The sequence below is a fragment of the Pseudomonas sp. FSL W5-0299 genome, from assembly GCF_005930655.1.
GTDB lineage: Bacteria > Pseudomonadota > Gammaproteobacteria > Pseudomonadales > Pseudomonadaceae > Aquipseudomonas > Aquipseudomonas mandelii.
On sequence record NZ_RXHX01000008.1, the window covers coordinates 115,344 to 229,850 of the forward strand.

Annotated in this window: 105 protein-coding genes, 1 tRNA gene and 5 pseudogenes (2 of these 111 running past the window's edge); 57 read left to right on the top strand and 54 right to left on the bottom strand. The window is 59.3% G+C overall.

Features of this window, described 5'->3' with window-relative positions; all coding sequences use genetic code 11:
* The 10 genes from cobA to nirS all read right to left on the bottom strand — a co-directional run.
* Positions 1-805: the 5' portion of a uroporphyrinogen-III C-methyltransferase gene (gene cobA, locus FHL16_RS12975; RefSeq protein WP_077748420.1), read on the bottom strand. The gene continues 35 nt to the left of window position 1, outside the view; only the first 805 of its 840 coding nucleotides appear in the window; the start codon lies at positions 803-805; its stop codon lies beyond the left edge, outside the window.
* A gap of 70 nt (positions 806-875) precedes the next feature.
* Positions 876-2,054, bottom strand: a complete 1,179-nt coding sequence (gene nirJ, locus FHL16_RS12980; RefSeq protein ID WP_077748421.1) for a heme d1 biosynthesis radical SAM protein NirJ — start codon at positions 2,052-2,054, stop codon at positions 876-878.
* Between the two features lie 26 nt (positions 2,055-2,080).
* Positions 2,081-2,584, bottom strand: coding sequence for a siroheme decarboxylase subunit beta (gene ahbB, locus FHL16_RS12985; RefSeq protein WP_077748422.1), 504 nt, complete (start codon positions 2,582-2,584; stop codon positions 2,081-2,083).
* Complete coding sequence (locus tag FHL16_RS12990; protein ID WP_010460162.1) at positions 2,559-3,002, bottom strand: Lrp/AsnC family transcriptional regulator; 444 nt, start codon at positions 3,000-3,002, stop codon at positions 2,559-2,561. Before FHL16_RS12990 ends, ahbB (FHL16_RS12985) begins: the two co-directional genes overlap by 26 nt.
* Entirely contained in the window at positions 2,995-3,510 is a 516-nt protein-coding gene (ahbB, locus tag FHL16_RS12995; RefSeq protein ID WP_077748423.1) for a siroheme decarboxylase subunit beta, read from the bottom strand. The genes FHL16_RS12990 and ahbB (FHL16_RS12995) overlap by 8 nt, the downstream gene beginning before the upstream one ends.
* A complete protein-coding gene (locus tag FHL16_RS13000; RefSeq protein WP_077748424.1) occupies positions 3,507-3,965 on the bottom strand; it encodes an Lrp/AsnC family transcriptional regulator in 459 nt (152 codons plus the stop codon). Before FHL16_RS13000 ends, ahbB (FHL16_RS12995) begins: the two co-directional genes overlap by 4 nt.
* Before the next feature lies 1 nt (position 3,966).
* The gene (locus tag FHL16_RS13005) at positions 3,967-5,145 is read right to left on the bottom strand and encodes a cytochrome D1 domain-containing protein (RefSeq protein ID WP_077748425.1); all 1,179 of its coding nucleotides are present in this window, start codon (positions 5,143-5,145) and stop codon (positions 3,967-3,969) included.
* Positions 5,142-5,465 (bottom strand): c-type cytochrome, encoded by a 324-nt coding sequence (locus FHL16_RS13010; protein ID WP_017338897.1) that lies wholly within the window; start codon positions 5,463-5,465, stop codon positions 5,142-5,144. Before FHL16_RS13010 ends, FHL16_RS13005 begins: the two co-directional genes overlap by 4 nt.
* Positions 5,466-5,484: 19 nt before the next feature.
* Positions 5,485-5,799: a c-type cytochrome gene (locus tag FHL16_RS13015; RefSeq protein WP_042932083.1), complete on the bottom strand. Its 315-nt coding sequence runs from the start codon at positions 5,797-5,799 to the stop codon at positions 5,485-5,487.
* 24 nt (positions 5,800-5,823) lie between these two features.
* Positions 5,824-7,515, bottom strand: coding sequence for a nitrite reductase (gene nirS, locus FHL16_RS13020; protein WP_077748426.1), 1,692 nt, complete (start codon positions 7,513-7,515; stop codon positions 5,824-5,826).
* 199 nt (positions 7,516-7,714) lie between these two features.
* Between nirS and FHL16_RS13025 the strand changes: the two genes are divergently transcribed.
* The 6 genes from FHL16_RS13025 to FHL16_RS13050 all read left to right on the top strand — a co-directional run bounded on the left by FHL16_RS13025 (position 7,715) and on the right by FHL16_RS13050 (position 13,379).
* Positions 7,715-8,506, top strand: a complete 792-nt coding sequence (locus FHL16_RS13025) for a CbbQ/NirQ/NorQ/GpvN family protein (protein ID WP_010460176.1) — start codon at positions 7,715-7,717, stop codon at positions 8,504-8,506.
* Positions 8,490-9,077: a cytochrome c oxidase subunit 3 gene (locus FHL16_RS13030; protein ID WP_077748427.1), complete on the top strand. Its 588-nt coding sequence runs from the start codon at positions 8,490-8,492 to the stop codon at positions 9,075-9,077. Before FHL16_RS13025 ends, FHL16_RS13030 begins: the two co-directional genes overlap by 17 nt.
* 10 nt (positions 9,078-9,087) lie before the next feature.
* Positions 9,088-9,345: a cytochrome C oxidase subunit IV family protein gene (locus FHL16_RS13035; protein ID WP_077748428.1), complete on the top strand. Its 258-nt coding sequence runs from the start codon at positions 9,088-9,090 to the stop codon at positions 9,343-9,345.
* A 242-nt stretch (positions 9,346-9,587) separates the two neighbouring features.
* Positions 9,588-10,028, top strand: a complete 441-nt coding sequence (locus FHL16_RS13040; protein ID WP_010460184.1) for a c-type cytochrome — start codon at positions 9,588-9,590, stop codon at positions 10,026-10,028.
* Between the two features lie 3 nt (positions 10,029-10,031).
* On the top strand, positions 10,032-11,459 hold the full coding sequence (locus FHL16_RS13045) for a cbb3-type cytochrome c oxidase subunit I (RefSeq protein WP_077748429.1): 1,428 nt from the start codon (positions 10,032-10,034) through the stop codon (positions 11,457-11,459).
* Between the two features lie 78 nt (positions 11,460-11,537).
* Positions 11,538-13,379, top strand: a complete 1,842-nt coding sequence (locus tag FHL16_RS13050; RefSeq protein WP_077748498.1) for a nitric oxide reductase activation protein NorD — start codon at positions 11,538-11,540, stop codon at positions 13,377-13,379.
* A gap of 15 nt (positions 13,380-13,394) precedes the next feature.
* Here the strand turns inward: FHL16_RS13050 and FHL16_RS13055 are convergent, their stop codons facing one another.
* Positions 13,395-13,595 carry a protein DnrP gene (locus FHL16_RS13055; RefSeq protein WP_077748430.1) on the bottom strand — a complete coding sequence of 67 codons (201 nt, stop codon included), beginning with the start codon at positions 13,593-13,595 and terminating at the stop codon, positions 13,395-13,397.
* Positions 13,592-14,275 carry a Crp/Fnr family transcriptional regulator gene (locus FHL16_RS13060; RefSeq protein ID WP_010460193.1) on the bottom strand — a complete coding sequence of 228 codons (684 nt, stop codon included), beginning with the start codon at positions 14,273-14,275 and terminating at the stop codon, positions 13,592-13,594. The genes FHL16_RS13055 and FHL16_RS13060 overlap by 4 nt, the downstream gene beginning before the upstream one ends.
* Before the next feature lie 484 nt (positions 14,276-14,759).
* Here FHL16_RS13060 and FHL16_RS13065 point away from each other — a divergent pair, with 484 nt between their 5' ends.
* Together FHL16_RS13065 and FHL16_RS13070 are read left to right on the top strand one after the other, a co-directional pair.
* The gene (locus FHL16_RS13065; protein WP_010460195.1) at positions 14,760-15,950 is read left to right on the top strand and encodes an NnrS family protein; all 1,191 of its coding nucleotides are present in this window, start codon (positions 14,760-14,762) and stop codon (positions 15,948-15,950) included.
* 28 nt (positions 15,951-15,978) lie between these two features.
* Complete coding sequence (locus FHL16_RS13070) at positions 15,979-16,416, top strand: CopD family copper resistance protein (RefSeq protein WP_010460197.1); 438 nt, start codon at positions 15,979-15,981, stop codon at positions 16,414-16,416.
* Between the two features lie 136 nt (positions 16,417-16,552).
* On the opposite strand, the gene ytfE is transcribed toward FHL16_RS13070, so the two are convergent.
* Positions 16,553-17,227, bottom strand: a complete 675-nt coding sequence (gene ytfE, locus FHL16_RS13075; RefSeq protein WP_017338886.1) for an iron-sulfur cluster repair protein YtfE — start codon at positions 17,225-17,227, stop codon at positions 16,553-16,555.
* Positions 17,228-17,382: 155 nt separating this feature from the next.
* Here ytfE and norR point away from each other — a divergent pair, with 155 nt between their 5' ends.
* The 7 genes from norR to ubiT all read left to right on the top strand — a co-directional run bounded on the left by norR (position 17,383) and on the right by ubiT (position 24,161).
* A complete protein-coding gene (norR, locus tag FHL16_RS13080) occupies positions 17,383-18,912 on the top strand; it encodes a nitric oxide reductase transcriptional regulator NorR (RefSeq protein ID WP_010460201.1) in 1,530 nt (509 codons plus the stop codon).
* Positions 18,913-19,000: 88 nt separating this feature from the next.
* Positions 19,001-19,648 carry a pyridoxamine 5'-phosphate oxidase gene (pdxH, locus tag FHL16_RS13085; protein ID WP_077748431.1) on the top strand — a complete coding sequence of 216 codons (648 nt, stop codon included), beginning with the start codon at positions 19,001-19,003 and terminating at the stop codon, positions 19,646-19,648.
* 243 nt (positions 19,649-19,891) lie between these two features.
* On the top strand, positions 19,892-20,446 hold the full coding sequence (gene moaB, locus FHL16_RS13090; protein WP_010460206.1) for a molybdenum cofactor biosynthesis protein B: 555 nt from the start codon (positions 19,892-19,894) through the stop codon (positions 20,444-20,446).
* Positions 20,443-21,678: a molybdopterin molybdotransferase MoeA gene (locus FHL16_RS13095; RefSeq protein WP_010460208.1), complete on the top strand. Its 1,236-nt coding sequence runs from the start codon at positions 20,443-20,445 to the stop codon at positions 21,676-21,678. The genes moaB and FHL16_RS13095 overlap by 4 nt, the downstream gene beginning before the upstream one ends.
* 122 nt (positions 21,679-21,800) lie before the next feature.
* Positions 21,801-22,796 (top strand): ubiquinone anaerobic biosynthesis protein UbiU, encoded by a 996-nt coding sequence (ubiU, locus tag FHL16_RS13100; RefSeq protein ID WP_010460211.1) that lies wholly within the window; start codon positions 21,801-21,803, stop codon positions 22,794-22,796.
* 10 nt (positions 22,797-22,806) lie between these two features.
* On the top strand, positions 22,807-23,697 hold the full coding sequence (locus FHL16_RS13105) for a U32 family peptidase (RefSeq protein WP_010460213.1): 891 nt from the start codon (positions 22,807-22,809) through the stop codon (positions 23,695-23,697).
* Positions 23,691-24,161 carry a ubiquinone anaerobic biosynthesis accessory factor UbiT gene (ubiT, locus tag FHL16_RS13110; RefSeq protein ID WP_010460215.1) on the top strand — a complete coding sequence of 157 codons (471 nt, stop codon included), beginning with the start codon at positions 23,691-23,693 and terminating at the stop codon, positions 24,159-24,161. Before FHL16_RS13105 ends, ubiT begins: the two co-directional genes overlap by 7 nt.
* A 135-nt stretch (positions 24,162-24,296) precedes the next feature.
* Here ubiT and FHL16_RS13115 read toward each other — a convergent pair whose 3' ends face one another.
* The 4 genes from FHL16_RS13115 to FHL16_RS13130 form a co-directional block, all read right to left on the bottom strand.
* On the bottom strand, positions 24,297-24,683 hold the full coding sequence (locus FHL16_RS13115) for a putative zinc-binding protein (protein ID WP_077748432.1): 387 nt from the start codon (positions 24,681-24,683) through the stop codon (positions 24,297-24,299).
* Positions 24,684-24,757: 74 nt separating this feature from the next.
* Positions 24,758-25,432: a Crp/Fnr family transcriptional regulator gene (locus FHL16_RS13120; protein WP_010460219.1), complete on the bottom strand. Its 675-nt coding sequence runs from the start codon at positions 25,430-25,432 to the stop codon at positions 24,758-24,760.
* An 86-nt stretch (positions 25,433-25,518) separates the two neighbouring features.
* Complete coding sequence (narL, locus tag FHL16_RS13125) at positions 25,519-26,166, bottom strand: two-component system response regulator NarL (RefSeq protein ID WP_010460222.1); 648 nt, start codon at positions 26,164-26,166, stop codon at positions 25,519-25,521.
* A complete protein-coding gene (locus FHL16_RS13130; protein WP_077748433.1) occupies positions 26,163-27,965 on the bottom strand; it encodes a HAMP domain-containing protein in 1,803 nt (600 codons plus the stop codon). The genes narL and FHL16_RS13130 overlap by 4 nt, the downstream gene beginning before the upstream one ends.
* A gap of 304 nt (positions 27,966-28,269) precedes the next feature.
* Between FHL16_RS13130 and FHL16_RS13135 the strand changes: the two genes are divergently transcribed.
* From FHL16_RS13135 to FHL16_RS34975, 13 genes and pseudogenes are all read left to right on the top strand, one after another.
* Positions 28,270-29,574, top strand: a complete 1,305-nt coding sequence (locus tag FHL16_RS13135; protein ID WP_077748434.1) for an MFS transporter — start codon at positions 28,270-28,272, stop codon at positions 29,572-29,574.
* A complete protein-coding gene (locus FHL16_RS13140; protein WP_077748435.1) occupies positions 29,552-30,949 on the top strand; it encodes a NarK family nitrate/nitrite MFS transporter in 1,398 nt (465 codons plus the stop codon). The genes FHL16_RS13135 and FHL16_RS13140 overlap by 23 nt, the downstream gene beginning before the upstream one ends.
* Before the next feature lie 69 nt (positions 30,950-31,018).
* Positions 31,019-34,792 carry a nitrate reductase subunit alpha gene (locus FHL16_RS13145; RefSeq protein ID WP_077748436.1) on the top strand — a complete coding sequence of 1,258 codons (3,774 nt, stop codon included), beginning with the start codon at positions 31,019-31,021 and terminating at the stop codon, positions 34,790-34,792.
* A gap of 1 nt (position 34,793) precedes the next feature.
* Positions 34,794-36,332 carry a nitrate reductase subunit beta gene (narH, locus tag FHL16_RS13150; RefSeq protein ID WP_010460230.1) on the top strand — a complete coding sequence of 513 codons (1,539 nt, stop codon included), beginning with the start codon at positions 34,794-34,796 and terminating at the stop codon, positions 36,330-36,332.
* A 2-nt stretch (positions 36,333-36,334) separates the two neighbouring features.
* The gene (narJ, locus tag FHL16_RS13155) at positions 36,335-37,090 is read left to right on the top strand and encodes a nitrate reductase molybdenum cofactor assembly chaperone (protein WP_077748437.1); all 756 of its coding nucleotides are present in this window, start codon (positions 36,335-36,337) and stop codon (positions 37,088-37,090) included.
* Positions 37,083-37,763 carry a respiratory nitrate reductase subunit gamma gene (narI, locus tag FHL16_RS13160; RefSeq protein ID WP_077748438.1) on the top strand — a complete coding sequence of 227 codons (681 nt, stop codon included), beginning with the start codon at positions 37,083-37,085 and terminating at the stop codon, positions 37,761-37,763. Before narJ ends, narI begins: the two co-directional genes overlap by 8 nt.
* Positions 37,764-37,773: 10 nt before the next feature.
* Positions 37,774-38,733 (top strand): peptidylprolyl isomerase, encoded by a 960-nt coding sequence (locus FHL16_RS13165; protein ID WP_077748439.1) that lies wholly within the window; start codon positions 37,774-37,776, stop codon positions 38,731-38,733.
* 25 nt (positions 38,734-38,758) lie between these two features.
* Positions 38,759-39,751 carry a GTP 3',8-cyclase MoaA gene (gene moaA / locus FHL16_RS13170; RefSeq protein ID WP_077748440.1) on the top strand — a complete coding sequence of 331 codons (993 nt, stop codon included), beginning with the start codon at positions 38,759-38,761 and terminating at the stop codon, positions 39,749-39,751.
* A 263-nt stretch (positions 39,752-40,014) separates the two neighbouring features.
* Positions 40,015-42,030, top strand: a complete 2,016-nt coding sequence (locus FHL16_RS13175; RefSeq protein ID WP_077748441.1) for a ribonucleoside triphosphate reductase — start codon at positions 40,015-40,017, stop codon at positions 42,028-42,030.
* A gap of 32 nt (positions 42,031-42,062) precedes the next feature.
* Positions 42,063-42,230 carry an anaerobic ribonucleoside-triphosphate reductase gene (gene nrdD / locus FHL16_RS34705; protein ID WP_010460242.1) on the top strand — a complete coding sequence of 56 codons (168 nt, stop codon included), beginning with the start codon at positions 42,063-42,065 and terminating at the stop codon, positions 42,228-42,230.
* Positions 42,227-42,922, top strand: a complete 696-nt coding sequence (locus FHL16_RS13185; RefSeq protein ID WP_077748442.1) for an anaerobic ribonucleoside-triphosphate reductase activating protein — start codon at positions 42,227-42,229, stop codon at positions 42,920-42,922. Before nrdD ends, FHL16_RS13185 begins: the two co-directional genes overlap by 4 nt.
* 93 nt (positions 42,923-43,015) lie before the next feature.
* A pseudogene (locus tag FHL16_RS34970) lies at positions 43,016-43,543 on the top strand (MCP four helix bundle domain-containing protein); the annotation flags it as partial.
* Between the two features lie 387 nt (positions 43,544-43,930).
* Positions 43,931-44,635: a methyl-accepting chemotaxis protein gene (locus tag FHL16_RS34975; RefSeq protein ID WP_370655155.1), complete on the top strand. Its 705-nt coding sequence runs from the start codon at positions 43,931-43,933 to the stop codon at positions 44,633-44,635.
* 33 nt (positions 44,636-44,668) lie between these two features.
* Here FHL16_RS34975 and FHL16_RS13195 read toward each other — a convergent pair whose 3' ends face one another.
* The 5 genes from FHL16_RS13195 to FHL16_RS13215 form a co-directional block, all read right to left on the bottom strand.
* Complete coding sequence (locus FHL16_RS13195; RefSeq protein ID WP_077748443.1) at positions 44,669-46,048, bottom strand: 4Fe-4S binding protein; 1,380 nt, start codon at positions 46,046-46,048, stop codon at positions 44,669-44,671.
* Positions 46,036-46,890 carry an FTR1 family iron permease gene (locus FHL16_RS13200; protein WP_010460249.1) on the bottom strand — a complete coding sequence of 285 codons (855 nt, stop codon included), beginning with the start codon at positions 46,888-46,890 and terminating at the stop codon, positions 46,036-46,038. Before FHL16_RS13200 ends, FHL16_RS13195 begins: the two co-directional genes overlap by 13 nt.
* 22 nt (positions 46,891-46,912) lie before the next feature.
* A complete protein-coding gene (locus FHL16_RS13205) occupies positions 46,913-47,245 on the bottom strand; it encodes a cupredoxin domain-containing protein (RefSeq protein WP_077748444.1) in 333 nt (110 codons plus the stop codon).
* Positions 47,246-47,776: an iron transporter gene (locus FHL16_RS13210; RefSeq protein WP_077748445.1), complete on the bottom strand. Its 531-nt coding sequence runs from the start codon at positions 47,774-47,776 to the stop codon at positions 47,246-47,248. It lies immediately after the preceding gene.
* Positions 47,777-47,863: 87 nt separating this feature from the next.
* A complete protein-coding gene (locus FHL16_RS13215) occupies positions 47,864-48,202 on the bottom strand; it encodes a hypothetical protein (protein ID WP_077748446.1) in 339 nt (112 codons plus the stop codon).
* 157 nt (positions 48,203-48,359) lie between these two features.
* Between FHL16_RS13215 and FHL16_RS13220 the strand changes: the two genes are divergently transcribed.
* On the top strand, positions 48,360-48,599 hold the full coding sequence (locus FHL16_RS13220) for a DUF3079 domain-containing protein (protein ID WP_077748447.1): 240 nt from the start codon (positions 48,360-48,362) through the stop codon (positions 48,597-48,599).
* Between the two features lie 235 nt (positions 48,600-48,834).
* On the opposite strand, the gene FHL16_RS13225 is transcribed toward FHL16_RS13220, so the two are convergent.
* Positions 48,835-49,656, bottom strand: coding sequence for an inositol monophosphatase family protein (locus FHL16_RS13225; RefSeq protein ID WP_077748448.1), 822 nt, complete (start codon positions 49,654-49,656; stop codon positions 48,835-48,837).
* 842 nt (positions 49,657-50,498) lie between these two features.
* Here FHL16_RS13225 and FHL16_RS13230 point away from each other — a divergent pair.
* The 4 genes and pseudogenes from FHL16_RS13230 to FHL16_RS13245 all read left to right on the top strand — a co-directional run.
* Positions 50,499-50,684, top strand: a pseudogene (locus FHL16_RS13230) (IS5/IS1182 family transposase); the annotation flags it as partial.
* A gap of 305 nt (positions 50,685-50,989) precedes the next feature.
* Positions 50,990-52,360: an NAD(P)-binding domain-containing protein gene (locus FHL16_RS13235; protein ID WP_077748449.1), complete on the top strand. Its 1,371-nt coding sequence runs from the start codon at positions 50,990-50,992 to the stop codon at positions 52,358-52,360.
* A gap of 263 nt (positions 52,361-52,623) precedes the next feature.
* Positions 52,624-52,905 (top strand): hypothetical protein, encoded by a 282-nt coding sequence (locus FHL16_RS13240; RefSeq protein ID WP_010460264.1) that lies wholly within the window; start codon positions 52,624-52,626, stop codon positions 52,903-52,905.
* Between the two features lie 64 nt (positions 52,906-52,969).
* Positions 52,970-53,212 carry an AbrB/MazE/SpoVT family DNA-binding domain-containing protein gene (locus tag FHL16_RS13245; protein WP_010460266.1) on the top strand — a complete coding sequence of 81 codons (243 nt, stop codon included), beginning with the start codon at positions 52,970-52,972 and terminating at the stop codon, positions 53,210-53,212.
* A gap of 249 nt (positions 53,213-53,461) precedes the next feature.
* On the opposite strand, the gene FHL16_RS13250 is transcribed toward FHL16_RS13245, so the two are convergent.
* Together FHL16_RS13250 and FHL16_RS13255 are read right to left on the bottom strand one after the other, a co-directional pair.
* Entirely contained in the window at positions 53,462-54,781 is a 1,320-nt protein-coding gene (locus FHL16_RS13250; RefSeq protein WP_077748450.1) for an ABC1 kinase family protein, read from the bottom strand.
* The gene (locus FHL16_RS13255) at positions 54,778-55,242 is read right to left on the bottom strand and encodes a DUF3429 domain-containing protein (protein ID WP_077748499.1); all 465 of its coding nucleotides are present in this window, start codon (positions 55,240-55,242) and stop codon (positions 54,778-54,780) included. The genes FHL16_RS13250 and FHL16_RS13255 overlap by 4 nt, the downstream gene beginning before the upstream one ends.
* A 565-nt stretch (positions 55,243-55,807) precedes the next feature.
* Here FHL16_RS13255 and FHL16_RS13260 point away from each other — a divergent pair.
* The gene (locus FHL16_RS13260) at positions 55,808-56,272 is read left to right on the top strand and encodes a hemerythrin domain-containing protein (RefSeq protein ID WP_077748451.1); all 465 of its coding nucleotides are present in this window, start codon (positions 55,808-55,810) and stop codon (positions 56,270-56,272) included.
* A 105-nt stretch (positions 56,273-56,377) separates the two neighbouring features.
* Here FHL16_RS13260 and FHL16_RS13265 read toward each other — a convergent pair whose 3' ends face one another.
* Positions 56,378-56,614, bottom strand: coding sequence for a hypothetical protein (locus tag FHL16_RS13265; protein ID WP_077748452.1), 237 nt, complete (start codon positions 56,612-56,614; stop codon positions 56,378-56,380).
* A 444-nt stretch (positions 56,615-57,058) separates the two neighbouring features.
* Here FHL16_RS13265 and FHL16_RS13270 point away from each other — a divergent pair, with 444 nt between their 5' ends.
* On the top strand, positions 57,059-57,631 hold the full coding sequence (locus tag FHL16_RS13270; protein WP_077748453.1) for a TetR/AcrR family transcriptional regulator: 573 nt from the start codon (positions 57,059-57,061) through the stop codon (positions 57,629-57,631).
* Positions 57,628-58,605 carry a DMT family transporter gene (locus FHL16_RS13275; RefSeq protein WP_077748454.1) on the top strand — a complete coding sequence of 326 codons (978 nt, stop codon included), beginning with the start codon at positions 57,628-57,630 and terminating at the stop codon, positions 58,603-58,605. Before FHL16_RS13270 ends, FHL16_RS13275 begins: the two co-directional genes overlap by 4 nt.
* Positions 58,606-59,170: 565 nt before the next feature.
* On the opposite strand, the pseudogene FHL16_RS34980 reads toward FHL16_RS13275, so the two are convergent.
* The 3 genes and pseudogenes from FHL16_RS34980 to FHL16_RS13290 all read right to left on the bottom strand — a co-directional run bounded on the left by FHL16_RS34980 (position 59,171) and on the right by FHL16_RS13290 (position 63,077).
* Positions 59,171-60,729, bottom strand: a pseudogene (locus FHL16_RS34980) (diguanylate cyclase domain-containing protein).
* 309 nt (positions 60,730-61,038) lie between these two features.
* Positions 61,039-62,409, bottom strand: a complete 1,371-nt coding sequence (locus FHL16_RS13285) for a heavy metal sensor histidine kinase (RefSeq protein WP_077748455.1) — start codon at positions 62,407-62,409, stop codon at positions 61,039-61,041.
* The gene (locus tag FHL16_RS13290) at positions 62,406-63,077 is read right to left on the bottom strand and encodes a heavy metal response regulator transcription factor (protein ID WP_077748456.1); all 672 of its coding nucleotides are present in this window, start codon (positions 63,075-63,077) and stop codon (positions 62,406-62,408) included. Before FHL16_RS13290 ends, FHL16_RS13285 begins: the two co-directional genes overlap by 4 nt.
* A gap of 154 nt (positions 63,078-63,231) precedes the next feature.
* Between FHL16_RS13290 and FHL16_RS13295 the strand changes: the two genes are divergently transcribed.
* From FHL16_RS13295 to FHL16_RS13310, 4 genes and pseudogenes are all read left to right on the top strand, one after another.
* Positions 63,232-63,735 (top strand): GlcG/HbpS family heme-binding protein, encoded by a 504-nt coding sequence (locus tag FHL16_RS13295; RefSeq protein ID WP_077748457.1) that lies wholly within the window; start codon positions 63,232-63,234, stop codon positions 63,733-63,735.
* A gap of 10 nt (positions 63,736-63,745) precedes the next feature.
* The gene (gene uraH, locus FHL16_RS13300; RefSeq protein ID WP_077748458.1) at positions 63,746-64,156 is read left to right on the top strand and encodes a hydroxyisourate hydrolase; all 411 of its coding nucleotides are present in this window, start codon (positions 63,746-63,748) and stop codon (positions 64,154-64,156) included.
* A gap of 218 nt (positions 64,157-64,374) precedes the next feature.
* A pseudogene (locus FHL16_RS13305) lies at positions 64,375-64,683 on the top strand (oxidoreductase); the annotation flags it as partial.
* Positions 64,684-64,721: 38 nt separating this feature from the next.
* Positions 64,722-65,174, top strand: coding sequence for a PAS domain-containing protein (locus FHL16_RS13310; protein ID WP_010460270.1), 453 nt, complete (start codon positions 64,722-64,724; stop codon positions 65,172-65,174).
* 447 nt (positions 65,175-65,621) lie between these two features.
* Here the strand turns inward: FHL16_RS13310 and FHL16_RS13315 are convergent, their stop codons facing one another.
* Positions 65,622-66,401: an SDR family NAD(P)-dependent oxidoreductase gene (locus FHL16_RS13315; protein ID WP_042932070.1), complete on the bottom strand. Its 780-nt coding sequence runs from the start codon at positions 66,399-66,401 to the stop codon at positions 65,622-65,624.
* A 62-nt stretch (positions 66,402-66,463) separates the two neighbouring features.
* Between FHL16_RS13315 and FHL16_RS13320 the strand changes: the two are divergent.
* Positions 66,464-66,829: pseudogene (locus tag FHL16_RS13320) on the top strand (response regulator); the annotation flags it as partial.
* A 23-nt stretch (positions 66,830-66,852) separates the two neighbouring features.
* Here FHL16_RS13320 and FHL16_RS13325 read toward each other — a convergent pair.
* From FHL16_RS13325 to FHL16_RS13335, 3 genes are all read right to left on the bottom strand, one after another.
* The gene (locus FHL16_RS13325) at positions 66,853-67,446 is read right to left on the bottom strand and encodes an iron transporter (RefSeq protein ID WP_010460275.1); all 594 of its coding nucleotides are present in this window, start codon (positions 67,444-67,446) and stop codon (positions 66,853-66,855) included.
* A gap of 357 nt (positions 67,447-67,803) precedes the next feature.
* Positions 67,804-68,424, bottom strand: a complete 621-nt coding sequence (locus tag FHL16_RS13330; protein WP_010460277.1) for a dTMP kinase — start codon at positions 68,422-68,424, stop codon at positions 67,804-67,806.
* Between the two features lie 154 nt (positions 68,425-68,578).
* Positions 68,579-69,346, bottom strand: a complete 768-nt coding sequence (locus FHL16_RS13335; RefSeq protein WP_077748460.1) for an AraC family transcriptional regulator — start codon at positions 69,344-69,346, stop codon at positions 68,579-68,581.
* A gap of 278 nt (positions 69,347-69,624) precedes the next feature.
* Here FHL16_RS13335 and FHL16_RS13340 point away from each other — a divergent pair, with 278 nt between their 5' ends.
* The 4 genes from FHL16_RS13340 to FHL16_RS13355 all read left to right on the top strand — a co-directional run bounded on the left by FHL16_RS13340 (position 69,625) and on the right by FHL16_RS13355 (position 73,696).
* A complete protein-coding gene (locus FHL16_RS13340; protein ID WP_077748461.1) occupies positions 69,625-70,551 on the top strand; it encodes a 4-hydroxyproline epimerase in 927 nt (308 codons plus the stop codon).
* A 61-nt stretch (positions 70,552-70,612) separates the two neighbouring features.
* Positions 70,613-71,560 carry a dihydrodipicolinate synthase family protein gene (locus tag FHL16_RS13345; RefSeq protein ID WP_077748462.1) on the top strand — a complete coding sequence of 316 codons (948 nt, stop codon included), beginning with the start codon at positions 70,613-70,615 and terminating at the stop codon, positions 71,558-71,560.
* Between the two features lie 72 nt (positions 71,561-71,632).
* Complete coding sequence (locus tag FHL16_RS13350) at positions 71,633-72,910, top strand: NAD(P)/FAD-dependent oxidoreductase (protein WP_077748463.1); 1,278 nt, start codon at positions 71,633-71,635, stop codon at positions 72,908-72,910.
* Between the two features lie 141 nt (positions 72,911-73,051).
* Positions 73,052-73,696, top strand: a complete 645-nt coding sequence (locus FHL16_RS13355) for an MliC family protein (protein WP_077748464.1) — start codon at positions 73,052-73,054, stop codon at positions 73,694-73,696.
* Between the two features lie 28 nt (positions 73,697-73,724).
* On the opposite strand, the gene FHL16_RS13360 is transcribed toward FHL16_RS13355, so the two are convergent.
* The 12 genes from FHL16_RS13360 to FHL16_RS13415 all read right to left on the bottom strand — a co-directional run bounded on the left by FHL16_RS13360 (position 73,725) and on the right by FHL16_RS13415 (position 87,376).
* Positions 73,725-74,165: a CBS domain-containing protein gene (locus tag FHL16_RS13360; protein ID WP_010460288.1), complete on the bottom strand. Its 441-nt coding sequence runs from the start codon at positions 74,163-74,165 to the stop codon at positions 73,725-73,727.
* Between the two features lie 40 nt (positions 74,166-74,205).
* Entirely contained in the window at positions 74,206-74,583 is a 378-nt protein-coding gene (nirD, locus tag FHL16_RS13365) for a nitrite reductase small subunit NirD (RefSeq protein ID WP_077748465.1), read from the bottom strand.
* Positions 74,583-77,144, bottom strand: a complete 2,562-nt coding sequence (nirB, locus tag FHL16_RS13370) for a nitrite reductase large subunit NirB (protein ID WP_077748466.1) — start codon at positions 77,142-77,144, stop codon at positions 74,583-74,585. Before nirB ends, nirD begins: the two co-directional genes overlap by 1 nt.
* Positions 77,145-77,492: 348 nt before the next feature.
* Entirely contained in the window at positions 77,493-78,833 is a 1,341-nt protein-coding gene (locus FHL16_RS13375; protein ID WP_371917150.1) for a glutamine synthetase family protein, read from the bottom strand.
* A 20-nt stretch (positions 78,834-78,853) separates the two neighbouring features.
* The gene (locus FHL16_RS13380) at positions 78,854-79,408 is read right to left on the bottom strand and encodes a helix-turn-helix domain-containing protein (RefSeq protein WP_010460296.1); all 555 of its coding nucleotides are present in this window, start codon (positions 79,406-79,408) and stop codon (positions 78,854-78,856) included.
* 25 nt (positions 79,409-79,433) lie between these two features.
* The gene (locus FHL16_RS13385; protein WP_077748468.1) at positions 79,434-80,723 is read right to left on the bottom strand and encodes an NAD(P)/FAD-dependent oxidoreductase; all 1,290 of its coding nucleotides are present in this window, start codon (positions 80,721-80,723) and stop codon (positions 79,434-79,436) included.
* Between the two features lie 68 nt (positions 80,724-80,791).
* Entirely contained in the window at positions 80,792-81,934 is a 1,143-nt protein-coding gene (locus FHL16_RS13390; protein WP_010460300.1) for a patatin-like phospholipase family protein, read from the bottom strand.
* 144 nt (positions 81,935-82,078) lie between these two features.
* Positions 82,079-82,543: a MaoC family dehydratase gene (locus tag FHL16_RS13395; protein WP_010460302.1), complete on the bottom strand. Its 465-nt coding sequence runs from the start codon at positions 82,541-82,543 to the stop codon at positions 82,079-82,081.
* 21 nt (positions 82,544-82,564) lie between these two features.
* The gene (locus FHL16_RS13400) at positions 82,565-83,296 is read right to left on the bottom strand and encodes a hypothetical protein (protein ID WP_077748469.1); all 732 of its coding nucleotides are present in this window, start codon (positions 83,294-83,296) and stop codon (positions 82,565-82,567) included.
* On the bottom strand, positions 83,293-84,381 hold the full coding sequence (locus FHL16_RS13405; protein WP_077748470.1) for an AI-2E family transporter: 1,089 nt from the start codon (positions 84,379-84,381) through the stop codon (positions 83,293-83,295). Before FHL16_RS13405 ends, FHL16_RS13400 begins: the two co-directional genes overlap by 4 nt.
* A gap of 78 nt (positions 84,382-84,459) precedes the next feature.
* Positions 84,460-85,095 carry a response regulator transcription factor gene (locus FHL16_RS13410; RefSeq protein ID WP_010460308.1) on the bottom strand — a complete coding sequence of 212 codons (636 nt, stop codon included), beginning with the start codon at positions 85,093-85,095 and terminating at the stop codon, positions 84,460-84,462.
* A 4-nt stretch (positions 85,096-85,099) separates the two neighbouring features.
* Positions 85,100-87,376, bottom strand: a complete 2,277-nt coding sequence (locus FHL16_RS13415; protein WP_077748471.1) for a PAS domain-containing sensor histidine kinase — start codon at positions 87,374-87,376, stop codon at positions 85,100-85,102.
* Positions 87,377-87,607: 231 nt separating this feature from the next.
* Here FHL16_RS13415 and FHL16_RS13420 point away from each other — a divergent pair, with 231 nt between their 5' ends.
* From FHL16_RS13420 to phaR, 6 genes are all read left to right on the top strand, one after another.
* Positions 87,608-89,230, top strand: a complete 1,623-nt coding sequence (locus FHL16_RS13420; RefSeq protein ID WP_077748472.1) for an acyl-CoA synthetase — start codon at positions 87,608-87,610, stop codon at positions 89,228-89,230.
* Between the two features lie 121 nt (positions 89,231-89,351).
* A complete protein-coding gene (locus FHL16_RS13425; RefSeq protein WP_010460314.1) occupies positions 89,352-89,678 on the top strand; it encodes a DUF485 domain-containing protein in 327 nt (108 codons plus the stop codon).
* The gene (locus FHL16_RS13430) at positions 89,678-91,348 is read left to right on the top strand and encodes a cation acetate symporter (RefSeq protein ID WP_010460315.1); all 1,671 of its coding nucleotides are present in this window, start codon (positions 89,678-89,680) and stop codon (positions 91,346-91,348) included. The genes FHL16_RS13425 and FHL16_RS13430 overlap by 1 nt, the downstream gene beginning before the upstream one ends.
* 63 nt (positions 91,349-91,411) lie before the next feature.
* Positions 91,412-93,184, top strand: coding sequence for an acyl-CoA dehydrogenase C-terminal domain-containing protein (locus tag FHL16_RS13435; RefSeq protein WP_077748473.1), 1,773 nt, complete (start codon positions 91,412-91,414; stop codon positions 93,182-93,184).
* 128 nt (positions 93,185-93,312) lie between these two features.
* Complete coding sequence (locus FHL16_RS13440) at positions 93,313-94,581, top strand: OprD family porin (RefSeq protein ID WP_010460319.1); 1,269 nt, start codon at positions 93,313-93,315, stop codon at positions 94,579-94,581.
* A gap of 185 nt (positions 94,582-94,766) precedes the next feature.
* Positions 94,767-95,315 (top strand): polyhydroxyalkanoate synthesis repressor PhaR, encoded by a 549-nt coding sequence (gene phaR / locus FHL16_RS13445; protein WP_010460321.1) that lies wholly within the window; start codon positions 94,767-94,769, stop codon positions 95,313-95,315.
* 38 nt (positions 95,316-95,353) lie between these two features.
* On the opposite strand, the gene phaP is transcribed toward phaR, so the two are convergent.
* Complete coding sequence (phaP, locus tag FHL16_RS13450) at positions 95,354-95,923, bottom strand: TIGR01841 family phasin (protein WP_077748474.1); 570 nt, start codon at positions 95,921-95,923, stop codon at positions 95,354-95,356.
* A gap of 242 nt (positions 95,924-96,165) precedes the next feature.
* Between phaP and FHL16_RS13455 the strand changes: the two genes are divergently transcribed.
* The gene (locus tag FHL16_RS13455; protein WP_077748475.1) at positions 96,166-98,634 is read left to right on the top strand and encodes a DUF3141 domain-containing protein; all 2,469 of its coding nucleotides are present in this window, start codon (positions 96,166-96,168) and stop codon (positions 98,632-98,634) included.
* 180 nt (positions 98,635-98,814) lie between these two features.
* On the opposite strand, the gene FHL16_RS13460 is transcribed toward FHL16_RS13455, so the two are convergent.
* Positions 98,815-99,852 (bottom strand): AraC family transcriptional regulator, encoded by a 1,038-nt coding sequence (locus FHL16_RS13460; protein ID WP_077748476.1) that lies wholly within the window; start codon positions 99,850-99,852, stop codon positions 98,815-98,817.
* Positions 99,853-100,133: 281 nt separating this feature from the next.
* Here FHL16_RS13460 and phbB point away from each other — a divergent pair, with 281 nt between their 5' ends.
* The 5 genes from phbB (at position 100,134) to FHL16_RS13485 (ending at position 106,106) form a co-directional block, all read left to right on the top strand.
* The gene (phbB, locus tag FHL16_RS13465) at positions 100,134-100,880 is read left to right on the top strand and encodes an acetoacetyl-CoA reductase (RefSeq protein ID WP_010460332.1); all 747 of its coding nucleotides are present in this window, start codon (positions 100,134-100,136) and stop codon (positions 100,878-100,880) included.
* Positions 100,881-100,937: 57 nt separating this feature from the next.
* Positions 100,938-102,116, top strand: a complete 1,179-nt coding sequence (locus tag FHL16_RS13470) for an acetyl-CoA C-acetyltransferase (RefSeq protein ID WP_077748477.1) — start codon at positions 100,938-100,940, stop codon at positions 102,114-102,116.
* Positions 102,117-102,215: 99 nt separating this feature from the next.
* A complete protein-coding gene (gene phaC / locus FHL16_RS13475; RefSeq protein WP_077748478.1) occupies positions 102,216-103,919 on the top strand; it encodes a class I poly(R)-hydroxyalkanoic acid synthase in 1,704 nt (567 codons plus the stop codon).
* Positions 103,920-104,063: 144 nt separating this feature from the next.
* Positions 104,064-104,717, top strand: coding sequence for a hydrolase (locus tag FHL16_RS13480; RefSeq protein WP_010460339.1), 654 nt, complete (start codon positions 104,064-104,066; stop codon positions 104,715-104,717).
* Between the two features lie 66 nt (positions 104,718-104,783).
* A complete protein-coding gene (locus FHL16_RS13485) occupies positions 104,784-106,106 on the top strand; it encodes an OprD family porin (protein ID WP_077748479.1) in 1,323 nt (440 codons plus the stop codon).
* 7 nt (positions 106,107-106,113) lie between these two features.
* Here the strand turns inward: FHL16_RS13485 and FHL16_RS13490 are convergent.
* The 7 genes from FHL16_RS13490 to fdnG all read right to left on the bottom strand — a co-directional run.
* Positions 106,114-106,209: transfer RNA gene (locus tag FHL16_RS13490), tRNA-Sec, on the bottom strand.
* A 6-nt stretch (positions 106,210-106,215) separates the two neighbouring features.
* Positions 106,216-108,123, bottom strand: coding sequence for a selenocysteine-specific translation elongation factor (gene selB, locus FHL16_RS13495; RefSeq protein ID WP_077748480.1), 1,908 nt, complete (start codon positions 108,121-108,123; stop codon positions 106,216-106,218).
* Positions 108,120-109,541 carry an L-seryl-tRNA(Sec) selenium transferase gene (gene selA / locus FHL16_RS13500; RefSeq protein ID WP_077748481.1) on the bottom strand — a complete coding sequence of 474 codons (1,422 nt, stop codon included), beginning with the start codon at positions 109,539-109,541 and terminating at the stop codon, positions 108,120-108,122. The genes selB and selA overlap by 4 nt, the downstream gene beginning before the upstream one ends.
* Positions 109,542-109,591: 50 nt before the next feature.
* On the bottom strand, positions 109,592-110,518 hold the full coding sequence (gene fdhE / locus FHL16_RS13505; RefSeq protein WP_077748482.1) for a formate dehydrogenase accessory protein FdhE: 927 nt from the start codon (positions 110,516-110,518) through the stop codon (positions 109,592-109,594).
* A gap of 5 nt (positions 110,519-110,523) precedes the next feature.
* Positions 110,524-111,177 (bottom strand): formate dehydrogenase subunit gamma, encoded by a 654-nt coding sequence (locus FHL16_RS13510; RefSeq protein ID WP_077748483.1) that lies wholly within the window; start codon positions 111,175-111,177, stop codon positions 110,524-110,526.
* The gene (gene fdxH, locus FHL16_RS13515) at positions 111,174-112,109 is read right to left on the bottom strand and encodes a formate dehydrogenase subunit beta (protein WP_077748484.1); all 936 of its coding nucleotides are present in this window, start codon (positions 112,107-112,109) and stop codon (positions 111,174-111,176) included. The genes FHL16_RS13510 and fdxH overlap by 4 nt, the downstream gene beginning before the upstream one ends.
* Positions 112,110-114,507, bottom strand: the 3' portion of a protein-coding gene (fdnG, locus tag FHL16_RS13520; RefSeq protein ID WP_138739038.1) for a formate dehydrogenase-N subunit alpha. It continues 668 nt past the right edge of the window; 2,398 of the gene's 3,066 nt are visible here — the last part of the coding sequence; its start codon lies beyond the right edge, outside the window; the stop codon is at positions 112,110-112,112.

A 114,507-nucleotide genomic window follows, 5' to 3' on the forward strand; every position in this document is an offset into this window, starting at 1 on the left:
GGGTCGGGTAGAGTCGCGCCGGGTATTCCAGCTGTTCTGCGTCAAACATATCGACCACTGAGCCGATTACCGTCAGTGTCGGAATACCCGGTGGACAATCCAGCGCGAGGGTCGGCAATTGGTGCAGCTTGCCGCGGGCGACGTGCTGGTCGGGTCGCGTGCCGTTGCTGATCAGCGCCGCCGGTGTGTCGGCCGACAGCCCGGCTTCGATCAAGCGTTGAGCGATGATCCCCAGGTTCGACAAGCCCATGTAAAACACCAGCGTCTGGCTACTGTCGGCGAGGCTGCTCCAAGGCAACGACAACTCGCCATCGCGTTGCAAATGGCCGGTGATGAACCGGCAGGAATTGACCAGATCGCGGTGGGTCAACGGTATGCCTGCATAGGCGCTGCAGCCGGAAGCGGCGGTGATTCCCGGCACCACCTGGCAATCAATGCCGCGTTGCAGCAGGTACTCCAGCTCCTCGGCACCGCGACCGAAAATGAACGGGTCGCCGCCCTTGAGCCGGACCACGCGTTGCCCTTGATCGGCGAGGTCGGCCAGCAGCTCGTTGATCTGTTCCTGGGGCAGGCTGTGGCAGCCACTGGCCTTGCCGACGTAATGCCGAGCGCAGGTCAGGGGAATCAAGTTCAGCAGTTCGGGGCTGATCAGCCGGTCGTACACCACGGCGTCGGCCTGCATCAACAGGCTCCAGGCGCGCAGGGTCAGCAGGCGTGGATCGCCGGGGCCGGCGCCGACCAGGGCAACTTCGCCCGGCCGGAACGGCGACTCAAGTGTGGCCGGTATAGCAATTGATGGAGGCATGGGACGTCCTTGGTGCTTCATCAGGTTGGCCGGCCCCAGCCTTTGTCAGGTGGTTGGCCGGACGGGCTATTCAGTGGGTGATGCAAGGGATGTTCGTTGACGGCGTAACACCGATTTCGTCATCGCTGAGGTGGCAGCCGGGGTCCTGGCCCCACAAATCACCCTCGGCCCAGGCTCGCGTGCGGGTGTTGCCGTTGCAGATGGGCAACCAGCGGCATTGCGCGCAACGACCACCGACGGCGCGGGGATGCTCACGCAGGCGCAACAGCAGGGCATCCGGCTGATCCAGCCACAACGTGCGGAACGGCGTGCGGCGGACATTGCCCACCGAGTGCTGCCACCAGTAGGTGTCCGGGTGCACTTCGCCGGTGTTGTCGATATTGGCAATGCCGCTGCCGGAGGCGTTGCCACCCCAGGCGCGGAGCATGTTTTCCAGGCGTGGGTAATGCTCGGGAATACGCAGGGCTGCCCATTGCAGCAGCAGAATGGCATCGGCATCGTTGTTACCGCTGACAAAATCGCTGTCGCGCCCCTGTTGGATGTCTTCCCAGGCTCGCTCAAAGATCAACGTCATGGCCTCGCGGCTCATCTGCTGGTGCGCGTCGAGTTTGCGACTGCGTTTACCGCGACCGCTGTAGTTGAGGTGCGACAGATAAAACTTCTGCACGTCGAACTCGCGCATCAGCGCCAGTAATTGGGGTAACTGCGGATGGTTTTCCTGGGTCAGGGTAGTGCGCAGCCCGACGCGAATGCCTTGTTCGCGACAGAGCCGGATCGCCTGCATGGAGCGGGCGAAGCTGCCCTTGAGTTGGCGGAAAGCGTCATGGGTGGCTTCCAGTCCATCGATGCTGATGCCGACGTAATCGAAATTCGCTGCGCTGATCTGCGCAATGTTCTGCTCATCGATCAGCGTGCCGTTGGTGGACAAGGCCACAAAGAAACCTTTGGCCCGGGCGTAGGCGCTGAGCACAAACAGATCCTCGCGCAACAGCGGTTCGCCACCGGAAAGAATCAATACCTTCACCCCGGCATCGTGCAAATCGTTGATCACGGTCAGCGCGGCGGCCGTATCCAGTTCGTCGCGAAAGACACTGTCGGCCGAGGTGGCGTAGCAATGTTTGCAGGTCAGGTTGCAGCGCCTGAGCAGGTTCCAGATCACCACCGGCGCCCGGTTACTGCCCGGTGGGCTGGTTCTGGGTGCAGGCGCCTGGCCTGCCAGCGCACGCAGGTATTGGCTGATCCTCAACATGCAACTCTCCTTGAGTCAGGGCGTGTTCAGTGCGAAGCGACAGGTAATCGCAAGCCGGTTTTCTTCAGGATGCGGCTGCTCACCAGCATCTCGTCGGCAACACAGGCCTCGCCCAACAAATAGCGCAGGTGCTCGCGGTAGCTGTTGATCTCATCGCGGCTGCGGCCATGCACCATGGCGAACAGGTTGTAGCGCCATCCGGTTCGGCGCGGGCGGCGATAGCAGTGGCTCACGAAAGGCTGCGCGCCGATCAGCGCGCCGAGGCGCGTTATGTCGGTGTCGCGCACATCCCAGACCGTCATGCCGTTGTGGCGATAGCCCAGTCGGTAGTGATTGGGTACGGCGGCAATGCGCCGAATCGCGCCCTCGGCCTGCAAGCGCTTAAGTAGGTCCAGGGTGGATTCGATGCTTAATTCCAGTTGTTCGGCGAGCCACGCCCACGGGTCATCCAGCAACGGCAGACCGGCCTGGGTCAACGCAATCAGACGCTGGGCGAGGGTGTCTTCAGACCGGGAAATACAGACCGACATGGTAAGTCTCCTCCTTAGGCAGGTTGAGCAGGGGCAGGCCGGTCAGGGTTTCGATGCGCTGCAGCGTCTCTGCGATGCCTTCTTCGGTCGCGCAGCCAAGCACGAACCACATGTTCCAGGCGTGTTCGCGTCGGTAGTTGTGCGCCACTTCCGGCAGGCCATTGAGCTGTTCGGCGACGTCATCGAAACGTTCTTCCGGCACCGCCAACGCGGCGAGGGTGAAGGCGCCGCCCAGCCGTTCAATGTCGAACATCGGGCCGAAGCGTGTGAGCACGCCATCAGCGAGCAGGGTGTGCAATCGGTCGAGCAGTTCAGTGCTGCTGCTCTGCAGTTCGGCCGCCAATACCCGCCAGGGGTGGCGCACCAGCGGCAAGCCCAATTGCAAACGGTTGATCAGTCGGCGGTCGAGGTCATCCATGGGTCGGTACTCCGGTGCGCGAGGGCGCAAAACGGCCGCCGCACTGTTTGAAGACCTGGGTGCTGAACAGTAATTGATGGGGCAGGTCGCTCAGTAGATGCTCCTCCAACAACGCCTGGATCTGCGCCTCAACCTGCTCACGTTGACGCCCGTGCACCATGCAAAACAGGTTGTACCGCCACTGCGGCAGGCGCCGGGGCCGTTGATAGCAGAGGTTGATGCCGGGCGCTCGCCCCAGGCGCTGGCCGACTTCGTCAATCAGCGCATCGGGAATATCCAGCACCAGCATGGCGTTGGCGGTAAAACCCAGTGCGCGATGGTGCAGCACCAGGCCGATACGGCGAAACAGCCCTTGCTCGCTCCATTGGCGCATCTGTTCGAGTACCTGGTTTTCGTCAGCGTTGAGCCGTTCGGCGAGAGCCTGATACGGGCGCGACACCAGCGGCAACCCGCCTTCGAGGTGCTGGCGCAACGCCAATGCTTGTTTGGGGTTCAATCCTGGTGTCATGAGTTTTCTCCCAGGGCAAAGCCCAGGTCGATGCGGTAGGCGGTCAACATCGGCAGGTCCAGCGGCATGAGGCCGGTGTCGTCCTCCAGTTCCTTGAGCACGCGGTCGATGTGTTGGCGATCAGGGCCGGTCAGCACAAACCACAGGTTGTAGAAATGCTCCCGTGCGTAGTTGTGATTGACCTCCGGGTACTGACTGACGCGCTCGGCCACCTGTTGCAGGCGGTCGGCGGGCACGGCGAGGGCGGCGAGGGTGCTGGCCCCGGCGCGGCTGTGTTCGAACACCGGGCCGATGCGTGAAAGGGTGCCGGCCTGATCCATTTCTTCCAGGCAGGCCATCACCTGGGATTCGCGGCAACCGAGAATCCTGGCCATCTCCTTGTACGGTGACGGACACAGCGGCATGCCGTGCTGAAAGCGGTCGATGAGTTGGCGGCTGAGTCGTTCAAGGTCCATTTCAATACCCCATTTTCTGCGCGCGACTGCTGAAGAAGATGCCGCTCGGTGCTCTGGCGGGCAGGGTGCTCAGCAGCTTCAGGCGGTATGGATCCCAGACCTGGACCTGATCACCGTCGCGTAATGACAGCCACAATTGGTCGCCGCGTGCGGTGAATTCCATGTGCAGCACCGCTGGCCCGGGGCGCAGATCGGCGACCACGGCGTGGGTTTCGGTGTCGATGACCTGAACCTGATCGTTGTCCGGGTAGGCGAAATTGACCCACAGCTGCCGACCGTCCGGGCGCGATGTGACGAACACCGGTTGGCCGGCCACCGGAATCACGGCGGTCTGCTGCCAGGTGCGTGAATCCATCACCAACACTTGATGCCGGCCGACGGCGGGCACGAAGGCCTGGTTATCGGCGACGGCCCAGCCTTCCAGGTGCGGCATCTTGTAGACCGGGAGTTTCGCCTGACCGCGTCCGTAATCGCCGAGTACTCGCTGCACGCCGCGTTCTGGATGCCAGAGGTCGAGTTGCGCCATGCCGTCTTCACCGAACAGGCCGGCCATGTAATAGCGTCCGTCCGGGGTGATCAAGGCATCGTAGGGTTGCTCACCAATGCCGGTGAAACGGCTGATTTGTGGTGTGCTGCCCTGACTGAAATCGGCGGTCCAGATCTCGCCGGTATCGAACAGGCTGAAGACAAAACGTTGCCCCGGCGCGTCGACCAGGCCGACCACCCGGGAGCGCTTGCTGCCATCGGCCAGGGGCGTGGCCGGAATATCGGCCACCAGTTGCAGGGTGTCGGCATCAAAGACCTTGACCCCGCCGGGCACGTAGTTGGACACGGCGATCAGCTTGCCGTCCTGACTGATGGCGCCACCAATGCTGTTGCCGCCCTGGATGACGCGATGGTCGATACGCCAGGTCAGCAAGTCGATTTTGCTCAACCCGCCGTCGCGCCCGAACACATAGGCGTAGCGCTGGTCACGGGAGAACACTACCGAGGCATGGGACAGATCGCCCAAACCCTCGAGTCGGGCCAGCGCGGTGTGGGTGTCGCTTTCGATGATTTGTACGCTGGCGGTGGCGCGCTCCACGACCAGGCCCAAGTCGCCGGTGCCACGCACTGGTGGCTGAACGCAAGCGGACAACAACAGCCCGGTCGCCGCTGACAGCAGGATTGAACGGATCATGGTGCGGGATATCCCTGGAGAAGTAGATCGACCAGCCAACGGATGTCGCCGGGGCTGAGCAACGGGGCCCAACCGGGCATCGCGGTGCCGGGCCGGCCTTGGGTGACGGTGGCAATCAGGCTGTCCCTGGATTTGCCGGCCAGCGCTGCGCGCGTCAGTTCGGGGCCTAGCCCGCCAGTCAGGTGCAGCCCATGGCAGGCACCGCAGTCCTGGGTCAGCAGGTGTTCGAGTTGCGCCTGACGCTGGGCGTCCGGCGCCGCAACCGCGGTTGCGCAAATGAGGAGGAGGGCCGCCAGAATCACAGCGTGTCGATACACCATCAAGACGCCCTCCTGGCGGTTATTTGAGTGTCAGTACCCAAGTCGCGAGCGTTTTCGCTTCTTCTTCAGTCACCGGGTTGGCCGGCATGGGCATCGGCCCCCAGTTGCCTTGTGTACCGTTCTTGATGTGGCTCGCGAGGGTGTCCACGGCTCCGGGTACGCCAGCGTTCTTGGCCGCTACATCCTTGAGCGCAGGGCCGACAATCTTGGTGTCGATGGAATGACAGGCTGCGCAGGGTTTGCTCTTGAACAGCTCCAGCGCGTCTTGGGCCATGGCCGGTTGCACACTCAGCGCAGCGGTCAGGGCGAACAGTGAAAACAGAGTATTTTTCATGGTGTTTCCTTGCATTGATGGAGCTCAATAGATGTCGTGTTGGGTGTTGTAGACGTTGAACTTTCCGGTGGGTGTGATCAGTCGCTTGTCCTTGATGACTGACTTGAGCTTCAGTGTTTTGTCGTCGATCACCACCAGCGCCGACTCGTCTGCCTGGCCACTCCACACGGAGAACCAGACTTCATCGCCGGCCTTGTTGTATTCCGGTTGCACGACGCGCATGGCGCCTTGCTTGATGCCCGCGTATTCAGCGATGGGCAGCACGGTGTAGCCGGCGTCGAGTTTGTCGAGGTTGAACACCGCCACTGACTGGCTGAGTTTTGTATCCGGGTTGAGGGTGGTATCGACGTACAGATGACGGGAGTTGGGATGGGTTTTGATGAACAGCGATCCACCGCCCTGACCCTTGAGCGAGGCGACCTGCTTCCAGGCGTATTGCGGGTGTTTTGTCGGGTCGGTGCCGATCAGCGAGATGCCGTCATCACCCAGATGGCTGGTGGCCCAGACCGGGCCATAGGTCGGGTGGTTGAAGTTGGCGCCGCGACCCGGGTGAGGGGTTTTGCCGACGTCCACCAGTGCGGTCAACTTGCGCTCCTTGGAGTCGATCACGGCGACCTTGTTGGAGTTGTTGGCGGCGGTCATGAAGTAGCGGTGCGTGCTGTCCCAACCGCCGTCATGCAGGAACGGCGCGGCATCGATGTAGGTGACAGTGAGGTTTTTGATGTCCTGGTAATTGACCAGCATGACCTTGCCGGTTTCCTTGACGTTGACGATGAACTCCGGCCATTCATGGGAGGCGATGATCGCTGCGACCCGAGGCTCGGGGTGATATTCCTGTTTGTCGACGGTCATGCCGCGGGTCGAAACGATCTGCTTCGGCTCCAGGGTTTCGCCATCCATGATGGTGAACTGCGGCGGCCAATAAGAACCGGCGATGGTGTATTTGTCTTCGTAGCCTTTGAACTTGGAGGTCTCGACCGAGCGCGCCTCGATGCCCACTTTGACTTCGGCGACCTTGGTCGGCTCCACCGGCCACAGGTCGATCATGTCGATCCGGGCGTCTCGACCGATCACCAGCAGGTAGCGGCCTGAGGCAGAGATCCGCGAGATGTGCACCGCGTAACCGGTCTCGATGAGTTTGACGATCTTCTTGCTGTCACCGTCGACCAGGGCGATCTTGCCGTCATCGCGCAACGTCACCGAAAACAGGTTCGGCAGGTTGAGTTTGCTCAGCTGCTTCTTCGGACGATCTTCGGGTTTGACCAACACTTTCCAGGTTTTCAGCGTCTCGGCCATGCCCCATTCCGGTGGCGTCGGCGGCGTGTGCTGAATGAACTTGGCCATGACCGTGATCTGATCCTTGGTCAGCGCATTGGACGTCCCCCAGTTCGGCATGCCCGCCGGTGACCCGTAGGTAATCAAGGCTTCCAGATATGGTTGCCCGCGGCTTTGGGTAATGTCCGGCGTCAGCGGTTTGCCCGTGGCTCCTTTGCGCAAAACGCCGTGGCAGCCTGCGCAGCGCTGGAAATAGATTTCCTTGGATGAGTCGAACTCGGCCTGGCTCATGTCGGGAGCGCCAGCAGTTTTAACCATGGGCAGGTTGGCCACCACTGCGGCGGGCTCTTCAGCGCTGGCGGCATGACCCACCACCAGGGCCAGTGACGAACACAATGCAGCGCGGGTCAGGGCAAACGTTTTTCTATTGCTGATCAGCATTCCATTTCTCCTCAGGCAAGACCTTTGCGATGTGCTGAAACGGCAGCACAGAACGCAGGTTCTTAGTGCCGTGCAAGGCTATGCCCGAGCAGGCCAATGTTCGCTTGACGACGATCAAGTTTGCCGGCCATCTCACTTGCCAGGTTGTCGCAGGGGCCCGTAGCGTGTTCCTTGAATCCGCTTTTGGAACAGGCAGCCCATGGACCGTAACCCGTCTTGCGAACCCTTCTATCAACCGCTCAACAATGAGGAGGCGCTGTTCGAGCAAGCCTGGCGACACGGCATGCCGGTGCTGATCAAAGGCCCGACGGGATGCGGCAAGACCCGCTTTGTCCAGCACATGGCCCATCGGCTGAAACTGCCGCTGTACACCGTGGCTTGCCATGACGATCTGAGCGCGGCCGACCTGATCGGACGCCACCTGATCGGTGCCCAGGGCACCTGGTGGCAGGACGGACCGCTGACCCGCGCGGTGCGTGAAGGCGGCATCTGTTACCTCGACGAAGTGGTCGAGGCGCGTCAGGACACCGTGGTGGTGTTGCATCCATTGGCCGATGATCGTCGTGAACTGTTCCTGGAACGCACCGGCGAAGTGCTGAAGGCGCCGCCGTCCTTCATGCTGGTGGTCTCCTACAACCCCGGTTACCAGAACCTGCTCAAAGGCATGAAACCCAGCACCCGCCAACGTTTCGTGGCGATGCGTTTCGGCTATCCGCCGGTGGCCGACGAAGAACGTATCGTGGCCCGGGAAGCCCAGGTGGACACCGCGCTGGCGGCGCAAGTGGTGCGGTTGGGCCAGGCGCTGCGCCGGCTCGATCAACATGATCTGGAAGAGGTCGCCTCAACGCGGCTGCTGATCTTTACCGCGCGCATGATCCGCTCCGGCATGAGCCCGCGTGAGGCCTGCATGGCCTGCCTGGCCGAGCCGCTGAGCGACGATCCGTTGACCGTTGCCGCGCTGATGGACGTGGTTGATGTCCACTTCGGCTGAGTCCGCGGGCGTCTTGCGCCGTCACTTGCCGGGCGATCTGGCGATGTGGTTTTTCATTCTGGCCGAGCTGTCGGTGTTCGCCATCCTGATCCTGGCGTTCGCCGTGACCCAAGCGCTCAAACCGCAGATGTTCAGTGAAAGCCGCCTGTTGCTGAACACCTCAACCGGGTTGGCGATGACCCTGAGCCTGCTCACTGCGGGGCTGTTCGCCGCGTTGGCGCAAGAGCAAGTCAGGCACTCGCGGCCGCGTCACGGTGCGGTCTTCCTGCTGATGGCGTTACTCGCCGCCAGTGTCTACGTGGTGCTGAAACTCACGGAATATCGGCACTTGCTCGCCTCGGGGCTGGGCATGGAGCACAACACCTTTTTCACCCTCTACTGGATCCTCACCGGTTTTCATTTTCTCCACGTACTGCTCGGCATGGTCATTCTCGGGTGGCTCGCGGAGCGCTGTCGCCGTGGCTTGTACGACGCCAGCAAGCGCAGCGGGTTTGAATCCGGCGTGCTCTATTGGCACATGGTCGATCTGATCTGGGTCATGCTGTTTCCGCTGGTCTACGTGCTGAGTTGACGAGGTTCTCATGTCTGTTTCCAGGGTATTGCTCGTCTGTTGGGCGGCGCTTGCCACGTTAAGTGTGTGCACGGTGGTGTTGGCCCACGTTGGCGCGACATCGCTGCTGTCGATGGCCATCTTGCTGGTGGCGGTGGGCAAGGCGTGGCTGATTACCGACGGCTTCATGGAGATGCGCCACGCACCGCGACTGTGGCGCCGGTTGATGTTGAGCTGGGCGCTGGTGTTGGCGACGGTTGTAGGCCTGACGCTGGAGGTGGTCCGCTGAAGGAATACAGCCCGTAAAACAGCACAACTTTTAACGTGGGAGCGAGCCTGCTCGCGAAGGAGCCGTCACATTCAACATCCAAGTTGACTGACACTCTGCCTTTGCGAGCAGGCTCGCTCCCACATTCGATCTGCGTTGTCAGTAATACCCGACCAAAACCATCTGACTTTCTTGATCGCCATCAAGCAGGTTCCAACCCTTCGCTTCCTATCATGGACGGGCCAAGCAAAGAGGAAGCGACCATGTCAGAGACCTTCACCAAAGGCATGGCCAGGAATATCTATTTCGGGGGAAGCATCTTCTTCTTCCTGATATTCCTGGCCTTGACCTATCACACGGAACAGACCTTTCCGGCCCGCAGCAATGAGGCGCAGCTCACCGAATCCGTGGTGCGCGGAAAGTTGGTCTGGGAGCAAAACAATTGCATCGGCTGCCACACGCTGCTGGGCGAGGGCGCCTACTTTGCGCCTGAGCTGGGCAACGTGTTCCAGCGGCGCGGTGGGGAAGCGGGCTTCAAACCCTTTCTGCATGCCTGGATGAAAATGCAGCCACTGGGTGTACCCGGCCGGCGCGCGATGCCGCAGTTCAAGTTGAGTGACCAGGAGGTGGATGACATCGCCGAGTTCCTCAAATGGAGCTCGAACATCAACACCAATGGCTGGCCGCCAAACAAGGAGGGCTAAGCGATGAGCATTGCTAATCCGCATCTGAAATTTGCCTCGCAAGCCGTGGCCAAACCGTACTTCGTGTTCGCCCTGATGCTGTTTCTCGGGCAGGTGCTGTTCGGGTTGATCATGGGCCTGCAATACGTGATAGGGGACTTTCTGTTCCCGATCATTCCCTTCAACGTGGCGCGGATGGTGCACACCAACCTGCTGATCGTCTGGCTGCTGTTCGGGTTCATGGGCGCTGCCTATTACCTGATTCCGGAAGAGGCCGACCGCGAACTGCACAGTCCGAAGCTGGCGATCATCCTGTTCTGGGTCTTCGCCGCCGCGGGTGTGCTGACGATCCTGGGCTATCTGCTGGTGCCGTATGCCGGCCTGGCCAGGCTGACCCACAACGAATTGCTGCCGACCATGGGCCGGGAGTTCCTGGAGCAACCGACCATCACCAAGATGGGCATTGTGGTGGTGTGCCTGGGCTTCCTCTACAACATCGGCATGACCCTGCTCAAAGGTCGCAAGACCACCGTCAGCATGGTGATGATGACCGGGTTGATCGGGCTCGCGGTGTTCTTCCTGTTCTCCTTCTATAACCCCGGCAACCTGGCCCGCGACAAGTTCTACTGGTGGTGGGTGGTGCATCTTTGGGTGGAAGGCGTGTGGGAACTGATCATGGGTTCGATGCTCGCGTTTGTCCTGATCAAGATCACCGGGGTAGACCGGGAAGTCGTGGAGAAATGGCTGTATGTGATCATCGCCATGGCGCTGATTACCGGGATCATCGGCACCGGTCACCACTTCTTCTGGATTGGTGCGCCTGAGGTCTGGTTGTGGGTCGGTTCAATCTTCTCGGCACTCGAACCGCTGCCGTTCCTGGCCATGGTGATTTTCGCCTTCAGCATGGTGAAGAACCGCCGCCGACAACACCCGAACCGCGCCGCCACCCTGTGGGCCAAGGGAACCGTCGTCACAGCGTTCTTCGGTGCTGGCGTCTGGGGCTTTTTACATACCCTGGCACCGGTCAACTTCTACACCCACGGTTCGCAACTGACGGCGGCGCACGGCCACCTGGCTTTCTACGGTGCTTACGCGATGATCGTGATGACCTTGATCAGCTACGCCATGCCACGACTGCGCGGGTTGGGTGAAGCAGGCGATGAGCGCTCGCAGACCTTCGAAATCTGGGGCTTTTGGTTGATGACCCTGTCGATGGTGATGATCACGCTGTTCCTCACCGCAGCCGGTGTCGTTCAGGTCTACCTGCAACGCTGGCAGGTCGATGGTGTTGCGTTGCCCTTCATGGCCACGGTCGAACAACTGCAGGTGCTGTTCTGGGCCCGTTTTGGTGCCGGTCTTGGTTTCCTTGCGGGACTGCTCTGTTACCTGTTCAGCTTCAAGCAACGTGGCCGCGCAGCCTTGCGCGCCCCGGCGGCCGTGGTGCCTTCATGAGCCGGTGTCAAGGTTAGAAAAGGTCGGCCCGGCTGATACAGCGGGCCGTTTTTTTGCTTTACAAAAAGGGCAATGATCATGGCCTTTACCGTCGAACTGGAAGAGTGGGTCGGCAGCGTCTGGCATCGCTTCATCACCCGGCGCGCCAGCCCGGACTTCCCCGAAGCACGCGTTGAACTGGCCAGCCAGCAACGTCCGCTGGCGCTGCTGTTTCGCGCCATGGGCGGTGCCAGTGGTATCGGTGTCGAAGCCGCCAGCGACCGCGATCTGCTGTTGCGGCGCAACGTGTTGCAGCAGATCGCCGGCACCTGCAAGCAAGTGCCCCTGGCGTGGTGCGATGCGAGCAACCTTCGTCTACCGTCGAGCCTCGCGGTGTTTCCCGAAGTCGCACTGAACGAAGAACTCTATCGTTGGCTCGCCTTGCTGGCGGCACAGGCCGGCCAGATGCGGCACTGGGGACGGGACAATCAACGCTGGACGCAACTGCTGTTAGGGCGTTATCCCGCGTTGCGTGCCCGGTACAAACGTCTGGTCGATGCTCACCTGCAATTGCGCCCGGATCCGGCCACATTGAGTAGCGGCGAAGCGGCCCTGGAACGGGCGTTATGCCAGGCGCTGCGCGAGCCCGGCAGTGTCGAACATTTTCCCCGCAGCGAACGGGCCGCGTGGCCGTTGCCCCTGTGGTTGTACCCGCCGCAAAACCTTGCGAGCCCTCAGGCTGCCGACCTGGGGGAGGAGTCCGAAGAATCGTTGACGACCCCGCCCGGTGAGCAAAAGGGCGCAAGCAAACGCGCCAAGCGGATAGATGAAAGCACCCGTGACGGCGGGTTGTTGATCGTGCGTCTGGAGAACCTGTTCAGCTGGACCGAACACGTGGACCTGGATCGCTGGTCGGACGACAGCGAGGACCCGGACGCGGCCAAAGTCGCCGAGGACCTCGACGAGTTGAGCCTGTCGCGCACCCGTCTGCGCAAGGGCGGCGGCCTCAAGCTGCACCTGGATTTACCGCCGGCCGATGTCGACGATATTCCCCTGGGCGAGGGCATCAAGTTGCCGGAGTGGGACTATCGCAAACAGCAGATGCAAGACGCCTTCGTCAATCTGCAAATGATGGTGCCCCGGGACTGCGAGGCGCAGCCACTGCCGCCACGGCTGAAAGCTTCGGCGCACCGTCTGCGGCGCCAGTTCGAGCACCTGCGCAATGACCGCCAATGGTTACGCCAGCAACCCCAAGGGTCTGAACTGGATATGCAGGCCTGGCTGGATTTTCACGTTGAACGCGAGCATGGCCAGTGTGCGGAACGCGGTTTGTTCATGGAACAACGGCAGACACGCCGTGACCTGGCGTGCCTGTTGCTGGCCGATGTGTCGATGTCCACCGACGCGCACCTGAACGATGAGCATCGGGTGATTGATGTCATCCGCGACAGCTTGCTGCTGTTCGGTGAGACCCTGTCGGTGCTCGGTGACGATTTCGCCCTGTACGGGTTTTCCTCGTTGCGCCGTCATCAAGTGCGGATGCAGGAACTCAAGTCTTTCACCCAGCGTTATGACGACAACACCCGCGGTCGTATTCAAGGGCTCAAACCGGGTTATTACACGCGCATGGGCGCCGCCATCCGCCAGGCCACCCAACTGCTGGGCAAGAGCAAGCGCCGCAGCAAATTGTTGCTGCTGCTCACGGATGGCAAACCGAATGATCTGGACTTGTATGAGGGACGTTACGGTGTTGAAGACACCCGCGAAGCGGTGCTGGAGGCGCGGCGCAAGGGGTTGACGCCGTTTTGCATCACGATTGATCGCGAGGCCGGGGATTACCTGCCTTACATGTTCGGCGCCAATGGCTACACCTTGATCCGTCAGCCCGAGCAATTACCTCTGCGATTGCCGCAGCTGTACCGCCAGTTGACCCAACCTTGAGGGGGGGACGCAGCATCAACTGATGCCGCGTGGCAGCCAGAAAAACATCGTCACGCAGAAGATCGTCAGGCCAATGCAGAACCACGTGAATCGGCGCAGCCGACATTGCGCCGCGTGTGCGGCCAATACTGGCAAGGGCATGCCGCACTGGCGGCACTCGGTTTCTTGTGCGGGGTTGGCGCGTTGGCAATACAAGCAGACGGGCATGGCACTCACTCAAACTGCTCCAGGCGCAGACGATCGAGAATGGCGATCTGGCGGCCGTCCTGGGTGATGATGTTTTCATCGATCAGGCGACGGATAATCCGCGAAAAGGTTTCCGGCTGGATCGACAGGTGCCCGGCAATCAGTTGCTTGGCCATTGGCAATTCGAATTGGCTGCCAACGGTTTGCTGGCGCACCAGTTGCGTCAGCAGATAACGCACGACCCGGTGGGTGGCGTTTTTCAGTGACAGGGTTTCGATTTCGTTGACCCGTTGATGCAAGCGAACGCACAGCTTGCCGAGCAGCGCAAAGGTCAGGCGGCTGTTACTTTGCAGCAGGCGCATATAGGTGCTGTTGGATAACCGATAGAGCTGAGTGGGGCAGATCGCTTCGGCCGAGGCCACATAGTTCGGGGTGTCCATCAGCATCATCGCTTCGGCGAAGGTTTGCCGGTCACCAATGACCTCAAACACTTTCTCCTGCCCGTCCGGCGTCAGGCGATAGATTTTCACCGCGCCGGCAATCACGAAATAGAACGAGTCTGCCGGCTCGCCCTGACGGAACAACGGTTCGCCTTTGTCGATGCTCAGCAAATGGCTGGTACTCATCAACTCATCCAGCTGTTCTTCGTTCAACGGCTCGAACAAGTGATGACTGCGCAGAATCTGGTGATGGACGCGATGAAGCACCATAAGAATTCATCCTGAAGTTTGAAGAGGGGATGGCGATCAAGTCAAACGAGGCCCAGCGAGACACCGCTGGCCAACGCCAGCACCGAGGTCAGCACCACAAACCAGGCCAATGGCTGGATGACTTTTTTCATGACGACTCCTGGGGATCGAGAAGGATCAGGTTTTCCTTAATTTCTGAACCATTGAGCAAGACGCGGGCCATGCCTGGAGTCCTTTGTTTACTGGGGCTGCCAGATAGGAGGGTAAAAACGACCACGGGGTTTAGGGTTCAAATAACCCTTTGATGGTCATTTCTACCCTGGCCCGGTCCCGCAGGGGCGCGGGTCCTCTCACCACAGCGGGCGAATGAACATCAGGGCACGGCCCTTGCACACTTGATCTGCGACAAAGGCAATTAATCGTCAATACCCGATGATTGCCCCCGGACTTGCCTCGACGCGTGTGGGTTGGCGTCAGGTCAGCAGCAAGGTAAAGGAGTAGCTTTATGCAAGTGCTTGACCGCCGTAAAGCGATGGCTATCGCGCCGCTGTTGCGTTTGGCCTTTCGGCCGTTTTTCCTCGCCGGCTGCCTGCTGGCGGTGCTGGTCATTCCGCTCTGGCTGTTCGCCTTCAGTGGTGAGCTTTCCGGCTGGCAGCCGGCGGGTGGCTGGCTGAACTGGCATCGACACGAATTGCTGTTCGGATTCGGCTTGGCGATCATCGCCGGCTTTCTGCTGACGGCGGTGCAGACCTGGACCGGTCGCCCCGGCATCAGCGGGCAACCACTGGCCATGCTGGCGCTGCTGTGGTTATTGGCGCGCGTGGCCTGGCTGGTCAATGCACCGTTGCCGGTGCTTGCGGTGCTGGAACTGGCGTTCCCGCTGGCGGTGGCTGCGCTCATGGGATTCACCTTGTGGAAGGTGCGGCAGAAACGTAACTACCCCATTGCGGTGGTGTTGCTGCTGTTAGCAGCGGCCGATGGGTTGTCCCTGTATGGTCTGGTCGAAGGTCATGAAGGCTGGCAGCGTCAAGGCGTGTTGACGGGTATGTGGCTGGTGGCGGCAATGATGGGTTTGATCGGTGGGCGCGTCATTCCGTTCTTCATCCAGCGCGGCCTCGGCAAGGTCGAGGGCGTAACCCCTTGGCCGTGGCTGGATTGGCTGCTGCTGATTGGCTCACCGCTGGTAGCGTTGCTCTATGCCGCGGGACCTGCGCTTGCCCCCGATTTCTGGGTGGGCCTGTTGTTCGCGGTGTTGGCCGCTGGGCATCTGGTGCGCCTGGTGCGCTGGCATGATCGCGCCCTCTGGCATGTGCCGTTGTTGTGGTCGTTGTACCTGGCTTATGCCTGGCTGGCGGTGGCCTGTCTCGGGATGGCGCTGTGGCATTTCGGTGTGCCGATCAATCCGAGTCTGGCGGTGCATTGCCTGACCATTGGCGCCATGGGCGGCCTGGTGCTGGCGATGATTGCACGAGTCAGCCTGGGGCATACCGGCCGCGCGCTGGAGCCGCCGTCGGGCATGACCCTGGCGTTCATTCTGCTCAACCTGGCCTGTCTGAGCCGGGTCGTGTTGATCCTGTTTTTCCCCTTGCCGGCGTTGTGGCTGGCCGGTCTGTGTTGGGTGCTGGCGTTTGCGCTATACGCCTGGCGCTATGGGCCGATGCTGTTGCAGTCCCGGGTGGACGGCCATCCGGGCTAAGCACGCTAACTGATGGAGGCTGCCGGTGATGTATCCCTTTTTACTGGTCACCCACTTGCTGGCGGCGATTGCCTTCATCGGCACGCTGTTTTTCGAGGTGGTGATCTGGCACAACGCCCGCCAGCAGGTGGCCGTTAGCGCGCAAACGAGCGCCGATCAAGCGATTGCAGTGCGTTCGCGCAAGGTGCTGCATGGCGTGGTGTTGCTGTTGTATGCCGCCGGTATCAGCCTGGCGTGGCAACACCGGGGTGTATTGAGTCAGCCGCTGGCGAGCAGTTTTGGTACGTTGCTGAGCCTGAAGATCATCCTGGCCCTGAGCATCATCGGCCATTACTTTCTGCTGGCGTACTGGCTGAAAAGTGCATGCCTGACCACGACCCGCGCCACTTGGATTCGCCGCAGCATCCTCGGGCACATGGTGTTGATCGTGATCCTGGCCAAGGCCATGTTCTATTGGCACGGTTGATCGCGCTGGAGAACCCGCAACCCTGTAACGGCGCCATTCGCGAGCAGGCTCGCTCCCACATTGGGATACCGTTCCCCTGTGAGAGCGAGCCTGCTCGCGAAAGCTGTGTCACTGGTTTTGTATGACCCGCAATCGATCAATGGCGAGGTTTAAGTGCGTTGACGAACAACACGTTGTTTTCCAGATGGATGTGTTGCATCAAGTCATCACGGAACTCCAGCAGCCCGCGATACAGGGCACGCCAGGTATTACAGGCATCGGCCGGCGGGGTGATGTTGTTGGTCAGCGCAAGCAGCCTTTCCAATGCTTCGCCATGTTGATCATGTTCAAAGCGCAGCACCTGGATCGGCGGTGCGGCCTGAGGGCCGATGCCTTGTTGCAGCATCGGGAAGAGCACTTGTTCTTCCTTGAGCATGTGGCCTTCAAGTTCTTGTTGCATGTCGGTCAAGAGATCGGCCAGGCCGTTGGGGCAACTGCTGCGGGCACCATGGACCTGCTCGACGCGGCGGGCCAGACGAATCAGTTCCGGCAGTTGTTCGCGATGGCGGGCGTGGTAGCGCGCCAGAAGATGGGCGATCAACAGCTCCGAGGGTTCGTTGCGCCAGTCGTGCTGGGTTTCGCCGGTGTCTTGCAGCCGGTGCAGCGCATCGGCAATCAGGGCCGGATCGAGGCCTTTGCCAGCGGCCGCTTCAAGCAGGCTTTTATGCCCGCCACAACAGAAGTCCAGTTTAAAGGTGTGGAAGATCCGCGTGGCGCCGGGAATGTCGCACGCCAGTTGGCCGAGGCTTTGTTCCAATAGAGTCAGGCTCATCAGGGGTTCCTTGTTTGGATTTCAACGGTTCCCCAGGCTCATTGCATCCGACATGCCATATTTAACGTATTGAAAAATATGGCTTAATTTTTAGTTGTGGTGATAGACACCCGGACACTTTAGGGTGAATCCAACCATAGAGGGTAATAACTACCATGCTGCGTGAAAGCCTGGCGGCCGACCTGATCGTCGAGTTGCCGAATGCTGTGCGGTTGCAACGTTTGGTCCAGACCCTGCGCGAGTACTTCAACAGTGGCGCCGTGGGATTGCTGCGTCTGGATGACGACAGCCTCAGGCCGGTCGCGACGGTGGGGCTGGTGCATGAAGCGTTGGGCCGCCGGTTTGTCATCGCTCAGCATCCGCGGCTGGCGGCGATCATGGCGTCGCGCGAACCCACCTGGTTCGAGCCCGACAGTCGGCTGCCGGATCCCTATGATGGCTTGCTCGACAATCACGCCGGCGAACCGATGCCAGTGCATGACTGCATGGGCGTGAGCCTGTATGTGGAAGGTCGGATCTGGGGGGCGATCACCCTCGATGCGCTGCATGCCGGGACCTTCGACAGCCGTGCGCGGGAAGAACTCAAGCGCTGCACCTTGCAGATCGAAGCCGCCGTGCGAGTCACCCGACTGGAACAGGAAAACCGCAGCCTGCGCTTGTCCCGCAGCGATATTCAAGACGTACGCAGACCGGCGGACGAAGGCGAAATCCTCGGGCAAAGTGAAGTGCTGCACCAGTTGCTCAATGAACTGGATGTACTGGCCGATTCCGAGCTGCCAGTGTTGCTGCTGGGCGAGACCGGCGTCGGCAAAGAGCTGTTCGCCCGGCGCTTGCATCGTCTGTCGCGTCGCAGTCATAAGCCGCTGGTACAGGTCAACTGCGCTGCTTTGCCGGAGTCTCTGGCGGAAAGTGAATTGTTCGGCCATGTCAAAGGCGCGTTTTCTGGCGCCACCAGTGACCGTGCCGGGCGTTTCGATGCGGCCAACGGCGGCACGCTGTTTCTCGATGAAGTCGGTGAATTGCCATTGGCTGTGCAGGCGAAACTGCTGCGCACCCTGCAGAACGGCGAGATCCAGCGCCTCGGCGCCGACAAGCCGTTGCACGTGGATGTGCGCATCATCGCCGCGACTAACCGGCACCTGCCGGACAGCATCCGCGATGGCTTGTTTCGGGCGGATCTGTATCACCGGCTCTCGGTCTATCCGGTGCCGATTCCGCCGTTGCGCGAGCGGGGTAACGATGTGTTGATGCTGGCCGGGCACTTCCTTGAGCTGAATCGGGCGCGGCTTGGCTTGCGCGGTTTGCGTCTGTCGCCGGCCGCCGAGCGCGCGCTGCTGACTTACAACTGGCCGGGCAACGTGCGCGAGCTGGAACATGTGATCAGCCGAGCCGCGTTGAAGACGCTCAGCCGCGGCACGAGTCGTACCCTGATCATGACGCTGGAACCCGAGATTCTGGACCTCGACAGTGCCATGGGCGGGCAGGGCGTGGTCGTCGAAAGTCCTCTGGACGAAACGGCTGACGCGCCGTTCCAGCCCCTGGGGGAAGCGGTCGACGATTACCAGCGCAAGAAAATTCTCCAGGCCTTGAGCCTGTCCGGGGATAACTGGGCCAGCGCCGCGCGGATCCTGGAAATCGATCCCAGCAACCTGCACAAACTGGCGCGGCGGTTACGCCTCAAATAAGGCGGGGCATGCTCAGTGTTGATGGTGATCAAGGTGCTGTTGCGCGAAGTCTCGCACGCTGGGCAGAACCTTTTCGGAGATCACCGTCATGCCCCTTTCCCTGGCACAGATGCGCCGCAACTACACCCTTTTTGGCCTGCAAGACGAGGCGGCGCTGGACGACCCGCTGGCCATGTTCCGACAGTGGATGCAACTGGCCCGCGACACCGAGCGTGCGCCTGTCGAAGCCAACAGCATGGTGTTGGCGACCGTCGACAGTGAAGGTCGCCCGCACTGTCGGGTCCTGCTGCTCAAGGGCTTTAGTGATGAAGGCTTCACGTTTTTCGGTCATTACCAGAGCGACAAGGGGCAGCAATTGGCTGCTAATCCGTATGCTGCGATGACCTTTTTTTGGTCGGGGCTGGAGCGTCAGGTGCGCATCGAGGGGCAGGTGTCCAGGCTCGCCCCGACGCTGTCGGATGCGTACTTCGATTCCCGCTCACAGGACAGTCGCCTGGGCGCCTGGGCCTCACCGCAAAGCCGACCATTGGCCAATCGGGCCGAGCTTGAGTCGCTGTTGACACAAACCACCCAACGGTTTGCCGGCCAGACCGTGCCGCGGCCCGAGCATTGGGGCGGCTACTGCTTGCAGCCTGATCGACTGGAATTCTGGCAAGGCCGTGCCGACCGCTTACATGACCGCCTCGATTACCGGTTGCGCGATGGCGTATGGCAACGGAACCGCTTGGCACCTTGAACCCGCAGAACGCGCAGCGATGGAGAACAATGTGGGAGCGAGCCTGCTCGCGATAGCAGTGGGTCAGTCGACATCAATGTTGCCTGACAAGCCGCTATCGCGAGCAGGCTCGCTCCCACAGGTATCGTGTGGCCTATACGTTCTTCATATGTCCCTGTAGAGGTACCTCCTTGGAGGAATAGGCTCATCGGGCATTCCAGTTCAGGCTTTGCCCCATACCCTCATTTACGGGAAGGCTTGGATATGGCCCATCTGGCGCAACGCACGTTTGAACCCCTGAACATTGCCGTACTGACCATCAGCGATACGCGCACCTTTGACACCGACACCTCGGGGCAGACCCTCACGGATTTGCTGCAAACGGCCGGGCATGTATTGATCGATCGTGGTCTGGTCAAGGACGACATTTATCAGATCCGCGCCAAGGTTTCCCACTGGATCGCCGACCCCAAGGTGCAGGTGGTATTGATGACCGGCGGCACCGGTTTCACCGCGCGCGACAATACACCACAAGCGGTCTTGCCGTTGCTGGACAAACACGTGGAAGGCTTCGGTGAACTGTTTCGTCAGGTGTCCCTTGCGGAAATCGGCATGTCCAGCCTGCAATCCCGGGCATTGGCGGGGATGAGCAATGGCGTGCTGGTGTGCTGCGTTCCAGGTTCGCCGGGCGCGTGTCGAACGGCCTGGAACCAGATCCTGCTCGAACAGCTGGACAGCCGCACCGGCCCATGCAATTTCGCCCCCCATTTGAAACCGCAAGGGCAACGGGTCGTCGACGCCTGCGAGACCCGCTCATGACCGGCCGGGTGTGTGACCTTGGTCACTTGATGCCGGTGGACGAGGCCATCAATCGTTTGCTGGACCAGGCACCGCCGCCGCCCCTGGCGCAAAAGATCGACCTGGATCAAGCCTTGGGTCGGGTGCTGGCGGCGGACATTCATTCCCCCGTCAACCTGCCGGCCTGGGACAACAGCGCCATGGACGGTTATGCCCTCAGGGCCGCTGACCTGCCACCGGAGGGTGGCTGGTTGTTGATTGGCGGACGAATCGCAGCGGGGGATTCGGCGTGCTCACCGTTGCTCGCGCAGCAAGCAGTGCAGATTTTTACCGGCGCTCCATTACCTGCAGGCGCCGACACCGTGGTGCCGCAAGAGCGTTGTCGGATCGAGGGCGAGCGCGTGTGGTTCCCGCCCGTCAGTACTGGCGATCACGTGCGCAAAGAAGGTGAGGAGGTTCGCCGCGGCGACCTGTTAATCCAGGCCGGCAAACGTCTGCGTGCGCAAGAAGTGGGGTTGCTGGCTGGCGCTGGCATCGGGCGGGTCGAGGTCTATCGACCGTTGCAGGTGTGCTTGCTCAGCAGTGGCAATGAACTGCGTGAACCGGGTGATTCATTGGCGCCCGGGCAGATTTACAACAGCAATCGCTACTGCCTCGCCGCGTTGTTGAGCGGTTGGGGGGTCGAGGTGCATGACTATGGCGTCATGGCCGATGAGTTGGCCGCCAGCCGGCATGCCTTGAGCCTGGCGTCTTCGGAATGCGACCTGTTGTTGAGTTCGGGGGGCGTCTCGGTGGGTGAGGAAGATCACCTCAAACAAGCGATCGAGGAACTCGGCAGCCTGGATTTCTGGCGGCTGGCCATTCAGCCGGGCAAGCCGCTGGCCTTCGGCGAAGTCGCCGGCAAACCCTGGATCGGCATGCCGGGCAATCCTTCGGCGGCGCTGATTACCGCGTTGGTGGTGGTGCGCCCGTTCCTGCTCAGGGCTCAGGGCGTCAGCGATGTGTTGCCGGCGCCACTGGCCGTGCCCGCCGGGTTCGATTGGTTGCAGCGCAACAAACGTCGGCAGTACCTGCGGGCTCGGCTGACACCCGGTGCTGATGGTCAGTTGAGCGTGGAGCTGCACCCTCAGCAAAGCTCGGCGATGTTGACCGCCGCGTGCTGGGCCGATGGCCTGGCGGTGATCGAGTGCGAGCAGCAAGTGCTCAAGCACGACAACGTGATGTTCCTGTCCTTCGCCGACCTGATGCATTGATCGCAATTGATTGCCGTCAAGGCCGTGCCTGCCGGTCTCGCTAGACTGGCAGCGCCTTTTTCGATCGCTGTGCCACAGGCATCGAGGGAGGGTCCAGACGCGTTCTTCCATGAGGATTACCCATGCAACTGGTCTGCCCGGCAGGCAACCTGCCTGCGCTGAAAGCGGCGGTGCGCCAAGGCGCCGATGCCGTTTATGTCGGTTTTCGCGATGACACCAATGCCCGGCATTTTGCAGGGCTGAACATGGACGACAAACAATTCGACGCGGCGGTCGCCCACATCCGTCAGCACCAACGCAAACTCTACGTCGCGGTCAACACCTACCCGCAACCCAAGGGCTGGGAACGCTGGCAGCGCGCGGTTGATCGCGCCGCCGATTTTGGTGTGGATGCGCTGATCGCCGCCGACCCCGGCGTACTCAACTACGCCAGCCAGCGGCATCCGCAACTGGCGCTGCACCTGTCGGTGCAGGGTTCGGCGACCCATGCCGCGGCCCTGGAGTTTTATGCGCAGCGCTACGGAATTCGTCGCGCGGTACTGCCTCGGGTGTTGTCGTTGGCGCAGGTGCGCCAGGTCGCTGCAAGCAGCCCGGTGCCCATCGAAGTCTTTGGCTTCGGCAGCTTGTGCATCATGGCTGAAGGGCGTTGCCATCTGTCTTCGTACATTACCGGTGAGTCGCCGAACCTCTGTGGCGTCTGTTCGCCGGCCAAAGCGGTGCGCTGGAGCGAAGACGCCGACGGCTTGAGCGCACGGCTCAGTGAAGTGCTGATCGACCGTTACACCCCTGAGGAACCCGCCGGTTATCCGACCTTGTGCAAAGGCCGTTTCCTGGTCGGCGGTAAACGCTTTCATGCGCTGGAAGAACCCACCAGCCTCGACACCCTGGACTTGCTGCCGGAATTGACGGCCATCGGCGTCGAGGCGGTCAAAATCGAGGGCCGGCAACGCAGCCCGGCGTATGTCGAACAAGTCACCCGTGTCTGGCGTGCGGCGCTGGATGCCCATCGTGGCTCGCCGGGCAGTTTTCGGGTCAAGGAGGAATGGCGCCGGGTGTTGGCCGGTTTGTCCGAAGGCAGCCAGACCACTTTGGGTGCTTACCATCGATCATGGCAATGAGGGAGGCGACATGAAGCTCAGCCTTGGACCGGTCCTGTTTTATTGGGACAAAGCGCAACTCAGCAACTTTTACGCCGAGATGTCGGCCTTGCCCCTGGATGTGATTTATCTGGGGGAAACCGTGTGCTCGAAACGCCGGTCATTTTCATTGGATCAATGGTTGGGCCTGGGGCGCGAGTTACAAGAATGCAGCCAGGCACAACTGGTTCTCTCCAGCCTGACGCTTATCGAAGCGGCCTCTGAGCTCTCTAGCCTGCGGCGGCTCTGCGACAACGGCCAACTGTTGGTGGAAGCCAACGACATGGGCGCGGTGCAGTTTCTGGCCGAGCGCAAGTTGCCGTTCGTGGGCGGTCCTGCGCTGAATGTGTACAACGGGCATACGCTCACGCAACTGCTGGACGGCGGGATGACCCGTTGGGTGCCGCCCGTGGAGTGTTCGGCGACGCTGATTAGCGATGTGCTCGATCAGGTGCGGGAACTGGGTCGAGAGGTCCCGGAAGTCGAAGTCTTTGCTTACGGGCATTTGCCGTTGGCCTATTCCGCACGCTGCTTCACCGCGCGGGCGGAAAACCGGCCCAAGGACGACTGCCAGTTTTGCTGCATCAACTACCCCGACGGCCTGCCGCTGACCAGTCAGGAAGGGCAAGCACTGTTCACCATTAACGGCATTCAAACAATGTCGGCCGAGGTGACCAATCTCCTGGCAGATTACGCGGGGCTGGTGGCCTGCGGCGCTGATTTGTTGCGACTGAGCCCTCGTTATCAAGGCATGGCGCAGGTCATTGCCGCCTATCAACGGGTTCGTCTGGGCGAGACACCGCCGGTGTTCGTCGACGGTTGTAACGGTTACTGGCATGGCCAGGCCGGCATGTTGCGCATCGAGGAGGTCGGCTTGTGTTGAATCGGAAGAAGTGGCTGCTCAAAGGCGCCGACCGGTTGTTGCCGTTGGTGCGCCGGGTGCCTTTTGCAGTGCAGCGTCTGGCGTTGCAGCAGGCGTTGAATCGTTGCCTTGCCGAGCCGTTGCGCGACGGCGAGTTTGAAGTGTTGCGTGGGCGCTGGTTGTGCCTGCGGATTCCGGATTTGGGCTTGTCCTGGTATTTGACGCTGACCCGTCAAGGGTTGCGAATTGCCGAGCATGCCACGGCGCATGTGACCATCAGCGGTAACTGGCGCGAGTTTTTATTGCTGGCCAGCCGTCAGGAGGATCCGGATACGTTGTTCTTTCGCAGGCGTTTGGTGATTGAGGGTGATACGGAGTTGGGGCTGGCGCTGAAGAACCTGATCGACAGCCTCGATCCCGACGTGTTGCCTGTGTGGCTGTGGCGCAATCTGGAGCGGGCAGGGAAGGGGTTGGCGACGGTTTGACCCACACAGATTAACTGTGCGAGCGAGCTTGCTCGCGAAGGGGCCAGTCCATCCATATGGAGGCTGACTGACACGCCGCCTTCGCGAGCAGGCGCGCTCCCCCTGTTGGATTTTCGGTGGCTGTCAGACCATCGTTTACTGGCGATTTTCATGCTGGCGAGCATCACTCGCAATCAACTGCCTGATCTCTTCGAACAACTCATCCCCCTGCGCTGGCGTGCAATCCTCGCCATTGCGTTTACGCAACCCGTAATGGCTAAGAATCAAGTGCACGTCCGCGTGCAGGCCATGTTGCTTCAGGCAGTTTTCGACGCATTGCAGCGGGCAGCCGTCCAGCGCAAAAATCCGCCGTCCCGAGCGGGCCTTGTTGACCAGCGCCGCCACATGCCCGCCAACACCGACGATGCAGGACATTTCCGCCAGTCCGCTGCGATCAAGCCGCACCGCCAGGGTATTGGCCAGTTGGGCAACGTTGGAACAGCCTGAGCAGGCATAAATCAGTGGCAAGGTTGAACGGGGCATCAGCACTCTCCATGGATGGACTTCTTCAGTCTGCAAGAGCGGTGGCATTGCGCATTGACGGCGGTCAATTACGACTATTGGAAGGCCGCGAGATCCTCTTCGGCGAGGATGCTGATATTGCGGCGTTCCATCGCGATCAGGCCGCTGTCCACCAGGCGGTGCAAGATCCGCGAAAAGGTTTCCGGCTGAATGCCCAGCTTCGAGGCCACCAGGCGTTTGGACACCTGCAACACAATCAAACCGCTGACCGGGTTGCGTTCCTGCAACAGGAAATTGATCACCCGGCGGCTCGCACTGGCCATGGTCAAGGTGTCGATGTCGCGCAGACGCAGGTGCAGGTGCACGCTCATGCTCGCCAGGATCGCCAGGCAGACTTTCGGCTGATCTTCGAGGGCATTGCGGTAGTGGTTGCCCTCGATACTCACCAGTACGCTGTCTTTCAGCGCCGTGGCGCTGACCGGGTAGAGACGGGCCTGGCTGAACAGTAAGGCTTCGGCAAAGGTCTGGCCCGGCTGGATGATCTCCACCAGATTCTCCTGGCCTTCGCCGGTCAGCCGATACAACTTGATCTGGCCGCTGACCAACAGGAAGAAACGCTTGGCCGGATCCCCTTGGTGCATGAGTGTGCTGTGACAACTCAGGCGCTTGAGCATCGCCAGGCCGCAGACTTCCTCGAAGATTTTCTCCGGTAGTTGGCTGAACAGATGGTGACGGCGCAACGTTAAAACGATGGAAGGGTGGGTCAGCATGGCGTACCTCCGCTGACGCTCATAGTAGAGAGCGTCGGCCGGATGACCTATGCCTCTGCCGGCCTACCTCCAAAGAGGCATGCCCGTCATCCGGCATTGCGCAGATGCTCCATGGCCCATACCGCGGCCTCGACCCGCGAGCGCAAGCCGAGTTTGTGCAGCAGGTTTTTCACATGAACCTTGACCGTCCCTTCAGTGATGCCGAGCTTGTGCCCGATGACTTTGTTGCTGAAGCCGCTGGCGATGGTTTTCAGCACCTGACGTTCACGCTCGGTCAGTTCCACCACGGTCTGGCGCTGGGGTGAGCGCAGTGCCTGGGCCATGACCTGGGTCAGCCCCGGGCTGATCACCAATTCGCCGTTCAAGGCATTGCGGATGTACTGAATCAACAGTTCGGGCTCCATGTCCTTGAGGAGGTAGCCGTCGGCATCCAGGCGCAGTGCGTCGCGAATATCGTCTTCGGCATCCGAGACCGTGAACAGCAGCACCTTGCCGGTGTAGTGCATCGCCCGTAACTGGCGCAGGGTTTCAATGCCATTCATCACCGGCATGTTGTTATCGAGCAATACCAGATCCGGTTGCAGCGGCTCGATCAGTCCGAGCGCTTCTTCACCGTTGCTGGCTTCACCGACGATCAGGAAATCATCTTCGAGCTCGAGCATCTGGCGGATGCCGTGACGCATCATCGGATGGTCATCGACCAGCAGGATGGTGTGTTGCAGGGATGGGTTCATGTGACGCTACCTTCTGTTTTTTGTCCCAGAAACTCCGGTTGGAATTCCAGTTGGACACGGGTGCCTTGCGGCTCCCTGGAGACTATTTCGAGTTGGCCGCGCAAGCTGCGGGCCCGCTCATCCATGATTTTCAGGCCGTGATGCTCGCGTTGGTCGACGTTGCCGCTGAAGCCACGTCCGTCGTCTTCGACGATGAGTCTCACGGTTTCACCGTCCTGACGCAGTTGCAGCCAGGCGTTTTGCGCATGGGCGTGACGCAGGCAATTGGAGAGCGCCTCGCGGGTGATCTGCAGAATGTGGATTTGTTCGCTGGCCGATAATTGAAAGGCCAGCGCGTCGACGTGCAGGTGCACCTGGCACTCCCCGCGACGGGAGAACTCTTCGGCGGTGTCCTTGAGCTCCTGTACCAGCCCCGCATCGTGAATCTGCAAGCGAAAGGTGGTCAGCAATTCGCGTAACTGGCGGTAGGCATTGTTCAACCCTTCGCGCAGTTCGGCGGTGACGTTTTCCAGGGTCTCGATCGGTTCGCCACGACGCATCAGGGTTTGCAGGCGGCTGACTTGCAGCTTCATGTAGGACAGGGCCTGGGCCAGTGAGTCGTGCAGCTCGCGGGCAATGATCGTGCGTTCGTCGAGCAGCAGCAGGCGATGATCCTGTTCCCGTTGGCGCTTGAGCGAGAGCGAGGTGCCGATCAGGTTGGCCAGGGCCTGGATCAGTTGGGTTTCCCAGGCTTGCGTCGGGTGTCCATCGACAAAATGCGCCTTGAGCTCACCCAGTTCGCTGCCCTGGTTGCTGATGCTGAAGGTTTGCGGGCTGGCTTTATGGTGCTTCTGGCACGTGGCGCAATCGCTGCTGGCGCAGACTTCGCGGATGTTGGCGCCATGCAGGGCGAGCAACTGTTGGGCCGGGGCCTGCAATTGACCTTGAAGGCACAGCGACAGGCGCAAGCCGGGCAGGCGTTGCTGGAAGCGCCGGATCAACTCATCCAAACCTTCGGCATTGGCCAGGCGTGTGGCCAGGCTTCGACTGCTTTGGTACAGCAATTCAAGGGCCGCATTGGCTTGTTGCAGGTTCAGGGTTTTTTGCTGCACCTGACTCTCAAGGGTGCGATGCGAGTCTTCGATCGTCTCGGCCATGGCGTTGAAACTCATGGCCAATTGGCCCAATTCGTCCTGGGACTGATGGTTGACCCGCACCTTGAAATCGCCACGACGAAAACGCTGGGTCGCGTCCACCAACTCTTTCAAGGGCGTGACCACGCCATATTGCAGTTCGTACAGCCCAAGCAGCAGGACGATCATCGTGGTGAACAGCGCCAAGCCCTGGATAACTTGTTGCCAGCCTTGCTTCTGTTCGCTTTGGCGCTGCAACAGGTCGACGAAATGGTTCAGTTGCTCAACGAAGGACAGGGCCTGGACCTGAAAATAGGCGGCATCACCGCGCTCCAGCGCCGGACGCAAATCCTCGTTCCATTGTTGCTGGATTTGCCCGTAGCTGATCTGCAGCGCAGTGGTCGGGCCATCTTCCAGCACGGCTTTGAGTGACTGGCTGTTTAGACGGGTTTGGAGGCTGTCGGTGATGGCGAGGATTTCTTCGCCGGTTGCCCCTGCGGCCAGTTTCCAGCTCAGGTGGTAGGTCTCCATGCGCACAGAGCCAGCGGTGTTGATGGCAGCCGCATCACCCTGGCTGAACCAGGCGATCAGTCCGGCGCTCAACGAACTGGCGAGGGCGAGCACGGCGATCAGGATCACGGCCAGCCCGGCGCGAGCGGGCAGGGAGCTGCGCAACCAGCGCATCATCAGCGCAGGTCCCGGAAAATTTCAGGAAAACAGAGCATGCGGAACCCCAGGTCAGGGCTTTGCCGCCGATCCCGGGCGCGCTACCTCTAAAGAGTTGTCGACTGATCCTTGTCAGCAAAAACCTTGGCGAAAAACCTTAAGACACTGATAAACAAACGGTTTCAGGGTTCTTCTGTACTACCTCCTTAGAGGTAGACCCCGCAAGCATAGGCCTATGCCCCCATGGGCTTCGTTGACGTAGGTCAAGTTTTTGCGGGGTTGGCCTCTCTAGTCTGCCGCCATGGCTAACTGACTGGAGAGCATTGTGACCGAACCCCGTGTACGACAAGGCCTGGTGCTGGGCATGAGCACATTGGCCTTCACTGTCTGCTTCATGGTCTGGATGATGTTTGCCGTGCTCGGGGTGCCGATCAAGGACCTTCTCCAGCTCAACGAAACCCAGTTCGGCCTGCTGGCCGCGACGCCGGTGCTGACCGGTTCGCTGGTGCGTCTGCCACTGGGGCTGCTGACCGACCGCTTTGGTGGGCGCAGCGTGTTCTTCCTGCTGATGCTGGCCTGCGTCGCGCCGCTGTACCTGATCAGTCACGCCACCGCCTATTGGCAGTTCCTGGTGCTGGGCTTGTTCGTCGGCCTGGCCGGCGGCTCGTTCTCGGTGGGGATTGCCTACGTCGCCAAATGGTTCGACAAGGAGAATCAGGGCTTCGCCATGGGCATCTTCGGCGCCGGTAACGCCGGAGCCGCGGTGACCAAGTTTCTGGCCCCGGCATTGATCGCTGCCGGCAGCTGGCAGTTGGTGCCGAAAGTTTTCAGCGCCATTCTATTTATCACCGCGCTGTTGTTCTGGTTCCTCAGCGCCGAGAACAAAAACCACCGCAGCGCTTCGGGCGCCACGTTGCGTGAGCAATTGAGTTCGCTGAAGGACCCGGCCGTGTGGCGCTACTGCCAGTACTACTCGATCGTCTTCGGTGGCTACGTCGCCCTCGCGCTGTGGATGACCAAATACTACGTACAGGAATACGGTTTCAGCCTGCAAAGCGCGGCGCTGCTGGCGGCCTGTTTTTCCCTGCCCGGTGGCGTGCTGCGTGCGGTCGGTGGCTGGATGTCGGATCGCTGGGGTGCGCAAAGCGTGACCTGGTGGGTGTTGTGGGTCAGTTGGATCTGTCTGTTCCTGCTCTCGTATCCCCAGACCCAACTGCAAGTGCAAACGATCAACGGCCCGGTGGATTTTCACATCGGCCTCAACCCTGCGCTGTTCACCGTACTGCTGTTCGTCATGGGCATCGCCTTCGCGTTCGGCAAGGCCTCGGTCTTCAAATACATCGCCAATGACTACCCGAAAAACATGGGTGCGGTGTCCGGCATCGTCGGCCTCGCCGGTGGCCTGGGCGGCTTCGTGTTGCCAATCCTGTTCGGCGCCCTGGTGGACCTCACCGGCGTGCGCTCTTCCTGCTTCATGTTGATGTACGGCGTGGTCTGGGTCTCCCTCACCTGGATGTACTTCAGCGAAATACGCAAAAGCCCGGTGCTGGGTAAAGCGCCGCTGCTGACACCGTCCCCGATTTCCAGCATTGCCCTAGGAGAAGAACATGTCCGTTCTGCAAAAGCCTGACAAAGGCCCGGTCATTCATGACTGGCGCCCCGAGGACCCCGCGTTCTGGGGAAGTAGCGGTAAACAGACCGCCACGCGCAACTTGTGGATTTCCATTCCTGCGCTGCTGCTCGCCTTTGCGGTGTGGATGGTCTGGAGCACGGTGATCGTGCGTTTGAACGCCATCGGTTTCTCCTTCACCACCGACCAGCTGTTCTGGCTGGCGGCGTTGCCGGGGCTGTCCGGGGCGACCTTGCGGATCTTCTATTCCTTTATGGTGCCGATCTTCGGTGGCCGTCGCTGGACCGCCCTGAGCACCGCGTCGCTGTTGTTGCCATCGATCTGGATGGGCTTCGCCGTGCAGGACCCGAGCACCTCCTACAGCGTGTTCGTGTTGATTGCGTTGCTCTGCGGTTTTGGTGGCGGCAACTTCGCGTCGAGCATGTCCAACATCAGTTTCTTCTATCCCAAGTCGCAGCAGGGCACGGCCCTTGGCCTCAACGCGGGGCTGGGTAACCTGGGCGTCTCGGTGATGCAGTTCTGTGTGCCGCTGGTGATTACCTTCGGTGTGTTCGGTTTCATGGGCGGCTCGCCGCAAGCACTGCCGGACGGCGGCCAGTTGTGGTTGCAGAACGCCGGCTTCATCTGGGTACCGTTTATTGTCCTGGTGACCGTGCTGGCCTGGTTTGGCATGAATGATCTGTCCAGTGCCCGGGCCTCGTTCAGCGAACAGGCGGTGATCTTCAAACGCAAACACAACTGGCTGATGTGCTGGTTGTACCTGGCGACCTTCGGTTCGTTCATCGGTTTCTCCGCCGCGTTTCCGCTGCTGATCAAAACCTCGTTCCCTGACGTCATTGCCTTGAAGTTTGCCTTTCTCGGTCCACTGGTTGGCGCTCTGGTACGGCCATTGGGTGGCTGGCTGGCCGACAAGCTCGGTGGCGCGAAAGTGACCTTGTGGAACTTCGTGCTGATGATCGTGATGGTCTTCGGTGTTCTGCACTTTCTTCCCGAAAGTGGCCAGGGCGGCAACTTCTACGGCTTCCTCGGCCTGTTCATGCTGCTGTTTATCACCACCGGCGTCGGCAATGGCTCCACCTTCCGCATGATCCCGGTGATCTTCCGCACCCAGCATGAGAAAGCCTCGGCTGGAAAATCAGCCGCCGTGCGCGAACAAGCGCTGAAAAATGCCGGTAAAGAGTCCGCCGCCGTCCTGGGCTTCAGTTCGGCCATGGGCGCCTTCGGTGCGTTCTTCATTCCCAAATCCTTCGGCTCTTCGATGGCCCTGACCGGCGGCCCGGAGATGGCCTTCTACATGTTCGTCGGCTTTTACCTGAGCTGCATCGTGGTGACGTGGTGGTGGTACGCGCGCAAAGGCGCCGCGACACCCTGCTGAGTCGAACCGAATCCAACCATTGCGTGGGCGGGGCACAGACTCCGCGACAAAGCCTGAGAGGACTACACCGTGAGTCATTTACTGGATCAATTGCGGTTTTTCAACCGCAAGCAAAACGAGTTTTCCGACGGTCATGGCGAGACCCGCAAAGAGTCCCGTGACTGGGAGAACGTCTACCGTTCGCGCTGGCAGTACGACAAGATCGTGCGTTCCACCCACGGGGTGAACTGCACCGGTTCCTGCTCGTGGAAAATCTACGTCAAGAACGGCCTGATCACCTGGGAAACCCAGCAGACCGACTACCCGCGTACCCGTAACGATCTGCCGAACCATGAGCCCCGTGGCTGTCCGCGTGGTGCCAGTTACAGCTGGTACATCTACAGCGCCAACCGGCTCAAGTACCCGAAAATCCGCAAGCCATTGCTCAAGCTCTGGCGCGATGCGCGGCAGACCATGGCGCCAGTGGAAGCCTGGGCCAGCATCGTCGAGGACAAGGCCAAGGCCGACTCCTATAAAAGCAAGCGTGGCATGGGTGGCTTCATCCGCTCCAACTGGGAGGAAGTCAACGAGATCATTGCCGCGGCCAACGTCTATACGATCAAGCAATACGGCCCGGACCGGATCGTCGGCTTCTCGCCGATCCCGGCCATGTCGATGGTCAGCTATGCCGCAGGCTCGCGTTACCTGTCGCTGATCGGTGGCGCCTGCCTGAGTTTCTACGACTGGTACTGCGACTTGCCACCGGCCTCGCCGATGGTCTGGGGCGAGCAGACCGACGTGCCGGAATCGGCCGACTGGTACAACTCCAACTACATCATTGCCTGGGGTTCCAACGTCCCGCAGACCCGTACCCCCGACGCGCACTTCTTCACCGAAGTCCGTTACAAGGGCACCAAGACGGTCGCGATCACCCCGGATTACTCGGAAGTCGCCAAACTCACCGACCTGTGGCTGAACCCTAAACAAGGCACCGATGCGGCGCTGGCCCAGGCGTTCAACCATGTGATCTTCAAAGAATTCCACCTGGACAAACCGAGCGCCTATTTCACCGACTACGCCAAGCGCTTCACCGATTTGCCGGTGCTGGTGCTGCTCAAGCAAATGGTCGATAAGGCACCGGGCGCCGGTTACCAGCCGGACCGTTTCCTGCGTGCCAGCGACCTGACCGACAACCTCGGCCAGGAAAACAACCCGGAATGGAAAACCATCGCGCTGGATGTCAGTGGCGAACTGGTGTCCCCTCAGGGCTCCATCGGCTATCGCTGGGGCGAGAAGGGCAAGTGGAACATCCTTCCCCGCGAAGGCGGCGAAGGCCGTGAGATCGATCTGAAGCTGAGCCTGATCGGCGATGACGTGGCCGAAGTGGCGTTCCCGTATTTTGCCGGCGAGTCCCACGAACACTTCCAGCACGTGGCCGGCGATGCCGTGCAATACCGCCGCGTGCCGGTACACAGCGTGGTGCTGGCGGACGGCAGTGTGGCCAAAGTCGCCACCGTGTTCGACCTGTCGGCGGCCAATCTGGCGATCGACCGTGGCTTGGGGGGTGAAAACGTCGCCAAGGATTACAACGACGCCTCGGTGCCCGGCACCCCGGCCTGGCAGGAGCAGATCACTGGCGTCAGCCGCGAGAAGGCCATCCAGATCGCCCGTGAGTTCGCCGACAACGCCGACAAGACCAAGGGCCGCTCGATGATCATCGTCGGCGCGGCGATGAACCACTGGTACCACATGGACATGAACTACCGCGGGCTGATCAACATGCTCATGCTCTGTGGGTGTGTCGGTCAGACCGGTGGCGGTTGGGCGCACTACGTTGGCCAGGAAAAACTCCGTCCGCAATGCGGCTGGCTGCCATTGGCGTTCGGCCTGGACTGGAACCGTCCGCCTCGCCAGATGAACGGCACCAGCTTCTTCTACGCTCACAGTTCGCAGTGGCGCCACGAGAAGATGAGCATGCACGACGTGCTCTCGCCATTGGCCGATAAATCACAATTCCCCGAGCATGCCCTGGACTACAACATCCGCGCCGAACGCGCCGGCTGGTTGCCCAGCGCGCCGCAACTCAACACTAACCCGTTGCACATTTGCCGTGACGCGGCGGCGGCCGGCATGGACCCGAAAGACTACGTGGTCAAGTCGCTGCAGGACGGTTCGCTGCGCTTCTCCTGCGAACAGCCGGACAGCCCGGTCAACTTCCCGCGCAACATGTTCATCTGGCGTTCCAACCTGCTGGGCTCCTCGGGCAAGGGCCACGAGTACATGCTCAAGTACCTGCTGGGCACCAAAAACGGGGTGATGAACGAAGACATCGGCCAGGTCGGCGATTGCAAACCTGAAGAAGCCGAATGGGTGGATGAGGGCGCCATCGGCAAGCTTGATCTGGTCACTACGCTGGACTTCCGCATGTCCTCGACCTGCGTCTATTCCGACATCGTGTTGCCGACCGCGACCTGGTACGAAAAAGACGACATGAACACCTCGGACATGCACCCGTTCATTCACCCGTTGTCGGCAGCGATCGACCCGGCGTGGGAATCGCGTTCCGACTGGGAAATCTACAAAGGCATCGCCAAGGCGTTTTCCAGTATGTCCGAAGGGCACCTGGGCGTTGAGAAGGATCTGGTGACCATCCCGCTGATGCACGACAGCGTCGGCGAACTGGCCCAGCCGTTTGGCGGCACCGACTGGAAAAGTGCCGGTGTAGCGCCGGTGCCGGGCAAAAACGCACCGAATCTGCACGTGGTGGAGCGTGACTACCCGAACATCTACAAACAGTTCTCGTCCCTCGGGCCATTGCTGGAAAAACACGGCAACGGCGGCAAGGGCATCAACTGGAACACCGAAGACGAAGTGAAATTCCTCGGTGAACTCAATCACAAAGAAGGCGATGCCGGTATCAGTCACGGCCGTCCGAAAATCGACACGGCCATCGATGCCGCTGAAGTGATTCTGTCCCTGGCGCCGGAAACCAACGGCCAGGTTGCGGTCAAGGCCTGGGCCGCGCTGTCGGAATTTACCGGCATCGATCACAGCCACCTGGCGCTGTCCAAGGCCCACGAGGCGATTCGTTTTCGCGACATTCAGGCACAGCCGCGCAAGATCATTTCCAGCCCGACCTGGTCGGGCCTCGAAGACGATCACGTCAGCTACAACGCCGGCTACACCAACGTTCACGAAGGGATCCCGTGGCGCACCATCACCGGTCGCCAGCAGTTCTATCAGGATCACCCGTGGATGCAGGCATTCGGTGAACAACTGATGAGTTATCGCCCGCCGGTCAACACCCGCACCATCGAAGGGGTGAAAGGCAAGCGCAGCAACGGCGAGATCGAAATCGTCCTGAACTGGATTACCCCGCATCAAAAATGGGGCATCCACAGCACCTACAGCGACAACCTGCTGATGCTCACCCTCAGCCGCGGCGGGCCGATTGTCTGGCTCTCGGAGAATGACGCGAAAAGCGCCGGCATCGAGGACAACGACTGGATCGAGTGCTTCAACGTCAACGGTGCACTGACCGCCCGGGCGGTGGTCAGCCAGCGCGTCAAGGACGGCATGGTGATGATGTATCACGCACAGGAACGGATCGTGAACGTGCCAGGTTCGGAAACCACCAAGACCCGTGGCGGCCACCACAACTCGGTTACCCGTGTCGTGCTCAAACCGACCCACATGATCGGCGGCTATGCGCAGCAAGCCTACGGTTTCAACTATTACGGCACGGTCGGTTGCAACCGCGATGAATTCGTCGTGGTGCGCAAAATGTCCAAAGTCGACTGGCTCGATGGTTCAAGTGGCGATGACCTGCCACGTCCGCTGCCGACCGATATTGAGGAGAACTGAGATGAAGATTCGCTCACAAATCGGCATGGTTCTGAACCTGGACAAATGCATCGGTTGCCACACCTGTTCGATCACCTGCAAAAACGTCTGGACCAGCCGCGAAGGCATGGAATACGCCTGGTTCAACAACGTCGAATCAAAACCCGGGATCGGCTACCCGAAAGAATGGGAAAACCAGGACAAGTGGAAGGGCGGCTGGATCCGCAACGCCAACGGCACGATCAACCCGCGCATCGGCGGTAAATTCCGCGTGTTGGCGAACATTTTCGCCAACCCGGACCTGCCGAGCCTCGACGACTACTACGAACCGTTCGATTTCGATTACCAGCACCTGCACACCGCGCCGCTGGGCGAGCATCAACCCACCGCGCGTCCGCGTTCGCTGATCTCCGGCAAGCGCATGGAAAAAATCGAGTGGGGTCCGAACTGGGAAGAAATCCTCGGCACCGAATTCGCCAAACGTCGCAAGGACAAGAACTTCGACAAGATTCAGGCGGACATTTACGGCGAGTACGAAAACACGTTCATGATGTATTTGCCGCGCTTGTGCGAGCACTGCCTCAACCCGACGTGCGCGGCGTCGTGCCCGAGCGGTGCGATCTACAAGCGTGAAGAAGACGGCATCGTCCTGATCGACCAGGAAAAATGCCGTGGCTGGCGGATGTGCATCAGCGGCTGCCCGTACAAGAAGATCTATTTCAACTGGAAAAGCGGCAAGTCCGAGAAATGCATCTTCTGCTACCCGCGTATCGAAGCCGGGATGCCGACCGTTTGCGCGGAAACCTGCGTCGGGCGCATCCGCTACCTCGGCGTGCTGCTGTATGACGCCGACCGCATCAGCGAAGTGGCGAGCACCGCCAATGAACAGGACCTGTACGAGAAACAACTGGAGATCTTCCTCGATCCGAACGATCCGGCAGTGATTCGTCAGGCCCTGGCCGATGGCGTACCGCAATCGGTGATCGATTCAGCCCAGCGTTCGCCGGTCTACAAAATGGCCGTGGACTGGAAACTCGCCCTGCCGCTGCACCCGGAATACCGCACCTTGCCGATGGTCTGGTACGTGCCGCCACTGTCGCCGATCCAGAACGCCGCGACCGCCGGCACCGTCGGCATGAACGGGGTGATCCCGGATGTCGACAGCCTGCGTATTCCCCTGAAGTACCTGGCGAACCTTCTGACGGCGGGTGATGAAAAACCGGTCAAGCGTGCGCTTAAACGCTTGCTGGCGATGCGCGCCTACAAACGTTCTGAGCAAGTCGACGGCGTGCAGGACCTGCAGGTGCTGGCGGATGTCGGCCTGAGTGTGGCCCAGGTCGAGGAGATGTATCGCTACCTGGCTATTGCCAACTACGAAGACCGCTTTGTGGTACCGAGCGCCCACCGTGAAGACGCCATGAGCGACGCCTTTGCCGAGCGCTCCGGTTGCGGTTTCAGCTTTGGTAGCGGCTGCAGCGGCAGCTCCGACACCAACATGTTCGGTGCGAAGAAAGCCAACCGCCGCGACATCCTGAAAACCGTCCAGTTGTGGGAGGAATGAGCATGCAAATTCTCAAAGTGATTTCGCTGCTGCTCGATTACCCGACCGAGACATTGATTGGCGGTCGCGACGAACTCGAGCAAGCGATCATCCAGTCACGGGAAATCAGCCCCAAGCAACGCGGCGCGTTGTTCGAATTGTTGGAGTTGATCTGCGCCAATGACCTGATGGATGGGCAGGAGCACTACGGTGCGCTGTTCGGTCGAGGCCGCTCGCTGTCGCTGCTCTTGTTCGAGCACGTGCATGGCGAATCCCGCGATCGCGGCCAGGCGATGGTCGACATGATGGCGCAATACGAAGAAGCCGGTTTTGCCATCGGTGTCAAAGAGCTGCCCGATTACATACCGCTGTACCTGGAGTTCCTGTCCACCCGCGAAGACATCGAGGCCCGGGAGGGCCTGGCGGATGTGTCGCACTTGCTGGCCTTGCTCGCGGCGCGTCTGGAAGAGCGTGAAAGTGCCTATGCCAGCTGCTTCCGGGCGCTGCTGCAAATTGCCGGGACCGAGCCGCATCAAGCGGTGGCCGACCTGCGGGCGCAGGTGGCGGCGGAGCCGCGCGACGACTCCCTGGAAGCCCTCGACAAGATCTGGGAAGAGGAGGCCGTGGACTTTCTCCAGGCCGAACAGCAGGACCGTTGCAGTGGACTGCCAAGCGCACCGGGCAAGGCCCGGGAAGAAAGTGCGGTGCCGTTGCACTGGGTGGATTTTCAGCATGAAGGGTTGGCCGTCGTGCCGGCCAAGGAGGTAGGCAATGTCTAAATGGAACCTGTTGTTGTTCGGGGTCTATCCCTACGTCGCCCTGGCGATTTGCCTGATTGGCAGCTGGGCGCGTTTCGATCTGTCGCAGTACACCTGGAAGGCCGGCTCGAGCCAGATGCTCAATCAGCGCGGCATGCGCGTGGCGAGCAACTTTTTCCACATCGGTGTGTTGTTCGTACTGGCCGGACACTTTGTCGGCCTGCTGACCCCGGCGTCGGTGTATCACCACGTGATCAGCACTGAGAACAAGCAGTTGCTGGCGATGGTGTCCGGTGGCTTCTTCGGTCTGTTGTGCCTGATTGGCTTGCTGATGCTGGTCAATCGGCGGCTGACCGATCCACGGGTCCGCGCCACGTCCAGCCCCTCGGACATTCTGGTTCTGCTGGTGCTGCTGGCGCAGTTGCTGCTGGGGCTGCTGACGATCGTTGCGTCCACCGCGCACATGGACGGCTCGGTGATGGTGATGCTCGCCGATTGGGCACAGAACACCGTGTTGTTGCGTCCGGTGGAAGCCGCGGCGGCCATCGCGCCGGTCGGGCTGATCTACAAGCTGCATGTGTTTCTCGGTTTGACCCTGTTTGTGCTGTTCCCCTTCACCCGTCTCGTACACATGATCAGCGCACCGATCTGGTACCTGGGGCGTCGTTTTCAAATCGTTCGTCAGAAGTACTGAGGAGACAATCATGTCAGGTGGATGCGGATGTGGTGGCGGTAATGGGGGCAGCGGTGGCTGCGGTTCTTCAAAAAAAGCGGAGGCCGTTCTCGACATGGCGCCGGTCGCAGAGGCGCAGTTCGAGGCGCTGCCGGTTGAGCCCGCAGGGGCCGATGACGCCCCGGCGCAGTTGATCGCCAGCAGTGAACAGGAGTGGCCGATCATCAGCGTCAACGAGGTGTCGATCACCCCGGAAGCGATGGCGCTGGAGCTGCAATATCATCCGGCCGAAAGCCGCGAAGAAGCGGTGTACTTGGCCGCCCGGGCGTTGGTGATCCGCGAGTTGTTGCAGCAGCGCATTGCCGAACTCGGCGTATCGATGGAGATCGGTGCTGGCGAGAACGAAGAAGAAGCGGCCACGCGTTTGTTGCTTGAACGCGAGGTGCATGTGCCGCAGTGCGACGAGGAAACCAGTCTTCGTTACTACGAAAACAATCGCGGGCGCTTTCACAGCGCACCATTGCTGGCGGTACGGCACATCCTGCTCGAATGTGCGCCGGACGATGTCGAGGCGCGCAGCCTTGCGCATGTTCAGGCGGAAGTCCTGCTGCAACGTCTGGATGAATTCCCCGGCACTTTCGCCGAACTGGCGTTGAAATATTCGGCCTGCCCGTCGAAGGCTCAGGGTGGTTCTTTGGGGCAGATCAGCAAGGGCCAAACCGTGCCTGAACTGGAACGTCAGTTGTTCACTCTGGCGCCGGGCCTGGCCAGCAAACCGCTGGAAAGTCGCTACGGCTGGCATGTAGTCAGTGTCGATCAGCGAATCGAAGGCATGCCGTTGCCCTATGAAGTGGTGTCGACGGCGATCCGCACGCAGTTGCAGCAAGGCGTGTGGCAAAAAGCCCTGGTGCAGTACCTGCAAACCCTGATCGGTGCGGCGGATATTCGCGGTATCCATTTGCAGGGCGCCGACTCACCGCTGGTGCAGTGAGCATCGAGGCAAACCGGGAGATGTGATGAACGCTGTAATGCAGGATGGCTTTGGACGGCAGATTGATTATCTGCGGATGTCGGTGACGGACCGCTGTGATTTTCGCTGTGTGTATTGCATGGCGAAAAACATGACCTTCCTGCCGCGTCAGCAGGTGCTCACCCTTGAAGAGTTGCAGCGTTTGGCAACGCTGTTCGTTGGTCTGGGTGTACGCAAGATTCGCCTGACCGGCGGCGAGCCGCTGATTCGTCCGGGCATTGTCGACCTTTGTCGCAACATCGCCGCGTTGCCCGGTTTGCGCGAATTGGTGATGACCAGCAACGGCTCGCAGCTGGGCCGTCTGGCCCGGCCGTTGGTCGATGCCGGGGTGAAGCGGATGAACATCAGCCTCGATAGCCTGGACGGGCAGAAGTTTCGCGCGATCACCCGCATTGGCGATCTCGATCAAGTGCTCAACGGCATTGAGGCAGCACGGGACGCGGGGTTCGAGCGGATCAAACTCAACTGCGTGGTGATGAAGGGCCGCAACTTTGATGAAGTCCCGGCGTTGGTGCAGTACGCCATTGACCAGCGCATCGATATCAGTTTCATCGAGGAAATGCCCTTGGGCGATGTCGGGCGTTCCCGGGGTGAATCGTTTTGTTCCAGCGACGAGGTTCGGGCGCTGATCGCCAGCCAGCATCGGTTACTCGACAGCACCGAAAACAGCGGCGGACCGGCACGCTATGTGCGTCTGGAACGCCATCCCGAGACCCGGATCGGCTTCATTTCACCCAACAGCCACAACTTCTGCGGCAGCTGCAACCGGGTACGGATGACCGTTGAAGGGAAGCTGTTGCTGTGTTTGGGGCAGGACGATGCCCTGGATTTAAGAGGATTGCTGCGGCGTTATCCGCTGGATGATCAGCCCGTGATCAATGCCGTGCAGAAGGCCTTGCGCGGCAAACCGTTGCGCCACGATTTCAGCCCCGAAGGGGAGGTGCAGATTGTACGGTTCATGAACATGAGTGGCGGTTGAGCTGATCTGTAAAACACAGCAAATCACTGTGGGAGCGAGCCTGCTCGCGATAGCGGTAGAACAATCGACATCAATGTTGAGCGTGCTGCAGTCATCGCGAGCAGGCTCGCTCCCACATTAGATTTTCTTCTGCCGTTATCGGACGTTCTTTCGCCGGGGAATCTTGATGTCGATCAATTGCAGATCAGCACTTTTTCCGTAGCCTTCACTGCATGTTGTGGTTTTAGATTTTTTTAAATCTATATGTAGTATCTGGAGGCCAAATGCAAAGCACGCTGATCGCAGTAGGATGTAACCGCTTGCACAAACGCGATGGCAGTCAGGTCGCCTTCGATGCCGACAAAATCCGTCAGGCATTGATCGCCGCCGGCAAGGCGACGGGGGAGTACGCCGAGGTTGAGGTTGAAGGCTTGCTTAACGCGGTATTGGCCAGGCTCGAAGGTTTGCCAAGACTCCATGTCGAGCAAATCCAGGACCGTGTTGAACGGGTGTTGATGGACGCCGGATATTTCCTCGCCATGCGTGCCTACATCGTCTACCGCGAACAGCACGGGCGCTTGCGCCGCGACCGCCGGACCATGGTCGAGGTGGCGACTTCGATGAACGAATACCTGGACCGTGAAGACTGGCGGGTCCAGGCCAACGCCAATCAGGGGTATTCACTGGGCGGACTGGTGTTGAACGTGTCGGGCAAGGTCACTGCCAACTACTGGCTGGACGAGGTGTACAGCGAGGCCATAGGCCAGGCCCACCGCGAGGCGGATTTGCATGTGCACGACCTCGACATGCTCGCCGGTTACTGCGCCGGCTGGTCGCTGCGCACCCTGTTGCACGAAGGGCTCAACGGTGTGCCGGGGCGTGTTGAAGCCGGTCCGCCAAAGCACTTGAGCAGTGCCTTGGGGCAGATGGTGAATTTTCTCGGCACCCTGCAAAACGAATGGGCCGGTGCCCAGGCGTTCAGCTCGTTCGACACCTATCTGGCGCCCTACGTGCGCAAGGATCAACTGAGTTTTCAGGAAGTACGCCAGGCGATCCAGGAGTTCATCTACAACCTCAACGTACCGTCACGCTGGGGCACGCAGACGCCATTTACCAACCTGACCTTCGACTGGGTGTGCCCCCAGGATTTGCGTGAGCAAATACCCGTCATCGGCGGTGAAGAAATGCCGTTTGCCTATGGTGAACTGCAAGCCGAAATGGAGCTGCTCAACCGCGCTTACATCGAAGTGATGCAGGCCGGCGACGCGAAAGGGCGGGTGTTCACCTTTCCGATCCCGACCTACAACATCACCCATGACTTTCCGTGGGACAGTGAAAACGCCGATCGTCTGTTCGAGATGACTGCGCGGTACGGCCTGCCGTATTTCCAGAACTTCCTCAATTCTGATCTGCAACCCAATCAGGTGCGTTCAATGTGCTGCCGTTTGCAGCTCGATGTGCGCGAGTTGCTCAAGCGTGGCGGCGGCTTGTTCGGCTCAGCGGAACAGACCGGATCGCTTGGCGTTGTCACCATCAACTGCGCACGGCTGGGCTATGTGTTCAAGGGTGATACCAGTGGATTATTGCAGCGTCTGGACACACTGATGGAACTGGCGATGGAAAGCCTGGAGGTCAAGCGCAAGGTGATTCAGCACCACATGGATGCCGGTTTGTACCCGTACACCAAGCGCTACCTCGGAACCCTGCGCAACCATTTCTCGACCATCGGCCTCAACGGCATGCATGAAATGCTGCGCAATTTCACCGGCGACGAGGAGGGCATGCACACCGAGCATGGCCGGCAGTTTGCCCTGAACATGCTCGATCATGTGCGCGCCACGTTGCTGCGTTTCCAAGAGGAAACCGGCCACATGTACAACCTGGAGGCGACGCCAGCTGAGGGCACGACTTACCGTTTTGCCAAGGAAGACCTCAAGCGTTACCCCGGCATTCTCCAGGCTGGCAGCGTGCAAGCGCCGTATTACACCAACTCTTCCCAACTGCCCGTGGGCTACACCGAAGACCCCTTCGAGGCCCTGGAGCTTCAAGACGAACTGCAATGCAAATACACCGGCGGCACCGTCTTGCATCTGTACATGGCCGAGCGGATTTCCTCGACCGAGGCGTGCAAGCAACTGGTGCGCAAAGCCCTTGGCCGCTTCCGCCTGCCGTACCTGACCGTGACCCCGACGTTCTCCATCTGCCCGGTGCACGGCTACCTCGATGGCGAGCATGAGTTCTGCCCCAAATGCGACGAGGTCTTGCTGCTGCACGAACAGAAGCTCGGCACCGTTCATTGATTTCGATCCACTCAACCGCAAGGAGCTTCACCATGACTGCATCGCAAGCACTGCCCCAGGCTCAACGTCAACGCTGCGAAGTCTGGACCCGGGTGATGGGCTATCACCGCCCTGTGTCGGCGTTCAATCCGGGTAAACAGTCGGAGCACCGTGAGCGGGTGCACTTCACTGAAAGCGCGGCGCTGGCCGGGCGCCAATGAGTCGAACGCTTCGGGTCGGGGGCATGGTGCCCCTGACCACTATCGACTATCCGGGACAGCTCGCCTGCGTGCTGTTTTGCCAGGGTTGCGCCTGGCGTTGTCGTTACTGCCATAACCCGCAGTTGATCCCGCCTCGTGGCACAGACGAAGTGGATTGGCGGCGGGTGCTGGCGTTTCTGCAACGGCGTCAGGACCTGCTCGATGCGGTGGTGTTCAGTGGCGGTGAGCCGACCCTGCAGGACGGTTTGCTCGGCGCCATGGAGGAGGTGCGGGCGATGGGGTTTCGCATTGGTTTGCACAGTGCCGGTATCAAGCCGGCTGCATTCGCCAAGGCATTGCCTGGCGCTGATTGGGTTGGCTTCGATGTGAAGGCGCTGCCGGAGGATTGCCAGGCGATCACCCGGGTCGAAGGCAGCGGTACCGCCAATTGGCGCAGCCTTGAGCATCTGCTGGCAAGTGGTGTCGATTATGAATGTCGTACCACTGTGCACTGGCATCTGTTCGAGCCGGCGCGGTTACTGGTCCTCGCGCAGCGTTTGAGCGAACTCGGCGTCAAGCGTTTCGCCGTGCAACTGGTTCGCACCGAGCGGATGTTCGATCCGCTGCTGCCGAGTGTTTCGGCACAAGCCTTGCTACCTGACTTATGGGAAGCCATGCGCGAGCTGTTTCCCGCTTTCGTGTTACGGGGGTAACCGTGGCTGCGAATCAACGTTTAACGGTGACATCCATCATTAGGTTTTCAAATGCGCTGCCAATCGGCAGGTATCAAACAGGGAGCATTTGATATGGCCAAATTAACGACAGCACAACGTATCGTCATCGGCTTTGCCATCGCGCCGTTGGCGCTGATGGGCATGGCGTTTTACGCGTTGCACGATCTGGCAACGCTCAAGGAACAGGCGGTAGTAATCGTCAAGCAGGACTGGCCGAAGATCGATCCGATCATGGTCATCGCCACCGGCGTACGTGATAACGCCAGGAACACTAGGGATCTACTGATCGATAAAGATAATCAGCAGGTGCAGCAGTCAATCGACGCTACCAAGAAACGGATTACCCAGGCACTCGATACGCTTGAACCATTGTTCTATTTGCCAGAGGGCAAAACCGCTTATGCCGCGTTGAAGAAGAATCGTGAAGCCTACGTGGCGGCGTTCACTCAAGTGCAGGTGTTGATCCGGCAAGGGGCTTTCGATGACGCCATGGCACAGCTGAAACAAAAGGTCGTGCCGGCCGAACGCGAGGTTTATGGCAGCCTGGATCAATTGATGGCGCTGCAAGGCAAAATATTCGCCGACAGAGAACAATCAGCGCAGGCGTTGTACAGCGATGCCCGGCGCAATATGCTCGGGTTGTTTTTGTTCTGTGTGGCGCTGGTCATCGCCGCGGCGGTGATCGTCACGCGCAGTGTGACCCGTCCATTGGGCGGCGAGCCGGACGATGCCGCACGGTTTTTAAGTCAGATCGCTCAAGGCGACCTGACGATTCAGGTACCCGTGAACTCAAGTGCCGGCGGCAGCGTGATGATGAACATGCATCAGATGCAGCAAAGTCTGAATGCCATGGTCAGGCACATCGCGATGTCGGTGGACCAGGTGGCCAGTTCCTCCGAAGAGCTGAGTGCGGTCAGCAGCCAGACCAGCAGCAACCTGCAATTGCAAGGGCTGGAGATCGAGCAGGCGGCCACCGCCGTGAACCAGATGACCGCTGCGGTCGATGAAGTGGCGCGCAATGCGGTCAGCACCTCCGAGGCCTCGCGGCAGTCCGAGCAAACCGCGCAACGCGGGCGTGAACAGGTTCAGGAAACCGTGGTTTCAATCGGCGCACTGGCCGATGGGGTCACCGACACTTCACAGCGCATCGAGCAACTGGCGGGCCGGGTGCAGGACATCAGCAAGGTGCTGGACGTGATTCGCAGCATCGCCGAGCAGACCAATTTGCTGGCCCTGAACGCGGCCATTGAAGCGGCTCGTGCTGGTGATGCCGGACGCGGTTTTGCCGTGGTCGCCGATGAAGTGCGCGCCCTGGCGCATCGCACTCAAGAGTCCACCCAGGAAATCGAGCAGATGATCGGCAACATTCGTCTCGATACCGGGCATGCGGTGACGGCCATGCAAAGCAGCAGCAACCTGGTGCGGGCCACCCTGGAAGTGGCGCAACGGTCGGGCGATGCATTGGATGAAATCACCCGGTCGATCTCGCAGATCAACGAGCGCAACATGATGATTGCCAGCGCTACGGAGGAGCAGGCATTGGTGGCGCGTGAGGTGGACCGCAATCTGATGGGGATTCGCAACTTGTCAGAGCAGGTCTTGCTGGGTGCCCAACATACTCACACCGCAGGTCACGATTTGGCGCAGATGGCCGGGGCGCTGCACCAGACGGTGGCGCGTTTTAAAGTCTAGGTAATTCGGGTTGGTGGTTGTGGATGAGGGCGCTCAGGACCAGCCCCAGAACTGCAACCACCAGTCGAACCCTACCAAGCCGATGGCGAGTAACAGGCAAGTGCTGCCAGCGCAGCGACGAACCTGGGAAAGGCCTTCGCGGTCCAGCCGTTTCCAACCCAGCAACAGGCTCCAGCCCATCGCAGCCATTAACAGACAAGCCCTGGCCGGTTGTACCCACTCCAGTAGCAGACCTTCATAGCGCAGCAATTTCACCGTTGTGGCCGACAGCCCTAGAAACAATCCCGCACCACCCAAGGGCGTGAGTGTCAGCGCCAGGGGCCAATACAGTGCAGGATCTTGCGCCAGTCGAGCCGTCAGGCGCAGAAGGATCATCAACGCCGTGCCTAACACCATCGAACTCAAACTCAAGTAAGCGACGATGCTGAAACCGTCGAGCCAGCTGAAGCTGTCGTTGAGGTGCGGGTAATGGGTCAGCAGCCACCAGGGCGCGTTGTCCTCAAGGGCCCAGAGTTGGTCGTGCTCGACCAGCCATTGGGCGAGGGTTTGTTTGAGGGCGACGAACCATGGGCTGACCGTCCACTGAAAGGCGCCCATGGCCAGACCGATCACACCGAACAGCAATAGACGCGCGTCCCATGGTGAAAGCGTCTGCGCCGTCGCATGAAGAATCTCTTGGTTGCTGGAGCGCGCGATCAGCTGAACCGCGCCGCGTTGTCCGCTGCAACGTCCGCAGGCATGGCAGTCACTGGCGCCTTGCATACGACGGATATCGAGCAAGGGCGCGCAGTTGGGCGGCGGCAGGCGTGGCGCGGGGTTTTCCATCCAGCGTTGTTCGTCGACCTGAAAATGCACGGGCGCCAGTCGGGCGAGCAGGGCGAAGACGCCACTGACCGGGCACAGGTAACGGCACCAGACCCGTTTGCCTCGGGCGAACAGCAACCCGACGACGACCGCGGCGACGGTCGAACCGCCCAGAATCAACAGCGCCGCCTGGGCGTAGTCATAGACGCTGATCAACTGGCCGTAGAGGGTTGTCAGGCAGAACGCCAGGGTTGGCCAGCCGCCCCAGCGCAACCAGCGCGGTACACCCAAACCTTTGCCGTAATGGCTGGCCCATTCGCTGAGTGAGCCTTCCGGACAGAGAACGCCACACCAGATTCGTCCAAACAGTACGATCGACAGCAACACGAACGGCCACCAAATGCCCCAGAACAAAAACTGCGCGAACAGGGTCAGGTTATCGAGCAGCCGTGCCTGGCTGTCCGGCAGCGACAACACCGCCGGGATCACCAACAGCAACGCGTAAAACAGTACAACGACCCACTGCACGGCACGGATGACGGGCGCGTGACGACGCATGCCGTCGCCCAGGCGCTGCAGCCATTGATTGCGGCGACTCAGCTCAGGCATGGGACTTTTTCCACAGCACGCTGGCGCAGCCAACCCCCGACGGTCAGCCAATAACCGGCCAGCACCAGTAACGTCATGCCGCTGGGCGTCGCACGATAACCGGCAAAACCGGCAAGAAAACCACCCAGTCCATGGCTGTCGCTGAGCAAGGCACTGCTGTCCCAAAGCGCATCACCAACGAGGCTGTACATCACCTCCGGTAAATCCATGGCGAGTAATTGGCCGCCAATTCGCTCGGTACCGCTGACCAGCAACGCCGCGCCGAGTATCAGCAAAACAGCTTCGCTGATGGAAAAGAATCGCTGCCACGAGATGAACCGGCGACTGCTGTGCAGCAAGGCAATGGTCAGCGCCGACAGCACCAATCCCATTGCGCCGCCGACGACAAACAAACTGAGCTGCGGACCTCGCAACTGAGCACCGGAGCCATAGAGAAAGACTACCGTTTCACTGCCTTCGCGGCTGACGGCGAGCAGGGCCAGCAGTAACAGACTCGCGCCACCATGCCGAGCCAGGTAGCTATCAGCGTGTCGTTGCAAATCGTGCTTGAGCGTGCGCCCGTGGCGGTGCATCCAGCCGACCATTTGCACTATCAGCAGGCTGGCCACCAGCGCAAGTGCAGCCTGAAACCATTCACTGGCTGAACCGCTCATGGCCTCACCGGCAAACAGAATCAACACCGCCAGCAGGCCCGAAAGCATCAACCCCAGCACGACGCCTGCCCACAAGTACTTCGCCAGTCGATCACCCTGATGCTGCTGACTGACCCAGGCCTGGAGAATGCCGATCACCAGCAGCGCCTCGACGCTTTCGCGCCAGACAATGAACATTGATTGATACATGAAAACTCCGTGTTTGAACGGGTTATTTCGCGAGGATGCCGCCCTCGGGCAGTTGTGGATTGAACTCGTCGAAGAAGGGGTAGTGGCCGGGCCTGAGCGGGTGAATGACCACGAAGGTTGTCACGCCCGGCGACAGTACTTTTTCAACCCGCAATGGTGTGCTCTCAAATTCGGCTGGGCCTTGGCCGATATTTCTCAGGATGATCTTGAAGCGCTGACCGGCCGGAACCTCCAACAGGGCAGGAGTGAAGTGGCCATCGCGCAGGCTGAGTTCATAGCTGGGTAATTCGGCATAGGCCGTGAACGGCGCCACTGCTCCGGCAAGCATCAGCCAGGCAATCTGCAGGCGCTTCATTCAATAGCCGCCTTTTTTACCAATGCCGGCGTAGATGAACTCGTAGTGCAATTCGCAGCGTTCAAACCAGGGGGCTACGCCGGTTTCCTTATCGGTATGACGGCCAAGGGACCCATGACCGCCGGGTGGCAGGACGTTGAAGGTCAGCTGATATTTGCCTGGGCCGAGCAGCTTTACATTGTCGCCATAGTGCGGGCCGTCATTGGCGACCATGGCGTGGAAATCGCCTTTGAGTTCGTTCTCGCTGCCCTGTTTTTTCAGATTGAACGAGACATTGAGGTAAGGCACGAAACTGCCTTCCTGAAAGCCCTGTCGATTGTCCGCCGTGGCGCGAATGTCGGCTTCCAGATGCACATCGGAATCCGCGGTGGCCCGCATCATTCCGGCAGGTGCCATCTCGATCGGCTGCAAATACACCGCCCCGACTTCCAGCCCAGGACACAACTGTGGCTCACCGATCGGGTATTCCTTAGCGTGAGCCAGCGGTGTGAGCAAGAGCAGGGCAAGCGAAAGCGACAAGGGGGTACGCATAATTTCTTCCTGGGCATTGACGAGTAGGAGCCCGAGTCTAGGAAGCTTTGCTGCGAACAATAATGATTGGCATCAAGTTTCGAGAAATTAAACCGATGGCACATCACTCTGGCGAAATCGCTGGGCGCGCTCGACGGTGTGGGTCATCTGTTCGGCTGCGTGAATGGTCAGCGGATGCTGGGTAAAGCCGGGTCTGGGGGATATGTAGGTGGCCATCTCGCGCGCAACGGCGAGCTGGTGTTCCGAACCATCGGCCAGCAGGGCGATGACCAGGTTTTCCAAGGCAATCACTCGGACACGCAGATGAACCAGTTCAGCGTTGGTCAAGGCGGGCGGGGCGGTAAACGCTTTGTCATCAAGAGATGTTGCAGCATCTTGATCGTCCCAAGTTGATAGGCCGCTTGGGAAAGGATTTTTATTGAGCATGAGAGGCGTCTCCAAGTCTGTTAAAGCGTTAGCTTAGCCCCGGGATTGCGAAGGAGGTGAGCGCAGTCATCTGATGTCGATTCTTGATGTGTATCAAGGCTGGCTTTGCGTAAGGGCTATAGGTTGGAAGAACGCCTCCCAATGACCGGAGATCGGCATGGCTAAGAACTTCCCCATCAACCCCAAGCACCCCGAACGGATTTGTTGGGGGTGCGACCGTTATTGTCCGGCGAAGTCCCTGGCCTGCGGCAATGGTTCCGACCGTACGATGCACCCGGCCGAACTTTTCGGCGAGGATTGGAATGTGCCTGGTGACTGGGGCATCGAGAAGCTCATCACTACTGACAAGCCGACAGATGATGTTGCGGACACCTGGACTGGCAGTCGGAGCGAGTAGCGGGTGACAGAAGCAAACAACCAGACAGTTTCATGCTTTTAGTTACCATTTTTTAGGTTATTTAGTTCGGATAGCTGGCAGGCTGCTCAAAAAAACATCACATCGATCATCTATGCGATTTCGCCACATTAATATAACTAAACTAAATAGACGTTTAGTTGAGTTATGGTCGTTATCGCAACTAAACTCTACAAACAGACAGCACTGAACTGGCCAACGTGCCTAAGAACCCACCTCAAAGTTCTTGCCAAGAGTTTGATAGCGCTGACCAATTTCGATGAAGTAACTTCATGCAGGCGATTGGTGCCCCTCCAAAACACATCAGTGAAACGGAGGTCATGCTCGAGTCGTAACTAACAACTTTGCCGTCTTGGTCCAGCAAATTTCCCCGGCTGGCTTTTAAAAGTGCGTGTCCCGCAACGACATCATGAGCTGACACAGGGTAAAGCGATACAGCGCAGACACCGTCACCAGCGGCTACCCGTGCAAGCCGGTAGGCGATACTGGGCATGGCGTGGTATTGCCCAGGTGAGCAGAGTTTTTCATTGGCTTCGGGCCTGGTCACTGCAGCAGCGCTGACCATGACTAAATCTCCAACCTCTAAATCTCTTTGGCTTAGATCTACGTCTACTGGCTGGCCATTTCGCAATAGCTGCGGCATTCCCTCAGCCCAAGCGAGGCAGTCCTTACCACGATCATCTGTTATCGGTGCGTAAACCACACCTAGAACTGGGATCGAATTTCGCAGTAACCCTACAGAAATTGATGAGCCCTTAATGCCCCTTAAAAAATCACTTGTGCCATCGTTTGGATCGATTACCCAGCACCACGGATGGCCAGATAATACGTGTCCCGTTTCCTCCCCCCAAAAATCACAATTTAGCAATTGCAGCAGGGGATCGCGCAGACGCTTCTCTATCTCGATATCCACATCTGCCTTATCGCCCTGACCACGTACTCCAGTGGGCCTTTGCCATTCGGCGATCAGTAGCTCACCAGCCAGTGTCACCTCAGCTACGACCCGATCAAGCAGCGCAAATAGGTTGATGTTCTCCACAAAGGTTCTCCGATTGGTAGACCGCGTACAAAGCAATGGAAAGGGAACTACGGATCGCTAACGCTGCAATTTTCTCGTTGTAGCAGTATTGGCACCACCAATTCGGCAATCAATCTAGCATCACGAGATGCAGAAATTCCACGCCTCGCAGCGATGTCTCATTTCAGCTGTTTAGCCATCGTGTAACCGCTAAAATCTTGCTCCTACTAAGATTTAGTGCTGCGTAAAAATTTGAGCCTTCCTAGCCTTGGTAAAAGTCTAGGATTTACGTAGGCAACTGCTTGGGCTGTGACAGCTGAAACAACCGTGCTAGAGCGGTTATGCGACCTGTAGCCCACTATAGTTTTTAAATGTCGATTGGTGACTCGGTCTAATGTTTAAATATCGGCGCTAAATTGTATGCCGTTGGATCGAACACAGTTGGTTTAGACGCGTCAAATGATAAACAACGGATGAAATTGATGGAGGCCCTGAATCTGTTGGCCCTAAGCAAGCATTGGAAAATTTGACGAACCCTGAACTTGGTGTAGCCCATCTTGTTGATTTGGAAGGGGGTATAGTCTTTAAATGCATTTTTCTAATTTTTACCTGATCCTCACATCAAATCTGATCACCACAGCCCCCCAGCCCCATATAAGATATTACGCATAATGTATATTATGTTAAACGATGTGTCAGAGCGGAACTTCTACCAAAGGTTCTTTCGAGCTACCACTGCTGTACCCCGCACCGACAGAGCTCTCTGAGTGCAAGTGATAGCGAGTCGCCTGTCACTCAAGCGATTCGTGCGATGACCAACTGGGATTCATCTGACGTACTGAGCCGAGCCGGTGGCTCGAAGGATGGAGGAAGCGCTATATGAAATCGCGCCAATACGTCAGTTCGCATGCCTGACCATCAGCGCGTCTAACTCCGAAGACACCACGATCATGACCTTCCGGCACCTGCTGGAAATACATAAGTTGGCCCATGCGATCTTCACCATCATCAATGGTTATTTGCAGGAAAAAGGCTTCTCCCTACGTCGGGTGTGTTAACGTTCTGACCGGTTTCAAGCATTTTTTCTCCTGTTTGACCGGATCGAACGCTGCCTTCCAGCGTTTTCTCGAGAACCCTCGCTTCATTGGTGGCCTGCCCACCCTCCGGCCTTCTGTTTCACCGACAGATGCTGCCTTCATCACATTGCACTATCGGTAAAGCCGATTTTAGTGCGCATCACTACAGAGCTTGATGGCCCGACCGTTGCCGGTACGAGCATCACTCTTTTCCGCGCTCAGTCGTCGTCAGGGCCAAGATCCCGCGCGCGATGAACCGCCTGAAGAAAGGAGTCTTTATGACTTTTAGAGTTGCCATTCTTGGCGCCGGCCCTAGCGGCTTGGCACAATTACGTGCTTTTGAAGCTGCCCGTTGCGACGGCGCTGAATCCCCCGAGATCGTTTGCTACGAAAAGCAGAGTGACTGGGGCGGTCTGTGGAATTACACCTGGCGCACCGGTTTGGATCTGTATGGCGAGCCCGTCCATGGCAGCATGTACCGATATCTCTGGTCAAACGGCCCCAAGGAATGCCTGGAGTTCGCCAATTACAGTTTCGAAGAACACTTCGGCCGGCCGATTCCTTCCTACCCGCCACGCGCCGTGTTGCGAGACTACATCATCGGCCGCGTAGCCAAAAGCAACGTGCGACAGCACATCCGTTTCAATACAGCGGTGCATTGGGTTGCCTATGACGAGAGCACCGGCAAGTTCGCGGTCACCGTGCGCGACCTCAAGCAAGACCAACTGATCACCGAAGAATTCGATCACGTAATCGTCGCCACCGGGCACTTCTCGACCCCCAACGCGCCCTACTTTGAAGGCTTGGAGCAGTTCCCCGGTCGCGTATTGCACGCCCATGATTTCCGCGATGCATGCGAGTTTCAAGGCAAAAATTTGCTGCTGGTTGGCAGCAGCTACTCCGCAGAAGACATCGGCACGCAGTGCCACAAGTACGGCGCCAAGTCGGTTACTTTCAGCTATCGCACCAAGCCTATGGGCTTTGATTGGCCGGAATCTTTTGCCGAAGTACCGTTGCTCACCCATGTGGTCGGCAAGACCGCACATTTTAAGGATGGCACCAGCAAAGAGGTCGACGCGATCATCCTGTGCACCGGGTATCAGCATCACTTCCCGTTCATGCCCAACGAGTTGACGCTGACCACGCGCAACCGGCTCTACCCGGAAGGCTTGTACAAAGGCATCGTGTCTTTGGCCAATCCGAAGCTGATGTTCCTCGGCATGCAGGATCAGTACTACACGTTCAACATGTTCGATGCCCAGGCCTGGTATGCCCGGGACATTATGCTTGGCCGCATCACGCTACCAGTAGAGCAAGCCATGGTCAGCGACAGCCGTGAATGGGTGGCTCGCGAAGAGCAAGTGGCCGATCCCTTTGAAGCCATCGACTATCAAGCCGCCTACATACTCGACCTGCTTGAGCCCACCGATTACCCGCCTTTCGATGTTCTCGCCGTGGCTGATATCTTCAAGGAGTGGGAGCATGACAAAGAAGCGGACATCCTCGGCTATCGCAACAAAAGCTACCGCTCCACGCTGACCGGCACCATGGCGCCCGTGCATCACACGCCGTGGATGGATGCGATGGACGATTCACTGGAAGCCTTTCTGCACGGCAAGCAATCGAAGCCTGCAAAGGTATCTACATGAATCAGCCAAGCCTGAGCCAGGCACGGTCGCACTCCCCTCTCCAGTCGACCGATAAGATCGAGTACGGAATCATCCCTGGCATGTTCCCAATTTCACACGATCGCCGTGTTGGAAGAAATTGATGATCCGCCTCCTCTCTTCGACCTGAAATCCTGTGGCTGTATCTGCAGCCCAAATTTTCGACACGATCGATTGGATGTTCCCCAACCGGCCACTGGCCTAGTCGATTACTGGGTGCCTGGTTTCCTCATAGGAGTGACAAATTGCTGACTCGACCCGACAAAGATGCGCTACGTGCAATGCTCGAATCGCAAGTTCAAGAAAAGCTACAGCACGACCCTGATGCGGTAACGACTTATGCAGCACAGCCTGAACCCGAACGGAAGCCATACACCAGTAAGCCCACGGTTCAGGACAAGGCTTTTCACAAAGAGTTAGAGCAAATGCGTGCAGATGCCGAAGCCGGAGTGATACATACGCCTAAGCGTGAGTCTCAGGAGACGGGGGCTCCTAGCCTTAGGCTGGACGATTATCCAGATCTGTAAAACACGCCGCAGTGAATCTAAAGGCATTGGACGGCTTCAGAATTAGAACCAATGGAGACCACACGTGAGAAAGCCCCCTTTGAAGGTCATCATTGAAGAATGGGATGGTGACGGCGCTATTCGAATTCCGGACGAAGCGCTGCAGGAATTGGAACTGGATGTCGGCGACGCTGTGTATTTGATAGAAGAATTTGTTGGCAATACGCGCTGCCTTGTCCTATCAAAAAAGCCTCAAATCACGGATCTGATAGACGAGCTCACGGAAGCATGGAATAGCAGGCAGCTTGGTAACGCCCAGGAGAAATGAGACAGCTGCAATGCGCTTCGCGAATCAATCGTGGCAGGCCAACTGCGGAGTGAATCGCTCAGGGCATATGAATACTTTGGGTCGAGCCGGCTTAAGCCCGAATGAGCGATAGCCGATGTAGCTATAGCTCCGCAGCCCAGCAAATCGCCAATTGAATCAGAGATCAGGTACTTGCGGGCCGAGAATTATGTAAAGGCCTGGTTAAGCAGTAGTGGTACCCAGGGCGAGCATTAATCGTCCATAAAGCGCTCACATCACGTAAGGCTCGAACAGCCTCCGGACATTCACCCGCGCCTTCAGCTTCGCGGCCAACAGGTACAAACCTCCCACCTTGCGATGAAGAAATAGTACATCCACAGGTGGCGTGTGCCAGAAGTCGCGGTCGGCACCTAGTTCCCAACCGGTATCACGTAGGCGTACGGCCAGGTCAGACGTCGCAAAGTCATAGGTACCTTGATGCCTCAGTGGCTCGCAGGCCTGTGTAATGAGATCAGTGAGCACCGCTCGGTGTTTGGGCAGCGTTTCAGGCTGAAAGTAGCCGACGTCCAGCGCGGCATTGGTGATGGCGGCACGGTCTTCATGCAGGCCTGCAATCAACAAGCGGCGATAAGCCTCGGTAGTGTTGCGGTCATAAAGTCGCGTGGCGCCGAAGTCCAACAATACCATCCGGCCGGAGTCTTGCTGATAACGGTAATTGGCAAAGTTAGGGTCGGTCTGCACGCACTGGAACTCAAACACCTCGCGCAGAAACAGGCCGAATAGCAACATGATGATCCGGTCGCGCTCTGCCTGCGGCGCGTGCTCTAGTGACTCCACCGCTACTCCATCAACGAAGGACATCACCAAAATATTTGGCGTGCTGAACTGGGCATACGCACGAGGAACCAGAAAGTCAGGACTGTCCGCCAACAGTTGATCAAAGCGCTGTAGGTGCTCGGTTTCTTTCATGTAATCCGCTTCATCCTGTAGCTGACGCTTGGCCTCTTGGAGCAATGGGCCGATGTCCATGCCTTTAGGCAGCATCCCGGACATGCGCAGCAAGGTAGCAACGTTATCCACATCGCTGGAAATACTCTCGCGCACGCCAGGGTATTGCACCTTGATCGCCAGGCGTTGGCCGTCCTTATCTTTCGCAGCATGAACCTGGCCGATGGACGCTGCCGCCAATGGCGTGAAGGAAAACCGTTCGAAGCGCTCTTCCCACCCCTTGCCCCAGCTTCCGTTGAGGACTGCCACCAACTGGCTCATAGGCATAGGGTGAGCGTCGCAACGCAGACGAGAAAGGATTTCGCTGAACTCGCGCGGCAACAAATCACCTGTGTCCATCGATAACAACTGGCCAACCTTCATGGCGGCGCCACGCAGTTGCGACAGTTGCTCGACCACCCGATGCACATTGCCCGACGTCAACAGAAGTTCGCTGAGCGCCGGACGTTTGCCCTGAACCCACTGCCGAGCGCCTTCGGCTAGCATGCCGCCCGCGACGCCCGAGGCCAAACTGCCAAAACGCATCAACCGCGATAAGCGGCTGCCAGGCACGGGCAACGAACCGGGCTCACGAGGCTTCATGAATGAAGCGCCTCAACGATCGCGGCAAGCAGCAAGCAGACGCTCGCCACGAAGGTAAGCCGTAATCGCATCGGAAAGTACCAAGCGGGCAAGCTCGTAACCCGCAACAGCTGCCTGTCCTGCCGGAGGTGGGCAACAAAGCCGATGACCAACAGCAAGCAACCCAATGGCATTGGCAGTAACGTGGCAATCCAAGCAACAAGCGCAGGAATGACACTCCAGATGAACCGGTCTCTGCCCTGCTCGGCGCTCATGTCTTGCACGGTCATGGCGAAGCCCCAGTGTAAGGCGCCGACGAAGCTCAGGATGACTGCGCCATAGTTAACAAGCGCAATCGCAAACAACGGCCGATAGTCGAGCGAGAACGGGATCAGCAGCGTCAGAAAAATAAACGGCAACAGACCGCCATAACCCAGCAGGCTGACGTGCTTTGGCAGAGAGGTTGAAGGCAACGCGTTCATTTGTATTCCTTGCAGTGAGCGACACTCAAGACTGTAGGCCCAAAAGCCCCGCTTGGGCGAGATTGATGGCGATCCGAAGCTGGGGTCAGCGTAATGAATCGCTTTGTAGAATTGGATCATTGCCCATTGCTTTGCGGGCAAGGAGGCGACGGCATATGAGGAGTTTCGCATCCTTGAGATCATGCTCAGTGCCTGCATTTACCAAGTCGACCGCACCCTAGAACCCTTCCAGTCTTCAGTTCTTAGTGATCGGGTTTTTAAAGCGTTCCAATGCAATGAACAGATTCTTGAAACCAAAATTAATAGGGAAACCGCGCCAGCTGTGCTTTGCCTGGTCGTCCAAGGCTCCCTGCCCTGCGGCGAGTTTAAGATGTTTACAGACCTCCTTTCAGCGAGACAAAGCGTGAACTCTGTGCTCGCCTATACTAATAATGTTAAATCATGCTGGTGAGCTCGGCTAACAAGGCATTGATAAATATGGAGATTTAAAAAATTGTTTGCCTTGGAGGTCGCGGGTTAAGAAATATTTCGCCGTGACGGTTTGGTGTCGTTTAGAGGTTTTGATATGAACGTCTTGTTGAAAGAACTTCAGGCATATCATCATGAGGTCGCTATAAAAATCACTCAGATCAAAGAGTTGCTGAGGAAGATGAGGCATGAATCCGAATCCGATGGTGCTGATGACTGCAAGCTGTTGTTCAAGATGCTGGAAGCCATGCATGGTGATGCAGAACGACACCACCATGAAAATGAAGAACTTATTAGGCTGGCATTGCTAGCGACTGAGGCGCCGATCCACCAACGGGTCAAGGATATCGAGCGAGATCATCAAGCATTTGGGCGCATTGCTGGACAGCTGAAGATGTTGGAGGACACAACTCAGGAAGCGAGAGTAATTGCTGATACTATCGATGACTTTATCAAAAAATATTTCGATCATATGGACTCGGAGGAAAATATTTTCTTTCCGTTGGCAGATAAATGGCTGGCAGACGAGCAGTGGCAGGAAATAAAGCGTCAGTGGCATTAATTGCGTCTTACCGTAGGCCTTAATATTCTAGCTACTACTCAGATTCGCGATCTAACAAGCTCGGTTTGCTTTACTTGATTTGGTAATCGGAATATTGCAATGCGCTCATTTAAGCCTCCTAACTTTTTCTCCGGTGAGAAAAATTATAAACTCGGAATCGCTGATTTGACTGACCGGCCCAAAATCTATCGCGCGCAAATATGATGATCCGTTAACCCACTTTGACTCATCGCCAATCATGGCGTCTCGTGACGACTGGCTCGTTGATTCAACAATCGTGTATTGCCGTCCAGACTTACCTATTGCTTCGAAGCGATCGGTTTCTTGAAGACGACTAGCCATTTCATAGAACTCCATTTCGGTTGGAAGCCGTTAAAAGATAGCATCGTGGTACTGAATTGCCAGAAAACGGGCTTGTTCCAGCTTCGGTAATGTATCCGGTGTAATAGGCAAGCCCTCAAACGTCGCTGCAAGCGTAATCGGCTTCAAAGATGATGTTATTGGCGATTTGCCGACCTCTACAATTAGCCCCATAAATGCACATCCTTACCCGTGGATCGATTCCCGTCACATACCAGAGGCAAGAGCGTATGCGTTAACCACTCGGGTGCAGGGTGCGTTTAGTTAGCGTAACGAACGTCCTGGCTGGCCAAATCCTGCGATTTACTGCTGCTTTTGCATACTGCGGTCTGCGTCGTAACGGCCATGATTCAGGTCGTATTTGGATGCACCCCAATCTTACCGGTCAGTATAGTTAGCTCCGTCCCTATGCCGGAGTGCCTTAAATTGGACAATACCCGTGAACGCTTGATTGACTCAGCGCTGAAGCTGTTTCTTTCACAAGGTATATACATTACTGGTGTGATGGCCATCGCCGCGATGGCAGGTGTTACCAAGATGACGCTCTACAGCCATTTCCCCTCCAAGGATGCGCTGATAGTGGCTTGCCTTGAGGAGCGCGACCGACGCTGGCGTGAAGAGGTAGAGCGCACCTTGGCAGGGCATCCTGACCCGGTCAGTGGCATGCTCGCTTTTTTCGATTTGTATCAACGCTTTCTTTTACAAGACAGCGAACGCGGGTGCCTGTTCGTCAACAGTGCGGCCGAATTCCCCCAGTTTAGCCACCCTGTGCATTTGGCAGTGAGCAGGCATAAGCAAGGGATACGCGACAATCTCACTACCTTGGCCGTGAGCGCCGGTATAAGTGACCCTGACGTAGTTGCTGAGGGGCTTTTTATCTTACTGGAGGGCAGTTTTGTCAGCGGCGCCATGGGCCAGGACGTCAGGGTATTCGACACTGCCCGACGCGTAGCTCATTGCTGGATCCGGAAGCAGGCCCAACAGGAGCAGAGCGTATGACCCTAGGCCTATTGGCGGCCATTGCCGCCACTTTTTCATGGTCGCTGCTCTACATCTTTCCGGGGTTGGTCGGCGATTACAGCCTTTTTGATCTGGCTGTGGTGAGCTATGCCTTTGCCGGTTTAGGTAGCCTGCTTGTGCTGTTTGTTTACCGCAGCGAAGTTAGGCAATTGCGACTGAGCGACTGGGCCTGTGCCGCACTGCTGGGCTTCTTGGGATACATCGGCTACTTCTTCCTGATCACCACTGCGGTCTTGGCAGCTGGGCCGGTGATCCCTCCGGTGATGATGGGGTCAGTACCGATTGTGCTTGCGATCGCCGGCAACATGCGAAGCTCCAGCGTGCCCTGGCGCGCCATTGCCGGGCCGCTGCTGGTGGCGGCATTGGGCATAAGTTTGGTCAACTTGAGCGTGTTTGATTTTAGCGCCGCAAAGGTGGTGCTCCCGACCCATTCGATACTGCTGGGGCTGCTCGCATCGTTAATGGCAATTGGATTTTGGACGGGCTTTGGATTGTTAAATGAAAGTGCTTTGGCTCAGCGCCCAAGCATGTCCCCCATGTTGTGGTCAGCCATGCTGATCTTCATGTGCAGCGTCGAGATGCTGGCGTTCATACCCGTTGGTCTGCACTTGAACCTGTCCCACTTCGCTAGCCATCCGAGCGGGTTAGCAGGTACTCAGGCGCTATTAGTCTGTGGGTTGATTCAGGGGTTAGGGGCTACCCTTGCGGGTGCCTGGGCATGGTCAATTGCAACTCGACGTCTACCTCTGGCGCTCAGCGGGCAATTGATCGCCAGCGGAACCATTTATGCAACTACGATGGGCCTGCTGATCAACCAACGCTGGCCCTCTCCTATGGAAGCGCTTGGGACAGGGTTGCTATTGGTCGGGGTGGTATGGGCAATTCACGCCTTTTATCGCAGGCAAACACGCCTCGCGACGCGTGGTGGGGTAACTGACCTTGGCCAAAACTAATTCGACTGCGCCGGTACGGGCATTTTAGGTGTCCACTTTGGATTGATTTGGCATCATTACCCTGAGTGCCGGAGTCGGGAAGGTGTGTTTGGCGGACGGTTACGGCGTAGCTGTCGGAGGGGCCCGGCATTGCGAAATCAAACTTAGAGAGACGCGGGGGGGGGCTCAATCACGTAAGGATTTCAAGGTATTTCAACCTGATAGGCCGCATCGGAAGTCGGAATGCCGATATGCAGAAATGATATCTGTATTCAGAGCATTTCTAACAGAACCTGACAGGCTCCCTGGGTCTTTGTTGCCGAACTTAGCGATTAAATGAGCCGGAATATCCTAGACGCAAGATCGCTACCGAAGAAAGACCGCAAAAGGCAAAGCCGCCTCTAAGTCAGTAACGCGCAAATAAAAACTGACGCTTTGTTGGGTTCCCGTTTTGTTCTAGGGGGGCGTGCTGCGAGTTTAAATATGACGAAGGCCAATGCCGCATCGAGGCCAACGGGACGCTAAAGTAAATTTACATCCGATGGATCCTTGCCTGACTAAGCGACTAGCGGTGCTAGTGAGCATCTCAAGCTTCCGGGGACTCAGTCATCGCGACTCCTTTTCGCCCCAGTTGTTTAACGCCATACATGGCCTGATCCGCCGCCTTAAGCAATGTATCGAGACTCTTGCCATGGGTAGGACACAGCGAGACGCCAATACTGCACGATATTGAAAGCTCTCCTGCACTGGTCACGACTGTCTGCGCGATGGTTTCGAGCACCCTCGCCGCCTTCAGTTCCGCACTCTCGGTGTGGGTAATGCCTGTAACCAGAATCACGAATTCATCCCCGCCGTAGCGTGCGATGGTGTCACACGAGCGAGTGGCTTGAAGCATGCGATTTGCGACCGCTCGGAGAACCTGATCGCCGACCTCATGGCCGTACTTATCGTTGATATCCTTGAAGTGATCCAGGTCGATCAACAGCACGGCAAATGGAACCCCGTTCACTTTCCAATCGGAGAAGGCCTGATCAAATCGATCGGCGAAAAGGTAGCGATTAGGCAGTTGGGTGAGCACGTCATGAGTTGCGAGATAAGCCGAGCGTTCGTGTTCAACCTCTGCTCTTTCGATCGCTTTGAAATGCCGAATCAATACCACAGGCACAAGCACGAATGCCCCCGCGAGAACCGCAAGGATGATCAATGTTTCCGCGGTCAGAATATCCCCCAATCGCAACTGACGCTCAAACAACAAGATCATCGGTTGTGAAACATTCCTGATCTCGACTCGGTCAGATAGCGCCGGTAATAGGAAGCGATCCAAGATACAGGCTTGCTCGGTCTGCGTTGAAAAAACATTGCTTTCAGATCCTGCAGCGGTTTTCAGGACAGCACTGACGCGAACCAGGGGATCTACGTTCGCATAACTCACAGCCTCCTGTAGCGAGTCCGTCTTGATCAAAAGCAAAGACACCATCGTGCTGCCAAAGAAATTGGGGCGAGTGTTCCCTCGATCCTGTTCAGGACGAATGACTGACTGCATCAGAATGTAAGCGTTCCCCCCTCATACATTGAGAAAACAGGCGATACGACCGGCTTCTGATTATTGTGTGTTCGAGCCAACGCATAGGAGAGATAGGCGACGGTTTCTAGCTTGACGCCATAGATCGAACTCGATTCAGGGAGTAAGGGGTACATGAACAATACAGGCCAAGTCTCATTGAGATAGACCTGATGTTGCGCAGGTTGGTGAGTGAGACTCGGAAAATCCTTGAGTTGAAAGTCTGGTCGCCAAGTACGGCGCAACAGATCTTCAAAAGCCGCCTGTTCGGCGATGGGTACCGCCCGCGCCGCCTCAAGCATATAAATATGAGGGTAAGCGGCTAAAACGACGGCTGCATACCGGGCCGCAGCTTCCGTATCGCTCTGATCGACGGCTTGAAGAAATGCCGAGAAACCCGCCAGCACAGCCTCATTAGTATCAAGCTGATTGCGCACGATGCCGGAAATATTTTGTACGTATTCCGAGAAACGCTTTTCTCTACGTTCAGTCTCAGACTTCAGCAGTAACAGAGCTGAAAAAACAACCAATCCGACAGCGAGGAAAATGAAACCTGCCAGGGAGCTGCGCCGCCTAGTAAGCATCACTTTAACTTTTCCAAGGCGCAGAGCGAGAGCAGAGCCTTGGCAAGCACTGTTGAAGCTAAAAGAGATCGCGGGTGAACGACCGATAAATGCCGATTTGAAGGTCGCTGAGCATTGAAAACAACTCCCAAGGAATCAGATCCGATACGATTTCTGCTCTGCACTGCGGCTACCCCTTTCGCATGTGCTCGAAAGAAAAATTTTCGAGCCCCATTTGCTGCTTCCTAGATGGTCACCACCGCAACGAAACTCACTATAGGGCAATTTGCCAGTATTCGCTGTGTCGTGTGCAATACCTTCGGTTCGAGCTCAGGCGTTTATAAGGGGAAACTCCAAGTGAAAGCTCGTACCTGCGTCAGTGCTATCAACGGTTATACGACCGCCATGCAGTTGCATAATCGAACGAACGATGGCCAATCCCAGCCCTCCGGAATCGTCGGGTTGATTGCGTGATGGGTCACACCGGTAAAAACGCTCAAACAATCGTGGAAGATGTTCTGCCGCAATCGGCTCGCCGTGGTTGTGCACAGTGATGTCGAGACGGTGCTCCAAAACCCTGCTGCTGATCGTCACTGCAGAGGTAGGAGTTGCGTAGCGCAGCGCATTCGCCAGCAAGTTAGCAAGTGCTCGACGGATCAAGCCTGGATCACCCAGCAATTGATCCTGGGCCTGGTTTATCAGCTGTACATCTCGTTCTTGCGCTACCCCTTCGAAATACTCACAGAGCTGCTCGATCAGATCGTGCAGGTTGATTTGCTCGAATTTTACGCAAGCGTTTGGTTGCTCGGTGCGAGCGAGAAACAGCATGCTGTCGATCATGCGGGCCAGCCTTTCATACTCTTCCTGATTGGAAACCAGCAGGTTCTGATAGTCCTCTATAGAGCGACTGCGCCTCAGAGTTTGTTGGGTATGTCCCATCAGGTTGCCTAGTGGGGTTCGCATCTCATGGGCGAGGTCTTCCGAGAAACGTGAAAGCTGGGCGAATCCGTCCTCAAGACGTGCAAGCATCTGGTTGAGGGCATTACAGAGCGGTTTGAGTTCATTCAGCTCACTGAACTCATCCAGCCGCAGATGCAGATGCTGCACATCGATAGCGGCCGCGCGCTTGGCCAGCAGGCGCACAGGGTGCAGGCCTCGTTGACTAACCCACCAACCGAATCCAAAAGCCAATAGCGCTCCGACTGACATGGCCAGCCAAAGCCTGAGTCGGTAAACCCCCAGCATCTGCTCGCGCTCACCCAACAACTTGCCAGCGATCAAGGTCAAGCCGCGATCACCTTGTATGACATCCTGCCAGGCAAGCCGCACAGCCTCGGAAGAGTGATCCTCAACAAGGCGCGCCTGGGGGGCAGCCGGCAACTTTGGAAAAGTCATACCCACCGGGTTGATTTCGATCAACACCTTGCCGGTGTCATCGACAATCCATAGCAGACTGTCGCGATTGCCCAACATGTTTTCGTAGAGCTTGGGCCGACCTCGCAGTTGCTCGATGCTGTCGCTATCGCTGATCAATGCTTGCATTCGCTCCAGGCGTCCCAGCAGGGCCTGGTCGTCGCGCCACGCAATCTCTCGCTGTAACGATTGATAAAGATAAAAACCGATGGAGCCCAATAACAGTGCGCTGACCAATGCGAACATGATCGCCAGGCGCAGGCTCAGAGTGCGCGGAAACAGAGTCAAGATTGCACCTCGAGCATGTAACCGATACCACGGACTGTGTGGATCAATTTCAGCGGGTAAGGATCATCAACCTTGGCGCGCAGTCGGCGGATGGCGACATCGACCACATTAGTGTCACTGTCAAAGTTCATTTGCCAGATCTGTGAGGCAATCAACGAACGCGATAGCACCTCCCCTTCACGACTAAGCAGCAAGTGCAGTAGGGCGAACTCCTTATTGGTCAGGGTGAGGCGCTCTCCGTTGCGCGTTACCTTGCGTCGCAACAAGTCCAGACTTAGGTCGCCAGCCACAAAATGCTCCACCTCGCGAGGCGGGCCACGGCGCAGCAAAGTGCGTACGCGTGCCAACAACTCGGCATAGGAAAAGGGTTTCACCAGATAATCATCAGCCCCCAACTCCAGCCCTTTGACCCGATCATCAACCGAATCACGTGCGGTAAGAAACAGTACCGGGGTCTGCCACTTACGCCGGATGATTTGCAGCAATTGCCAGCCGTCCAACCCCGGCAACATGACATCCAGAATGATCAGATCGAACTCACTCTCCTGTGCCAAATGCTGGCCATCGAGGCCGTCAAGAGCGATCTCTACCGAATAGCCCGATTCAGTCAGGGCTTTGCGCAGGTAATCCGCCATTTTCGTTTCATCTTCAACCACCAGGATACGCATTTTTTCCTCCAGGACTGGCGCACAGGCTAGCCCGCTTCGCTGATTTCTCACATTACATATTGGTAATCAGGAGGTAATCATTCTGACGGAGCGGGCTGGTCATGATGTCTGGCAATGACCCAGACAGACTCAACCAACCAACCAAGGAAACAGCATGCGTACAAGCCTATCGACTTCATTGCTGATCACACTCGCAATGAACTCTGCGTTCGCCGTTGCAGCTCCGGATCAGGTTGCGCAGCGCCAGGACGTGTCACTTGCAATGGCCAACGATTTGCTAACGGCCGCGCTGACCGCCTGTCATGCCGATGGCCGCACAGCCGTCGCCGCAGTTGTCGACCGTGGCGGCAATCTGGTTGCCGTGCAACGCGATGACAATGTCGGCCCGCACAACACGTTAGCCGCGCAACGCAAAGCCTATACCGCCCTGTCGACCAAGACTTCGACGCGGTTGTTAGCTGAGCGCGCTCGCGCTAATCCAGATGCTGAAAACCTCAACACCCTCGATGAGTTGTTACTGCTCGGTGGAGGCGTGCCATTGAAATTCGATGGTCAGGTCATCGGCGCCATTGGGGTGGCTGGTGCGGGGGGCGCAACACACGATGAAGGTTGCGCAGAGGTCGCTATCAACAAAGTTTTACCTGCCGTTAAAAACTAAGGACATCACCATGACTGTATTGAAAAGTATCTTCGCTGGCGCTGTATTGAGTGCCCTTTCAGCCCTTGCATCAGCGGCAACAAATCCGTTGAGCGTGCATGTACTCAACTTGCAGGATGGTCTGCCCTCCCCTGGAGTCAATGTCACGTTGGAAAAACAGGATGGGAAAAACTGGGACATGCTCAACAGCGCGGCTACCAACGAGCAAGGTCGTATCACCGGGCTGTATCCGCAAGGTCGGGGTCTGGAGAAAGGTACCTACCGTGTCACCTTCAAGACTGGTGAGTGGTTCAAGTCGCACAAAACGTCCAGCTTCTTTCCGGAGGTACCCGTCATTTTTGAGGTGGACGGTACCGTTCCTCACTATCACATCCCGTTGCTTCTGAGCCCTTACGGTTTCTCCACATACCGAGGAAATTGATCGTAAAGCGATACCAAAGGATACCGCCCGAAGGTGAAGACAGCCGCCCCTACTCAAAAGGGCGGCACTGTCGCTTAACTTTTGGGCATCAAAACCTTCAGCGATGACCACGTTCACGCCTTAGGCTTGGTTCACGTTACAGGTGTGATGCCGGTAACAGTGCCTTTCTGATCCTTGAACATGAATAGCGGGCCACTCATCCCCCCGTATAACCCATGCTGAGATACCTCTCCATCGCCGAATCGGACTGGGATAATGCACCACGGATGCCGGAATCGTTCCGTCGCGCAGTCCGTAGTTCTTTCAGCGGTGCGATCATCTACGCCGGTCGTTACACTGCACAAAGCGCTACGCAGTTGCTGGATTCAGGACTGGCCGACCTTGTCGCTTTTGGCCGTACGTTCATGGCCAACCCGGATCTGCCAGCCAGAATCTCGAACGATTGGCCGCTGCCCCCTCTAAACTCAGCCACAGTGTATGGCGGTAATGCCGAGGGTTATACTGATTACTGCGTGTATGGCGGGTAACCGCTAAAAATGAGATGTCACTCACTGGGGCTCTGAAAATGATCGACGCAGAACTGCTGAAACTGGTGGTTGAAGCATCCAACGACGGCATCGTGGTAGCAGAGCAGGAAGGCGACGAAAACATCCTGATCTATGCCAACCCCGCCTTTCAGCGCCTAACGGGGTACAGCGTTGACGACATCCTGTACCAGGACTGCCGCTTCCTGCAGGGTGATGACCGTAATCAAGCTGGTTTGACAGTAATCCGCGAGGCGATAAGGAACATGCTCCCCTGCCGCCAAGTCATTCGCAACTATCGCAAAGACGGCAGCGCCTTCTGGAACGAGCTGTCGATCACCCCAGTGTTCAACGACACAGATCAACTCACCTACTTCATCGGTATCCAGAAGGACGTCAGCGTCGAAGTTGAGGCCAAGGAGCGAGTGCGTGAACTGGAAGCTGAAGTCGCACAGCTGAAGACCCAGCTGGCTCTATTACAATCTAAAACCTAGATGAATCCGCACTTGATGGTTAACGATCCAGTATCCACCCGTAAAAACGTCTCTGTTTCTGAACCAGGGACTGGTGAACTCTCAAGCAACGTACCACCCCCACCCTCGCAATCATCCGCCATAATTTGTGCACTGCCGTAATCGTAATCAGATGGTGCACAAGATCATGGCCCATTCCAGCTATCCGGCGAGATGCCAATGGCCCGGCCTTCGGCCGAGTTTGGTGTATGCCGATGCCCTACGTCATCGAAAGACAAACGTGGTGCTTAAGGATGGCTGGGCTGCACGGATGTTCTGGTATGGAAGCACCTGAAAGTAATCGCTCAACCTGAGTCACTATTTCAACGCTGGCGGAGCTAGCATCCGGCTTAAGGCTAGCAAGTATCTGCGCGTTTGATTTCTTCGTTAAATAGTAGGCTCACTAAAAGACAGCAGTCCAAGCTAACGTCAGGGCGCCTTGTTTTCGATCAGACAATTACCGCCATCCACCACCAGCACTTCACCGGTGATATAGCTGGCTTCCGGAGACGCCAAAAACGCCACTGCAGCGGCAACCTCTTCTGGACGACCGGCGCGACCGATCGGAGTGTAGGTACCCGCGCGGCTTTCTTCTTCGGTCAATGCTCCCGTATCAATCCAGCCTGGTGCAACACTGTTGACGGTGATGCCCCGTTTACCGACTTCCAGCGCCAGGGCCATATTCATCCCCAGCATTGCTGCTTTTGCCGCACTGTAAGCCGACTCACCTGGATTGCTTCCGCGTGTACCGGACGTCGAACTAATGTGGACGATACGTCCGTAACCGCGCGTCTTCATCCCAGGTAACACCGCACGAGTCAGCAAAAAAGCGGTAGTCAGGTTGCGCGCCAGAGATAGATTCCAGGTCGCCAAATCCATGTCCGCCACTTCGACGAAGGGTTCCGGGCTGCCGACCATAGCCATGCCGGCGTTATTGACCAAAATGTCGATATGGCCGAACTGCTCATGAGCCCAATCGGTCAGCGCTTTGACTTGCAATTCGTCAGTCAGGTCGGCTGCCATCGCCCGAGCGTCTATACCTTCAGCCTGCAACTCGGCGACACGTTGCTGAATTCGCGCACTGCTGGCAGTGATCAAGACTCGCGCGCCTTCGCGGCCCAAACGTCGGGCGATTGCGAGTCCAATACCACTTTCACTGCCCGCACCGCTGACCAGCGCGACTTGACCTTGCCACATTGGAATCGCCATTTCTTATCCCTTTGTGATCACTCAATTTAATGCAACGATAGCAAAAAAGCCTATTAATGGCGGTGCTCAACGGTTGGGACGTCCTGACAAAGATCCGGGCCGCAGGCGCAAGTATGCGAGTGTTGTTCCTCTCAGCTCGCGATGGCGTAGAAGACCGAGTTAAAGTATTGGATCTGGGTGCTGATGACTACATGGTCAAGCCTTTTGCGTTCCCCGAGCTACTTGCTAGAGTCCGAGTCTTGCTGCATAGAGCAGACCCTCCATCCAGTCAGCCCCATTTAGTAATCGGTGATCTTGAGCTTGACCTACTCAAGCATCAGGCGTTTCGAGGAGGGAAACGGATCGACCTAACGGCGAAAGAGTTTTCATTATTGGAATTTATGCTCCAGCACCGTGGTGAAGTTCTTCCGAAATCCCTTATCTGCGCCCTCCTTCGGCAAAATGGGCTCCGCTAGTTTGCTGCCGAGACGGGTTCTGATACCTCGACAAGCACACCTTCCTTCAATTTGAAGTGAAAGTGGGCGTTTACCGGTTTCGACCACAGGTCTTTGTCCTGCATTTCACGAGCGAACGTTGGAACACCAACAGTGACCGTGGCGGCGTAAACACCATCACCAGCTAAGGGGCTGTTTTCAGAGTAATGCAAACCACTGCCGCCCCACATCGGCGGTAGAATCGTTTCTACGCTCTTTCCATTGGCTTTGTTTGTCGCAGCGAAGGTAACCGTGGAGTACGGGAGTCGCGTCTTGGTTGCGTTGTCCGTCACCTTGATCTCAATATGATACCGCTCGTTCTTTGCGGGAACATGTTCACTCCACTGAGCAGGTGTTCCCATCTGCATCCACATAGCTTCGGCGCCCTCAAGCTCCAACTGGATTGTCAGCCCGTCGTTGATGACTCTACCTATTAGAACTGCGCTTTCCGTTGGATCTTTCGGTGAGGTGAGCGTCTTGATCTGCGGCTCTTCCGCTTGCGCAAGGCATGTGGCGACTGGCAGTGCTATTGCGGATCCTAAAGCGAACAGCAACTTTTGGGTGTTTGTCATCTCAAGTGCTCCTGGCTGAGTGAAGCTATCGCGGATGCAATTTCCAACGCCAATTAGATCTCACTGTCGTTTCCACCAATCACGTTTGCAATAGCATCAATGGCTAAGTTCATCTGCAAGCCCTTTGAATAGCTACGTTGGTACTTCACTCTAGCCCATGGACTGCCTACTGCCGGTTAGCTGTCAGAAATGTAATATTTCAAACAGCTAATCAACGCTGCTCCCGCATAAGCTTTCGATTGCCGACCTCTGGCCCAGGCTGTGTGTGCGTGTGTGTAAAAGCGCGGGCACCTTCTTGAAGAAGTCGTTGCTACGTAAAAACTGTCAGCGCCGCAAGACCGGCGCAGCGAACTTCGTCTACAGGGCACATCGAAGGACGCCATTGATCTGCGAAACCACCTGCATCGTTGCGGCTTCGATCGTTCCTTCATTACGGCATAAAACCCAGCCGTGATCTGCAATCGCTCGTTCGAACGCCTGGGTACAAGCGACATGTTCTTCCAACCGATGGATCACAGTACTGCTCAGCCCACGCTGTCGTGCCGCTGCTCTCGCCCACGAAATATCAGGGGCGGTGACAACTCCGACATGCAGGTCTGGCACTCGCACGTTTCGATCAATGTTCAACTGCAGAATCTCTGCAAACGGGATTATCCGGCGAAACGCGGCATCAGATGGATACCAGCGATCAATCAAGATGATGCTACCTGGTGGTTGTTTAGTCAGCACGTGCCGGGAGATCCAGGCACGGCTATCGGCGAAGCGCTCACAAACTTCCAACTCCAGATCCCGGCTGGGATTTCTGACGAGTTTGTTCACGAGGGCCATTGTTTCACCCCTGTAGGGATCGCTTTTTTTCTCGCAAAGCCGGATCACTTTTTTGTTGTCTGCCCTCAGTACTTTCGTGACGGCCTCCAACAGTGTGGTTTTGCCGGCTCCCTTGGGCCCATCTAGAGAAACAAACAGCGGACGATTCATTCTTCACATAACGATTGATACACGGTTTTTTTTGCCCTGTTCGTTCGCTGGAACCGCTTGGCGCGACTACGCGAATCGAGTGCAGGGCCCTTATGAGCAGACACTGATGGGCACTCTAACTTAGTTTCTGGCGAATGAATGTCCCCCGATGCATTCATGACACCTGTCGATACTGGCGCGGCGTAAACCCGGTCAATGCCTTGAACTGTCGTGTGAACGCACTGTGGTCGGTGTAGCCGCACTGCAATGCCACGTCGGTAATGGGAATTTCGGTGTGCAGCAGTCGGTGCGCATGTTCCAGTCGAATCTTTTGAATCATCTGCCGTGGCGTCAGGTGGAACACGCGCTTGCAATACCGTTCCAGTTGCGCCACCGAAATACCGGCGATCCGCGTCAGTTCACCCAAGGTGATACGGCGATTGAAATGCGCGCGAATGTATTCATCCACCGCCGCCAGGCGCTGATAGGCCGGGTGAGCATCACTGGCCGATTGCAGGTCGACCGAAATTCCCGCCAGGCCCATGATTTCACCGCTGCGGTTATACAACGGGCGTTTATGCGTCAGGCACCAACCGGGTTCTCGACTCCCATATAAGTGCAATTCCAACTGGTCTTCCAGAACAAAGCCTTGCTCCAGTACACGACGATCCTGTTCGGTGTAGCCAGGCCCCAATTGTACTGGAAAGACTTCAGCGCTGGTTTTGCCAAGCAGCGGTTGCAACTGTTTCAACCCGCAGCGCTGAACCAGCGTGCTATTGGCCATGACATAACGCGCCTTCATGTCCTTGATAAAGATCGCGGCATTGGGGATCACGTCCAGCATCGGCAACAGCAGTGCCACGCCCGCCAGTAATTCTTCGAGGGTATCGGGGCGATTCAGGTCGTTTCCTTGGCACAGGATCGCCAATGCGTTCTGCGTCATGACGCTTGTTCTCCCATTCTGCGGACAAGCAAAAATCCTCCCTTGCGCCCTCTCCGCTCAGCAACTGGCCTTCACTTTGGAGCCGGTGTCGAGGCGCGCGTAAGCAGATTGCCCCAAGGTTTATCCCGTGTCGAGGCCATAAGGATTGTGCTGATTTCGTCATTTGCATTCATGGAAAACATCAATCGCTATCGCCCCTGACGCGTTCACTCTATCCGCAGGTTCGGTGGCCTGGTGGTGGCAACCGGTGTACCGGCACACTTCTAAAGGATGGGTTCATGAAACGAGTACATGTCATCGACTCCCACACCGGCGGCGAACCGACTCGCCTGGTGATGAACGGATTTCCACAATTGCCCGGCCAGACCATGATCGAGAAGCGTGATGCCCTGCGCGATCAGCATGACCACTGGCGCAGGGCCTGCCTGCTGGAGCCCCGTGGCAACGATGTCCTGGTCGGCGCCCTGTATTGCGAGCCGGTCTCGCCGGATGCCACCTGCGGCGTCATCTTCTTCAACAATGCCGGCTACCTCGGCATGTGCGGTCACGGCACCATCGGCCTGGTCAACTCGTTACATTACTTGGGGCACATCGCTCCCGGTGTGCACAAGATCGACACGCCGGTCGGCCCGGTCAGCGCGACGCTGCATGAAGACGGCACGGTGACCCTGCGCAATGTGCCCGCCTACCGCTATCGCCAACAGGTGCCGGTAGACGTCCCCGGGCACGGCTGCGTCTACGGCGACATCGCTTGGGGCGGCAACTGGTTTTTCCTGGTGTCCGACCACGGGCAAGTGTTGCAACTCGATAACGTCGAAGCGCTCACCGATTACACTTGGGCGATGCTCAAGGCCCTCGAAGCCCAAGGCATCCATGGCGAAGACGGCGCCGTCATCGACCATGTCGAGTTGTTTGCCGACGACGACCAGGCCGACAGCCGCAACTTCGTCATGTGCCCGGGCAAAGCCTACGACCGCTCGCCCTGCGGTACCGGCACCAGCGCCAAACTGGCATGCCTGGCTGCCGATGGAAAACTGGCCGCGGGTGCGCCCTGGGTACAAGCCAGCATCACCGCCAGTCAATTCGTCGGCAGTTACGAATGGGAAGGCGAACGTGTCCGCCCGTTCATTACCGGCCAGGCCTTCATGACCGCCGACAGCACGCTGCTGATCGACGAACAGGACCCCTTCGCGTGGGGCATTTGAGCGAACACGCTGCATTCCCCACCTCAATCAAGCTGAATAAACGCTTCTAGGAGTGCCAACAATGAGCGCAAACATCTTCACTGGCTGCATGCCTGCACTGATGACCCCCTGCACTGCCGAGCGCAAACCCGACTTCGACGCGCTGGTGGCCAAAGGTCGCGAACTGATCGATATCGGCATGAGTGCTATCGTGTATTGCGGTTCCATGGGTGACTGGCCCCTGCTCACCGAAGCCGAGCGCCAGGAAGGCGTGGCGCGTCTGGTCGCTGCCGGCGTTCCGACCATCGTCGGCACTGGCGCCGTCAACAGTCGTGAAGCAATTTCCCACGCGGCGCATGCGGCCAAGGTCGGTGCCCAGGGCCTGATGGTCATCCCTCGCGTCCTCTCCCGGGGTGCCTCGCCGGCCGCGCAAAAAGCTCACTTCGCGGCGATTCTGGAGGCTGCTCCAAATCTGCCGTCGGTAATCTATAACAGTCCTTACTACGGCTTCGCCACCCGTGCCGAGCTGTTCTTCGAACTGCGCCGCGAACACCCGAACCTGATCGGCTTCAAGGAGTTCGGCGGTGCTGCCGACCTGCGTTACGCCGCCGAAAACATCACGTCAAAGGACGATGACGTCACCCTGATGGTCGGTGTCGATACCCAAGTGGTGCATGGCTTCGTCAATTGCAACGCCACCGGCGCTATCACCGGCATCGGCAACGCGCTGCCCCGCGAAGTGCTGCAATTGGTGGCCCTCAGCAAGCAGGCGGCCAAGGGTGACGCCACGGCTCGCCGCCTGGCCAAAGAGCTGGAATCTGCGCTGCAGGTGCTGTCGTCCTTCGATGAGGGCTGCGATCTGGTGCTCTATTACAAGCACCTGATGGTGCTCAATGGCGACAAGGAATACACCCTGCACTTCAACGAAACCGATGCGCTCAGCGATGCCCAACGGCGCTATGCCGAGACTCAGTACACGTTGTTCCGCCAGTGGTACATAAACTGGTCGGCCGAACAGAACGTTGCCTGATCCCACCCTGACTGCGCCCGCTGTAAACCCGCCCGGCTTTGCAGCCGGGGCCACTTATTCCAGGAAAGCGCCATGACTCTGCCTGCTGCACACAACCCGCACGACATCGCCGACATTGCCGTAGTCGGCGCCGGCATCATCGGCGTCGCTTGCGCTGTGCGGCTGGCACGTCAGGGGCTGCGGGTGGTGGTCCTCGACCAGCAAGACCCTGGCCGGGGCGCCTCGTTTGGCAATGCCGGGCATCTGGCGACCGAACAGGTGTTTCCTATCGCCGACCTGTCCATCCTCAAACGTCTGCCCGCCATGCTCACAGACCCAATGGGGCCGTTGCGCCTGGACTGGAAATACCTGCCACGCGCCCTGCCCTGGTTCACGCGCCTGTTGCTGAACCTGCGACATGCCCCCTTCCAACGAACCATCGCCGGCCTGCGCGCACTCAACGAAAGCAGCCTGGGCGCCTGGCACCGACTGCTGGAGGACATTGCCCGCCCCCATCTGCTGCGCGAAGACGGCTCGTTGCTGGTGTTCGAACGGGCAGACTCGCATAAAGCAATCGAAGCGCTACAGGCTCGGATGCGCCATCAACACGTACCGGTCGACTACTGGCAGGCCAACGCGGTGCGCGAGGCGGCGCCACAACTCAGCGAGCGAATTCAGGGCGGTCTGTTCTTCCCGCGCACCGGTCATTTTCTCGACCCTTACCGAGTGGTCTGCGAACTGGTCCATGCCGCCAAAGCCTGCGGCGTGCACTTCCTCAAGCACCAGGTCCTGGGCGCAAACCTGCATGAGCACGGCGTCTCGCTTATCACCGACCAGGGCCGTTTCACCGCCCGCCAGACCCTGATCGCCTGCGGTGCTCACTCCGCGAAGTTGACGGCAGCGCTGACCGGCAAAAAAGTACCGCTGGATACCGAGCGCGGCTATCACCTGATGTTGCCCCATGAACACGGACGGCTGCCGTTCGCCGTCACCTCGCTGGAGCGCAAGTTCATCATGACCCCGATGACCGATGGACTGCGCTTGGCCGGCACCGTAGAGTTCGCCGGCCTCGACCGAGCGCCGGTGATGGAGCGTGCCTGGCAGTTGCACCGGTTAAGCGAAGGCCTGTTCAAACGAGACTTGAACGCTGAGGCGGCGACGCCGTGGATGGGGTTTCGCCCGTCCTTGCCGGATTCCCTGCCGATCATCGACCGGGTGTGCGACGGCCAAGTGCTGCTCGCTTTCGGTCACCAGCACCTGGGCCTGACACAGGCCGCAGTCACAGCCGAACTCATCGCGCAACTGGCTTCGCCTGCGCCTCATACCCATGAATTACCGGACATTGCGCCCTACAGGTTGGATCGATTCTGAAGGTCACCCGCCGCCGGGCGGGTGTGGCAAGTTTCAAACACTGGCATACACTGCGTACACCCATGCAAACGAATGACTGTTCAACGGATCGCCAGGTCCTCGGCAATCCGGGCATCCCAAAATGATCTGGGTGAAGCCAACATGAAAACGGTCACGGCCCTGTTCAGATGCCTGTTCGCTGCCAGCCTGTGCGCGGCGGCGAGCACCTGCGCCCACGCTGCGTCCCCTCCCGGCATCGACTGCGCCAAGACCAGGGCCTCCGTCGAAAAGCTTATCTGTCGCGATCCACAACTGACGCAGATGGACATCGAACTGACGCGTCTTTATCGCCTGGCGCTCACCGATGAACGTTCAGTTCCGCCCCCGGACAAAGTCATCATCGACCAGCAGTTCTGGATCGATGCCCGCAATGGGTGTGCCTCGGGACCGGAACAAAAGATGTGTATCATCCGCAGTTATGCCGAGCGTGCGCACCAGCTTCGCCAAGGCTCGGCCATCGTGCGAACCAAGGATCCAGACCGACTCACCGAAGGCCCCCTGGCGTTTCGTTGTGCAGGCTTTAACACGCTGATTACCGCCACTTTCTTCAGTACGCAGCCGGGTGTTGTGTACCTGAAATGGGCCAACACCGCGATCACCCTGAGCCAGGTGCCGAGCGATTCGGGCACTCGATACACCGGCAAGGATTACCAGGGCAATTACAGCTTTTGGCAAGACGGCAACGCGGTGCTTTTCCAGAAGCCAGGCTCACGGGAAATGAGCTGTACGGTCGAACCGGTCAGTTGATGGCTTTGGCGCAAAACCACCCACCGTCTCAGTGCCCGCGAATGTAATGCTCCAATTGCCGAATCAGATCGGCCTGTTCGACGATGGCTTCCTTGACCAGATCGCCAATCGACAGCAGGCCAATCAGTTCACCGTCTTCCACCACCGGCAAATGACGCAGATGGCTGTCGGTCATGACGGCCATGCAGCGCTCGATGCTTTGCTGACTCGGCGCAGTCACCACCGGCGAGCTCATGATGTCGCGCACTGGCGTCCCTACTGAAGAGCGCCCCTGCAGCACGACTTTGCGGGCATAGTCACGCTCGCTGATCACCCCGACCACCTGGCCTTTGTCGATGACGGGAAGTGCCCCGACGTTCTTTTCGGCCATCAGCTTCAGGGCTTCCAGCACCATTTCATCAGGTGCGATGCTATGCACCTGACGGTTCTGCACGACCTTGAGTTTGAGCAACTGTGCGGCTGTTTTCATACGTGGCTCCGATTCGATTGCGTGATGCAGTTAATGGCCTTCAAACCGCCCCGACCTCCACCCTCCCCCCGTTCAACCGCACCGGCCAGACCCGCAAACGCTGTTGCGGGTACTCCAGGCAACTGCCGTCCTCGAGCCGGAAATGCTGTTTGTAGATCGGCGACGCCACCACCAGGTCGCCCTTGATGCTGCCGATCAATCCGCGACCGATGACATTCGCCCCGGATTGCGGGTCATGGTTGTCAATGGCGTAGAGGGTCTGCCCCTCGGCTCCGGGCAGGTAGAACAGCGCCACTTGTGCGCCGTCGAGCCAGACGACCACGCCGGAGTTACTGACCAGGTCCTGTTGGTCGCAGACGGTTTGCCAGGCGCCGGTGTTTTCCAGGGGCGCAATGCGTCGGGTAGTGGGCTGGCTCATCAGGCAATCTCCTCGGTGACAGGGATAAGGTTGAGTTCGGCGGCCATGATCGGACGCCGCTGACCGCGCTCCTGGACAAAATGAATGTCCGGGTCCGGGCGTTTGTCGTTGACGAAGGTACGGAAACGCTTGAGTTTTTCCGGGTCTTTGAGGGCGTTGGCCCACTCGCATTCATAGCGGTCGACCACCAATTGCATCTGTGATTCGAGCTCTTCACCCAGGCCGAGGCTGTCGTTAATGATCACCTCCTTGAGGAAGTCGAGGCCGCCTTCCAGGCTTTCACGCCATACCGAGGTGCGCTGCAATTTGTCGGCGGTGCGGATGTAGAACATCAGGAAACGGTCGATGTAGCGGATCAGGGTTTCATCGTCGAGGTCGGTGGCAAACAGTTCGGCGTGACGCGGTCGCATGCCGCCGTTGCCGGCGATGTACAGGTTCCAGCCTTTCTCGGTGGCGATCACGCCCACGTCTTTGCTCTGGGCTTCGGCGCACTCACGGGTGCAACCGGACACCGCGAACTTAAGCTTGTGCGGCGAACGCAGGCCCTTGTAGCGGTCCTCGATGAGCAGGGCCATTTTCACGCTGTCCTGTACGCCATACCGGCACCAGGTGCTGCCGACGCAGGACTTCACCGTGCGGGTCGATTTGCCGTAGGCGTGCCCCGTTTCGAAACCGGCTTCGATCAGCTCGGCCCAAATGTCCGGCAACTCGTGCAACTGCGCGCCGAACAAATCAATACGCTGGCCGCCGGTGATTTTGGTGTAGAGGTCGTATTTCTTCGCCACCACGCCGATGGCGATCAGTTTGTCGGCGGTGATCTCGCCACCTGGGATGCGCGGCACCACCGAATAGGTGCCGTTTTTCTGCATGTTGGCCATGAACGTGTCGTTGGTGTCCTGCAGCGGCACCAGTGAGGCGTCCATGATCGGCTGGTTCCAGCACGATGCGAGGATCGAGCCCACCGCCGGTTTGCACACGTCGCAACCGGTGTGGCCACGGCCATGTTTGGCCAGCAGTTCTTCGAAGGTGATCACCCCTTCTACCCGTACCAATGCGTAAAGCTCCTGACGGGTATAGGCAAAGTGTTCGCACAGGCTTTTGTCGACGCTGACGCCGCGGGCAATCAGCTCATGTTCGAAAACCTGCTTGAGCAACCCGGCACAACCGCCGCAGCCTGTGCAGGCCTTGGTTTGCGACTTGAGCAGGCCGAGGTCGGTGCAGCCACCGTCGATGGCCGAGCAAATGGAGCCCTTGGTGACGTTGTGGCACGAGCACACTGTGGCCGATTCGGGCAACGCGCCCGGGCCCAGGGTCGGCGCGCCTTCGGACGAGGGCAGAATCAGGCTGGCGGGTTCCGCCGGCAAGGCAATCGCGTTCTGCATGTATTGCAGCAGCGTGTCGTAATAGCTGTTGTCGCCGACCAGCACCGCACCGAGTACGTGCTTGCCTGTCGCATCCACCACCAATCGGCGGTAGCTGGCGGTGGTTTCGTCGATGAATTGATAACTGCGCGAGCCCGGCGTGCTGCCATGCGCATCGCCGATGGAGCCGACGTCAACGCCCAACAACTTGAGCTTGGTCGACATGTCCGCGCCCATGAACGGCTCGGCGACTTCGTTGCACAGCCGTGCAGCCACGCCGCGCGCCATCTGGTAGCCCGGGGCGACCAAGCCAAAAATGCTGCCATTCCACGCGGCACACTCGCCGATGGCATAAATGTTCGGATCGCTGCTCAGGCATTGGTCGTCAACCACCACGCCGCCGCGCGGGCCGACTTCCAGCGAGCACTGGCGGGCCAAGGAGTCTTGGGCGCGGATCCCGGCGGAAAACACGATCAGGTCGGCCTCCAGAAATTCGTCATTGGCGAAATTCATCCGATAGCGATATTCCTCGCCTGGGCTGATCGATTGAGTGCCTCGCGACAGGTGCACGCCGACGCCGAGGCGTTCGATCTGGGCCTTGAGTGCACGACCGCCCTGCTCGTCCAGCTGCACCGGCATCAGGCGCGGCGCGAATTCCACCACGTGAGCTTCCAGGCCCAGGCTTTTCAGTGCATTGGCGGCTTCCAGTCCGAGCAAGCCACCACCGACGACCACGCCACGTCGGGCATTGGACGCAGCGGCGCGGATTGCATCAAGGTCTTCAAGGGTGCGGTACACCAGGCGCGAATCGCCCTCGGCGCCTTCGATCGGCGGCACAAACGGGTAGGAACCGGTGGCCAACACCAATTTGTCGTAGGCGACGCAGCCTTGCGCGGTGATCACCTGGCAGCGGGCGCGGTCGATTTCCAGGACCGGCACACCCAAGTGCAAGGTGACGCCCGGGGTCTGGTACAACGAGGCTTCACCCAAGGCGAGCGACTCGGCATCACGTCCGGTGAAGTATTCGGAAAGGTGCACGCGGTCGTAGGCGCGCATCGGCTCCTCGCTGAAAACGTGCAGCCGATAGTGATCAAGGGCACCGCGCTCGATCAGCTGTTCGACACAATGATGTCCGACCATGCCGTTACCGATCACGATCAGCGTTTGCAGCTTGTTCAACGCGGCGACATTGGAATTCATAAGAAGTACCCGACTAAGCCCATCACGGTTCAAAAAGCAAAAAAAAACGCCTGAAACCTTGCGGTTCCAGGCGTCTTTGCCTGTTCTTTTGCGGTGTTGAAACCAGACGTCTATGCCTGACCCACCGATGTTGCCCACGAATCGATCGTCGTTGACCGAGGGGGCTGCCCACTCGACTGCGTTCACGGTGGGCCTGATCGATGTAATGCAGCGATTGTGCCAAGCGCTGAATGTCAGTGTTTTACGGCACCTTCCGGGACTTTAAGGAGATCAACGTGGCGGTTTCTGCCTTGGCTTAGTGCATGCCACCGCACGAAAGCTTTATTAAAGTGCATTTGCACGCTTGGCTTATAGATACCAGCGATACTCCCGCGCACTGATCTCCTGCATGAACGCCAGATGATCCTGGCGCTTGTTCTCGCAATACACGTCTACGAACTCCGCTCCCAGCCCTTTGCGCAGCTGCGGTTGATGCTGCATGGCGCGCACCGCTTCGAGCATCTCCAGCGGGAAGTCGACCCCACTGTTGCGGTCTTCATTGAGGGGCGGGATCGGTTCGTTGCCTGCTTCCAGGCCCTGTTCGAGGCCCACCAGAATCGCCGCCAGCACCAGGTACGGGTTGGCATCGGCACCGGCCAGGCGATATTCGATGCGCAGGTTTTTCGCATCCGATTCCGGAATGCGCAGGCACGCATCACGATCCTCAAAGCCCCAGCTCGCCCGGGTGGCGATGTTGGTGGTGCCGCCCAAACGGCGAAAGGCGTTCTGGTTCGGCGCGAAGATCGGCATGCAATGCGGCAGTAGTTCCAGGCAACCGGCCACAGCATGACGCAACGATTGCTGCTGATTCGCGGCGAGGAGGTTATTGCCGGCGGCGTCATACAGGCTGACGTGCACATGCATGCCGCTGCCCGGGTGCTGCAAGTAAGGTTTGGCCATGAAGCTGGCGCGATAACCGTGTTTCAGGGCCACGCCACGGGTGCTGCGACAGAACAAGGCCGCCCAGTCCGCCGCTCGCAAGCCATCATCAAGATGCCCGAAATTGATCTCGAACTGGCCCGGGCCAAGCTCGGCGGTGATCACTGTGGTATCGATGCCTTGGGCCCGCGAGGCTTCGACCATCTCATCCAGCACCGGCGCAAAACGTGACAGGCGCTCGATGTGCATGTTCGGCTGATCGTCGGTATCGTCGGTCAGATCATCCCGGGGGAATTGCGGCAGTCCGTCGCGCAGCTTTTTATCGAACAGATAGAACTCCAGCTCGAACGCCACCATCGGATGGATGCCTTTGCCGGCGAGCCTGTCCAACACCTGCGCCAGGACCTGGCGCGGCTCGAACACAATCGGCTTCTCGGTGCCGTCCGAGGTGATCAGCATTTGCCCCAGCGGTTGTGCTTCCCAGCTGACCGGCTTGAGTGTACCGGGCACCAGGCGGCGCAGCGCATCCGGGTCACCGTCGTTGAAGCAGTAGTCGCCAATCTTGAACAAACCGCCTTGCACACCGAGCAGCACACAGTTTTGCGGCAGTTTCAGCGCGCTGCCGGACGCGACCTTTTCCAGCATCTCCACGGGATAGCGCTTGCCGTAGAAGTGCCCCGGAATGTCCAGGGAAATCAGGTCGACATAACGTACATCAGGGTAGCGTTGGCGAAAGGCGTGCACCTCGGCCAGCAGATCAGCGTCCATCATGGTTGGTCCTATTGTGGTGATCAGGTGTAGACCCAGAGCACTCGCGTGAGGTGCTCGGTGAGGTTGCCGTAGCGGCAACGGGTATGGCTGTCGAACTGAAAGCTGTCGCCGGCCTGCAAGGTGACGGCGTCGTCATCACCCAACCACAGCGTCAACTCACCTTCGAGCACGTAGCCGCCCTGCTCCGAGCTGTCGCTCAAGTGCCGTTCGCCACTGCTGGCGCCGGCTTCGAGGTGACTTTCGAGCATGGAAAACGAAGCCCGCATCTTCGGCGACACCAGAATGTCGGTGATGCCGTTGGCGTAGTACAACGTGCGGCGTTCATCCGGCCGGGTGACCCACGGCAGTTCCTTGGGTTTGGGCAGGCTATAGAAATAGGTGGTCGGCACGCCCAGGGTTTCGCTGATCGCCGTCAGGTCGGCCACGGTGGGTCGTGACAGGCCGCGTTCGACCTGTGAGAGAAAGCCGACGGAACGACCGATCTGGTCAGCCAGATCCTTCAAGGTGTACTTCTTATGCTTGCGCAGATCGTGAATCAGGATCGCCAGCGCGGCGATTTCTTCTTGCTTGTTCATGCCTGGAATTCCGCCAAGTGATTCATCAAATACTGTCGCGCAGTCGATACCACGCCTTGCCGATGGCTTCCAGCGGCGCCGCCAGGTATTTACCGCCGGGGAAGCTGGGGTTACTCAAGCCCTGATACAACGCCAGTTCATCACTCTGGCCGAGAATCGCGTCGGACACTGCGCGGGCAGCGGCCAGCGTGGGCAGCACGCCATGCCCGGAATACCCCTGAAGCCAGTAGCGATCACCCTTGCGACCAATGTCTGGGGTGCGTTTGAGCGTCAGGTCAATGTGCCCGCCCCAGGCGAACTCTAGCTTCACGCCTTTGAGCTGCGGGAAAACCCGTTCCAGAAACGGCCGGGTTGCGCCGGCAATGTCCCTGGGCATCCCACCCAGATACGTGCATCCACCGCCGAACAGCAAGCGGTTGTCCGGCGTGCGACGGAAGTAGTCGAGAACGAACTGGTTGTCGGTGACGCAGACATTGCTCGGCAACAGCGCCGTGGCCTGCTCGGCCGTCAGGGGTGCGGTGGCGACTTGATAAGTGCCCACCGGCAACACGCAACTGGCCAGCTGCGGGTCGAGCTCGTCGAGATAGGCATTGCAGGCCAGCACCAGCACATCCGCGCGAATCGACCCGCGTTCGGTGTTTACCAGGAATTGACCGCCCTCCTCTCGATAACTCAGCGCCTTGCTTTGTTCATGGATACGGCCGCCCGCACGCTCGATGGCGGCGGCCAGGCCGAGGGCCAGTTTCAGTGGATTCAGGTGCGCGCCTTCAGGGTCATAAAGCCCGGCCTGATAGCGCTCGCTGGCCACCCATTCCGGCAACTGTTCACGGCGGATGAACTGCAAGCCATCGTGGCCCCATTTGTGGCTGGCTTCGTGCTGCCACTCCGTCAGCAGACCAACCCGACGGGGCATCACCGATGTCCACAAATGGCCAGCGCGGTAATCACAGTCGAAACCATGGCGAGCCGGCAACTCACGCAGCTCTTGCGCAGCCCAGCGCATGCCGTCCCACAACCGCCGCGCACGCTCGTAGCCCAACGCTGCTTCCAGCGGCGGCATGTCACACGACCAGCCGAGAATGGCCTGCCCGCCATTGCGCCCCGACGCGGCCCATGCCACGCAGCTGGCTTCCAGCAGCGTCACCCGCTTACCAGCCAAAGCCAGGCGCAACGCAGTATGCAGGCCGCTGAAACCGGCACCGATGATGACGATTTCGGTGGTTTGCTCACCGGCAAGCGCTGGTCGGGTGGTCAGGCGATCCGCGCAACTGTGGGCGTAATAGCTGGCGACATGCTGCGTGGACTGCTGAAACATACAAGCCTCATGAAATTGTATTTTTATAATTTCATGAAAAACTACAGCATAAATTTCATGCAGGCAACTCAGGTGTGCGGCGATTTATGCCACGGGTAGCCTTGCGCGCTAAGTTGAAAGGCATAATCGAACAGACGCTTCATGTACTCGCCATCGAATTTCTGATTGCGCGGGCAGATAAAATCCGCGCCGATGTACGCCAGATTGAAATCTGCGCCGTCCTGCTGGGCGATCCGGTAAATGTGATTGAGGTCGCTGATCCCCTGGGTCTGGATCAAGGTGCTGATGGCTCGCCCGCCGATGCTCAAGGTCCGGCGCTTGGTACCGGACCACTGCGGTTCCAGTTTGCCATTGCGAATGACATAGAAATGCCGGGCCCGGCGGATGCGCGCGCCGGCCACGCTGTTCAACGCCATCACGGTGCCCGGCGGGTAAAGGAACACCTGAGTGAGGACGCCTCCGTCCACGTGCATTTCCTGAAACTGTTGGCCGTCGACCTCCACATCGATCATGACCGGTGAAACGGCACCGGGAATGCTCATCGACGCGATCATGATGTTGCGAAACAGGTGCAGCGCGCCCGGTGCTCCGCTGGAAGCAATCGCCCCCATGTTCCAGGTGACGGGCCGCCCGGCATCGAGGTCGGTGGTGCCGATCATCAGCAGTCGTCCCTTGGCGTATTGCGCAGCGATGGCCGCTAACACGTCGGCGGTGATGTACTTGGCAATGAGGCGCGCCAGGGGCTTGCTGTCCGCGATGCCGTCGCTGGCCAGGCGGGTCAGCACACTTCGCGCATGGAACACATCTTTCGGACCGATTGCGCTGCAGATCCCCAGGATGACCGGGTCATACTCAGGCCCCAGGTATGCGAACGGTGCGACCAGGGCACCTGCGCTGATGCCGGTGACGACTTTGAAAGGAGGTCGGCTCCCATGCAAGCTCCAGCCGGCGATGATGCCCGCCGCGAAGGTGCCGGCGTCGCCGCCCCCCGAAATGGCCAGGTAGTAAGCCAGTGGCAGCGCATCGGTCGGCAACTCTGTGTCGGCGAGCGCCTCGACCTCGCGATCGTTGGCCAGGCTCGCATCCACAATGAACGCGGTCAGGTCCCGGTCCAGCCAGTAGCGCGCATTCGGGATGCCCGGAATGACTGCTTGTTCCGTCAGGTCTTGCGGCACCGCATCACGGCGTTGCAGGCACCCTTCACGCAACATATTCATTGTTGAGGCGCTGGGCCTGGGCAGAAATGGTTTCACGACGCCTCCTCCGGTCCCTGCCATCGACAGAGCGCACTCGACTGACTCGGTGAAAACTGGCCTCCGCCATCATGCGCGCCCCCTAAAACCCATGACTACTTTTCAGTCAGGCGGCGGTCTCCTGAAGACCAGCAATTTGCCGGTGGCTCTCTGCACCACCTTGTCATTCTGATTGAGGGTCTCCATGAACATCGTCACTACGCCCCGGTCGGGTTTGGAGCTGGACGGGTCGATGGCCTGCACGGTGCATTGCAGGCGCAACAGGTCATCGGGGTAAGTCGGTGTCGGCCAGCTCAGCTCGATGCCCAACCCGATGATGCCGTCCGCCAACGGCACGCTGTCCACCAGCAGCTTCATGGTCAGGGCGGCGGTGTTCCAGCCGCTGGCGGCCAGGCCGCGGAACAGGCTCAACTCGGCAGCTTCAGGATCGAGATGAAACGGTTGCGGGTCGTACTCCTGGGCGAAGGCCAGCATCGACGCTCGATGGACCCGCACGCTGTCGCTTTCGAACTGCTGACCCAGGCTCAGGTCATCGAGGTAGAGTTTTTCCCAGGCATGTACGGTCATGATTGTTCCCTGCGCAGCGCATTAGGAATAGCCGATTTCGCTGAGATCGATGGCTACCAGCAAGGCATCCATGTCAGCCAGGCCGTCCTTCCCGCGTCGGTAGGCACGACGCTTGCCGGGCATGCGCAGCCCGTCAGCCTCGATGTAGTCAGACACATATTGGGTGGCAGGCATACCACCACTGACATCCACGTTGTAGTCGTGTCGCCGCAGCAGGAAGTCTTCACCGAAGTAGAAATCCTGTACGGCGCAGTGCGTGGCGATGCTTTCGGGAAAGTGCACCCGCAAACGGCGCCAGCGCTCGGTTGCTTCTTGCCAGGGTTCGATTTCCTCGGTCACCACACCCGGCCACTTGAACAGAAAAGGCATGGTCAGGTAGGACCAAAGCGCATACCCGTTGAAGTACGCGCGATGCAGCGGATCCCACGGGGTGTTTTCGGTGTGGTCGCCAAAGGATTGCCGGGGCGCCTGGCGCTCAGCGATCACCTGCCCGTCGGTGGTTTCGATGGCGATTCGATAGGGTGAATAGGCTGTCCGTTTATCCGGGCCACCGAAGGGGGTTACCGAGGCTTTCTGTTCATGCAGCCAAACGGTCATCTGGCGAGGGGCGCTGTCTTGGGTCAGCCCTTTCGCGGCCCAGAGCGAGCCGCCGGTCACCAGGGTGGCGCGCACAGTGTTGAAGCTGTTCCAGCGGTCCAGACCACCATGGGCGATCAGCACCTGATCCAGCAGTGGATGATCCTGCGCATTCACAGTGGCGGCCCTCCTGTTTCCGATGGTCGATCCTGCACCCACTGCCAGAATAATTGATAGCCGACGGCAAGGACCACCGGCCCGATGAACAGCCCGATGATGCCACTGGTGACCATGCCGCCCAACGCACCGATCAACACCACCGGCATCGGCACGTCGACACCGCGCCCCAGCAGCAAGGGTTTGAGGACGTTGTCCACCAGGCCGGCAATGAACACATAGATGGCGAAAATAATGGTCGCGGTGCTGGCGCCTTCGGTGGCAAAAACGAAGGCAATCACCGGTAGCGTAATCAGCGTCACCGGCAATTGCATGATGCCGAGCAGCAGCACCGCCAAGGCCAGCAGACCGGCACCGGGGATGCCCTTGAAGACAAAGCCGAGGCCCACCAGCAGCATCTGGATGAACGCGATGCCGACCACGCCCAACGCCACCGCACGGATGGTGGCGGTGCACAGTTCAGCGATTTTCGGGCCCCGTGCCGGACCGCTGACTCTGGAGGCAATCTGGACCGCGGCGCGACTGCCGCCTTCGCCATGGGCCATGAAAATCCCGGCAATGATCAAGGCGAAGATGAACGTCAGGAAACCCATGCCGACACCCGCGAGTTTACCCAACAGGCCCAGGCTGACATGTTTGATTTGCGGTACGTATTTGGCGGTCAGCTCGGGAAGATTGGTGGAGGCTTGAAACCACAGATCAGAGAGTGGCCGGCCCACCAACGGCCAACTGGCAACTGACTCGGCCGGCGGTGGAATGTGAAAACCGCCGCCCTTGACGACTTCCATCGCCCGTTCGACCGAATCGGCAATCGAGGTGCCCAGCAGGTAGATCGGCACCATCAGGATGACGATGGCGATCAGAATGATCAGCGTCGCGACGTGCCCGGGTTTGTGGCTCCCCCTGAGTCGCTCTTGCAGCGGATAGAGGGTGATCGCCAGGATCAGCGACCACAACATCAAGTCGCGGAACGGGCTGAATATCTGGAAACAGAAAAGTACCAGCACCGCGATCAACCCGGCACGAATCATTACATCGAGCAGGGTGCGACTCAGCGTTTTCTCGGTAAAGGGTGTGGGCTCCACGGGTGGCTCCTTGCAGATCGCTGCAACGGTAGCGGATCGGTTAGCCCAGCATAGACGCTCAATACACGGCGTGAGGCCTCAACGCAATTTCAGTGGATCGACCAGTCCGGCGGCAATGGCCATGCCCACCAGGTCCGGCAGGTTGCTGGCCTGCATGCGCTTCATCACGCGTGAGCGATACAGGTCGACGGTTTTTGCGCTGACGCCCAGTTGCTCAGCGATTTCCCGAGTGGTGTAACCCTGCACCAGCGGCAGCAAGACATCGCGCTCGCGGGGGGTCAGTGTCAGCAAACGGGCTTGCAAGGCGTCATGGCCCTGATTACCCGAACGGTTGGCCGCGCAGTTGCTCAGCGCCTGTTGCACGCTGTCCAGCAACAACTGCTCGTTATAAGGTTTTTCGATGAAGTCATGGGCGCCTGCCTTGAACGCGCGCACCACGATGGGCACATCGGCGTGGCCGCTGACGAAGATGATCGGCAGGTTCAACTCCCGAGCGCGCATTTCTTCCTGCACGTTCAACCCGCCCATGCCGGGCATGCGCACATCCAGCAGCACGCAGGCGTCGAGCGTGGCATCACAGGCGCTGAGAAACTCCACGCCACTGGTAAAGGGCAACGCCTTGAGCCCGACCGATTCCAACAGCCAGACCGTTGAATCGAGCATGCCCTGGTCATCGTCGACCACATACACCACGTGCTCAGTCACACCTGCCATTGCGTTATTCCTGTTGTTGTTTTGTTGGGCCGGCAAGCGGCAAGCGGCAAGCCATCAGCAGCCCGACCGGTTGGCGCCGGGCCTGCAATTCACCGCCGAAACCTTCGATAATGCTGCGGCTCATGGACAAGCCAAGGCCCAGGCCATCGGCCTTGCTGGTATAGAACGGGGTAAATATCTGCTCCAGTTCGGGCTCACTGACGCCCGGCCCCTGGTCTTGCACACGGATCTCCACGGTGGCACCACCACCCTGCTCCGCCGTCATCACGATCAGCGAGGGCTGCCCCGGATGTTGTTCGCGATTGGCGTCGATGGCATTGCGCAACAGATTGAGCAGCACTTGCTCCAGCAACACCCGGTCGGCATAAACGGGCGGCAGATTATCCGGCAGTCGATCCTCGATTGTCACTTGGCAATTGCTCGCTTCCCAGGCACACAAACGCACGGCCTCACGGGCGACGTCGGTAAAATTCAGGGCCTGCATGCGCCGCTGCCCCTTGCGCAGAAACGCCCGTAACCGCTTGATCACTTCCGAGGCATGGGTGGCGTGATGGGTGATGCGTTGCAGCCCTTTCGCCACGCGTTCGGCGGCCTCGGGGTTGGTGTCGAGCGTCTGTAAATAGCGTTGACTGGCATTGGCGTAGTTGACCACGGCGGCCAACGGCTGGTTGATTTCGTGGGCAATGCCCGAGGCCAGCTCGCCCAGGGTCACCAACCGTGCGGTGTGCGCCAATTCGTCTTGATGGCGGCGCTGTTGTACCTCGCGCAATTCGCGCTCGGTCATGTCCCGCGCCACCAAAGAGTAATAGCGCTCGCCGCCGGCCGAACGGTGCGCCAGCAACACCAGCGACACCGGCACCGACGTGCCGCCACCGGGCGGTTGCAACCGGGCATCGGTGCTCCACACGCCGTCGCGTTCGGCGCTGCTCCAGCCGTCACGTTGCAGGCGCGTCAGGTCAGCGCTGGCAAACAGCTGCGCCAGGGCCGGCATCGGTTGTTGCTCGTCGATATCGAGGATGCGTCGTGCGGCCGGGTTGAGGTAAGTGACTTGCCCGTCAGGGTCGATGAACAACACCGGATCGGTGTTGGCCTCGACCACTTCCGCCAGGCGCCGCTTGTTCTCTTCGGCCTGTACCCGGGCCGTGATGTCCCGGGACACACTGACCACCTCGACCACCGCGCCGGTGTAGGTTTCACGAATCGCCCGGCTGGCGGTTTCGAACCACAGGTAATGCCCGGCCCGGTGGCGAATGCGGTACGTCATGGTGTGATAACCGTCCTGCTCCAGCGCGTCCCGCGCACGCTGCACCAGGTTGGCGAGGTCCTGGCCGTGAAACAGGCCCTGGGCCATTTGCCCGCGCAACTCTTCGGGCCAGTAGCCAAGCAATGTCCAGGATGCCGGCGAGGCATCGAGAAAACGCCCGTCCGGGGTGTGCCGGGAAATCAGGTCGGTGGTGTTCTCGATGATCAGCCGGTACAGCCGCCGTGCCGTGGCGGCTTCGCGTTCGGCCAATACTTGTACCGTGGCGTCGCGGCAACGGGCGAGCACGCGGTTGTCCTGGGGATCGGGAATAAACGTCCAGATCAGAATCTGCGCCTCGAACTGGGCTTCGACCCCTTCGATGGCACGTTGCTGGTCGAGGCAGGCACGCACCAACACCCGATGATTGACCGGCAAAAAGCCCAACACCTCGGTCAGCGGCTTTTCCGCGAGCAGGGCCAGCAGCGCGGCATTGAACTCCAGCGGTCGGCCCTGCGCATCGAGCAACAGACTCGGTTGTGGGTCGTGCCCCAACAGCGGCGACCCCCGCAGCATGCCGTTGACGCTGCTGAGCAAGGTGGTCAACAAATCCTGCACCCAGCCCAGCCAGTCCAGACTCACGCCGTCGCAGACTTCCACCAGCAACAGGCCTGACTGCCCCGCCTGCAAGGCCAGATCAAACACTTGGCCATGGCTGATGGCTGCGCGGCGTAATCGGCCGGACAGCCAGCAATCGAGTTGCCGCACCTGGGCCAGGTCCAGGCGCCCGGTCTCGCCCAGCCGATCAAACAGCAGCTGATCGCTGGCCAGCGATGGATCGCCAAGGCCCGGCGGGAAATGCTGGGCGGCGCCTTCGTGGCTGTAAATTCGCGCGCTGGGTTGCCAGCTCAGGTAAACCGCTCGCCGCACCTCGGGACATTCCTGCAGCGCACGGCACAACGCATCCGCCCGAGCGGCCAGGGACACGCCCTCGCGCTGCAGGCGCAACCAGCTGTGCAATCGAACGGGAGTCAGGGTCATCACAGGTCCGCATTGTCGGGGGAGCCAAGAATATACCGGCGCTAGAGGTATCGCCGCATTCATTTGGAGGCAGAAGAATCAAATATAGTACATCTACTATACTGCGTAGGTTGTACTTCCATATTCGTGTCAGATTGTTATATAAAGCACACCGGGCATAAAGGATGACCTCAGCGGCTACGCTGAACAGGCCCATCCATAGAGCTAACAATCAGCCACCGAGTACCCGTCATGTCGATCTATGAACAAGGGCTAGGCCCTTCGGCTGTCAATCACATTGCTTTGTCGCCGCTCAGCTTCATCGAACGCACTGCCAGCGTTTACCCCCACTACCCCGCCGTGATCCACGGTTCGATCCGTCGTACCTGGGCGCAGACCTACACCCGTTGCCGGCGTCTGGCCTCGGCGCTGGCCGGTCGTGGCATCGGCAAGAACGATACGGTGGCGGTGATGCTGCCCAACATTCCCGAGATGCTTGAAGTGCATTTTGGCGTGCCGATGATCGGCGCCGTGCTCAACCCGCTCAACGTGCGCCTGGATGCCGAAGCCATTGCCTTCATGCTGCAGCATGGTGAAGCCAAGGTGCTGATCACCGACCGTGAATTCCATGACGTGATTCACGCGGCCATCGGCATGCTCGATCACCCGCCGCTGGTCATCGACGTCAATGACCCGGAATACGGCGAAGGCAAGGCCGTCAGCGACCTGGATTATGAAGCGCTGCTGGCCGAAGGCGATCCGGATTACGCCTGGCAATGGCCGGACAACGAGTGGCAAGCCATCTCGCTCAACTACACCTCAGGCACCACCGGCAACCCGAAAGGTGTGGTCTACCACCATCGCGGCGCGTACCTGAACTCGCTGGGCAACCAGATGACCTGGGCCATGGGCAACCATCCGGTCTACCTCTGGACCCTGCCGATGTTTCACTGCAACGGTTGGTGCTACCCGTGGATCATCACCGCCATGGCCGGTGTGCATGTGTTCCTGCGCCGGGTCGATCCGCAGAAAATCCTCACGCTGATTCGCGAACATCAAATCACGCACCTGTGTGCTGCGCCTATCGTGCTCAATGCATTGGTCAATATGCCGGAATCGGCGAAAGCGGCCATCGACCACCCGGTCAACGCCATGGTTGCCGGTGCTGCACCACCCGCCAAAGTGATCGGCGCCGTGGAAGAAATGGGCATCAAGGTCACGCACGTCTATGGCCTGACCGAAACCTACGGTCCGGTGACACTCTGCGCCTGGCATGCCGAATGGGATGAGTTACCGCTGGACGAACGGGCACAGATCAAATCCCGTCAGGGCGTGCGCTACCCGACGCTTGAAGGCGTGATGGTCGGCGACTCAAAGACGCTGGAACCTACCCCACGGGACGGTCAGACCATCGGTGAGATCTTCATGCGCGGCAACACCGTGATGAAGGGCTACCTGAAAAACCCGACCGCCACCGCCGAAGCATTCGAAGGCGGCTGGTTCCACACCGGTGACCTGGCGGTGTGTCATCCCAATGGTTATGTCGAGATCAAGGACCGACTCAAGGACATCATCATTTCCGGCGGCGAGAACATTTCCACCATCGAACTGGAAGGCGTGCTGTATCGCCATCCGGGCGTGATGGAAGCGGCCGTGGTTGCCCGTCCCGATGAAAAATGGGGAGAAACGCCCTGTGCGTTCATCACCTTGAAGGCCGACCACCAGGACGTTCGCGAGACCGACATCATCAGTTTCTGCCGCGAGCATCTGGCGGGCTTCAAAGTCCCGCGCACGGTGATCTTCACCCTGTTGCCGAAAACGTCCACCGGCAAAATCCAGAAGTACGTCCTGCGCGACAGGGCTAAAGCGCTCTAACCCGAACCGACGTTTTACCCACCCGGCGGCAGGTGTTTCATCTGCCGCTTCGGGCTCGTGCAGGCCGAATTCGGCCCTGCCCTGCCCCCAGACACATAACAAAAACAATGTGGAGCCACCCATGATCGACATCCATTCAACCGATACCCAACGTTGTGAACGCATTCGGACCAATCCGAAATTCCTTCAATTGGTGAGCAGCCGTTCGCGCCTGGCCTGGTCGCTGAGTGCCGCCGTGCTGGGCACTTACTACGGATTCATGCTGGTGGTGGCATTTGCCCCGCAATGGCTGCATGCGCCAGTCGCCGAGCATCGGATGTTGACCCTGGGCATGCCGGTGGGTGCGGCGATCATCATTTTTTCCTGGCTGCTGACCGGTTGGTACGTCTATCGCGCCAACACGCGTTTCGATGCACTGGGCGCCGCCATTCTTGAGGAGAGCAAGTGATGAACCTGCTGCGTAAGCTCATCCTCGCCGCTGCCGGCCTGTTGCCGGCCTCCATCGTCCTCGCCGCCCCGACAATGGGCGCAGTGGAAAAACAACCGCTGAACCTGCATGCGATCGGCATGTTCTTCGTCTTCGTGCTGGGCACCCTGGCGATTACCTGGTGGGCCGCACGGCAAACCAAATCCACGTCGGACTTCTACACCGCGGGCGGTGGCATTACCGGGTTCCAGAACGGCCTGGCAATTGCCGGTGACTACATGTCCGCCGCCACGCTGCTGGGACTGTCCAGCCTGGTGTTTGCCAAGGGCTACGATGGCTTCATCTACACCATCGGCTTCTTTGTCGGCTGGCCGATCATCACCTTCCTGATGGCCGAGCGCCTGCGCAACCTGGGCCGCTACACCTTCGCCGACATCGTTTCCTATCGACTCGACCAGAACAAGGTGCGGATCTTCGCCGCGTTCGGTTCACTGACGGTGGTGTGCTGCTACCTGATCGTGCAGATGGTCGGGGCCGGTCAGTTGATCAAGTTGCTGTTCGGTCTCGACTACCCGGTTGCGGTGGTGATCGTCGGTGCATTGATGCTGGTCTACGTGATCTTCGGCGGCATGATTGCCACCACCTGGGTGCAAATCATCAAGGCTGTGCTGCTGCTCGCCGGCGGAACCACCCTGGCGGTCATGGCCATGTCGCAGTTTGGTTTCAGCTACGAAACCCTGGCCGACAAAGCCGTCCAGGCCCATGCCAGCGGCTGGAACATCATGGGGCCAGGCTCGATGCTCGCCGACCCGATCAACACCGCGTCGATGTCGTTGGGCCTGGTGTTCGGGATTGCCGGTCTGCCGCACATCCTGATGCGTTTCTTCACCGTGCCGAACGCCAAGGAAGCGCGCAAGTCGGTGTTCTACGCCACAGGCTTTATCGGTTTCTTCTTCCTGGTGGTCTGCACCCTGGGCTTTGCCGCGATGGTCATCATCGGCACCGACCCGCAGTACTACGTCAACGGTGAAGTCGGCGGCGCCCTGATCGGCGGCGGCAACATGGTTGCCATGCACCTGGCCAAAGCAGTGGGCGGCAACCTGTTCTTCGGTTTCCTCTCGGCCGTGGCCTTCGCCACCATTCTGGCGGTCGTCTCCGGACTCGCCCTGGCCGGTGCCTCGGCGATTTCCCATGACCTCTACGCCACGGTGTTCAAGAAAGGCAAGGCCAGCCAGAAACAGGAAATGCGCGTAACGCGCATGGCGACGGTAGGCCTGGGCATCATCGCGATTCTGCTGGGCATTCTGTTCGAGAAGATGAACGTTGCGTTTCTGGTAGGCCTGACCTTCGGCATTGCCGCGTCGACCAACTTCCCGGTGCTGATCATGGCCATGTACTGGAAAGGCCTGACCACCAAAGGCGCGATCCTCGGCGGTTTCGCCGGCCTGATCTGCGCACTGGTGCTGGTGATCCTGTCGCCAGCGGTCTGGGTCACCGTGCTCGGTCACGCTCACGCGATCTTCCCCTACGACCACCCGGCGCTGTTCTCCATGCCGCTGGCGTTCTTCGTGATCGTCGTGGTGTCGAAACTCGACCGCAGCGTGCGCGCCGACAAGGAGCGTGACGCCTACGCCGACCAGTTCGTTCGCGCCCAGACCGGCCTCGGTGCCGCCAGCGCTTCCGCTCATTGATTGAAAGGGCACGGTCTGCCGTAACGGCGCCGTGCCCACCGCATACCTTTTGAGGTTCACGTTATGCCCGAATTCAACGCCCCGCTGCGCGATATGCGCTTTGTGCTGCACGAAGTGTTCGATGCCCCGGCCCTGTGGGCGCGCTTGCCGGCCCTGGCCGACACGGTCGACGCCGCCACCGCTGACGCCATTCTTGAGGAAGCGGCGAAAGTCACTTCGCACCTGATTGCGCCGTTGAATCGCAGCGGCGACGAAGAAGGCGCCCAGTGGCTCGATGGCCAGGTCAGCACGCCGATCGGCTTCAAACAGGCTTATGCCACCTTCATCGAAGGCGGCTGGGTGGGCCTGTCCGGTAACGCCGATTTCGGCGGCATGGGCATGCCGAAGATGCTTGCCGTGCAGTTTGAAGAAATGCTCTACGGCGCCAACTCAAGCTTCGCCCTGTATTCGGCCTTGAGTTCCGGGGCCTGCCTGGCGCTGGATGCCCACGCCAGCGAGACCCTGAAAAATCTGTATTTGCCGCCGATGTACGAAGGCCGCTGGGCCGGTTCCATGTGCTTGACCGAAGCGCATGCCGGCACTGATCTGGGGATCATCCGCACCCGCGCCGAACCCCGGGCCGACGGCAGTTTCAGCATCACCGGCAGCAAGATCTTCATCACCGGTGGCGATCAGGACCTGACGGAAAACATCATCCATCTGGTGCTGGCCAAACTGCCGGACGCGCCAGCCGGACCGAAAGGGATCTCGCTGTTCGTCGTGCCCAAGGTGCTGGTCAATGCCGACGGTTCCCTCGGCGACGCCAATACCGTGAGCTGCGGTTCGATCGAACACAAGATGGGCATCAAGGCTTCGGCCACCTGCGTGATGAACTTCGACGGTGCCAGCGGTTGGCTGGTCGGCGAAGCCAACAAAGGCCTGGCGGCGATGTTCACCATGATGAACTACGAGCGCCTGTCCATCGGCATTCAGGGCATCGGCTGTGCGCAAGCGTCCTATCAGAGCGCCGTGGCTTACGCCCGTGAACGTGTACAGAGCCGCGCACCGACCGGCGCGATGGCCCCGGACAAAGTGGCTGATCCGATCATCGTCCACCCCGATGTGCGCCGCATGTTGCTGAGCATGAAAGCCATGACCGAAGGTGGTCGCGCGTTTGCCAGTTACGTCGGTCAACAACTGGACCTGGCGAAGTTCTCCGATGACGCCCAGGAGCGCGACAGCGCACAAACCCTGGTCGCGCTGCTGACACCAGTGGCCAAGGCGTTCTTCACTGACACGGGTCTGGAAAGCTGCATCAACGGCCAGCAAGTGTTCGGCGGCCATGGCTACATCCGCGAATGGGGCCAGGAACAGTTGGTCCGTGACGTGCGCATCGCGCAGATCTACGAAGGCACCAACGGCATTCAGGCGCTGGACCTGCTCGGCCGCAAAGTGTTGGCCGACAGCGGCTTCGCGCTGCGTCAGTTCACCGGGGAGATCCGTCGTTTCGCCCATCAGCCTGACGCGCCCTACTCCGTGCAGCTGTTCGATGCCGTGCAGCGTCTGGAAAACCTGAGCGACTGGCTGCAAGACCAGGCCGCCACCAACCGCAACGAAATCGGCGCTGCTTCGGTCGAGTATTTGCACCTGTTCGGTTACGTCGCCTACGCCTGGCTTTGGGCGCGCATGGCCCAGGTCGCGAAGAAAAAACTCAGCGAGGACCCCAAGTTCTATGGCGCGAAGATCGCCACCGCCGATTTCTACATCCGTCGCCTGCTTCCGCGCACATTGAGCCTGGAGCATTCCATTCTCGCCGGCAGCGCCTCGTTGTACGGCCTGAGCGCCGAACAGTTCTAACGATTGAACCGACGCGGCGCCACGCTCCTCTCGATTCGGCGTCCGCGTTTTTTTATTGATAAGCCCTCGTCCACCCGGCGAGGGCCGCGGGACCTGTCTTTCCATAATAAAAACAAAGGGGCTTCACCATGGACCGCAACACCCGCATCCTCGCTACCCGACTATTGCTGGCCGGCGGCGTCATCAGCCTCTCGGCCCCCGCCGCTGCTGACTTTGTCAAAGACAGCAAGGCCAGCCTTGAGCTGCGCAACTTCTATTTCAATCGGGATTATCGCCAGGACAACGCCGCCCAATCCAAACAAGAGGAATGGGCCCAGGGTTTCCTGCTGCGCTATGAGTCGGGCTTCACCGACGGTTTGGTCGGTGTCGGTTTCGATGCCATCGGCCTGGTCGGCGTCAAGCTTGATTCGAGTCCTGATCGCGCCGGTTCCGGCCTGCTCAAACGCCATCGCGACACGAGCAAAGGCGCTCAGGACGAGTACGGCGAACTGGGATTGACCGCTAAACTGCGCGCCTCCAAAAGCACCCTGAAACTCGGCACGCTGCTGCCGAAATTGCCGACGGTGCTGGCCAACGATTCACGGCTGTTGCCACAAACCTTCAAGGGCGGTCAATTGAACTCGCTGGAGATTGAAGGCTTGACCGTGGATGCCGGGCGGCTAACCCAGGTCAATCAGCGTGACTCCTCGGACTACGAGGACATGGGCATCACCCGGACCGGCGCCAAAGGCATCACCACGCGGCACCTCGACAGCGACAGCTTTGATTTCGCCAGCCTGAACTACAAATGGACCAGTAACCTCGCCACCGGCTACAGCTACGGCCACCTCGACAACTTCTACAGCCAGCACCTGGTGAACCTGACCTACGTGATGCCGGTAACGACGGGGCAATCGTTCAAGACTGACCTGCGCTTTGCCCGCTCCACGGATGATGGCGGCAGCAATGTCGACAACAATGCGATTGGCGCCATGTTCACCTACAGCCTCGGCGGTCACGCGTTTGGCCTGGGTTATCAAGGCATGAGCGGCGACACCGGTTTTGCCTACATCAACGGCACCGATGCGTTTCTGGTGAACTTCGTGCAGATCGGAGACTTCGCCAGCAAGGATGAAAAATCCTGGCAGGCGCGTTACGACTACAACTTTGCAGCCATGGGTGTGCCGGGCCTGACCTTCATGACCCGCTATATCACTGGCGACAATATCGACCTGGGCGGCAACCGCCCCGAAGGCAAGGAATGGGAGCGTGATACCGACATTGGTTATGTCGTGCAGAGCGGTCCGCTGAAAAATGTCGGGGTGAAATGGCGTAATGCGACGGTGCGTTCGACCAACTTCGGCAGCGATCTGGATGAGAATCGCTTGATTGTCAGCTACACCCTGCCGATCTGGTAACGATTCAGGCTTCACAAGGGGGGACTCGCTTGGCGGCGCAGTTCCCCTTTTTGTTTTGGATTTTCGCTGAGATGGCGAGCCTCTTCGCGAGCAGGCTCGCTTCCACAGGGGAACGCGGTCAACGGTAGGAGCGAGCCTGCTCGCGAAGGCGGCCTCAAAGGCGCCAAACATGAGAGTAGGTTAAGATGCCTGCAAACCAGGCCCGCCGCGAGACGCCCCGCATGACTGATACCACCCCCCGCCTGATCAAGAAATACCCCAATCGCCGACTCTACGACACCCACACCAGCAGTCATTTGACCCTGGCGGATGTGCGCCAATTGGTCGTCGATAAAGTTGCGTTTAAGGTGGTCGATGCCAAGAGCGGCGAAGACCTGACGCGCAGTATCCTGCTGCAAGTGATTCTGGAAGCCGAAAGCGGCGGCGAGCCGATCTTCACCAGCGAGATGCTGATGGGGATTATCCAGTTCTACGGTCCGTACCAGGGTGTGCTCGGCAGCTACCTGGATAAAAGCATCCAGACCGTCATCGACATCCAGTCCCAGACCGGCGCGCAGTCATCCGAAGCCTGGAGCGACTTCATGCATCAACAGGCCCCGGTCATGCAGGACCTGATGCGCCAGTATGTCGACCAGTCCAAGGCCTTGTACCTCAATACCCAGAACCTGTTCGGCATGTTTGGCGCCAAGCCCGGCACTGATAAAGGGCCGAAAAAAAATGGCGATGGGGAATAAACCCATCGCCATCGTTTGTGCCGCTGGCCTGAAATGACTTACTTGTTACCGCTGGTGGCCTTGGCGCTCGCTTCTGGTGCTGCTTTGGTGGCAGCGGCAGTGGCGGCGTCAAAATTGCTCTGAGCCACATCGGAAGCCTGTTTCACGGCTTTCTGTGCGCTTTCAAACACGGTACTGGCATTGGCAAGGCCCGACTTGAATGCAGCCACGACAGGCTCGGAGCCGGCCGGTGCATTCTTGCTGATCGATTCAACAAACTCATTGACCTGCTGGGTGCCCGCCTCGACCTGACTCGACGTCAGTTTGGCGATGTCCGACTGCGTGCCCACGATCAGCGCTTGAACCTGACGATTGAACTCGGCCAGACGTTCGGCCTGCGCGCTCGGCTGGGTAAACGATGCCTGCAAATCGGCAAAACCTTGTGGATCACGCACGGCCAGCAGCTTGCGCACGCCTTCGAAGTGCTCCTCGGTGGAGTCGCGCAGTGCCTTGAACTGCAACTGGCTCAGCTGTTCAACGCTGGCGAAGACTTTGCCGCTGATCTGCTGCAAAAGATCGAGGTTGGCTTTCTGAGCGGTTTGCAGTTTTTCCGAATTGAAAAAAGACATGCTTTATCTCCTGGTTCTGGAAGGCCCGGATGGGCCTGAGGACGCGATAGCGATCCTGCCAGACATCGCGTTAGCCTTGATATTGCAGTGCACAAAACTATTTGGCAACGGCTATTTTGTGCGGCGCACAATAAAGTTCGCTTCCTTGACCGTTATTCCCTATACACTCGTGAAAATCGAACGACCGGCTTGATTGCTATTAGTCAGGGCAACGTTCCCACGCATGGCGTCAGGAGTTCACGATGGGTCAGGAAGAAAATATTGCGCTGCAAGATAAAGGGCTTTCGACTGCGTCCGGTGTGTTCGAGCACCTGAACCATCTGCAGCGCCTCAATACCCGCAACGTTATTGACGCCGTGCAACAGCGCCAGGCCAAAACCTACGCACCTTCAAGCCTTGAACAACTGCGGCAGCCGACCGCCGCTGACTGGCAGGAATACTTCACCGACCTTGGCCAACGCAGCGTGCTGTTCTGGGACACCTTGCGTCAGCGCGGCGACAACACCCTGGCCCACGAACGCGCCGGGTATCCGCTGCTGCTCAAGTTCAACCATGAAACCCTGATTGCCGGTGAAGACCTGCCGCGCCCGGTCAACTACTCGCTGCTGCAGATCATCGCGGGCCCCGGGCAACAGCTCGACAGCAAAAAGCAGCCGGTGATCATCATTGACCCGCGCGGCGGCCACGGTTCAGGGATTGGCGGTTTCAAACAGGATTCGGTCATCGGCGAAAGCCTGCGCGCCGGTCACCCGACCTATTTCATCTCGTTCAGCCATTCGCCACGCCCGGGGCAAACCCTGGCGGACATTGTTTTAGCCCAGGCGCGGTTTATCGAAGAGGTCAGCGCGCGACACCCCGCCAGCACCAAACCCGTGGTGATCGGCAACTGCCAGGCCGGCTGGGCGTTGATGGGCCTGGCGGCGACCCGTCCGGAACTGCCGGGACTGATCATCGTCAATGGCGCGCCTTTGTCGTACTGGGCGGGCGTCAATGGGCGCAATCCGATGCGCTACACCGGCGGTTTGCTGGGCGGCGGCTGGATGGCACGCCTGGGCAGCGACCTGGGCAATGACCGTTTCGACGGCACTTGGCTGGTGAGCAATTTCGAAAGCCTCGACCCGGCCAACACCTGGTGGGGCAAGTACTACCACCTGTTCAGCGAAGTCGACAGCGAGGCCCCGCGCTTCCTCGATTTCGAACGCTGGTGGGGCAGCCCGACCCTGCTCAATGGCGAAGAGATCGAGATGATTGTCGATGACCTGTTCATCGGCAACCAACTGTCCGGCGGCCTCGGGCGCAAGAGCAGCGGGCTCGACCTCAAACGCATCGAAGTGCCGGTGGTGGTGTTCTGTTCCTATGGCGACAACATCACCTCGCCGCAGCAAGCACTGGACTGGATCACCGACGTCTACCCCAGCGATCTCGCCCTGCAAAATGCCGGTCGCACCATCGTTTACCTGCGGCACGCGAGCATTGGCCATCTGGGCATCTTTGTTTCCGGCGAAGTCGCGCGGCGTGAGCACCGGGAGTTGTTGGGCGCCGTCGACGCGATCAACGAACTGCCGGGCGGGCTCTATGAAATGCTCATCGAGGACCTGCCGGAACATTCGCCAACGCCCTACGCCGTGCGTTTCGAGCGACGACGTATCGCCGACATCCACGGTGACGCGCAGGCGCCCCGTGACGATGATCGCGAATTTGCGCTGGTCGAGCGTGCCTCTGATTTCAACAACACCCTTTACGACGGGTTTGTAAGGCCGTGGTTGCGCCAGTTGATCAACGAGCCGACCGCCGAGCTGATGCGCAAGGCCCACCCGTTTCACCAGCAACAGGTGATGTGGAACAGTTTGAACCCGGCGCTCTGGTGGTTGGCAGGCAGTGCCTCCCAGGTGAGCAAGAACCGTCAGCCGGCAAACCCGTCCAATCCGTTGCTGGCCTGGCAGGCATTGTTTTCCAACCAGATACAGGATGCCTTGAACGGCTATCGGGACCTGCGTGATGCCGCTCAGGAAATGAGCTTTTACGGCGTGTATGGCGTGCTCAATAGCCTTACCGGCAACGTACCGGCTCGCAATCTCCAGGCGCATGCCGAGCAGCACGATAAAGTCCTGATCGACCGCCTTCAGGACGCCCTGCCCCTCGGCGGCTTGATGGAAGCCTTGATCCGGATCCTGTTCCTGCTGGGCCGCGACAGCGACGAACCGGGCAAGCAAAGCGTCGAGAAACTCATCCTGCAATTGCAGGTGCTGCTGCAGGACTACAGCGCCGAGCCGCTGGACTTGCGCGAAACCCTGCGCCTGCAAAAACTGCTGGTCGCCACCCATCCGCAGGAAAGCCTGCAAAGTCTGCCCCTGATGCTGGCCGAGGTCGAAGAACGCCAGCAAGTGCTGGCCGCCGTCGCCAATATGCTGCCGGAACTGCTGACCAGCGGCGCGGACAATCCGTTCTGGTGTGAGCTGCACACGCTGCTCGACGTGCCACTGCCGGGGTTCAACCTGACTCAACCTCCGGGCGCAGCCGATGTTGTCGAGGAGGAAACCCCGACGACAACCCCGGAGCCGATCAAGCCGAAAACCGCGGTCGTCGCACCAGAGCCCGCCAAACAAAGCGCCCCCGTGGTCGTCGCTGAGCCGATTGCCCCGGGAACGCTGACAAAAACGCGCAAACCCGCGAAGGGCAAAAAAGCCGCGAAGAAACCTCCTGCTCTCTGATGAGTAACTTGTGTGAGCGAGCCTATATGTGTGGCGAGGGAGCTTGCTCCCGCTCGGCTGCGAAGCAGTCGCATAGCTTTTGGGGCCGCTTCGCGACCCAGCGGGAGCAAGCTCCCTCGCCACAAAAGCGCGCTCCCACAGGGGTTCGTTGTCGACAAAATGTTAGAGCAGTTCACCGCGTCACACTGGCGCGGCTTCCTGGATCTCGAACGATTCATCGGACCGATACTGCCCCGGCGTCATGCCAAACCAGCGGCTACAGGCTTTGTTGAAGCTGCTGTGGTCATGAAAGCCAAGGAGATAGGCGACATGCTTCATGTTGAAGTGAGAATGGCGAAGGTAGAAATCAGCGAGTTGCCGGCGCACCGCGCTCAGCACGTCCTTGAACTGTGTCCCTTCCTTTTCCAGCGCTCGTTGCAGCGTTCGCTTGCTGATGTTCAAGGCCGCCGCAATCGATTCCATGTCGCATTGCCCCTGGCCCTGACTCAGGCGCTCGGTAATCAGCGCGCGAATTCGCCCGACAATGCAAAAACCAAACAGCAGGTCCAGTTGCGCCTCGGCAAAACTGTCATGCAGCACCGCCAGCGTTTCGTTGGCCATGCTCAACGGTCGCATCAATTCCTGCCCGTCAAACAAAATGCTGTCGTAAGGCGCGTTGAACTGCAGATTGCAGCCAAACAGCCGTCGATGCTCGGTGGTGTCTTCGGGTTCTGGATAGGTGAATTCGACGCTCAAGGGTTGCGGTGCGTTGCCGCCCGCCAGCTTGCGGCAGAACCCCAACAACGACGCCAGCCCGGCATCGGTGTATTGGCGCGGTTTGACCGAACCCTGCTGCTGATGATCGAGCCCGGACAACCGGTAATGTTGCTGTTCGGCGGTAAAGAAAAGGCTGAACCCGGTGCCAATCAGCGGACTGAAACGGACCAGGCGTTCGAGGGCGTTTTTCAGATTCAGGCTGGACATCATGGTGTAGCCGATGATCTGAAAGCTGCCGGGGTGGAAACTGCCATAGGCCCTCAAGCCAATGTCCTGATCGCCCGAGGCCTTGGCGGCCAGCTCCCAGAGTCGATAGATGGCCTTTCGCTCGCAAAACGCACCTGGTTGGTCCGCGAGGTCAATGTCTAGTCCAGCCTCCCGACACAGACTGGCAACATCCAGTCCTTGGGCCGAGAGCGTATTGACCAGCACGCTGGCATAGCCTGAACTCATTTTATACATGGCGTCCTCAATGACCTGTGGAACCGGACATCCTGTCCGGAGCCGTGACTGATCTGAAATAAATCAAATATTAACGAGTGGTTCCGTTGCCAATATTGATCCCAGTATAGGTAATCCTCATTTTTCGCCACTGTTCCCGGCCATTCGTCGCCCGGATGCAACTAAACCAGCCATGGCGCCTTTGGACACCAGCCCGTCACCTCCAAACACTTCCGCATCCCCCGCCAATACCGAACAATCGCCCATCTTGCAGCGCAAAACAAAAAAGAGGAACGGAGCTTATGAAGTCGCTTGGTCGTATTGCGTTGGTCACAGGTGGTATGGGTGGGATTGGTACGGCGATCAGCCAGCGCCTGTACAAGGAAGGGTTCAAAGTCATCGTCGGTTGCAGCTCGGATTCCGCCCGCAAAAACGACTGGATTGCCGGTCAACTGGCGGCGGGTTATCAGTTCGAATGCATCTACGGCGACATCACCGATTGGGAGTCGACGCGCAAGGCCTTCGAGATGGCGCGAGAACAATTCGGCCCGATCGATGTGCTGGTCAACAACGCCGGCATCACCCGGGATGCCTCCTTCCGCAAGCTAACGCCCGAGGACTGGAATGCCGTGATCGGCACCAACTTGAGCGGCATGTTCAACACCACCAAGCAGGTGATTGAAGGAATGTTGGCCAAGGGCTGGGGACGGGTCATCAATATCTCCTCGATCAACGGCCAACGAGGCCAGTTCGGCCAGACCAACTACAGCGCGGCCAAGGCCGGCATCCATGGCTTCACCATGGCCCTGGCGCGGGAAGTGTCCGGCAAGGGCGTGACCGTCAACACCGTCTCCCCGGGTTACATCCAGACCAGCATGACCGCGGCCATCCGCCCGGACATCCTCGACACCATGATCGCCGCCACCCCCGTCGGGCGCCTCGGCCAACCCGAAGAAATCGCCTCGATCGTCGCCTGGCTGGCCTCCGATGAATCGGGCTACAGCACCGGCGCTGATTTCTCGGTGAACGGCGGCATGAACATGCAGTAGACCGATCAGGGCAAGGACGCCCTGCTCCCGCTCGACAACATCTTAATGAGGTCACGCATGAACGAAGTCGTAATCGTTGCCGCTACACGTACCGCCATCGGCAGTTTTCAAGGGGCCTTGTCCGCGATTCCAGCCACTGAACTGGGCGCAGCGGTGATCCGCCGTCTGCTGGAAGAAACCGGCCTGGACGGCACGCAGATTGATGAAGTGATTCTGGGCCAGGTGCTCACCGCAGGCTCGGGGCAAAACCCGGCACGTCAGACGGCAATCAAGGCCGGCCTGCCCTTCACCACCCCTGCCCTGACGCTGAACAAGGTCTGCGGCTCGGGCCTCAAGGCTGTGCAACTGGCGGTTCAGGCGATCCGCTGCGGCGACGCCGAGCTGGTGATTGCCGGCGGTCAGGAAAACATGAGCCTGGCGCCTTATGTGCTGCCCAAGGTACGCACCGGTTTGCGTCTGGGTCATGCGCAGTTGCAAGACAGCGTGATTCAGGACGGTTTGTGGGATGCCTTCAACGACTACCACATGGGAATCACCGCTGAGAATCTGGCCACGCAGTACAGCGTCAGCCGCGAAGATCAGGACGCCTTCGCCGCCGCCTCGCAACAGAAAGCAGCCGCCGCCATCGAAGCGGGCTACTTCAAGGGGCAAATCACCCCGATCCTGATCCCTCAGCGCAAGGGCGATACGCTGGTGTTCGACACGGATGAACAACCGCGCCCGGGCGGCACGCTGCAAGCGTTGAGCAACCTTAAACCGGCGTTCAAGAAAGACGGCAGCGTGACCGCCGGCAATTCGTCGACTCTCAACGATGGCGCCGCCGTGTTGCTGCTGGCCAGCGCCGCCAAGGCCCAGGCCCTCGGCTTGCCGGTGCTGGCGCGCATCAAGGCTTACGCCAGTGCGGGCGTCGACCCGTCGATCATGGGCATCGGCCCGGTCCCGGCCACCCGTCTGGTGCTGGAAAAAGCCGGCTGGAGCCTGGACGACCTCGACCTGATCGAAGCCAACGAAGCGTTTGCCGCGCAATCACTGGCGGTTGGCAAGGAACTGGGTTGGGACACCGCCAAGGTCAACGTCAACGGTGGCGCGATTGCGTTGGGGCATCCGATCGGCGCGTCGGGCGCGCGAATTCTGGTCTCGCTGGTGCACGAGCTCATTCGCCGTGACGGCAAAAAAGGCCTGGCCACGTTGTGCATCGGTGGCGGCCAAGGTGTCAGCCTGGTCATCGAACGATAACAAGAATCACAGGACTGCTTGCTTGACTGCTGACGCGGTGCCGAATGGCGGCACCGCGGTTTTTTTCTGCCCGGTTTACCGATGTGGGCAAGGAGTTCCATGGACAATAACGCGCACACCTTCAACACCTTCTGGTCAGGCCAGGTCCCGTTCATTGCCTCCTTTGCAGTGCAACAATTACGCTTGTGGGTGAGCACCAATCCTTGGTTCACCGGCCAGGAATACGAGAAGTGGTTTGACCTGCCACGCACCACACTGGAAAGCCTGCAAGCCGAGTATCAAACCCAATGGGGTGATCTGGGCCAGCGGCTGCTGACCGGCCAGCCGTTTTCCTTTGAAGATCGACGTTTTTCCAGTGGCAACTGGAGCACACCGCTGTTCGGCTCCCTCGCGGCGTTCTACCTGCTCAATGCCGGTTTTCTGCTGAAGCTGCTCGATAAACTGCCGATCAAAGACAAGAAACCCCGCCAGCGTCTGCTGTATCTGGTGGAGCAAGCGATTGCCGCCGGGGCGCCCAGCAACTTTCTGGCGAGCAACCCCGATGCCTTGCAACGCGTCGTCGACACTCAGGGCGGCAGCCTGTTCACCGGCCTGTTGCACCTGGCCAGCGACCTGCAAGAAGGCAAGATGCGTCAGTGCGACAGCGGCGCTTTCAAGGTCGGCGTGGACCTGGCCAACACCCCCGGCGAAGTGGTGTTCGAGAACGAACTGTTCCAGTTGATTCAGTACTACCCGCAAAGCGAAACCCAGTACCGGCGCCCGGTGTTCATCGTCCCGCCGTCGATCAACAAGTACTACATCCTCGACCTGCGCCCGGACAACTCGATGGTTCGCCATCTGCTGCAACAAGGCCACCCGGTGTTCCTGATGTCGTGGCGCAACTTCGATCAGGCGCACGCCGGCACCACCTGGGATGACCTGATCGACACCGGCATCATCAAAGGCCTGCAAGTGACCCGCGAGATCAGCGGCGATCAACGCCCCAATTGCGTGGGGTTCTGCATCGGCGGCACGCTGTTGAGTTCGGCGCTGGCGGTACTGGCGGCGCGCGGCGACAAGGACATTGGCAGCGTGAGCCTGTTGACCACCTTCCTCGATTACCTCGACACCGGCCCCATCGACATCTTCGTCGACGAACAACTGGTGGCCTACCGCGAGCGCACCATCGGCGGTCAGGAGGGCCCCATCGGCCTGTTCAAGGGCGAGGACATGGGCAACACCTTCTCGCTGCTGCGCCCGAATGATTTGTGGTGGAACTACAACGTCGACAAATACCTCAAGGGCCAGAAACCCATCCCCCTCGACTTGCTGTTCTGGAACAACGACAGCACCAACCTTCCGGGGCCGATGTACTGCTGGTATCTGCGTCACACCTACCTGCAGAACGACCTGAAATCAGGTGAGCTGGACTGCTGCGGGGTCAAGCTCAACCTGCGCGCCATCGATGCACCGGCGTACATCCTCGCCACCCACGACGATCACATCGTGCCGTGGCGCAGCGCTTACGCCAGCACCCAATTGCTCTCCGGGACCAAGCGCTTTGTGCTGGGTGCCTCAGGGCACATCGCCGGGGTGATCAACCCGCCGGCCAGGGAAAAACGCCATTACTGGACCAACAATCGAGTGTCGAAGGATCCCGACACCTGGTTCATGAATGCCCAGGAACAGGCCGGCAGCTGGTGGAATGACTGGTTTGTCTGGCTGGCAGACCAGGCCGGCGAGCGTCAGCCTTCGGTGTCGCACATCGGCAACGCGAACTTCCCGGCGCTGGAATCGGCACCCGGGCGTTATGTGATGCAATGACCGACAGCCCCGCGCACTGACCGATATTGCGCGGGGCCGTTCTTCAGGCGTCCTCGCAAATAACCAAACACAGCACATCGCTTCAATATTCCCGCCTGAATCTGCGCAACCATGGCCTCCTCACTCACCCGTAAGGACCTCGCCATGGCCATCGCCAAAGCTGCTCCCGGCAAAACCCTGCTGACCCCGACCGACCACACCCTGATCATGATTGATCACCAATCGCAGATGTCCTTCGCGACCAAGTCGATCGACGCCGTCACCCTGCGCAACAACGCCGCCCTCGTGGCCAAGGCCGCGCGCGGCTTCAAAGTCTCGACCATCCTGACCACTGTCGCCGAGAAGAGCTTTTCCGGGCCGATCTTCGACGAAATCAAGTCGGTGTTTCCGGAACACAACGTCATCGACCGCACCAGCATGAACACCTGGGAAGACGAGCGCATCGCCGTCGAAGTCAACAAATTCGGCAAACAGAAAATCGTCCTCGCCGGCCTGTGGACCTCGGTGTGCATCGTCGGCCCGGCGCTGTCGGCCATCGACCAGGGTTTTGAGGTCTACGTGATTGCCGACGCCTGTGGCGACGTCAGCACCGAAGCCCATGAAATGGCCATGCAGCGCATGATCCAGATCGGCGCCCGTCCAATGACCTCGCTGCAATACCTGCTCGAACTGCAACGCGACTGGGCACGTACCGAAACCTATGAAGAAACCGTGAAAACCTCGATTGCCAACGGTGGCTCCTACGGTCTTGGCCTGATCTACGCCAAAACAATGTTCGGTGCCTCGGAAGGCCATTAAGCGGTCCTCCTCTGAAAAGCGAGCGACTGCGGACCCTCCGCAGTCGCTGCTGCGTGGTGATTGATGATGAAGTTTGGCAAGCAAGACCTGCGTATCCGGTTGCCCTTTTGGTTGTCGGTGCTGTTCGCCGGAACAGCATGGGCGGATGAACCCGCACAAGGGTTTCTGGATGGCGCGGCGCTTGACGTGCTAAGCCGCAACTTCTACCTCAACAGCGACTACCGGTCCCCTTCGCCGACAGGTAAAAGCTATAAAGCCGAGTGGGCTCAAGGCTTTATCAGCACTTTTGAATCTGGATTCACACCCGGCACGCTCGGCTTAGGCCTCGACGCCCACGCCTTTCTGGGATTGAAGCTGGATGGCGGCAAAGGTCATTCCGGGACCGGATTGCTGCCCGTGAATGATGACGGCCGTAGCGAAGACAACTATTCCAGTGGCGGCGGCGCACTGAAAATCAGAGCCTCGCGAACCACCTTGGCGTTCGGTGAAATGATGGTGGAAACCCCGGTGTTCGACACCGCGGACAAACGCTTGCAACCGGAATACGCCACAGGCTTTCTATTGAACAGCCGCGAAATCGATGACGTGAATCTGCTGGCCGGGCATTTCACCGCGTTCAAAAACCAGGACAATTCTTCGAGCAAAGGCAATTTCTACGGCTACGGCGCCAACACCGAAGCCGGAGGCATTACGTTTCTGGGCGCTGACTTATTCACCCAACGCCCCGTCGGCGGCGCGCTCTATGCCTCAGAACTCAGCGACACCTGGCATCAGTACTACGCCAACCTGCACCTGAACCAGCCCGGGGTGTTCCTCGACGCCAATCTCTACCACACGCAAGACACCGGCAAAGCGCTGGCCGGCGCCATCGACAACACCGCGTTCAGCCTGTCGGGCAAGTACACCGTCGATGCCCACGCCTTCACCCTGGCCTATCAAAAAATCAATGGCGATACGCCGTTCGATTTTGTCGGCGGCGACTCGATCTACCTCGCCAACTCGATCAAGTACGCCGATTTCAACGGCGCCCACGAACGCTCATGGCAGGCACGCTACGACCTCGATTTGAGCACCTTCGGCATACCTGGCCTGAATTTCATGACCCGTTACGTCATGGGCAGCCGGATCGACGGCACCCGTGCGCCCAAGGGCGGCGCCTACAACCCTTTCGATGAGTCCATCGGTGAATACGTGCCACAACAAGGCGATGGCGGCCGGCATTGGGAGCGCGACATCGACCTGCGCTACATCGTGCAGTCCGGCGCGGCCAAGGGGTTATCGCTGCAACTGTCCCATGTCTCGCATCGGGCCAACGCGGCGCAGGCCGGCGATGATATTGACCGGGTGTACGTGGTCGTTCAGTACCCGCTGAATTTCGGGCATCTATGAAGAGAAATGGCGGAAGGCAGCCGGAGTCGAACCTGCCCGGGAACGGATGCCGTCCCCAACCGGGTTTGAAGCCCGGCCGCGCCACCGGGCGCGATTGCCTTCCTTGAAGTCAGTTTCCTGATGGCTGGGCCAGGGCATTGTCGAGCCGCAGATGGCGCTTGTCGCCAAAGCGTCGGGTCAGGCCCAGCCGGTCGAAGTATTCAAGGATCTGGATGCTGCGCTTGCGCCCCAGGCCCACAGCATCGCGAAACGCCGTGACCTGAATCACCGGGTTCTGCGCGGCCAGTTGCACAAGCATAGCCGCCAATCGGCGAATGACTGTTTCGGTGTAGAACAGGTCGCGGACGACCTGATGCACCAGCCCCAGCCTCGCCATTTTTCGCAGCAGCAGGCGCACCGTCACTTCGTCATGGCCAAGGTCGCGTACCCATGGGGCATTGAATCCGGCCTGTTCGAACAACGGTTGCAGCTGCCGCCACAACGCTTCGTCCTCTTCGCTCAAGCGCACCTGATGCTCGGGCAAATGCAGCCACGGCCCGCTGGCCAGCATGGCGCCGCTGGTGAGTAATTCGTCGACCAGGCTGATGAAAGTCGGCCGATCCAAAGATGTCCCGGCGAAGCGCCGCAAGCGATCCCGGTCGGGGCCCATCTGGTCCGGTTCGAGCTGGTGGAAACGAGCCAGATGCCCCAGCAATGGCGCTTTCAGCGCTTCCCAACGGTCAGCGCTGAACAGCAAGGGGCCTTGGCGGGTATCGATCAAACGGATATTGGCGGGCAGGACCCAGGTGTCACGCGGCCGGTTGAACTGACGCTCCAGGCGTCGCGGGTCGAGCCCGGTTTCGCTGTTCAGCAATAACGCAGGCAGCACGTCTTCCAGCGCATTGCGGGTGGCGAGTGCCTGCAGCTGCGCCAATCGCTCGGGGCTGCGACGGTGTCGGGTCGGGGCGAACGGGTCGAGCACCCGGCCACCGCCGAGGGTTCGTTGAGCGCTCTGGTCACGCAGAATCAACGGATCGCCCTTCACCGCCTGCACCGGCGCATTCAGCAGGATTTGCGCGAACATCCGGTCACCCGGCGCAACGCTGGCACCTTCCAACAGCGCCACTCGCCCCGTGACATCCTGCGTCCCCAGGTGAACATGCACCGTTTGAAAATGCTCGAACGCCTTGGCTTCGCTGGCCAGCAACCGCATGTCGATGTCCAGGCGCTGGGTCGGTGCGTAGAGCCATTCGGACACCAGCCAGTGGCCACGGTGAATCTGCTCCAGTGCCAAGCGCTCGGCACTCAGGTTCAGCGCCACTCGCTGACCCGCAACCCCAATCTCTGCGGCCTGGTTTTGCGCATGCAAGCCACGCACGCGCACGGGTTTGCCCAACGGACCGAGCATCAGCGTATCGCCCACGGCAACCTGCCCGGACAGCGCCGTGCCGGTCACCACGATACCGGCCCCGGCCACGCTGAACGCACGATCAATCGCCAGACGAAAACCGCCGCGGGTGCTGCGTTGCAGCACATCACGCTGCGCATCCAGCAAGGCCAGACGCAACGTCTCGACGCCCTCCCCGGTCACGCTCGACAGGGCAATCTGCGGCGCGCCGGCATACGGCCCGGGCGCCAGCAAACTTTCGATTTGTTCGCGCACGGCCTGCACGCGGGCCGGATCGACCCGGTCGCATTTGCTGATCGCCACCAGCGCCCGAGGGATGCCCAGCAGTTCGACGATTGCCAGATGTTCGCGGGTCTGGGGCATGACGCCGTCATCCGCCGCCACTACCAGCAATACCAGATCGATGCCCTGGGCTCCGGCCAGCATGTTGTGAGTGAAGCGCTCATGTCCCGGTACGTCGATAAAACCGGTCAATGCAGCGCCCGGTTCCAATGCGGCATAGAGATAACCGAGGTCGATGGTCATGCCGCGTTCGCGTTCTTCCCGGCGACGGTCGCCGGCCTGGCCAGTCAATGCCTGGAGCAACGCCGTCTTGCCGTGGTCGATATGACCGGCGGTGCCGACAATCACCCTGGCACCTGCAATTGATCGAGTTGCGCCCGCCACGCGGCTTCGTCGTCCAGTTGGCGCAGGTCCAGCCACAGCGCGTCGTCGTCAATCCGGCCTAGCACCGGAATGGCCAGCTGACGGAACGCGGCCTCCAGCCCCAGTAAATGCCGGCCGCGCAGGCGTTTACTCACCAACGGGCGCAGGCACAACGCCGCGCTCGGCAGGCGAGCCACCGGTTGGCTGCCGCTGCCGATCATGCCCAGCGCCGCCACTGCGCTGACGCTCCAGCCATCGCCCAAGGCCTGCGCCAATGACGGTTGCAGACGTTCGGCTTGCGCAAGAATGTCGGCCTGCGGTCGGGTCAGCAGGCGCAGGCTCGGTAGTCGTTCGGCCAGTTGATCGGGATTGCGGTACAGACTCAACACCGCTTCGAGGGCTGCCAGGGTCAGTTTGTCGACCCGCAACGCACGTTTGAGCGGGTTCTTCTTGATCTTCGCGATCAAGTCTTTGCGGCCGACGATCAACCCGGCCTGTGGACCGCCGAGTAACTTGTCGCCGCTGAAGGTGACGATGTCCGCGCCATCGATCAGCGCCTGGCGCACCGTGGGTTCGGCGGGCAAGCCCCAGCGGGTCAGGTCCAGCAGACTGCCGCTGCCAAGGTCTTCGAGCAGTGGCAGCCCGTGCTTGTGCGCCAATTCAGCCAATTCGGCCGTCGGCACCCGAGCGGTGAAGCCTTCAATGGCGTAATTGCTCGCATGCACCCGCATCAGCAGGCCACTGCGCGGGCCAATCGCCGCCTCGTAATCCCGGGCGTGGGTGCGATTGGTGGTGCCGACTTCGTGCAGTTTGACGCCGGCCCGGGCCATGATGTCGGGAATGCGGAAGGCGCCGCCGATTTCGATCAGCTCGCCCCGGGAAATGATCCCTTCCTTGCGCGCGCCCAGGCTGTTGAGCGTCAGCAGCACGGCAGCGGCGTTATTGTTGACCACGGTCACGGCTTCGGCACCGGTCAGTTCACGGATCAGGCTTTCGATCAGGTCGTCACGGTCGCCGCGCTTGCCGCTTTGCAGGTCGAATTCGAGATTGAGCGGATAGCGAGCGGCCCTTTGCACCGCTTCGATGGCTTCGTCTGGCAATAACGCGCGACCAAGGTTGGTGTGCAGCACCGTGCCGGTCAGGTTGAACACCCGGCGTACCTGGCTGCGATGCTGGAGATCCAGGCGCTCGCCCGCTCTGCCAGCCAAGACTTCGGGGGTGATTTCAACGGCGTCGAGTTGGCTTGACAGTACCGGTTCGCGCAGGTCATCCAGCAACTGCCGCAGGCTGGCCAGCAGCGCGTCACGCCCATAGCGCTCGGTCAATGGCAGGCACGCCGGATGGCGCAGCAAACTGTCGATGGAAGGCAGCCGCAAGGCTGGGCTGGCGGATCTGGCAGGCATCAGGCGCTCCCGCAAACGTTAACTGTCGCGCCTGAGTGTAGCCGTTGTGCTTAATCGCCTCCCGGTGCGAGCAGAAGATTCGGTGCCGGGCGCACGTAACCCTCCTGTTCCAGACGCATGTCCAGCATCAGGCTGGTCAGGTCGGTCGAGAGCGCTTCTGCCTCGGCGTCGTTTTCCAGGTACAGCAGTTTCAGGTAGCTGTGGCAGCCGGGGCAGGTTTCGGCGCGCAGCGGCGCCTGATTGGCGGCATGGCGGTCGTCATCGAGGCTGACGTATTCCAGGCCTTTGCTTTGTTCGCAGTACACGCATTTGACCCGCACCACGTGCCATTCGCAGGCACATAACGAGCACACCAGATAACGCAAACCGTTGTGTTTGCCGCGATGGCGAATGACCCCGGCCATGGCCGGCGAACCACAGGCCGGGCATTGGTTTAGGCTGTCGCCGGGTTTGAGCGCAAGCTTCGGCGTGTGCAGCAGCCAATGACTGAACGCGGCCTGCAACGCTGCGCCAAGAAAGGGCACCAGCGCCGCCGGCAGCAGCGAATACTGGCCGCTGACCAGTGCGATCGCCCAGGCTTTGCGTTGCCCGCTGTTGGCATTGCGCAAGGACGCGATGGCTTTCTCGACGGCGGAGTCTGGTGGTGGCGAATACCGCTGCAACAAGGCGTCGAGATACGCGAGCCAGGTGTCTTCGCGCACCAGGCTGTCGGCGGCGAACGGTGGCAGACCGTGTTGCTGGCACATTCGCAGACGCTCGGGATCGAGTGGCGCCGAGTCAGGTGGATTGTCCAACAGGTCCTGCTGAACGCGGCACAGGTCCGCCACCAGCCGCAAGTAATCGGCCAGTGGGTGCCCGTCTGCCAGTTTTTCCAGGCGCAGCGCCCGCAACGCGAACAGGTTGTTCGGTGGCAGGTGCAGGAACGGCGGAGAACCCGCCGCCGCTTCGATCTCTCCAGGCTCAAGAATGGTTGCCAAAGGGCTTATCCTTTTTTGCTGATCGGCCGCTCAGGGTGCTCGTCCCGGGTCACTTCCCGATACCAGAGCTCATGGTGCTTCTTCGCCCAGGCGCGGCTAACCCCGCCATGCACCATGGCGCTGGCCGAGCCTTTGATCCAGAGGCCGGCATAGATGTGGACAATGATGCTCAACACCAGCAAAAATCCCGCCAACGCGTGAAGCAGCATCGCCCAGCGAATCGAGGTGATGCCGAAGTATTCGCTGAAATACGCACGCCAGATCACCAACCCGCTGAACAGCAACACCAGCATGCACAGCAGCAAGATCCAGAACAGCAGCTTCTGCCCCGGGTTGTACTTGCCGATCGGCGGCACACCCTCCTCTTCATTGCGGATCACCCGCCCGACGCGCCGGAGCCACAACCGGTCATTGCTGATAAAGAAATTCGCCCGAAAGAACTGGATCACCAGGCCGAGGAACAGCACAAACATCGCCACCCCCAGGAACGGGTGCAGGATGCGTGTCCACGGCCCGCCGCCGAACAGGTGGCTTAGCCAGAACAACGCCGGGTGAAACAGCGCCAGGCCTGACAGCGCGGCCGTGAAAAACAGGATCGCCACCAGCCAGTGATTGGTGCGCTGGTTTGGGGTGTAGCGCAGGATCTGTCTGCGGATCATGGTCTGTCCTCCCCACGCGGATCAAAGGTATGCACCGACGGATCGACTTCATGCACGGCCGGGTCGTTGAGCGGCGGCAATTCATCTTCTTCAACCACTTGCGGCCCGACGCGCACGTAATGGAAGAACCCGGCCAGCACCGCCAGGCCCATGGCCAGCAAGCCCAAGGGTTTGCTCACGCCTTTCCACAATTCCACCAGCGGGCTGATCGTCGGGCTGCCCGGCAAACCGGCGTACAGCGTCGGCGTGTCGGCGTGATGCAGCACGTACATGACGTGCGTACCGCCCACGCCTTCGGGGTCGTACAGGCCGGCGTGATCGAAGCCGCGGCTTTTCAGGTCGACGATGCGTTCGGCGGCGTGTTCTTTCATGTCTTCCTTGCTGCCGAACACGATGGCGCCGGTCGGGCAGGTTTTCACGCAGGCCGGTTCCAGCCCCACTTCCACCCGGTCTGAACACAAGGTGCATTTATAGGCCTTGTGATCCTTTTGCGAGATCCGCGGAATGTTGAACGGGCAGCCGGTGATGCAATAGCCGCAACCGATGCAATGGTCCTGATCGAAATCGACGATGCCGTTGGCGTGCTTGATGATCGCCCCCGGGCTCGGGCACGCCGCCAGGCAACCCGGCTCGGCGCAGTGCATGCAGCCGTCCTTGCGAATCAGCCATTCCAGGTTGCCGGCATCGGTTTCATGCTCGGTGAAGCGCATCAGGGTCCAGGTTTCTGCGCTGAGGTCTTGCGGGTTGTCGTAGGTGCCGAGGTTGTGGCCGACCTCGTCGCGCAACTCGTTCCATTCCGAGCAGGCGACCTGGCAGGCCTTGCAACCGATGCACTTGGTGGTGTCGATCAGCTTGGCCACTTCCTCCTGGTTGCGCACCGAGGACGGCACGGTGGTGGTGGCCGAACGGGCGATGATGTCTTGGCTGGCCATTTAGACTTTCTCCACGTTGACCAGGAATGACTTGGATTCCGGGGTCTGTGTGTTGCCATCGCCGAGGAACGGCACCAGGGTGTTGGTCAGGTAACCGTGGCGCGTGAGACCGGTAAAGCCCCAGTGCAGCGGGATACCGATCTGGTGCACCACCTGATTGTTGACCTGCAGCGGACGAATCCGCTTGGTCACCACCGCCACCGCTTCGATGTGCCCGCGCTTGGAACTGACCCGGACCCGGTCGCCGGCGACAATGCCTTTCTCCTTGGCCAGCACTTCACCAATCTCGACGAATTGCTCGGGTTGGGAAATCGCGTTGAGCTTGCAGTGCTTGCTCCAGAAGTGGAAATGCTCGGTCAGCCGGTAGCTGGTCGCCGCATACGGATAGTCTTTGGCCACGCCGAGGGAATCCCACACCGAATCGAAGATCCGTGCCGCCGGGTTACTGGTGGCTTTCTTGTTTTGCGGGTGCAGCGGGTTGATGCCGATCGGCGTCTCGAACGGCTCGTAGTGCTCGGGAAATGGGCCTTCGTTCATCTTGTCGACGGCGAAGAACCGCGCGATGCCTTCGGGGTTCATGATGAACGGATTCATCCCGGCTTCCGGCGGCGAGTCGGCCTTGAAGTCCGGCACATCAGTGCCGCCCCAGGCTTTACCGTTCCACCACACCAGGCGCTTTTTCTCGTCCCATGGCTTGCCTTGCGGGTCGGCCGAAGCGCGGTTGTAGAGAATCCGTCGGTTGGCCGGCCAGGACCAGGCCCAGCCCTGATGTTGGTGCATGCCGTAGGGGTCGCTGTTGTCCCGCCGGGCCATCTGATTGCCCGCCTCGGTCCAGCTGCCGCAGAAAATCCAGCAGCCGCACGCCGTGCTGCCGTCGTCCTTGAGCTGGCCAAACCCGGCCAGTTGCGCATTCGCCTTGATTGTCGCGCCCGTGGCGTCGGCGTAGTCGGTGACGGCCGTTCCGTTGATTTCTCGCGCCAGTTCTTCCGGCGAGGGTTCATCGGCGATCTTGTACGGCCACGACAGTTTGAGGATCGGGTCGGGATAAGCCCCGCCCTTGGCTTGATAGCGCTGGCGCAGCCGCAGGAACAGTTCGCTCATGATCTGCACGTCGGTGCGCGACTCGCCCGGGCCATCGGCGCCTTTCCAGTGCCATTGCAGCCAGCGGCTGCTGTTGACCAGCGAGCCGTCCTCCTCGGCGAAACAGGTGGTGGGCAGGCGAATCACTTCGGTCTGGATACCGGCGGTTTCCACATCGTTGTACGGCCCGACATTGCGCCAGAACTCCGAGGTTTCAGTGGACAGCGGGTCCATCACCACCAGCCATTTGAGCTTGGCCAGGGCCGCCATGACGCGATTCTTGTCAGGCAGCGCCGCGATGGGGTTGAACCCCTGGCACATATAGCCGTTGACCTTGCCCTGGCCCATCAGGTCGAACACTTTGAGGATGTCGTAGTTGGGAATGTCCAGTTTCGGCAAATAGTCGTAAGCCCAGTTGTTCTCCAGCGTGGCGTTGTCGCGGTACCAGGCCTTCATCAGGCTGACGTGGAATTTGCTGTAGTTCTGCCAGTAGGACAGCTGCCCCGGACGCAACGGCATTTGCGTGCGCTTGGTGATGTAGGCGGTGTAATCCTGCTCGGCGTCGTTCGGCAGGGTCAGGTAGCCCGGCAGTGCGTTGGACAGTAAGCCGAGGTCGGTCAAGCCCTGGATGTTGGAGTGCCCGCGCAAGGCATTGACGCCCCCGCCCGGCATGCCGACGTTGCCTAACAGCAGTTGCACCATCGCCGCGCTGCGGATGATTTGCGAACCGATCGAGTGCTGGGTCCAGCCCAGCGCGTAGAGAATCGTCATGGTCTTGCCCGGTTGCGAGCAGGTGGCGATTTCTTCCCAGATCTTCTGCATGGCATCAACCGGCATACCGCAAATCTGGCTCGCCAGTTCGATGTTGTAGCGGCTGTAATGCTGCTTCATCAGCTGATACACGCAGTGCGGGTCTTGCAGGCTCGGGTCGGTTTTGACGAAACCGTCCTGGCCCAATTCGTACCCCCAGCCGGATTTGTCGGTATACACACGTTTGGCCGCGTCGTAACCGCTGAAGATGCCGTCCTCGAAGCCGTACCCCGCTTTGACGATAAACGACACGTCGGTGTAGTTGCGCACGTATTCGTGCTGGATTTTGTCCTCGTTCAGCAGGTAATTGATCAACCCGCCCATGAAGGCGATGTCGGTGCCGGTGCGAATCGGCGCGTAATAGTCGGCCACCGAGGCGGTCCGGGTAAAACGCGGATCGACCACGATCAAGCGCGCCTTGTTATGCGCCTTGGCTTCGGTCACCCATTTGAAACCGCACGGGTGCGCTTCTGCTGCGTTGCCGCCCATCACCAGGATCAGATTCGCG

Bases quoted from the DNA above. Each gene is read 5' to 3' on its own strand.
- nirJ (WP_077748421.1), bottom strand. From the start codon at position 2,054: ATGTTGAGGATCAGCCAATACCTGCGTGCGCTGGCAGGCCAGGCGCCT.
- ahbB (WP_077748422.1), bottom strand. From the start codon at position 2,584: ATGTCGGTCTGTATTTCCCGGTCTGAAGACACCCTCGCCCAGCGTCTG.
- FHL16_RS12990 (WP_010460162.1), bottom strand. From the start codon at position 3,002: ATGGATGACCTCGACCGCCGACTGATCAACCGTTTGCAATTGGGCTTG.
- ahbB (WP_077748423.1), bottom strand. From the start codon at position 3,510: ATGACACCAGGATTGAACCCCAAACAAGCATTGGCGTTGCGCCAGCAC.
- FHL16_RS13000 (WP_077748424.1), bottom strand. From the start codon at position 3,965: ATGGACCTTGAACGACTCAGCCGCCAACTCATCGACCGCTTTCAGCAC.
- FHL16_RS13005 (WP_077748425.1), bottom strand. From the start codon at position 5,145: ATGATCCGTTCAATCCTGCTGTCAGCGGCGACCGGGCTGTTGTTGTCC.
- FHL16_RS13010 (WP_017338897.1), bottom strand. From the start codon at position 5,465: ATGGTGTATCGACACGCTGTGATTCTGGCGGCCCTCCTCCTCATTTGC.
- FHL16_RS13015 (WP_042932083.1), bottom strand. From the start codon at position 5,799: ATGAAAAATACTCTGTTTTCACTGTTCGCCCTGACCGCTGCGCTGAGT.
- nirS (WP_077748426.1), bottom strand. From the start codon at position 7,515: ATGCTGATCAGCAATAGAAAAACGTTTGCCCTGACCCGCGCTGCATTG.
- FHL16_RS13025 (WP_010460176.1), top strand. From the start codon at position 7,715: ATGGACCGTAACCCGTCTTGCGAACCCTTCTATCAACCGCTCAACAAT.
- FHL16_RS13030 (WP_077748427.1), top strand. From the start codon at position 8,490: ATGTCCACTTCGGCTGAGTCCGCGGGCGTCTTGCGCCGTCACTTGCCG.
- FHL16_RS13035 (WP_077748428.1), top strand. From the start codon at position 9,088: ATGTCTGTTTCCAGGGTATTGCTCGTCTGTTGGGCGGCGCTTGCCACG.
- FHL16_RS13040 (WP_010460184.1), top strand. From the start codon at position 9,588: ATGTCAGAGACCTTCACCAAAGGCATGGCCAGGAATATCTATTTCGGG.
- FHL16_RS13045 (WP_077748429.1), top strand. From the start codon at position 10,032: ATGAGCATTGCTAATCCGCATCTGAAATTTGCCTCGCAAGCCGTGGCC.
- FHL16_RS13050 (WP_077748498.1), top strand. From the start codon at position 11,538: ATGGCCTTTACCGTCGAACTGGAAGAGTGGGTCGGCAGCGTCTGGCAT.
- FHL16_RS13060 (WP_010460193.1), bottom strand. From the start codon at position 14,275: ATGGTGCTTCATCGCGTCCATCACCAGATTCTGCGCAGTCATCACTTG.
- FHL16_RS13065 (WP_010460195.1), top strand. From the start codon at position 14,760: ATGCAAGTGCTTGACCGCCGTAAAGCGATGGCTATCGCGCCGCTGTTG.
- FHL16_RS13070 (WP_010460197.1), top strand. From the start codon at position 15,979: ATGTATCCCTTTTTACTGGTCACCCACTTGCTGGCGGCGATTGCCTTC.
- ytfE (WP_017338886.1), bottom strand. From the start codon at position 17,227: ATGAGCCTGACTCTATTGGAACAAAGCCTCGGCCAACTGGCGTGCGAC.
- norR (WP_010460201.1), top strand. From the start codon at position 17,383: ATGCTGCGTGAAAGCCTGGCGGCCGACCTGATCGTCGAGTTGCCGAAT.
- pdxH (WP_077748431.1), top strand. From the start codon at position 19,001: ATGCCCCTTTCCCTGGCACAGATGCGCCGCAACTACACCCTTTTTGGC.
- moaB (WP_010460206.1), top strand. From the start codon at position 19,892: ATGGCCCATCTGGCGCAACGCACGTTTGAACCCCTGAACATTGCCGTA.
- FHL16_RS13095 (WP_010460208.1), top strand. From the start codon at position 20,443: ATGACCGGCCGGGTGTGTGACCTTGGTCACTTGATGCCGGTGGACGAG.
- ubiU (WP_010460211.1), top strand. From the start codon at position 21,801: ATGCAACTGGTCTGCCCGGCAGGCAACCTGCCTGCGCTGAAAGCGGCG.
- FHL16_RS13105 (WP_010460213.1), top strand. From the start codon at position 22,807: ATGAAGCTCAGCCTTGGACCGGTCCTGTTTTATTGGGACAAAGCGCAA.
- FHL16_RS13115 (WP_077748432.1), bottom strand. From the start codon at position 24,683: ATGCCCCGTTCAACCTTGCCACTGATTTATGCCTGCTCAGGCTGTTCC.
- FHL16_RS13120 (WP_010460219.1), bottom strand. From the start codon at position 25,432: ATGCTGACCCACCCTTCCATCGTTTTAACGTTGCGCCGTCACCATCTG.
- narL (WP_010460222.1), bottom strand. From the start codon at position 26,166: ATGAACCCATCCCTGCAACACACCATCCTGCTGGTCGATGACCATCCG.
- FHL16_RS13130 (WP_077748433.1), bottom strand. From the start codon at position 27,965: ATGATGCGCTGGTTGCGCAGCTCCCTGCCCGCTCGCGCCGGGCTGGCC.
- FHL16_RS13140 (WP_077748435.1), top strand. From the start codon at position 29,552: ATGTCCGTTCTGCAAAAGCCTGACAAAGGCCCGGTCATTCATGACTGG.
- narH (WP_010460230.1), top strand. From the start codon at position 34,794: ATGAAGATTCGCTCACAAATCGGCATGGTTCTGAACCTGGACAAATGC.
- narJ (WP_077748437.1), top strand. From the start codon at position 36,335: ATGCAAATTCTCAAAGTGATTTCGCTGCTGCTCGATTACCCGACCGAG.
- narI (WP_077748438.1), top strand. From the start codon at position 37,083: ATGTCTAAATGGAACCTGTTGTTGTTCGGGGTCTATCCCTACGTCGCC.
- FHL16_RS13165 (WP_077748439.1), top strand. From the start codon at position 37,774: ATGTCAGGTGGATGCGGATGTGGTGGCGGTAATGGGGGCAGCGGTGGC.
- moaA (WP_077748440.1), top strand. From the start codon at position 38,759: ATGAACGCTGTAATGCAGGATGGCTTTGGACGGCAGATTGATTATCTG.
- FHL16_RS13175 (WP_077748441.1), top strand. From the start codon at position 40,015: ATGCAAAGCACGCTGATCGCAGTAGGATGTAACCGCTTGCACAAACGC.
- nrdD (WP_010460242.1), top strand. From the start codon at position 42,063: ATGACTGCATCGCAAGCACTGCCCCAGGCTCAACGTCAACGCTGCGAA.
- FHL16_RS13185 (WP_077748442.1), top strand. From the start codon at position 42,227: ATGAGTCGAACGCTTCGGGTCGGGGGCATGGTGCCCCTGACCACTATC.
- FHL16_RS34975 (WP_370655155.1), top strand. From the start codon at position 43,931: ATGACCGCTGCGGTCGATGAAGTGGCGCGCAATGCGGTCAGCACCTCC.
- FHL16_RS13195 (WP_077748443.1), bottom strand. From the start codon at position 46,048: ATGCCTGAGCTGAGTCGCCGCAATCAATGGCTGCAGCGCCTGGGCGAC.
- FHL16_RS13200 (WP_010460249.1), bottom strand. From the start codon at position 46,890: ATGTATCAATCAATGTTCATTGTCTGGCGCGAAAGCGTCGAGGCGCTG.
- FHL16_RS13205 (WP_077748444.1), bottom strand. From the start codon at position 47,245: ATGAAGCGCCTGCAGATTGCCTGGCTGATGCTTGCCGGAGCAGTGGCG.
- FHL16_RS13210 (WP_077748445.1), bottom strand. From the start codon at position 47,776: ATGCGTACCCCCTTGTCGCTTTCGCTTGCCCTGCTCTTGCTCACACCG.
- FHL16_RS13215 (WP_077748446.1), bottom strand. From the start codon at position 48,202: ATGCTCAATAAAAATCCTTTCCCAAGCGGCCTATCAACTTGGGACGAT.
- FHL16_RS13220 (WP_077748447.1), top strand. From the start codon at position 48,360: ATGGCTAAGAACTTCCCCATCAACCCCAAGCACCCCGAACGGATTTGT.
- FHL16_RS13235 (WP_077748449.1), top strand. From the start codon at position 50,990: ATGACTTTTAGAGTTGCCATTCTTGGCGCCGGCCCTAGCGGCTTGGCA.
- FHL16_RS13250 (WP_077748450.1), bottom strand. From the start codon at position 54,781: ATGAAGCCTCGTGAGCCCGGTTCGTTGCCCGTGCCTGGCAGCCGCTTA.
- FHL16_RS13255 (WP_077748499.1), bottom strand. From the start codon at position 55,242: ATGAACGCGTTGCCTTCAACCTCTCTGCCAAAGCACGTCAGCCTGCTG.
- FHL16_RS13260 (WP_077748451.1), top strand. From the start codon at position 55,808: ATGAACGTCTTGTTGAAAGAACTTCAGGCATATCATCATGAGGTCGCT.
- FHL16_RS13265 (WP_077748452.1), bottom strand. From the start codon at position 56,614: ATGGCTAGTCGTCTTCAAGAAACCGATCGCTTCGAAGCAATAGGTAAG.
- FHL16_RS13275 (WP_077748454.1), top strand. From the start codon at position 57,628: ATGACCCTAGGCCTATTGGCGGCCATTGCCGCCACTTTTTCATGGTCG.
- FHL16_RS13290 (WP_077748456.1), bottom strand. From the start codon at position 63,077: ATGCGTATCCTGGTGGTTGAAGATGAAACGAAAATGGCGGATTACCTG.
- FHL16_RS13295 (WP_077748457.1), top strand. From the start codon at position 63,232: ATGCGTACAAGCCTATCGACTTCATTGCTGATCACACTCGCAATGAAC.
- uraH (WP_077748458.1), top strand. From the start codon at position 63,746: ATGACTGTATTGAAAAGTATCTTCGCTGGCGCTGTATTGAGTGCCCTT.
- FHL16_RS13310 (WP_010460270.1), top strand. From the start codon at position 64,722: ATGATCGACGCAGAACTGCTGAAACTGGTGGTTGAAGCATCCAACGAC.
- FHL16_RS13315 (WP_042932070.1), bottom strand. From the start codon at position 66,401: ATGGCGATTCCAATGTGGCAAGGTCAAGTCGCGCTGGTCAGCGGTGCG.
- FHL16_RS13325 (WP_010460275.1), bottom strand. From the start codon at position 67,446: ATGACAAACACCCAAAAGTTGCTGTTCGCTTTAGGATCCGCAATAGCA.
- FHL16_RS13330 (WP_010460277.1), bottom strand. From the start codon at position 68,424: ATGAATCGTCCGCTGTTTGTTTCTCTAGATGGGCCCAAGGGAGCCGGC.
- FHL16_RS13335 (WP_077748460.1), bottom strand. From the start codon at position 69,346: ATGACGCAGAACGCATTGGCGATCCTGTGCCAAGGAAACGACCTGAAT.
- FHL16_RS13340 (WP_077748461.1), top strand. From the start codon at position 69,625: ATGAAACGAGTACATGTCATCGACTCCCACACCGGCGGCGAACCGACT.
- FHL16_RS13345 (WP_077748462.1), top strand. From the start codon at position 70,613: ATGAGCGCAAACATCTTCACTGGCTGCATGCCTGCACTGATGACCCCC.
- FHL16_RS13350 (WP_077748463.1), top strand. From the start codon at position 71,633: ATGACTCTGCCTGCTGCACACAACCCGCACGACATCGCCGACATTGCC.
- FHL16_RS13355 (WP_077748464.1), top strand. From the start codon at position 73,052: ATGAAAACGGTCACGGCCCTGTTCAGATGCCTGTTCGCTGCCAGCCTG.
- FHL16_RS13360 (WP_010460288.1), bottom strand. From the start codon at position 74,165: ATGAAAACAGCCGCACAGTTGCTCAAACTCAAGGTCGTGCAGAACCGT.
- nirD (WP_077748465.1), bottom strand. From the start codon at position 74,583: ATGAGCCAGCCCACTACCCGACGCATTGCGCCCCTGGAAAACACCGGC.
- nirB (WP_077748466.1), bottom strand. From the start codon at position 77,144: ATGAATTCCAATGTCGCCGCGTTGAACAAGCTGCAAACGCTGATCGTG.
- FHL16_RS13375 (WP_371917150.1), bottom strand. From the start codon at position 78,833: ATGATGGACGCTGATCTGCTGGCCGAGGTGCACGCCTTTCGCCAACGC.
- FHL16_RS13380 (WP_010460296.1), bottom strand. From the start codon at position 79,408: ATGAACAAGCAAGAAGAAATCGCCGCGCTGGCGATCCTGATTCACGAT.
- FHL16_RS13385 (WP_077748468.1), bottom strand. From the start codon at position 80,723: ATGTTTCAGCAGTCCACGCAGCATGTCGCCAGCTATTACGCCCACAGT.
- FHL16_RS13390 (WP_010460300.1), bottom strand. From the start codon at position 81,934: ATGTTGCGTGAAGGGTGCCTGCAACGCCGTGATGCGGTGCCGCAAGAC.
- FHL16_RS13395 (WP_010460302.1), bottom strand. From the start codon at position 82,543: ATGACCGTACATGCCTGGGAAAAACTCTACCTCGATGACCTGAGCCTG.
- FHL16_RS13410 (WP_010460308.1), bottom strand. From the start codon at position 85,095: ATGGCAGGTGTGACTGAGCACGTGGTGTATGTGGTCGACGATGACCAG.
- FHL16_RS13415 (WP_077748471.1), bottom strand. From the start codon at position 87,376: ATGACCCTGACTCCCGTTCGATTGCACAGCTGGTTGCGCCTGCAGCGC.
- FHL16_RS13420 (WP_077748472.1), top strand. From the start codon at position 87,608: ATGTCGATCTATGAACAAGGGCTAGGCCCTTCGGCTGTCAATCACATT.
- FHL16_RS13425 (WP_010460314.1), top strand. From the start codon at position 89,352: ATGATCGACATCCATTCAACCGATACCCAACGTTGTGAACGCATTCGG.
- FHL16_RS13430 (WP_010460315.1), top strand. From the start codon at position 89,678: ATGAACCTGCTGCGTAAGCTCATCCTCGCCGCTGCCGGCCTGTTGCCG.
- FHL16_RS13435 (WP_077748473.1), top strand. From the start codon at position 91,412: ATGCCCGAATTCAACGCCCCGCTGCGCGATATGCGCTTTGTGCTGCAC.
- FHL16_RS13440 (WP_010460319.1), top strand. From the start codon at position 93,313: ATGGACCGCAACACCCGCATCCTCGCTACCCGACTATTGCTGGCCGGC.
- phaR (WP_010460321.1), top strand. From the start codon at position 94,767: ATGCCTGCAAACCAGGCCCGCCGCGAGACGCCCCGCATGACTGATACC.
- phaP (WP_077748474.1), bottom strand. From the start codon at position 95,923: ATGTCTTTTTTCAATTCGGAAAAACTGCAAACCGCTCAGAAAGCCAAC.
- FHL16_RS13455 (WP_077748475.1), top strand. From the start codon at position 96,166: ATGGGTCAGGAAGAAAATATTGCGCTGCAAGATAAAGGGCTTTCGACT.
- FHL16_RS13460 (WP_077748476.1), bottom strand. From the start codon at position 99,852: ATGTATAAAATGAGTTCAGGCTATGCCAGCGTGCTGGTCAATACGCTC.
- phbB (WP_010460332.1), top strand. From the start codon at position 100,134: ATGAAGTCGCTTGGTCGTATTGCGTTGGTCACAGGTGGTATGGGTGGG.
- FHL16_RS13470 (WP_077748477.1), top strand. From the start codon at position 100,938: ATGAACGAAGTCGTAATCGTTGCCGCTACACGTACCGCCATCGGCAGT.
- phaC (WP_077748478.1), top strand. From the start codon at position 102,216: ATGGACAATAACGCGCACACCTTCAACACCTTCTGGTCAGGCCAGGTC.
- FHL16_RS13480 (WP_010460339.1), top strand. From the start codon at position 104,064: ATGGCCATCGCCAAAGCTGCTCCCGGCAAAACCCTGCTGACCCCGACC.
- FHL16_RS13485 (WP_077748479.1), top strand. From the start codon at position 104,784: ATGAAGTTTGGCAAGCAAGACCTGCGTATCCGGTTGCCCTTTTGGTTG.
- selA (WP_077748481.1), bottom strand. From the start codon at position 109,541: ATGCCTGCCAGATCCGCCAGCCCAGCCTTGCGGCTGCCTTCCATCGAC.
- FHL16_RS13510 (WP_077748483.1), bottom strand. From the start codon at position 111,177: ATGATCCGCAGACAGATCCTGCGCTACACCCCAAACCAGCGCACCAAT.
- fdxH (WP_077748484.1), bottom strand. From the start codon at position 112,109: ATGGCCAGCCAAGACATCATCGCCCGTTCGGCCACCACCACCGTGCCG.